This is a genomic window from Leisingera sp. ANG-DT (assembly GCF_000813785.1).
GTDB lineage: Bacteria > Pseudomonadota > Alphaproteobacteria > Rhodobacterales > Rhodobacteraceae > Leisingera.
In genome coordinates, this window is the sequence record NZ_JWLE01000011.1 from 1 (window position 1) to 112717 (window position 112717).

118 protein-coding genes (1 of these 118 cut by a window edge) are annotated in these 112717 nt (G+C 62.9%); 65 read left to right on the forward strand and 53 right to left on the reverse strand.

The window, feature by feature from the left end; translation table 11 throughout:
- On the reverse strand, positions 1-428 hold a 428-nt coding region (locus RA21_RS23025; protein ID WP_206540059.1), incomplete at its 3' end, for a hypothetical protein.
- A 172-nt stretch (positions 429-600) separates the two neighbouring features.
- Between RA21_RS23025 and RA21_RS11840 the strand changes: the two genes are divergently transcribed.
- Positions 601-966, forward strand: a complete 366-nt coding sequence (locus RA21_RS11840) for a hypothetical protein (RefSeq protein WP_052257645.1) — start codon at positions 601-603, stop codon at positions 964-966.
- A 55-nt stretch (positions 967-1021) separates the two neighbouring features.
- Here the strand turns inward: RA21_RS11840 and RA21_RS11845 are convergent, their stop codons facing one another.
- The 3 genes from RA21_RS11845 to RA21_RS11855 form a co-directional block, all read right to left on the reverse strand.
- Positions 1022-1372: a RidA family protein gene (locus tag RA21_RS11845; protein ID WP_019296715.1), complete on the reverse strand. Its 351-nt coding sequence runs from the start codon at positions 1370-1372 to the stop codon at positions 1022-1024.
- A gap of 45 nt (positions 1373-1417) precedes the next feature.
- On the reverse strand, positions 1418-1762 hold the full coding sequence (locus RA21_RS11850; RefSeq protein WP_019296716.1) for a hypothetical protein: 345 nt from the start codon (positions 1760-1762) through the stop codon (positions 1418-1420).
- A 95-nt stretch (positions 1763-1857) separates the two neighbouring features.
- On the reverse strand, positions 1858-2730 hold the full coding sequence (locus tag RA21_RS11855; protein WP_019296717.1) for a MurR/RpiR family transcriptional regulator: 873 nt from the start codon (positions 2728-2730) through the stop codon (positions 1858-1860).
- A 153-nt stretch (positions 2731-2883) separates the two neighbouring features.
- Between RA21_RS11855 and RA21_RS11860 the strand changes: the two genes are divergently transcribed.
- The 7 genes from RA21_RS11860 (at position 2884) to RA21_RS11890 (ending at position 10999) form a co-directional block, all read left to right on the forward strand.
- The gene (locus tag RA21_RS11860) at positions 2884-3669 is read left to right on the forward strand and encodes an N-formylglutamate amidohydrolase (RefSeq protein ID WP_019296718.1); all 786 of its coding nucleotides are present in this window, start codon (positions 2884-2886) and stop codon (positions 3667-3669) included.
- Complete coding sequence (locus RA21_RS11865; RefSeq protein ID WP_039149163.1) at positions 3662-4258, forward strand: TRAP transporter small permease subunit; 597 nt, start codon at positions 3662-3664, stop codon at positions 4256-4258. Before RA21_RS11860 ends, RA21_RS11865 begins: the two co-directional genes overlap by 8 nt.
- Positions 4258-5760, forward strand: coding sequence for a TRAP transporter large permease (locus RA21_RS11870; protein WP_039149166.1), 1503 nt, complete (start codon positions 4258-4260; stop codon positions 5758-5760). Before RA21_RS11865 ends, RA21_RS11870 begins: the two co-directional genes overlap by 1 nt.
- Before the next feature lie 51 nt (positions 5761-5811).
- On the forward strand, positions 5812-6846 hold the full coding sequence (locus RA21_RS11875; protein WP_019296721.1) for a TRAP transporter substrate-binding protein: 1035 nt from the start codon (positions 5812-5814) through the stop codon (positions 6844-6846).
- A 116-nt stretch (positions 6847-6962) separates the two neighbouring features.
- Positions 6963-8315 carry a glutamine synthetase family protein gene (locus RA21_RS11880; protein ID WP_039149169.1) on the forward strand — a complete coding sequence of 451 codons (1353 nt, stop codon included), beginning with the start codon at positions 6963-6965 and terminating at the stop codon, positions 8313-8315.
- Positions 8316-8406: 91 nt separating this feature from the next.
- Entirely contained in the window at positions 8407-9789 is a 1383-nt protein-coding gene (locus tag RA21_RS11885; RefSeq protein WP_039149172.1) for an aldehyde dehydrogenase family protein, read from the forward strand.
- A 64-nt stretch (positions 9790-9853) separates the two neighbouring features.
- Positions 9854-10999, forward strand: a complete 1146-nt coding sequence (locus RA21_RS11890; RefSeq protein WP_019296724.1) for an iron-containing alcohol dehydrogenase — start codon at positions 9854-9856, stop codon at positions 10997-10999.
- Between the two features lie 69 nt (positions 11000-11068).
- Here RA21_RS11890 and RA21_RS11895 read toward each other — a convergent pair whose 3' ends face one another.
- Both RA21_RS11895 and RA21_RS11900 read right to left on the reverse strand, forming a co-directional pair.
- Positions 11069-11284, reverse strand: coding sequence for a hypothetical protein (locus RA21_RS11895; protein WP_019296725.1), 216 nt, complete (start codon positions 11282-11284; stop codon positions 11069-11071).
- A gap of 147 nt (positions 11285-11431) precedes the next feature.
- On the reverse strand, positions 11432-12436 hold the full coding sequence (locus tag RA21_RS11900) for a LacI family DNA-binding transcriptional regulator (protein ID WP_019296726.1): 1005 nt from the start codon (positions 12434-12436) through the stop codon (positions 11432-11434).
- A gap of 143 nt (positions 12437-12579) precedes the next feature.
- On the opposite strand from RA21_RS11900, the gene gap reads away from it, so the two are divergent.
- Both gap and RA21_RS11910 read left to right on the forward strand, forming a co-directional pair.
- A complete protein-coding gene (gap, locus tag RA21_RS11905; protein WP_039149175.1) occupies positions 12580-13608 on the forward strand; it encodes a type I glyceraldehyde-3-phosphate dehydrogenase in 1029 nt (342 codons plus the stop codon).
- A 235-nt stretch (positions 13609-13843) separates the two neighbouring features.
- A complete protein-coding gene (locus RA21_RS11910; protein ID WP_039149178.1) occupies positions 13844-14914 on the forward strand; it encodes an Mrp/NBP35 family ATP-binding protein in 1071 nt (356 codons plus the stop codon).
- Positions 14915-15116: 202 nt separating this feature from the next.
- Here RA21_RS11910 and RA21_RS11915 read toward each other — a convergent pair whose 3' ends face one another.
- The 5 genes from RA21_RS11915 to phnC form a co-directional block, all read right to left on the reverse strand.
- Positions 15117-15731 (reverse strand): chloramphenicol acetyltransferase, encoded by a 615-nt coding sequence (locus RA21_RS11915; RefSeq protein WP_039149181.1) that lies wholly within the window; start codon positions 15729-15731, stop codon positions 15117-15119.
- Between the two features lie 31 nt (positions 15732-15762).
- Complete coding sequence (phnE, locus tag RA21_RS11920) at positions 15763-17136, reverse strand: phosphonate ABC transporter, permease protein PhnE (protein ID WP_039149184.1); 1374 nt, start codon at positions 17134-17136, stop codon at positions 15763-15765.
- On the reverse strand, positions 17133-18002 hold the full coding sequence (phnE, locus tag RA21_RS11925; protein WP_019296731.1) for a phosphonate ABC transporter, permease protein PhnE: 870 nt from the start codon (positions 18000-18002) through the stop codon (positions 17133-17135). The genes phnE (RA21_RS11920) and phnE (RA21_RS11925) overlap by 4 nt, the downstream gene beginning before the upstream one ends.
- A gap of 115 nt (positions 18003-18117) precedes the next feature.
- Positions 18118-19020, reverse strand: a complete 903-nt coding sequence (gene phnD, locus RA21_RS11930) for a phosphonate ABC transporter substrate-binding protein (protein WP_039149185.1) — start codon at positions 19018-19020, stop codon at positions 18118-18120.
- A 64-nt stretch (positions 19021-19084) separates the two neighbouring features.
- Positions 19085-19903, reverse strand: a complete 819-nt coding sequence (gene phnC, locus RA21_RS11935; protein ID WP_039136719.1) for a phosphonate ABC transporter ATP-binding protein — start codon at positions 19901-19903, stop codon at positions 19085-19087.
- A 215-nt stretch (positions 19904-20118) separates the two neighbouring features.
- On the opposite strand from phnC, the gene rpe reads away from it, so the two are divergent.
- The gene (rpe, locus tag RA21_RS11940; protein ID WP_039149187.1) at positions 20119-20808 is read left to right on the forward strand and encodes a ribulose-phosphate 3-epimerase; all 690 of its coding nucleotides are present in this window, start codon (positions 20119-20121) and stop codon (positions 20806-20808) included.
- A 182-nt stretch (positions 20809-20990) separates the two neighbouring features.
- Here the strand turns inward: rpe and RA21_RS11945 are convergent, their stop codons facing one another.
- The 6 genes from RA21_RS11945 to RA21_RS11970 all read right to left on the reverse strand — a co-directional run bounded on the left by RA21_RS11945 (position 20991) and on the right by RA21_RS11970 (position 29190).
- A complete protein-coding gene (locus RA21_RS11945) occupies positions 20991-23081 on the reverse strand; it encodes a 3-hydroxyacyl-CoA dehydrogenase NAD-binding domain-containing protein (RefSeq protein ID WP_039149190.1) in 2091 nt (696 codons plus the stop codon).
- Between the two features lie 230 nt (positions 23082-23311).
- A complete protein-coding gene (locus RA21_RS11950; protein WP_039149643.1) occupies positions 23312-24544 on the reverse strand; it encodes a Tm-1-like ATP-binding domain-containing protein in 1233 nt (410 codons plus the stop codon).
- A 118-nt stretch (positions 24545-24662) separates the two neighbouring features.
- The gene (locus tag RA21_RS11955) at positions 24663-26105 is read right to left on the reverse strand and encodes an aldehyde dehydrogenase (RefSeq protein ID WP_082008939.1); all 1443 of its coding nucleotides are present in this window, start codon (positions 26103-26105) and stop codon (positions 24663-24665) included.
- Positions 26012-27631 (reverse strand): tripartite tricarboxylate transporter permease, encoded by a 1620-nt coding sequence (locus RA21_RS11960; RefSeq protein WP_039149192.1) that lies wholly within the window; start codon positions 27629-27631, stop codon positions 26012-26014. The genes RA21_RS11955 and RA21_RS11960 overlap by 94 nt, the downstream gene beginning before the upstream one ends.
- A 9-nt stretch (positions 27632-27640) precedes the next feature.
- Complete coding sequence (locus RA21_RS11965; protein ID WP_019297011.1) at positions 27641-28171, reverse strand: tripartite tricarboxylate transporter TctB family protein; 531 nt, start codon at positions 28169-28171, stop codon at positions 27641-27643.
- Positions 28172-28242: 71 nt separating this feature from the next.
- A complete protein-coding gene (locus RA21_RS11970; RefSeq protein WP_039149195.1) occupies positions 28243-29190 on the reverse strand; it encodes a tripartite tricarboxylate transporter substrate binding protein in 948 nt (315 codons plus the stop codon).
- A gap of 161 nt (positions 29191-29351) precedes the next feature.
- On the opposite strand from RA21_RS11970, the gene RA21_RS11975 reads away from it, so the two are divergent.
- Both RA21_RS11975 and RA21_RS11980 read left to right on the forward strand, forming a co-directional pair.
- Positions 29352-30131 (forward strand): IclR family transcriptional regulator, encoded by a 780-nt coding sequence (locus RA21_RS11975; protein WP_039149198.1) that lies wholly within the window; start codon positions 29352-29354, stop codon positions 30129-30131.
- 43 nt (positions 30132-30174) lie between these two features.
- Positions 30175-31530, forward strand: coding sequence for an aspartate aminotransferase family protein (locus RA21_RS11980; RefSeq protein ID WP_039149200.1), 1356 nt, complete (start codon positions 30175-30177; stop codon positions 31528-31530).
- A gap of 171 nt (positions 31531-31701) precedes the next feature.
- Here RA21_RS11980 and RA21_RS11985 read toward each other — a convergent pair whose 3' ends face one another.
- From RA21_RS11985 to RA21_RS11995, 3 genes are all read right to left on the reverse strand, one after another.
- Positions 31702-32013: a 2Fe-2S iron-sulfur cluster-binding protein gene (locus RA21_RS11985; protein ID WP_052257647.1), complete on the reverse strand. Its 312-nt coding sequence runs from the start codon at positions 32011-32013 to the stop codon at positions 31702-31704.
- Between the two features lie 20 nt (positions 32014-32033).
- Positions 32034-33323, reverse strand: coding sequence for a glutamine synthetase family protein (locus tag RA21_RS11990; protein ID WP_039149205.1), 1290 nt, complete (start codon positions 33321-33323; stop codon positions 32034-32036).
- A 108-nt stretch (positions 33324-33431) separates the two neighbouring features.
- A complete protein-coding gene (locus RA21_RS11995; protein ID WP_039149207.1) occupies positions 33432-34691 on the reverse strand; it encodes a cytochrome P450 in 1260 nt (419 codons plus the stop codon).
- 81 nt (positions 34692-34772) lie between these two features.
- Between RA21_RS11995 and RA21_RS12000 the strand changes: the two genes are divergently transcribed.
- Positions 34773-35483: a type 1 glutamine amidotransferase gene (locus RA21_RS12000; protein WP_019297018.1), complete on the forward strand. Its 711-nt coding sequence runs from the start codon at positions 34773-34775 to the stop codon at positions 35481-35483.
- Between the two features lie 71 nt (positions 35484-35554).
- On the opposite strand, the gene RA21_RS12005 is transcribed toward RA21_RS12000, so the two are convergent.
- A complete protein-coding gene (locus RA21_RS12005; RefSeq protein ID WP_019297019.1) occupies positions 35555-36205 on the reverse strand; it encodes a GntR family transcriptional regulator in 651 nt (216 codons plus the stop codon).
- Between the two features lie 131 nt (positions 36206-36336).
- The gene (locus tag RA21_RS12010; protein WP_039149210.1) at positions 36337-37962 is read right to left on the reverse strand and encodes a sulfatase-like hydrolase/transferase; all 1626 of its coding nucleotides are present in this window, start codon (positions 37960-37962) and stop codon (positions 36337-36339) included.
- 117 nt (positions 37963-38079) lie between these two features.
- Between RA21_RS12010 and RA21_RS12015 the strand changes: the two genes are divergently transcribed.
- The 23 genes from RA21_RS12015 (at position 38080) to RA21_RS12125 (ending at position 57631) form a co-directional block, all read left to right on the forward strand.
- Positions 38080-38619, forward strand: a complete 540-nt coding sequence (locus RA21_RS12015) for a GNAT family N-acetyltransferase (RefSeq protein ID WP_193748072.1) — start codon at positions 38080-38082, stop codon at positions 38617-38619.
- Positions 38620-38974: 355 nt separating this feature from the next.
- Positions 38975-40177 carry a 3-oxoadipyl-CoA thiolase gene (gene pcaF / locus RA21_RS12020; protein ID WP_039149213.1) on the forward strand — a complete coding sequence of 401 codons (1203 nt, stop codon included), beginning with the start codon at positions 38975-38977 and terminating at the stop codon, positions 40175-40177.
- A 24-nt stretch (positions 40178-40201) separates the two neighbouring features.
- Positions 40202-41179: a 1,2-phenylacetyl-CoA epoxidase subunit PaaA gene (gene paaA / locus RA21_RS12025; protein ID WP_039149215.1), complete on the forward strand. Its 978-nt coding sequence runs from the start codon at positions 40202-40204 to the stop codon at positions 41177-41179.
- A gap of 63 nt (positions 41180-41242) precedes the next feature.
- On the forward strand, positions 41243-41527 hold the full coding sequence (paaB, locus tag RA21_RS12030; RefSeq protein ID WP_008557866.1) for a 1,2-phenylacetyl-CoA epoxidase subunit PaaB: 285 nt from the start codon (positions 41243-41245) through the stop codon (positions 41525-41527).
- Positions 41527-42288: a 1,2-phenylacetyl-CoA epoxidase subunit PaaC gene (paaC, locus tag RA21_RS12035; protein WP_039149218.1), complete on the forward strand. Its 762-nt coding sequence runs from the start codon at positions 41527-41529 to the stop codon at positions 42286-42288. Before paaB ends, paaC begins: the two co-directional genes overlap by 1 nt.
- A gap of 99 nt (positions 42289-42387) precedes the next feature.
- Positions 42388-42861, forward strand: coding sequence for a 1,2-phenylacetyl-CoA epoxidase subunit PaaD (gene paaD, locus RA21_RS12040; RefSeq protein WP_039149221.1), 474 nt, complete (start codon positions 42388-42390; stop codon positions 42859-42861).
- Between the two features lie 10 nt (positions 42862-42871).
- A complete protein-coding gene (gene paaE, locus RA21_RS12045) occupies positions 42872-43945 on the forward strand; it encodes a 1,2-phenylacetyl-CoA epoxidase subunit PaaE (RefSeq protein WP_019297026.1) in 1074 nt (357 codons plus the stop codon).
- 24 nt (positions 43946-43969) lie between these two features.
- On the forward strand, positions 43970-44731 hold the full coding sequence (locus tag RA21_RS12050; RefSeq protein WP_039149224.1) for a Phenylacetic acid catabolic protein: 762 nt from the start codon (positions 43970-43972) through the stop codon (positions 44729-44731).
- Between the two features lie 200 nt (positions 44732-44931).
- Entirely contained in the window at positions 44932-45426 is a 495-nt protein-coding gene (locus RA21_RS12055; RefSeq protein ID WP_039149652.1) for a VOC family protein, read from the forward strand.
- 224 nt (positions 45427-45650) lie between these two features.
- Positions 45651-46514: a branched-chain amino acid aminotransferase gene (locus RA21_RS12060; RefSeq protein ID WP_039149227.1), complete on the forward strand. Its 864-nt coding sequence runs from the start codon at positions 45651-45653 to the stop codon at positions 46512-46514.
- Positions 46515-46653: 139 nt separating this feature from the next.
- A complete protein-coding gene (locus RA21_RS12065; protein ID WP_019297030.1) occupies positions 46654-47109 on the forward strand; it encodes a universal stress protein in 456 nt (151 codons plus the stop codon).
- A gap of 21 nt (positions 47110-47130) precedes the next feature.
- Positions 47131-47727, forward strand: a complete 597-nt coding sequence (locus tag RA21_RS12070) for a 2-hydroxychromene-2-carboxylate isomerase (protein WP_039149229.1) — start codon at positions 47131-47133, stop codon at positions 47725-47727.
- 69 nt (positions 47728-47796) lie between these two features.
- The gene (locus RA21_RS12075) at positions 47797-48363 is read left to right on the forward strand and encodes a NifU family protein (protein ID WP_019297032.1); all 567 of its coding nucleotides are present in this window, start codon (positions 47797-47799) and stop codon (positions 48361-48363) included.
- A 21-nt stretch (positions 48364-48384) separates the two neighbouring features.
- Complete coding sequence (gene tsaB, locus RA21_RS12080; RefSeq protein WP_039149233.1) at positions 48385-48981, forward strand: tRNA (adenosine(37)-N6)-threonylcarbamoyltransferase complex dimerization subunit type 1 TsaB; 597 nt, start codon at positions 48385-48387, stop codon at positions 48979-48981.
- Entirely contained in the window at positions 48974-49399 is a 426-nt protein-coding gene (locus tag RA21_RS12085; protein ID WP_039149236.1) for a GNAT family N-acetyltransferase, read from the forward strand. The genes tsaB and RA21_RS12085 overlap by 8 nt, the downstream gene beginning before the upstream one ends.
- Positions 49400-49555: 156 nt before the next feature.
- Positions 49556-50551 (forward strand): BMP family lipoprotein, encoded by a 996-nt coding sequence (locus RA21_RS12090; RefSeq protein ID WP_039149240.1) that lies wholly within the window; start codon positions 49556-49558, stop codon positions 50549-50551.
- Between the two features lie 17 nt (positions 50552-50568).
- Positions 50569-50922: a nuclear transport factor 2 family protein gene (locus RA21_RS12095; RefSeq protein ID WP_019297036.1), complete on the forward strand. Its 354-nt coding sequence runs from the start codon at positions 50569-50571 to the stop codon at positions 50920-50922.
- Entirely contained in the window at positions 50919-52448 is a 1530-nt protein-coding gene (locus RA21_RS12100) for an ABC transporter ATP-binding protein (RefSeq protein WP_019297037.1), read from the forward strand. The genes RA21_RS12095 and RA21_RS12100 overlap by 4 nt, the downstream gene beginning before the upstream one ends.
- Positions 52449-53543, forward strand: coding sequence for an ABC transporter permease (locus RA21_RS12105; protein ID WP_019297038.1), 1095 nt, complete (start codon positions 52449-52451; stop codon positions 53541-53543).
- Complete coding sequence (locus tag RA21_RS12110) at positions 53543-54508, forward strand: ABC transporter permease (RefSeq protein WP_019297039.1); 966 nt, start codon at positions 53543-53545, stop codon at positions 54506-54508. The genes RA21_RS12105 and RA21_RS12110 overlap by 1 nt, the downstream gene beginning before the upstream one ends.
- Positions 54509-54886: 378 nt before the next feature.
- Positions 54887-55810: a sulfite exporter TauE/SafE family protein gene (locus RA21_RS12115; RefSeq protein ID WP_019297040.1), complete on the forward strand. Its 924-nt coding sequence runs from the start codon at positions 54887-54889 to the stop codon at positions 55808-55810.
- A 110-nt stretch (positions 55811-55920) separates the two neighbouring features.
- Positions 55921-56844 (forward strand): sulfite exporter TauE/SafE family protein, encoded by a 924-nt coding sequence (locus RA21_RS12120; RefSeq protein ID WP_019297041.1) that lies wholly within the window; start codon positions 55921-55923, stop codon positions 56842-56844.
- 1 nt (position 56845) lies between these two features.
- Positions 56846-57631: a TIGR02186 family protein gene (locus tag RA21_RS12125; RefSeq protein ID WP_019297042.1), complete on the forward strand. Its 786-nt coding sequence runs from the start codon at positions 56846-56848 to the stop codon at positions 57629-57631.
- Positions 57632-57712: 81 nt separating this feature from the next.
- Here RA21_RS12125 and RA21_RS12130 read toward each other — a convergent pair whose 3' ends face one another.
- The 6 genes from RA21_RS12130 to RA21_RS12155 all read right to left on the reverse strand — a co-directional run bounded on the left by RA21_RS12130 (position 57713) and on the right by RA21_RS12155 (position 64680).
- Positions 57713-58450 carry an SDR family oxidoreductase gene (locus tag RA21_RS12130; RefSeq protein WP_039149244.1) on the reverse strand — a complete coding sequence of 246 codons (738 nt, stop codon included), beginning with the start codon at positions 58448-58450 and terminating at the stop codon, positions 57713-57715.
- Positions 58447-59985 (reverse strand): ATP-dependent DNA helicase, encoded by a 1539-nt coding sequence (locus RA21_RS12135; RefSeq protein ID WP_019297044.1) that lies wholly within the window; start codon positions 59983-59985, stop codon positions 58447-58449. The genes RA21_RS12130 and RA21_RS12135 overlap by 4 nt, the downstream gene beginning before the upstream one ends.
- Positions 59986-60048: 63 nt before the next feature.
- Positions 60049-60690: an acyl-homoserine-lactone synthase gene (locus tag RA21_RS12140; protein WP_019297045.1), complete on the reverse strand. Its 642-nt coding sequence runs from the start codon at positions 60688-60690 to the stop codon at positions 60049-60051.
- 93 nt (positions 60691-60783) lie between these two features.
- Complete coding sequence (locus RA21_RS12145; protein WP_029204893.1) at positions 60784-61503, reverse strand: helix-turn-helix transcriptional regulator; 720 nt, start codon at positions 61501-61503, stop codon at positions 60784-60786.
- 353 nt (positions 61504-61856) lie between these two features.
- Positions 61857-63137 carry a crotonyl-CoA carboxylase/reductase gene (gene ccrA, locus RA21_RS12150; RefSeq protein WP_039149654.1) on the reverse strand — a complete coding sequence of 427 codons (1281 nt, stop codon included), beginning with the start codon at positions 63135-63137 and terminating at the stop codon, positions 61857-61859.
- Between the two features lie 112 nt (positions 63138-63249).
- Positions 63250-64680 (reverse strand): 1-acyl-sn-glycerol-3-phosphate acyltransferase, encoded by a 1431-nt coding sequence (locus tag RA21_RS12155; RefSeq protein ID WP_039149657.1) that lies wholly within the window; start codon positions 64678-64680, stop codon positions 63250-63252.
- 169 nt (positions 64681-64849) lie between these two features.
- On the opposite strand from RA21_RS12155, the gene RA21_RS12160 reads away from it, so the two are divergent.
- The 3 genes from RA21_RS12160 to deoD all read left to right on the forward strand — a co-directional run bounded on the left by RA21_RS12160 (position 64850) and on the right by deoD (position 67980).
- Positions 64850-66817: a protein meaA gene (locus RA21_RS12160; protein ID WP_019297049.1), complete on the forward strand. Its 1968-nt coding sequence runs from the start codon at positions 64850-64852 to the stop codon at positions 66815-66817.
- Positions 66818-66937: 120 nt separating this feature from the next.
- Positions 66938-67255 (forward strand): H-NS histone family protein, encoded by a 318-nt coding sequence (locus RA21_RS12165; RefSeq protein WP_019297050.1) that lies wholly within the window; start codon positions 66938-66940, stop codon positions 67253-67255.
- A 20-nt stretch (positions 67256-67275) separates the two neighbouring features.
- Positions 67276-67980: a purine-nucleoside phosphorylase gene (gene deoD / locus RA21_RS12170; protein ID WP_039149246.1), complete on the forward strand. Its 705-nt coding sequence runs from the start codon at positions 67276-67278 to the stop codon at positions 67978-67980.
- A 152-nt stretch (positions 67981-68132) separates the two neighbouring features.
- On the opposite strand, the gene RA21_RS12175 is transcribed toward deoD, so the two are convergent.
- The 13 genes from RA21_RS12175 to RA21_RS12230 all read right to left on the reverse strand — a co-directional run bounded on the left by RA21_RS12175 (position 68133) and on the right by RA21_RS12230 (position 77943).
- Positions 68133-68990 carry an urea carboxylase-associated family protein gene (locus RA21_RS12175; RefSeq protein ID WP_039149249.1) on the reverse strand — a complete coding sequence of 286 codons (858 nt, stop codon included), beginning with the start codon at positions 68988-68990 and terminating at the stop codon, positions 68133-68135.
- A gap of 419 nt (positions 68991-69409) precedes the next feature.
- Positions 69410-69571, reverse strand: coding sequence for a hypothetical protein (locus tag RA21_RS22860; RefSeq protein WP_193748067.1), 162 nt, complete (start codon positions 69569-69571; stop codon positions 69410-69412).
- 129 nt (positions 69572-69700) lie between these two features.
- Positions 69701-70411, reverse strand: coding sequence for a ZIP family metal transporter (locus RA21_RS12180; RefSeq protein WP_039149252.1), 711 nt, complete (start codon positions 70409-70411; stop codon positions 69701-69703).
- 45 nt (positions 70412-70456) lie between these two features.
- Positions 70457-70726 (reverse strand): hypothetical protein, encoded by a 270-nt coding sequence (locus tag RA21_RS12185; RefSeq protein ID WP_039149254.1) that lies wholly within the window; start codon positions 70724-70726, stop codon positions 70457-70459.
- A gap of 111 nt (positions 70727-70837) precedes the next feature.
- Positions 70838-71617 (reverse strand): succinate dehydrogenase iron-sulfur subunit, encoded by a 780-nt coding sequence (locus tag RA21_RS12190; protein WP_019297056.1) that lies wholly within the window; start codon positions 71615-71617, stop codon positions 70838-70840.
- Positions 71618-71628: 11 nt separating this feature from the next.
- Positions 71629-73434 (reverse strand): succinate dehydrogenase flavoprotein subunit, encoded by a 1806-nt coding sequence (sdhA, locus tag RA21_RS12195; protein WP_039149256.1) that lies wholly within the window; start codon positions 73432-73434, stop codon positions 71629-71631.
- 19 nt (positions 73435-73453) lie between these two features.
- The gene (gene sdhD / locus RA21_RS12200) at positions 73454-73825 is read right to left on the reverse strand and encodes a succinate dehydrogenase, hydrophobic membrane anchor protein (RefSeq protein WP_039149259.1); all 372 of its coding nucleotides are present in this window, start codon (positions 73823-73825) and stop codon (positions 73454-73456) included.
- Positions 73826-73843: 18 nt separating this feature from the next.
- Positions 73844-74227 (reverse strand): succinate dehydrogenase, cytochrome b556 subunit, encoded by a 384-nt coding sequence (gene sdhC / locus RA21_RS12205; RefSeq protein WP_019297059.1) that lies wholly within the window; start codon positions 74225-74227, stop codon positions 73844-73846.
- Positions 74228-74421: 194 nt separating this feature from the next.
- Entirely contained in the window at positions 74422-75123 is a 702-nt protein-coding gene (locus RA21_RS12210) for a DUF1194 domain-containing protein (RefSeq protein WP_039149262.1), read from the reverse strand.
- 124 nt (positions 75124-75247) lie between these two features.
- Complete coding sequence (locus tag RA21_RS12215; RefSeq protein ID WP_039149265.1) at positions 75248-76279, reverse strand: MaoC family dehydratase; 1032 nt, start codon at positions 76277-76279, stop codon at positions 75248-75250.
- Positions 76279-76482 (reverse strand): DUF1737 domain-containing protein, encoded by a 204-nt coding sequence (locus RA21_RS12220; RefSeq protein WP_019297062.1) that lies wholly within the window; start codon positions 76480-76482, stop codon positions 76279-76281. The genes RA21_RS12215 and RA21_RS12220 overlap by 1 nt, the downstream gene beginning before the upstream one ends.
- A 23-nt stretch (positions 76483-76505) precedes the next feature.
- Positions 76506-77054: an NnrU family protein gene (locus RA21_RS12225; RefSeq protein ID WP_019297063.1), complete on the reverse strand. Its 549-nt coding sequence runs from the start codon at positions 77052-77054 to the stop codon at positions 76506-76508.
- A 34-nt stretch (positions 77055-77088) separates the two neighbouring features.
- Positions 77089-77943: an HpcH/HpaI aldolase/citrate lyase family protein gene (locus RA21_RS12230; protein ID WP_019297064.1), complete on the reverse strand. Its 855-nt coding sequence runs from the start codon at positions 77941-77943 to the stop codon at positions 77089-77091.
- A 350-nt stretch (positions 77944-78293) separates the two neighbouring features.
- Between RA21_RS12230 and RA21_RS12235 the strand changes: the two genes are divergently transcribed.
- On the forward strand, positions 78294-78608 hold the full coding sequence (locus tag RA21_RS12235; RefSeq protein WP_039149268.1) for a hypothetical protein: 315 nt from the start codon (positions 78294-78296) through the stop codon (positions 78606-78608).
- A gap of 78 nt (positions 78609-78686) precedes the next feature.
- On the opposite strand, the gene RA21_RS12240 is transcribed toward RA21_RS12235, so the two are convergent.
- Positions 78687-79442: a sulfite exporter TauE/SafE family protein gene (locus RA21_RS12240; protein WP_039149271.1), complete on the reverse strand. Its 756-nt coding sequence runs from the start codon at positions 79440-79442 to the stop codon at positions 78687-78689.
- A gap of 159 nt (positions 79443-79601) precedes the next feature.
- Here RA21_RS12240 and mdh point away from each other — a divergent pair, with 159 nt between their 5' ends.
- Positions 79602-80564, forward strand: a complete 963-nt coding sequence (gene mdh, locus RA21_RS12245) for a malate dehydrogenase (RefSeq protein WP_039149274.1) — start codon at positions 79602-79604, stop codon at positions 80562-80564.
- Positions 80565-80621: 57 nt separating this feature from the next.
- Here the strand turns inward: mdh and RA21_RS12250 are convergent, their stop codons facing one another.
- A complete protein-coding gene (locus RA21_RS12250; RefSeq protein WP_039149277.1) occupies positions 80622-81218 on the reverse strand; it encodes a LicD family protein in 597 nt (198 codons plus the stop codon).
- Entirely contained in the window at positions 81215-81853 is a 639-nt protein-coding gene (locus tag RA21_RS12255; protein ID WP_019297069.1) for a class I SAM-dependent methyltransferase, read from the reverse strand. Before RA21_RS12255 ends, RA21_RS12250 begins: the two co-directional genes overlap by 4 nt.
- Positions 81854-82223: 370 nt before the next feature.
- On the opposite strand from RA21_RS12255, the gene sucC reads away from it, so the two are divergent.
- The 13 genes from sucC to RA21_RS12315 all read left to right on the forward strand — a co-directional run bounded on the left by sucC (position 82224) and on the right by RA21_RS12315 (position 94845).
- The gene (gene sucC / locus RA21_RS12260; protein ID WP_019297070.1) at positions 82224-83417 is read left to right on the forward strand and encodes an ADP-forming succinate--CoA ligase subunit beta; all 1194 of its coding nucleotides are present in this window, start codon (positions 82224-82226) and stop codon (positions 83415-83417) included.
- 57 nt (positions 83418-83474) lie between these two features.
- Complete coding sequence (locus RA21_RS12265; protein WP_019297071.1) at positions 83475-84314, forward strand: glycosyltransferase family 25 protein; 840 nt, start codon at positions 83475-83477, stop codon at positions 84312-84314.
- 18 nt (positions 84315-84332) lie between these two features.
- The gene (gene sucD, locus RA21_RS12270) at positions 84333-85217 is read left to right on the forward strand and encodes a succinate--CoA ligase subunit alpha (protein ID WP_019297072.1); all 885 of its coding nucleotides are present in this window, start codon (positions 84333-84335) and stop codon (positions 85215-85217) included.
- 2 nt (positions 85218-85219) lie between these two features.
- Positions 85220-85648, forward strand: coding sequence for a DUF805 domain-containing protein (locus RA21_RS22000; RefSeq protein ID WP_052257649.1), 429 nt, complete (start codon positions 85220-85222; stop codon positions 85646-85648).
- Positions 85645-85920 carry a hypothetical protein gene (locus tag RA21_RS22630; RefSeq protein ID WP_152610539.1) on the forward strand — a complete coding sequence of 92 codons (276 nt, stop codon included), beginning with the start codon at positions 85645-85647 and terminating at the stop codon, positions 85918-85920. The genes RA21_RS22000 and RA21_RS22630 overlap by 4 nt, the downstream gene beginning before the upstream one ends.
- Before the next feature lie 42 nt (positions 85921-85962).
- The gene (locus RA21_RS12280; RefSeq protein WP_039149280.1) at positions 85963-88914 is read left to right on the forward strand and encodes a 2-oxoglutarate dehydrogenase E1 component; all 2952 of its coding nucleotides are present in this window, start codon (positions 85963-85965) and stop codon (positions 88912-88914) included.
- A 12-nt stretch (positions 88915-88926) separates the two neighbouring features.
- Positions 88927-90441: a 2-oxoglutarate dehydrogenase complex dihydrolipoyllysine-residue succinyltransferase gene (gene odhB, locus RA21_RS12285; protein WP_019297076.1), complete on the forward strand. Its 1515-nt coding sequence runs from the start codon at positions 88927-88929 to the stop codon at positions 90439-90441.
- Positions 90442-90501: 60 nt separating this feature from the next.
- Entirely contained in the window at positions 90502-91131 is a 630-nt protein-coding gene (locus RA21_RS12290) for a hypothetical protein (protein ID WP_039149283.1), read from the forward strand.
- Between the two features lie 72 nt (positions 91132-91203).
- Positions 91204-91596 carry an MAPEG family protein gene (locus tag RA21_RS12295; RefSeq protein WP_039149286.1) on the forward strand — a complete coding sequence of 131 codons (393 nt, stop codon included), beginning with the start codon at positions 91204-91206 and terminating at the stop codon, positions 91594-91596.
- 165 nt (positions 91597-91761) lie between these two features.
- Entirely contained in the window at positions 91762-92031 is a 270-nt protein-coding gene (locus RA21_RS12300; protein WP_019297079.1) for a hypothetical protein, read from the forward strand.
- A gap of 70 nt (positions 92032-92101) precedes the next feature.
- Positions 92102-93493: a dihydrolipoyl dehydrogenase gene (gene lpdA / locus RA21_RS12305; protein ID WP_019297080.1), complete on the forward strand. Its 1392-nt coding sequence runs from the start codon at positions 92102-92104 to the stop codon at positions 93491-93493.
- Between the two features lie 232 nt (positions 93494-93725).
- Positions 93726-94184, forward strand: coding sequence for a hypothetical protein (locus RA21_RS12310; protein ID WP_039149288.1), 459 nt, complete (start codon positions 93726-93728; stop codon positions 94182-94184).
- Between the two features lie 352 nt (positions 94185-94536).
- Entirely contained in the window at positions 94537-94845 is a 309-nt protein-coding gene (locus tag RA21_RS12315; RefSeq protein WP_039149291.1) for an EthD family reductase, read from the forward strand.
- A gap of 184 nt (positions 94846-95029) precedes the next feature.
- Here the strand turns inward: RA21_RS12315 and RA21_RS12320 are convergent, their stop codons facing one another.
- Genes RA21_RS12320 through RA21_RS12330 form a run of 3 tightly spaced genes read right to left on the reverse strand, consistent with a single transcriptional unit; the run spans position 95030 to position 97349 of the window.
- Positions 95030-95779: a lysophospholipid acyltransferase family protein gene (locus tag RA21_RS12320; RefSeq protein ID WP_039149294.1), complete on the reverse strand. Its 750-nt coding sequence runs from the start codon at positions 95777-95779 to the stop codon at positions 95030-95032.
- Entirely contained in the window at positions 95776-96675 is a 900-nt protein-coding gene (locus tag RA21_RS12325) for a cell division protein FtsX (RefSeq protein WP_019297085.1), read from the reverse strand. The genes RA21_RS12320 and RA21_RS12325 overlap by 4 nt, the downstream gene beginning before the upstream one ends.
- Positions 96672-97349, reverse strand: coding sequence for a cell division ATP-binding protein FtsE (locus RA21_RS12330; RefSeq protein ID WP_029204897.1), 678 nt, complete (start codon positions 97347-97349; stop codon positions 96672-96674). The genes RA21_RS12325 and RA21_RS12330 overlap by 4 nt, the downstream gene beginning before the upstream one ends.
- A 207-nt stretch (positions 97350-97556) precedes the next feature.
- On the opposite strand from RA21_RS12330, the gene RA21_RS12335 reads away from it, so the two are divergent.
- The gene (locus tag RA21_RS12335; RefSeq protein WP_039149662.1) at positions 97557-98561 is read left to right on the forward strand and encodes a zinc-ribbon domain-containing protein; all 1005 of its coding nucleotides are present in this window, start codon (positions 97557-97559) and stop codon (positions 98559-98561) included.
- Between the two features lie 63 nt (positions 98562-98624).
- Here the strand turns inward: RA21_RS12335 and RA21_RS12340 are convergent, their stop codons facing one another.
- The 5 genes from RA21_RS12340 to argH all read right to left on the reverse strand — a co-directional run bounded on the left by RA21_RS12340 (position 98625) and on the right by argH (position 104959).
- Positions 98625-101249, reverse strand: a complete 2625-nt coding sequence (locus tag RA21_RS12340; protein ID WP_039149298.1) for a DUF4175 domain-containing protein — start codon at positions 101247-101249, stop codon at positions 98625-98627.
- Positions 101250-101297: 48 nt separating this feature from the next.
- Positions 101298-102563 (reverse strand): diaminopimelate decarboxylase, encoded by a 1266-nt coding sequence (gene lysA, locus RA21_RS12345; RefSeq protein ID WP_039149301.1) that lies wholly within the window; start codon positions 102561-102563, stop codon positions 101298-101300.
- Positions 102564-103106: 543 nt separating this feature from the next.
- A complete protein-coding gene (locus tag RA21_RS22865) occupies positions 103107-103259 on the reverse strand; it encodes a hypothetical protein (protein ID WP_193748068.1) in 153 nt (50 codons plus the stop codon).
- Positions 103260-103352: 93 nt separating this feature from the next.
- Positions 103353-103529, reverse strand: coding sequence for a hypothetical protein (locus tag RA21_RS22870; protein ID WP_193747129.1), 177 nt, complete (start codon positions 103527-103529; stop codon positions 103353-103355).
- A 35-nt stretch (positions 103530-103564) separates the two neighbouring features.
- Positions 103565-104959, reverse strand: coding sequence for an argininosuccinate lyase (argH, locus tag RA21_RS12350; RefSeq protein WP_193748069.1), 1395 nt, complete (start codon positions 104957-104959; stop codon positions 103565-103567).
- A gap of 22 nt (positions 104960-104981) precedes the next feature.
- Here argH and RA21_RS12355 point away from each other — a divergent pair, with 22 nt between their 5' ends.
- The 8 genes from RA21_RS12355 to phbB all read left to right on the forward strand — a co-directional run bounded on the left by RA21_RS12355 (position 104982) and on the right by phbB (position 111511).
- Positions 104982-105545 carry a TlpA disulfide reductase family protein gene (locus tag RA21_RS12355; protein ID WP_241483501.1) on the forward strand — a complete coding sequence of 188 codons (564 nt, stop codon included), beginning with the start codon at positions 104982-104984 and terminating at the stop codon, positions 105543-105545.
- A 60-nt stretch (positions 105546-105605) separates the two neighbouring features.
- The gene (locus RA21_RS22635; RefSeq protein ID WP_152610540.1) at positions 105606-106235 is read left to right on the forward strand and encodes a hypothetical protein; all 630 of its coding nucleotides are present in this window, start codon (positions 105606-105608) and stop codon (positions 106233-106235) included.
- Positions 106236-106326: 91 nt separating this feature from the next.
- The gene (locus RA21_RS12360) at positions 106327-106668 is read left to right on the forward strand and encodes a hypothetical protein (protein ID WP_019297095.1); all 342 of its coding nucleotides are present in this window, start codon (positions 106327-106329) and stop codon (positions 106666-106668) included.
- A 124-nt stretch (positions 106669-106792) separates the two neighbouring features.
- Positions 106793-107191, forward strand: coding sequence for a hypothetical protein (locus RA21_RS12365; protein WP_039149306.1), 399 nt, complete (start codon positions 106793-106795; stop codon positions 107189-107191).
- The gene (locus tag RA21_RS12370) at positions 107188-108120 is read left to right on the forward strand and encodes a sterol desaturase family protein (protein ID WP_039149309.1); all 933 of its coding nucleotides are present in this window, start codon (positions 107188-107190) and stop codon (positions 108118-108120) included. The genes RA21_RS12365 and RA21_RS12370 overlap by 4 nt, the downstream gene beginning before the upstream one ends.
- Positions 108121-108245: 125 nt before the next feature.
- The gene (locus RA21_RS12375; protein ID WP_039149312.1) at positions 108246-109085 is read left to right on the forward strand and encodes an EAL domain-containing protein; all 840 of its coding nucleotides are present in this window, start codon (positions 108246-108248) and stop codon (positions 109083-109085) included.
- A 316-nt stretch (positions 109086-109401) separates the two neighbouring features.
- Complete coding sequence (locus RA21_RS12380; RefSeq protein ID WP_019297099.1) at positions 109402-110577, forward strand: acetyl-CoA C-acetyltransferase; 1176 nt, start codon at positions 109402-109404, stop codon at positions 110575-110577.
- 211 nt (positions 110578-110788) lie between these two features.
- Positions 110789-111511, forward strand: a complete 723-nt coding sequence (gene phbB / locus RA21_RS12385) for an acetoacetyl-CoA reductase (protein ID WP_019297100.1) — start codon at positions 110789-110791, stop codon at positions 111509-111511.
- Between the two features lie 79 nt (positions 111512-111590).
- On the opposite strand, the gene RA21_RS22875 is transcribed toward phbB, so the two are convergent.
- Positions 111591-111740 (reverse strand): hypothetical protein, encoded by a 150-nt coding sequence (locus RA21_RS22875; RefSeq protein ID WP_019297101.1) that lies wholly within the window; start codon positions 111738-111740, stop codon positions 111591-111593.
- Between the two features lie 113 nt (positions 111741-111853).
- Between RA21_RS22875 and RA21_RS12390 the strand changes: the two genes are divergently transcribed.
- Positions 111854-112717 carry the 5' portion of a transcriptional regulator GcvA gene (locus tag RA21_RS12390; protein WP_039149315.1) on the forward strand. 84 nt of this gene lie beyond the right edge of the window, so the window shows 864 of its 948 coding nt (coding positions 1-864); it begins with the start codon at positions 111854-111856; its stop codon lies beyond the right edge, outside the window.

The following is a 112717-nucleotide window of genomic DNA, read 5'->3' on the forward strand; positions in this document are numbered from 1 at the left end:
CACAAATCAAACAATATCAACAACTTACACAACAACAAAGTCAGCAACACTGACCAAAAACCCAAAGCCCGCTCAAACCCAGGACCAACCAAATCACACCAAAACCCCGCCAGAAACCACTTACCCACAGACTCAACAAACATATCCACAAAACCAAAACCAGGAATCGAAAGTTCAGAGCCGAAGCCCCTCTTCCGCACTGCTTCACTTCGGCCAGTCCAGCCCGGAAGCCCCAACCGGAAGCGCTCCGCTGCCCTTTCCGCAGCCGCAGCCGGAGTTTCGCAGTTGCCAAGACGGCCTAGACGCCACGAGCGGCTCCATTGCTCATTAAAACCAGGCCAGCGCAGATCTGGCGGATACAGCAGGTGGCAAGCTCCGGTCGCAGGTAAAGACACCGCGAGCCGGCCTGTATCCAGCGAAGCTGGCAATACCGATCGCCTTGGCTTCGGACTGTAACTTAAGGACCGAGAGAACGGGACCAAAGATGTCCTCGCTTGCGGAACTACCGTGGGGCGCACCGACATCATGCGGCATTTCGACAAGGCGGAAGTGGGCGCTGAAGGCGGGCTGATGCAGCTGGGCACGCTGTAAGGCAATCAGGTGGCGGCGGTTGCGAGCCTGAAAACCATGGAAGTTTTGCGCGGCGAAGGTACCTATGACCAGCTGAACCGCATCGGCCAAAGGCTGATGCAGATGACCGTTGCAGCATTGGAAGAAGCCGGGGTCCCGTTCCAGATCGCAGGTGAACCAGCAGTGTACGAGGTCGTTTTCACAGATTCCAAAGTATGCGATTACCGGGACACCCAGGCCGGAAAAGCCGAACGCACCAAGCGCCAAAACGAGGTGCTGCGCCAGGAAGGCATCTTCAAATCGCCGGGCAAGACCTACCCCAGCCTGGCGCTGACAGACGAGGATCTGGAACAGACCGAAGCGGCCATTAGGAAGGCTGCCGCGGCTCTGGACTAAATATCAGGAAAAGGCGGGCTGCCTGCCCGCCTTTCCCATACCAGCCAAGGCTAACTTAGGCTTTGGCCGCGGTTACGATCAGTTCCACCAGGAAATCCTCGCGGGCCAGCTTCGCTTCGCCGCAGGCGCGCGCCGGGGCATGGCCCTCTGCCACCCAGGCATCCCAGACCGCGTTCATCTCAGCAAAATCCCTCATGTCAGACAGCCAGATAACCGTCTGAAGGATTCTGGTCTTGTCACTGCCCGCCTCCGCCAGCAGCGCGTCGATCTTGTCCAGGCAATCCTGGGTCTGCTGCGCCACACTGGCGCCTGCGGTGCCGACCTGCCCTGCAAGATAGATGGTATCGCCATGGGTCACGATCTGGCTCATGCGCTGGGTGGTGTGGCTGCGGGTAATTTCAGACATCTCTTTTTCCTCGGAATAACTGCTGCGGGGGGGGGCACTGCGGCCTTACTGGGACAGCAGCCACTTGCCTTCGGAAAGGCAGAATTTCCGGCGGGCCTGCTTTGGCGTCTGATCGTCTTTGACAAAGGCCTGGTGCTGCAAAAGAACGCAGTCGCCTTCCTTGCCCGCCACCTGAACCTCGCCGTGCGCGCCGCTGTCCGGGTTGCTCCACTTGGCCCGTTTACCGCCCTGTGCCTCAGCCAGCAGGGATTGCTCCGCCTGCCGCATGATGTTGGTGTCCTGCGGTGTCAGCCCGGACTTGGCCAGGATACGGCTGAGCGGATTGGCAGCTGCGGGCGAGGCAATCACTGCTGCCACCGCGGCAGCTGTCAGAATTCCGGAAAAACGCATGTGAATACTCCTGCCTGAATGAAACCGGCTATACCATCAGTAAGGCGCAACCGGCGAGCAATGTCCATGCGGCGGATCAGAAGAACCTGGCCGGATCAGGAGAACTTGCGGAACAGCCGGGTCATATCGAACAGCTCATCCAGCCGGTCATAGCGGTCCTTGGTCTTGTCCCAGCTCTCCTCCTGGGTGGCGGCAATCATCGCCTCCAGCAGCATCATGGTGGAGATGTTGGAGTCCCAGGCCGAGGGGATTTCGACCCAGCAGTTGAAGGTGTGCTCGGCTACCGACGCAATCGGGCTGGCCCATTGATCGGTGATCAGCACGATCTTCACCCCGCGCTCCGAGGCCAGCTCGGCCAATCTTTGCAGGTTGGTCTCATAGCGGCGCACGTCGAACATCAGGAGCGTATCGCCCTCAACCATGTCCAGAACGTAATGCGGCCAGGTGGCGGAGGAGGACGTCATATGGGTGACCCGCTGCCGGATCGCCTGGAAGTGGGTGAAGGCATAATCCGCCAGCGCCCGGGTGATGCGCCCGCCCACAACGTAAAGCCGCCCCTCAGTGTTGGCCAGCTGATGCACCGCGGCGTCGAAATGGGCGGAGTCGATGTTGGAGAACGTCTGCTGCAGGTTGTCAGTCACCGCCTGTGCAAATCTGTTCAGCAGGTGGCCTTCGGGCGCCTCAGAGGCCCAGTTGTCGCGCCGCTTGGTGGGACCGGAAACCTTGGCCTCCAGCTCCTTAAGCAGGGCCTGATGAAACTGCGGATACCCTTTGAACCCCAGTTTCTGCACCATCCGGGCCACCGTCGGCGTGGACACTTCAGCATTCCCGGCGACGATGGTGATCGAGGCCAGCCCGGCCGCAGGATAGTTTTCCAGCAGCAAGTTCGCGAACTTTCGTTCGGATTGAGTGAGCGAGGAATAGTTTTCGCGGATCAACTCGCGAACGGTGGCAGGAGGTTTCGACAACGGCGCAATCCTGTTTTTGAACAGACACTTTCTACCCCGGAACCGGCCTGAAAAGAAAGTTTCAGGAATCCCTGTCCGGAACCGATCATGAAAAAATATTGACACAAATATCTCTTCATGGAAACATTTTTCCAATTCGCAGGGAGGCGGCGCATGCACGAGAGTGATTCTCACACTCAGAAGGACGCGGTGGAGGTGGTGAACCGTAACGGCACCAGCCCGGTCCTGCTTCTGTGCGAGCATGCCTCCAGCAATATCCCCGCCCGTTATGACGGGCTGGGCCTGCGCGAGGCCGACCGGCTGAGCCATGCCGCATGGGACCCAGGCGCGCGGGCCGTGGCCCTGCATATGTCCAAAGTGCTGGATGCCCCGATGGTTGCCAGCACCGTGTCGCGGCTGGTCTACGACTGCAACCGCCCGCCAGAGGCCTCCAGCGCAATGCCGGGGAAATCCGAACTGGTGGAAATTCCCGGCAACAAGGGACTGACCGCAGAACAGCGCCTGGAACGGGTTGAAACGGTTTATGACCCCTTCTGCGCTGCCGTTTCTGAGGTGATCAAGGCCCGCAAAGAATCCGGGCTGCAGACTGTTCTGGTCACGATGCACAGCTTTACGCCAGTCTATTTCGGCAAGCAGCGCGCGGTGGAGATCGGCATCCTGCACGATGACGACAGCCGCCTGGCAGACGCGATGCTGGCAGAGGCCCCTGCCCTGCCGCACCGCCGGGTTGAACGAAACGAGCCCTATGGCCCGGCTGACGGCGTCACCCATTCATTGAAAATCCACGGGCTGGCGCATGGGCTGGCCAATGTAATGATCGAGATCCGCAATGATCTGGTGGCGTCACCAGAAGAAGAAGAGGCCATGGCAGAAGAAATGCTGACATTGCTGCGCCCAGCCCTGGCCGCGCTGACGGCAGAGGGAGGGCCAGATGCCTAGAATTATCCGGGCTTACGTCCGCGGCATCGACGCGATGAACCGCGCCATTGGCCGCTTTGCCATGTATCTGATCTTTGCTCTGATCGGGGTGCTTCTGTGGTCCTCGGTCTCCAAGACTTTCTTCAACCCGTCGCTCTGGACGCTGGAGACCGCGCAATTCGTGATGGTCGCCTATTACATTCTGGGCGGCCCTTACTCGATGCAGCTTGGGTCAAACGTACGGATGGACCTGTTCTACGGGGCCTGGTCCACGAAGACCAAGGCGATGGTCGATGCTTTCACCGTGCTGTTCCTGATCGCCTATCTGGTGATCCTGATGTACGGCGCTCTCAGCTCAACCGCCTATTCCCTCGGCTATTTCGGGCTGGAACCGCTGCAGTTCTTCTGGGACCTGCTGAAAACGCTGCTGAGCGAAGGCCCCGCCGCCGCAGGCGAAAAACTCGGCTATCTGGAGCGCAGTTCCACCGCCTGGCGCCCCTTCTTGTGGCCCGTCAAAACCATCCTTTGCTTCGGCGTCTTCCTGATGCTGCTGCAATGCCTTGCCGAACTGTTCCGTGATATCGGACGCCTGCGCGGAGTTGAAATCTGATGTCCTACGAATGGATCGCCATCGTGATGTTTGCCGGCATGATGCTCATGCTGATGACCGGCCAGAGGGTATTTGGCGCCATCGGCTTTGTCGGCGCGGTTGCGGGCATGCTCCTGTGGGGCACCGGCGGGGTAGAGATCCCCTTCTCCGCCGCCATGAAGCTGATGAAGTGGTATCCCTTGCTGACACTGCCGATGTTCATCTTCATGGGCTACGTGCTGTCGGAGTCGAAAATCGCCGACGATCTCTACAGGATGTTCCACGTCTGGATGGGGCCGGTTAAGGGCGGTTTGGCCATCGGTACTATCGGCCTGATGGTTCTGATCTCAGCCATGAACGGCCTGTCGGTTGCTGGCATGGCCATTGGTGCGACCATTGCGCTGCCGGAACTCTTACGCCGCGGCTATGACAAGATCCTGGTGACCGGTACCATTCAGGCGGGCTCCTCACTGGGTATCCTGGTGCCGCCTTCGGTGGTGCTGGTGCTCTATGCGATGATCGCGCGCCAGCCCGTGGGGCAGCTGTGGCTGGCTGGTGTGATCCCGGGCTTGCTGATGGCCACCATGTTCATCATCTACATCTACGTCCGCGCCCGGATGCAGCCGAACCTCGGCCCGGCAATGCACCCTGAAGATCTGGCTGAGTACGAACAAGTCACCGACCATCCGCTGCGCCTGAACTACATCGTGTTGGGTGCGCTGGTGCTGGTTCCGCTCTTGATCCTGTCCGGTGCTATGGAAACCAAGTCCGCGCTTGGCGTGGCACTGGCGCTCGGCCTCCTCTCCTTCCTGACCCGCAAGAACGCGATGTTCTACAAGGACGTTTTCATGAAGGAGAAGTACCGCCTGCTGTTCTCCGGCGTGCTGCCGCTGGCGATCTTTGCCGCGATGATGGTGCCCTTTGTGAACGGCTGGACCTCTCTGGTGGAAAGCTCTGCCATCGGCGCCATGACCGCCTTCATCGCGGCGGTGCTGAAGGGGCGGATGACCAAAGAGGTGTTCGAAACCTCAGTGCGCTCGACGCTTGGCATCTCCTGCATGTTCATGTGGATCATCCTCGCAGCCCTGGCCTTTGGCGCCATTTTTGACGGCCTAGGTGCAGTCAAGGCAATCGAGGACCTGTTCACCACCAAACTGGGTCTCAGCCCCTGGATGATCCTGATCCTGATGCAGCTGAGCTTTATCGTGATGGGCACCTTCCTGGATGACACCGCGATGCTGGTGATCGTGGCGCCGCTCTATGTGCCGCTGGTGGGGGCGCTTGGCTTCGACCTGATCTGGTACGGGGTGCTTTACACCATCACCACCCAGATCGCCTATATGACGCCGCCGTTTGGCTACAACCTGTTCCTGATGCGCGCCATGGCGCCGCCGGAGATCGGACTGAAGGACATCTATGTCTCGATCATCCCCTTTGCCGCAGTGATGGTGCTGGCGCTCGCCCTGATCATGATCTTCCCGCAAATCGCCCTGTGGCTGCCGGAATATGTCTACGGAAAATAACCAAGGAGAGTCCTGCCAAGGGGCCGGATGTTTCAACAAGGAGTGAGAATTATGACAACAAGACGTAAGTTTCTTCAGTCCGCCGGCGTTGGCGCCATGGCGGCACCGCTGGCCACCCCGGCGCTGGCCCAGTCCACCATCAAGTGGCGGATGCAGACCTATGCAGGTGCTGCGCTGGCCGAGCATGTGGTGAAACCCGCCATCGATATGTTCAACAAGATCGCCGGCGACCGGATGCAGATCGAGCTATACTATGCCGACCAGCTGGTTCCCACGGGTGAGCTGTTCCGCGCCATGCAGCGCGGCACCATCGACGCGGTGCAGTCGGATGACGACTCGATGGCTTCGCCCACCGAAGTCACCGTGTTCGGCGGCTACTTCCCCTTTGCCTCCCGCTACTCGCTGGACGTTCCGGTGCTGTTCAACCAGTACGGCCTGAACGAGATCTGGGACGAGGAATACTCCAAGGTCGGCGTCAAGCACATCTCGGCCGGCGCCTGGGATCCATGCCACTTTGCCACCAAGGACCCGATCAACTCGCTGGCGGACCTGAAGGGCAAGCGCGTCTTCACCTTCCCGACCGCGGGCCGCTTCCTGGCCCAGTTCGGCGTGGTGCCGGTCACTCTGCCCTGGGAGGACATCGAAGTTGCGGTGCAGACCGGCGAGCTGGACGGCATCGCCTGGTCCGGCATAACCGAGGACTACACCGTCGGCTGGGCTGATGTGACCGACTACTTCCTGACCAACAACATCTCCGGCGCCTGGGCGGGGTCGTTCTTTGCCAACCAGGGCCGCTGGAACGAGCTTCCGGAAGATCTGCAGACCCTGTTCCGCGTCTGCTGCGACCAGTCGCATTATTACCGCCAGTGGTGGTACTGGGGCGGCGAAGCATCCTTGCGCGTGAACGGTGACAAGATGAAGCTGACCACCATTCCGGACAACGAGTGGCAGCAAGTGGAAGACGCGGCCGTGAAATTCTGGGATGAAATCGCGGCCGAGTCCGAAACCAAGGCGAAGGTTGTGGAGATCTTCAAGAAGTATAACGCTGACATGCAGAAGGCCGGCCGTCCCTACCGTTACGGCTGAGGCCAGCGCTGAAACATGGAATTTGGCCTGCGTCTAAGCGGGCCAAATTCCTTACTCAAGGAATTTGCCAAAACTTTTGAAGAAAAGTTTTGCGCGCAACAGACAAAGGGCCGCTCATGCTCTCCTTCGACACTCTTAAGGACCAGGTTGCCGATGGCACCGTAGACACCGTTCTGGTCTGCCTTGTGGACATGCAGGGCCGCCTGATGGGCAAGCGCTTCCACGCCAAGCATTTCGTGAATGGCGCCTGGGAGGAAACCCATTGCTGCAACTATCTGCTGGCCACCGACCTGGCGATGGCGACGCCGGACGGCTATGCCTCGACCAGCTGGGAGCGGGGTTACGGCGATTATGTGATGAAGCCCGACCTCTCCACTCTGCGTCCGGTGCCGTGGCTGGAGGGCACCGTGATGGTGCTGTGCGACGTGCTGGACCACCACACCCACGAGGAAGTCTCCCACTCCCCCCGGGCGATCCTGAAGAAGCAGGTGAACCGGCTGAAGGCGATGGGCTACGACGCCATGTGCGCCACCGAGCTGGAGTTTTTCCTGTTCGCCAGGAGCTTTGACGAGATCCGCCGCTCGGGTTTCCGCGACTTGGAGCCGATCTCCGGCTACAACGAGGATTACAACATCCTGCAGACCACCCGCGAGGAGCATGTGATGCGCCCGATCCGCAACCACCTGTGGGACGCGGGGCTGCCCATCGAGAACTCCAAGGGCGAGGCGGAGACCGGCCAGGAGGAGCTGAACATCAAATACGCCGCGGCGATGGACACGGCGGAGTTCCACACCATTGCCAAGCACGCGATCAAGGAGATCGCGGAGCAACAGGGCCACGCGGTCACCTTCCTTCCGAAGTGGAGCCACGACAAGGTCGGCTCCTCCTCCCATGTGCATCAGTCACTGTGGCAGGACGGCAAGCCCGCGTTCTTTGACGGGAATGACGAGCTGGGCATGTCCGCGCTGATGAAGAACTATATGGCGGGCCTGCTGAAATACGCGCCCGACTACACCGCCTTCATGGCGCCCTATATCAACAGCTACAAGCGCTTCATGAAGGGCACCTTTGCGCCAACCCGGATCATCTGGTCTGTGGACAACCGCACCGCGGGCTACCGGCTGTGCGGCGACGGGACCAAGGCAATCCGCGTCGAATGCCGCATTCCGGGCTCCGACATGAACCCCTATCTGGCGATGGCAGGCATGCTGGCGGCCGGCATTGCCGGCATCGAAGAAGGGCTGGAGCTGCAAGCCCCCACTCGGGGCGATGTTTACCAGGGCGATACCGGCATGATCCCGGGCACCCTGCGCGATGCGGCGGCGGCTCTTAAAGGCTCAGCAATGCTGCGCAAGGCCCTTGGCGATGATGTGGTCGACCACTACGTCCGCGCGGCGGAAGTGGAGATCGAGGATTTTGACCGGGTGGTTACCGATTACGAGATTGCGCGCGGGTTCGAGCGGGCATGATCCGGACGCGCCGGGGGCCAGCCCCCGGACCCCCGGAGTATTTTCGGAAAGATGAAGAGGGCTTTGCCCTTTCTGAATGGAGTGAATGGCAATGGGCCAGGTATTGAAATGCATCTCACCGGTTGACGGATCGGTCTTTGCGGAACGCGAAGTGCTGTCGCGCGAGGACGCGTTTGCAGCGGCGGAACGGGCACGGGCAGCGCAGACAGCCTGGGCGGAACGGCCCTTGCAGGAGCGCATTGAACTGGTGATGGCAGGCGTGGCCGCCGTCGGTGCGATGAACGATAAAATCGTGCCGGAACTGGCGCATATGATGGGCCGGCCGGTGCGTTACGGCGGCGAGTTTGGCGGTTTTAACGAGCGCGCAGGCCACATGGCAAAGATCGCTGCAGAGTCGCTGGCGGATATTGAGGTCGGCGAGGACGCAACCTTCAAGCGCTACATCAAGCGTATTCCGCATGGGGTGGTCTTTGTGGTCGCCCCCTGGAACTACCCCTATATGACCGCAATCAACACCGTGGCACCGGCACTGATTGCCGGTAACACCGTGGTTCTTAAGCACGCGACCCAGACCCTCCTGGTGGGCGAGCGCATGGCGCAGGCCTTCCATTCCGCAGGGGTCCCCGCAGACGTGTTCCAGAATGTCTTCTTGGATCACGGCACCACCTCGGAGCTGATTGCCGCCAAGGCCTTCAACTTCGTGAACTTTACCGGATCGGTTGGCGGCGGCCAGGCGATGGAGCGCGCGGCAGCCGGCACCTTCACCGGCGTTGGCACCGAGCTGGGCGGCAAGGACCCGGGCTATGTCATGGAAGACGCCGATCTGGACGCCGCGGTGGACACGCTGATTGACGGCGCCATGTTCAACTCCGGCCAATGCTGCTGCGGCATCGAGCGGATCTATGTGCACGAAAGCCTGTTTGACGCCTTCCTGGAGAAAGCGATTGCCATCGTGAAGGGCTACAAGCTGGGCAACCCGCTTGATGCGGAGACCACCATCGGCCCGATGGCCAATGTGCGTTTTGCCAGCGAGGTGCGCGGCCAGATCGCCGAGGCGGTTGAGGAGGGCGCGGTGGCCCATATCGGGACCTTTTCCGAGGATGACGGCGGCGCCTATCTGACGCCGCAAATCCTGACCAACGTGTCTCACGACATGCGGGTGATGCGGGAGGAAAGCTTTGGCCCGGTTGTCGGCATCATGAAGGTCTCCTCGGATGAGGAAGCCATCCGGCTGATGAATGACAGCGACTTCGGCCTCACCGCCTCGCTCTGGACCAGAGATGTGGAGCGGGCGCAAGCCGTGGGGGACCGGATCGAGACCGGCACTGTCTTCATGAACCGCGCCGACTACCTGGATCCGGGCCTGTGCTGGACCGGCTGCAAGGACACCGGCCGCGGCGGCGGGCTCTCGGTCATCGGCTATCACAATCTGACCCGTCCGAAATCCTATCACCTGAAAAAGGTCACCGGCTGACGGACGGCCCCGCCCGCCCCGTTTCTCCTCCCGGGGCGGGCCACTTGCATCAAAGGAACACATCATGTCTCTCGTTGGAAACTGGTCCTACCCGACCGCAATCAAGTTCGGCGCAGGCCGGATCAAGGAACTGGCGGATGCCTGTGCCGCCGCCGGCATCACGCGCCCGCTGCTGGTCACCGACAAAGGCCTGGCCGATCTGCCGGTCACCCAAGGCACACTCGACATTCTGGAGGCCGCAGGCCTGGGCCGCGCCATGTTCTCCGAGGTCGATCCGAACCCGAATGAGAAGAACCTGGACGCCGGCGTTGCCGCCTACAATGCGGGTGGCCATGACGGGGTGATCGCCTTTGGCGGCGGCTCCGGCCTGGACTTGGGTAAGATGGTCGCCTTCATGGCAGGGCAGACCCGTCCGGTTTGGGATTTTGAGGATATCGGCGACTGGTGGACCCGCGCCGACGCCGATGCCATTGCGCCGATCATCGCAGTGCCGACCACCGCTGGCACGGGTTCCGAAGTGGGCCGCGCCTCGGTGATCACCGACAGCGTCACCCACCAGAAGAAGATCATCTTCCACCCCAAGGTGCTGCCCGCGGTGGTGATCTGCGATCCAGAGCTGACCGTCGGCATGCCCAAGTTCATCACTGCAGGCACCGGACTGGATGCATTTGCTCATTGCGTCGAGGCGTTCAGCAGCCCCCATTATCACCCGATGTCCCAAGGCATTGCGCTGGAGGGCATGCGCCTGGTCAAGGACTACCTCCCGCGCGCCTATGCCGACGGCACCGACATCGAGGCCCGCGCGCAGATGATGTCGGCGGCTGCAATGGGCGCCACCGCCTTCCAGAAGGGCCTCGGCGCGATCCACGCGATGAGCCACCCGATCGGCGCGCATTTCAACACCCACCACGGCACCACCAACGCGGTCTGCATGCCAGCGGTGCTGGAGTTCAATGCCGCTGCGATTGCGGACCGGTTCAAAATGGCGGCGGCTTACTTGGGCATTGATGGCGGCTTCGACGGGTTCCGCAGCTTCGTGCAGGAGCTGAACGACTCCTTGGGCATCCCGCGCGGTCTCTCAGACCTGGGCGTAACCGAAGCGGCCATCCCCGAGCTGGTCAAGGGGGCCATCATTGACCCCTCTTGCGGCGGCAACCCGATTGAGCTGACCGAGGAAAATCTTACCCAGCTTTTCAAGGCTGCGATGTGAACTTAAGCCATATCACAGGCTACGGCGCTCTCCGTCCCGCGGGGAGCGCTTTTTCTTTTGGCAGAGGCTTCACCCGCTGACATAAACCTTGTCCTTCGGGTAATAGAATATCTTTTGGTTATGCAGTTGCCCCAGCAGGGCATGAACCCGGCGCAGGGTTTCCGCATCTGCGCTGCCCGCTGCGGGATGCGCTTCAGATAATGCATCCCGCGTGTGGCGCAACGAGGTTTCAATCAGGTCCATATCTTCGACCGAAAGCTCGAACATGTCGTTGTACTTAGGCATCTGCACTCCTTTAGCGGGCTGACCCGTGCTGCACTGGAACCATGTTCTCAGGTTGCCTCGGGGCGGCCGGTAAAGCTAGAAAAATCGCCGGGCGGCCCGGCAGGCCCGCACCCTTCCGAAGGAAATGCTTATGATTCCGGCGGTTGACTACAGCGTCTCACCCAGGCTGATTGCCGGTGCCAGGCGATTGAATACCAGCCCGTCTGTCCCGCCCGGCTCCCGCGATTTCAGAATGATCTGCGCCGCGCGTTCACCGATTTCATGGCGGCAGGCATCCGTCGTCGCCAGTTGCAGCGGCAAGCCCTGCAGGATTTGAAGATTATTGAAACCGGCCAAGGCGATATCACCGGGCACCGACAGGCCCGCGGCCAGGCAATGCATCAGCCCGCCAACGCTCATCACATCGCTGGAATAGTAAATGCACTCTAAATCCGGTCTGCGCGCCAGCATTTGCGCCGTCAGCTGGCGGCCGGTTTGGATTGCGCTTTCACCGGAGTAATGCTCAGTATCGCCGAGCGTCACACCCTGCGCCGCCAGCCCGTCCGTGAAGCCATCAAAGCGTTTCCTGGCACGAAAATCCTGCGGCATCTTGGTGCCGATGAAACCGATCTTGCGGTAGCCGCGGGCAAGGATCTGCTCTGCCATATCGCGGCCTGCCTGCAAATGCGAAATGCCGACGCAGTGGCGCACAGGGTCGCCGTCAACATCCATCACCTCCACCACCGGGCAGTCGGCCTGCTGCAGCATCCGGCGTGTTGCCTCGGTGTGCTCCAGCCCGGCGACAATCAGACCGGAAGGGCGCCAGCTGAGCATCTCGCGGGTGACGCTTTCCTCTTCTTCAAGGTCGTAGCCGGAGACGCCAACGACGGGCTTCAGCGGACTGTCCTTCAAGACGGCAGAAATACCAGAGAGCACCTCCGGGAAAACAAAACTGTTCAGCGACGGCACCACCACCGCCACCAGATTGACCGACTGCGAGGACAGGGAACCGGCAATCCGGTTCGGAACATAACCGTGGGTCCGGGCAATTTCCTCGATCTTCGCCTTGGTCTTGGCTGATACATCCGGTGCCCCGCGCAAGGCACGGGACGCGGTCATCTCACTGACACCGGCCAGCTTGGCCACGTCTTTCAGAAGCAGTTTCTTGGTCATCCCCCATGCTCCTGCAGTTTGCTGGCCACCGCAAGGGCTGCTCTACCGGCGAGGGGCTTGATTTTCGCATTTGTTATCGCTATCGGTATCGCAACCGTTATCGCTACCGGATTAAACTCCGGTACACCAGCCGGAGATCAGAGATGACACTGAAAATTGCAATCAACGGATTCGGGCGGATTGGCCGCGGGGTACTGCGGGCGCTGCTGGAACGCGATGCCAGGGATATCGAGGTCGTGGCCATCAACGACCTGTCGCCGCCGGAAACGCTGGTGCATTTGCTAAAATACGACAGCGTGCACGGACGCCTGAAGACACCTGTGTTTCTGGCGGGCGATCTGATCCGCGTCGGCCCTCATAGCATCCGCCTAAGCGCCTTCCGCAACCCGGAGGACCTTCCCTGGGAGGATGTGGACATCGCCTATGAGTGTACCGGCCTGTTCACCGCTCGTGACGATGCCGCCCGGCATCTGAAAAACGGCTCCAAGCGGGTTTTGATCTCCGCCCCCGGAAAGAATGCCGACCGGACTGTGGTCTTTGGTGTGAACCACATGGACCTGACGGCAGAGGATTTGATCGTTTCCAACGCCTCCTGCACCACCAACTGCCTGGCGCCGCTGGCCAAGGTGCTGGACGAGGCCTTTGGAATCAAGACCGGCTATATGACCACGATCCACGCCTATACCGGCGACCAGCCGACCCATGACACCAGCCACAAAGACCTCTACCGCGCGCGTGCCGCCGCGTTATCAATGATCCCCACCTCCACCGGAGCGGCCCGGGCAATTTCGGAGGTGCTGCCGCATCTGAATGGCCGCCTGGAAGGCTCTGCCATCCGGGTGCCCACTGCCAACGTTTCCGTTGTGGATCTGAGCTTTGTGCCGGAGCGCTCAGCCACAGTTGAAGCAGTCAATGCCGCAGTCAAAGCGGCTGCCACAAACGGGCTGGAGGGCATCCTTTCCTACGAGGATGACCCGCTTGTCTCCGTCGACTTCAACCACGACCCGCATTCCAGCTGCTTTGCCGCAGCGCAAACCGCTGTCACAGCGGAGGGGCTGGTGCGGGTGGTCAGTTGGTATGACAACGAATGGGGATTCTCTAACCGCATGGTGGACACCGGCCGCCGCATCGGCGCGGTGATGAACGCCGCCGAGGTGGCCTTAGCCAGCTGACGGGATCCTCCCGCCCGTCCTCGGCCCGATGGGCCTCCTCCCGTTGGGCCCAGCGCCGCGCTGACGCGCGGCGCTGCGGCGTTTACCGACAAGTGTCCGGTCTTGAACAAGGCCAGCCCGCAAAAAAGCTGACTCCAGGATGCGCTAAATCAAACTCCTGCCCGGGTATGGCTGGCAAGACCAGCCGAATTGCGCCAGAACAGGCGCAAGACATGACCAGCTACAGGAGACCGGCGTGACCGTCACCCGTGAAACCGTCCTTGAGGCGCTCAAATCCATCACCGACCCCGTCAGCGGCAGTGACATTGTCAGCGCAGGCATCGCCCGCGCAGTTACCGTCGAGGGCAGCACCGTCCGCTTTGTGCTGGAAATTGATCCCGGCAAGTCCGATGCCTACGGCCCGGTGCGCGATAAGGCAGATGCGGCCGTGGCGGCACTGCCCGGGGTGGAGAAGGTCTCTGCGATGCTCACCGCCCATTCGGAAAAGGCACTGCCGGACCTGAAACCGAAGAAAGCAGCCCAGCCGCAGCAGCAGGCGCCGCAGAAGGTGCCCGGCGTGGCCCGGGTCCTCGCCGTGGCCTCGGGCAAGGGCGGCGTTGGCAAGTCCACCGTTTCCGCCAATCTCGCCTGCGCGCTGGCAATGCAAGGGCGCAAAGTGGGCCTGCTGGATGCCGACGTCTATGGCCCCTCGCAGCCCAAAATGCTGGGGGTCAGCGGCCGCCCCGCCAGCCCCGACGGCAAGACCATCCTGCCGCTGCGCAACCATGGGGTCACAATGATGTCGATGGGACTGATGACCGGCGAGGACCAGGCGGTGATCTGGCGCGGGCCGATGCTGATGGGCGCGCTGCAGCAGATGCTCTTGCAGGTGCAATGGGGTGATTTGGACGTGCTGATCGTCGACCTGCCGCCGGGAACCGGCGATGTGCAGATGACGCTGGCGCAGAAGACCCATGTGGACGGTGCCATCGTGGTCTCCACCCCTCAGGATGTGGCGCTGATCGACGCGCGCAAGGGCATCGACATGTTCCGCAAAATGAACGTGCCTGTACTGGGCATGATCGAGAACATGTCCATCCACATCTGCTCCAACTGCGGGCATGAAGAACATGTCTTCGGTCACGGCGGCGTCGCACTTGAGGCGCAAAAGCTGAACGTGCCGCTGCTGGGCGAGGTACCGCTGCATCTGGACGTGCGGCTGGCTGGTGACAACGGCACGCCCATCGTGGCAGCCAAGCCCGGCAGCCCCCAGGCCAAGGTGTTCCTCGACATCGCCACCCAACTGGTCGACGCAGGCGCCGCCTGACCCCTGACAGCCCCGGGCCAAGGATCGCAAGGCGGCGGCGCGCTGCGCCGTTTACCCTTGAGGCGGGGCTGGCAGACCAAAAATAGAAAAGGCGCTTCAGGGCAAACCTGCCCCTGAAGCGCGTCGCCGCGCAGCGGCACCACGCCCAACTGTGACGCACATTCTGGGAATGTGCTGGAACAGGCGGGAGCCGCCCGCCGGATCAGGAATACTTCTCCAGGAACTCTTCGGCCCTCAAGCTGCGGAAGTCCGGCAGCGCGGTCCGCAAGGCCTCGTGGTCCCAGTCCCACCACGCCAGGTCCAGCATCTGCCCGGCAACCGCCTCAGGGTACCGCCGACGGATCACTTTGGCGGTATTCCCGCCAACAATGGTGTAGGGTGCCACGTCCTTGGTCACAATCGCGCCTGAGGCCACGACAGCGCCATGCCCGATGGTCACCTCTGGCTTGATCATCGCCCCATGGCCGATCCAGGTGTCATGGCCGATGCAGGCAGTTCGCCCGGCGCGGTGGGAAAACCACTCCGCATCATCCTCTGCATCGTCCCAATAGCTTGCAGAGCGGTAGAGGAAGTGGTGCAGAGACGCTTTCTCCATCGGATGGTCAGAGGCGCCGATCCGCACGAAGCTGGCAATATTGGCAAACCTGCCGATCTTTGCATTGGCAATGTCACAGGTCCGGTCGCAATAGCTGTAGTCTCCGATCACTGCGTTCGCCACCCGGCAGCCGGCGCCGATTTCGACATAGGCACCGAAACGGCTGCCAGTGATCGTGCAATCAGGGTGGATGAACGGTTCTTCGGCCTTCAACCGGGGCATTGTCAGTCCTCCTCAGCAAGCCGGGGCAAGGTCAGGGCAGCAGGAACGCCCCGCCCTCTTCCGGCTTCCGCGGCTTGCGCTTGGCCTTGCCGCCCTCGCCCTTGATCAGGCGGCGCCGCAGCCAGCCGGAGAACCAGTCCATCAGCATCACCATCAGGATGATCAAGGTGATGTAATAGGCCACTTCCTCCCAGTCCTTCTGGGTGATGATCGCCTGGGTCAGCAACAGGCCGATGCCGCCGCCGGTGATAGCGCCGATGATGGTGGCTGACCGTGTGTTCGACTCGAGAAAATAAAGGAGCTGGCTCAGCAGAACCGGCGTGATCTGCGGGATCACCCCGAAGCGGTAGCGCTGCACCGGCTTGGCTCCGGTTGAGGCCACGCCTTCGATCTGCTTCTGGTCAACGTTCTCCAGTGCCTCGGAGAAGATCTTACCGAAGGTGCCAGTGTCCGTCACCAGAATCGCCAGCGCGCCGGTCAGCGGCCCGGGGCCAAAGGCCCGCGCCAGCACCACTGTCCAGATCAGCGAGTCGACGCCGCGCACGAAATCGAACACGCGGCGCATGGCAAAGCGGACGCTGCGCAAGGGCATGAAATTCCGGGTCGCCAGAAAGGCCAGAGGAAGCGCGATGATGCCTGCACCGATGGTGCCGAGGAAGGCCATCAGCAGGGTCTCAGCAATGGCCCAGGCCACATCCTGGTGGCGCCACATCTTATTGGTCCAGAACTCCTGGAAGATTGCGCCAGCCTCGCCAGTGGCAGCCCGCTGCACCAGCTCCCCTGCGCCCATGCCGTAGTACGGGCTGTCGAGGGTAAAGAAGAACAGCTCCCACCCCGCGAAATAGCGGAAAACTTCCGCCCGGTTGCGGGTCACGGTCAGGCGGCCCGCCTCCGTGGTGACGGCCAGGCGGTTCTTCGAAACACTGATCCACTCCGGCACATCACCGGCAGGCAGTTCCGCTTGCACGCCCGCGCTGCGGCTCGGCGTGGCGCGCACTGTGCCATAGCCGGGGATTTCATATGCGATGGTCTCCGGGCCGAAGGTGACCTTATGCCCAGCCTCCAGATCAATCACAGTGGTCTCGCCCAGGGCCACCCAGTCCGGTGACATGCCGTCGGGATAGGCGCCCTTGCGCTCGCCCTCGATGGCCACCGACACCTCACCGCTGCGGTTGTCTCGGGTGACATGGGTCTTGTAGCTGTAGCTGTCGCTGACCAGGGTCGTGGCGTTGTCCAGGCTGGCACGCTCCCACAGCCCCGGCATGTCGAAGATCACAAAGACATAGGCAAGATAGGCCAGCACCGCGGCGGGCAGGGCAAAATTCATCAACCGCTTCTTCAGGAACAGCCGCGAGATGTCTGACTTCAGGTCAGCCGAAGTAAGGGTGGTGTCAAAAGTGGTCATGCCTTCGCTCCATGGGTCAGGCGGTCACGCAAGAGGCCGGACAGCTGGTCAACGGCCACTATGGTGACAAACAGAAGAAGGAAGATCGCGGCTGCCTCGTCATAGCGCCCCTGCCCCCAGGACATGGCGTTTTTTAGCTCGTAGCCAATGCCGCCCGCGCCAACGAAACCAAGGATGGCAGAGGCCCGGATGTTGATCTCAAAGCGCAAGAGCGCGTAGCTCACATAATTCGGGCCAACCTGCGGGATCACCCCCAGCGTCATCCGCTGGGCCCAGGTGGCGCCGACAGAGGTGAGGCCTTCAACCGGTTTCAGCGAGGCGTTTTCATTCACCTCGGAAAACAGTTTGCCCAGCGCGCCGGCGGTGTGGATGGCAATCGCGATCATCGCAGGCACTGGCCCGCCGCCGAGCACAAATATCAGCACCAGCGCAATGACGATTTCCGGAATTGCCCGGCAGACATCGCTGATGCGGCGGAACAGCGGGATAAGCGCGGGCCAAGGCGCCATGCCGCGGGTCGCCAGCAGCGACAGCAGTGTGCCGAACACGGCCCCCACCAGGGTCGAAGCGGCGGCGATGTTCAATGTCTCCACCAGCGCCGGAAAGAAATGCACCACATGGCCCGGCAGTTGCGCCGCCTTTTCGGCGGCCTCCGCGAGAACTTCGGCAGGATAGTCGAAAATGCGGGTGAACCCGTCAGCAAAGGAGCCTGCGTTACGGGCATCCGCTGTGCGGAATCCAGACACCATTAGCGCCACAAAAACCGCCAGAAGAATACCGCCATAGAGCCGCTTGCGCTGGGTATGGGCGGTGTAGTGCTGCCGGATGTCCTCGATGCCCGGCCGGGCGGCTGTCAAATCTGCCATTTGGGGATCCTGATCTTCTAGGGATGGGTGTTACTGGGTCCATCCAGGAAATTGCGGGGCTCCAAGACCGGCCCGGAACCCCGCAGAGCACAACTAAATAAGTGCTGGGCTGAAATTACTGGGACTTCAGCTTGCGGGCCTCGATGATCACTTCGTAAGCGTCATGGGTGATCGGCATCAGACCTTTGGATTCGCCGCCCAGCACGTTATACATGCAGTCCGGGTCGATAGAGTTCATCGAGGCCAGCAATCCGGTCATTTTGACCTTCACATCTTCGGGCAGTTCGGTGCGCAGAACAAACGGGCCCTCCGGGATCGGCGCCGATTTCCAGATTTCCACCATGTCGTTCATATCGACCAGGCCGGCATCCACGGCGCGGCGCAGCGCGCCCGAATTGTAGCCGTCTTCCCATTCGCCCAGGCCGTCTGCCCAGCTGACGCCGCCATCCACGTCGCCGTTTGCTACGGCCACAATGGTCTGCTCATGGCCGCCAGTGAACTTCACTTCGCCGAAGTAGTCACCGGAGTCCATGGTCGCGCCAGTCACCTGCGGAATTTCGATCGACGGGATCAGGTAGCCGGAGGTGGAGTTCGGGTCGCCAAAGCCGAAAGTCTTGCCTTTCAGGTCTTCCAGGGTTTCGACACCGCTGTCTTTGCGGGCAAAGCCAATGGAGTAATAGCCATAGCTGCCATCGGTGTTCACCTTGACCAGCACCGGCTCAACAGCCTCAGGGTCAGAAAGGTAGGTCTTGGCATAGCCCGAAGCACCCAGCCACGCCATGTCGATGGTACCGCCCAGCAGGCCCTGGATCACGCCGTTATAGTCGGCAGGCGCAAACAGCTTGGTTTCAACGCCCAGCAATTCCTCGGTCTGTTCACGCAGGCATTCCTGCTTGCTCAAACGGTCCTGAGCGTTCTCTCCGCCCAGGATGCCGATGCGGAATTCCTTGATCTCTTCTGCCGCAACAGGGGCAGTCAGCGCGGTGGTTGCCAGAACGGCAGCAATCAGTTTCTTCATCTCATGTCTCTCCGGTTGGGTCCCGGCAGAGCAGCCCGCCGGGTCGATGAATTCAGGTTCGGGGTTATTCGGCGGGAATGGCGGTGCGCATCGCGTCCGTCTTTTCCAGCGTTTCGATCTCGGTTGAGGTGGCGGCCTCGGAAAATTCCTCTCCGGCGCCGTAAATCTCGCGGGCCACCCCGGTGGTCAGCTGCTCCGGAAGCCCGTCAAAGACGATTCGCCCGTCGCGCATCCCGACCACCCGGTCGCAATAGCGGCGCGCAGTGTCCAACGTGTGCAGGTTGGCAATCACGGTGCGCCCATCTTCCTCGTGGATGCGGCGCAGCGCCTCCATCACGGTTTGGGCGTTCATCGGGTCCAGCGAGGCAATCGGCTCATCCGCCAGAATGATTTTCGGGTCCTGCATCAGCGCCCGGGCAATCGCCACCCGCTGCTGCTGGCCGCCCGACAGCGCCTCTGCCCGCTTGGCGGCATGTTCAGCAATTCCGAGCCGGTCGAGGATGTCGATCGCCGTGTGAATATCTGCCATCGGATAGAGGTTGAACAGCGTCGCCATCGCATTGCGGCGGTTCAATGTGCCGTGCAAAACGTTGGAAACAACGTCCATCCGCGGCACTAGGTTGAACTGCTGGAAAATCATCGCGCACTCGGACTGCCAGGCGCGCTTGCCCTTGCCCTTCAGTCCGGTAATTTCACGCCCCTCGAACAGGATGCGGCCGCCGCTGGCGTCTTCCAGCCGGTTCAGCATCCGCAGCAGAGTGGATTTACCTGCGCCGGAGCGGCCGATGATGCCGATCATGCAGGGCTTGTCGATGTCCAGCGTAGCGGTATCCACCGCGATCTTACCGCCGAACCGTTTGGTCAGTTTATCAATGCGCAGCACCGGGGCGCTCCCTTCTCGTTCGGGGATTGCCTACCGGCCCTGCTCAAAGCTCATGTGTCACTGCCGTGAAAGTTTTGTAACGCGACCCGGCGCAACCGGCAGGCGCAGCGCCCAAGGAAACGGACCCGATGCTTAATCTGCCCCTGTCCACAGCGGGCCGGACGGTCTATACGGCCTTCGACTCCTCATTTCCCTTTGCAAAAGGAAGCTGCCAGATGTCCTTTGACCGCAAGATCAAGATCGCACCCTCCATCCTGTCTGCCGATTTCGCCAATTTCGGGCAGGAGATCCAGGCGATCGAAACCCAAGGCGCCGACTGGGTGCATGTGGATGTGATGGATGGGCATTTTGTGCCGAACCTCACCTTCGGTCCGCAAGCCGTGAAGGCGTTCCGCCCGCATGTGAAGACCGTGATGGACGTGCACCTGATGATCGCGCCGGTCGATCCCTACATCAACGCCTACGCCGATGCCGGCGCCGATGTTCTAACCGCCCATATCGAGGCTGGCCCGCACATCCACCGCACCCTGCAGGCGATCCGCGGCGCGGGCATGAAGGCAGGTGTCGCACTGAACCCCGGCACCCCGGCAGAGGCCGTTGAGCACCTTCTGGACCTCACTGATCTGGTTTGCGTCATGACTGTGAACCCGGGCTTCGGCGGCCAGAAGTTCATCGACATGACCGCCAAGATCCGCCGCCTGCGGTCAATGATCGGCGACCGCCCGGTGCATATCGAGATCGACGGCGGTGTCGATCCCACCACCGCGCCGCTGGTGGCCGAAGCCGGCGCCGACGTGCTGGTCGCAGGCTCCGCCGTGTTCAAGGGAGGTTCGGTCAACACCTCGGAAGTCTACGGCGAGAACATCCGCAAGATCCGTGCCTCGACCGAAGGCACCTGGACCTGAGCACCGGACTCTCCCGCCAATCGCCGGGCGCATCCAAGATGCGCGGCTCTTGTTGGGCCAGGCGCCGCGCGTTCCGCGCGGCGCTTTTTTCGTGCTACGGTCAGCGTTTGCGCGTCCAGCCCGGCAACGCCGGGCCGCGCCCCGATGGCCCTCGACGGGCCGGAGGGGCGCCGCCCGCTTGCCTAGGCGCCTTTGTTCAGATCGCCGAAGGTTCTGCCCTCAGCCACCAAACGCTCCAGCAGCGGCGCCGGCTGCCAGAAGAATTCATCCTCAACCGCAAAAGACCGGATATCGGTCAGGATGCCGTCCAGCCCCTGCAGATCGGCCCATTTCAGCGGCCCGCCCCAGAAGCGGGGGAAGCCGTAGCCGAACAGCATCACCATATCCACATCCAGCGGACGCCGGGCGATTCCCTCGCCCACCACCTTGGCGGCTTCGTTCACCATGGCGCACATGTAGCGGCGCAGTACCTCGGCATCACTAAACTCCCGCGGGGTGACACCCTGCTGCTCCTGGTCCCGGGCAATCAGCTCCGCCACCTCCGGGTTCGGGACGCCGCCGCGCTTGCCTGCCTCGTAGACATAAAAGCCCTTGCCGGTCTTCTGGCCGAAGTCACCGCCCTCGCAGAGCATCTCGTAGAACCGCGGCACCCTCTCACGCGGATTCCGCGTCGGCGCGCGGCGCTTGCGGGCCGCCCAGTTGATGTCCAACCCCGCCAAATCGCCCATCGCAAACGGTCCCATCGGGAAGCCGAAAGTGGTCACCACCTTGTCCACCTGGTAGGGCGAAGCGCCATCCAGCACCACATATTCCGCCGCCTTGCGGTAGGCGTTCATGATCCGGTTGCCGATGAAGCCGTCGCAGATGCCGGAACGGACCGCCACCTTCTTCAGCCGCTTTCCGAGAGCAAAGCCGGTGGCCAGAACCTCCGGCGCGGTTTTCTGAGCGACCACAACTTCCAAAAGCTTCATCACGTGGGCGGGGGAGAAGAAATGCAGCCCGATCACATCCTGCGGGCGGGAAGTTGCAACGGCGATCTCGTCCACATCCAGGTAGGAGGTATTGGTCGCCAGCACCGCCCCCTGCTTGCAATGCGCATCCAGCTTGCCGAAAACCTCGCGCTTGACGCCCATGTCCTCGAACACGGCCTCGACCACCAGATCCACCTGCCCCAGCGCGGCATAGTCCGTGGACACGGTCAGCGCCTCGCCGGTCAGCTGATCAAATTGCACCTGGGTGATCTTGCCCCGTTTCAAGGCCCCCTGCAGATTGCCTTCGATCCGGCCGCGCGCGGCGGTCACACCCTCATCCGTCATCTCGACCAGCACCACCTGCAGCCCGGCCAGCAGCGCCGCAGTGGCGATGCCCGCCCCCATGGTGCCACCGCCGACAACCCCCATCGCGGCAACCTCGCGGGGATCCACGCCTTCCAGCTCCGGCAGCTTGCTGACCGCACGCTCCGAGAAGAAGGCATGAATCAGCCCCTGCCGCTGATCTGATTCCATCAGCTCAGTAAACAGCGCGCGCTCACGCTTCAGCCCGGCTTCAAAGCTCTCCACCTCGACCGCCGCCTGCACCGCGCGCACAGCCGTCGCCGGAGACAGCTGGCCGCGGCCTTTCTTCAGCGTCGCCTCATAAATCGCATCAAAATCCACAGCTTCCGGCGCAGGCATTTCCCCAACAGCCCGGCGCGGCGCGCCCGCATCCAGCAGTTCCTGCGCATAGGCGAGGCCGATCTCGCACGGTTCGCCCTCCTCAATTCGGTCGATGATACCCTTGTCCAGCGCCTCCGCCGCACCGATGTGGCGGCCGGTGGTGATCATCTGCAGCGCCGCTTCTGTACCGGCCAGCCGTGGCAGCCGCTGGGTGCCGCCCGCTCCGGGCAGGATGCCCAGGTTGACCTCCGGCAGTCCCATCTTGGCCGTAGGCACTGCAATCCGGTAGTGCGAGGACAAGGCCACCTCCAGCCCGCCACCCAGCGCCGTGCCGTGCATGGCAGAGACCACGATCAGCGGTGAGGCTTCGATCCGGCTGCACAGGCCCGGCAGGTAGGGGTCCTGCGGCGGCTTGCCGAATTCGCGGATATCGGCACCCGCAAAATAGGTCTTACCCTCGCCGTAAATCAGCACTGCCTTGGCACCCTCTTCTTCGGCACGCTCAATCCCGGCCAGCAGCCCTTTGCGCACATCAATGCCCAGCGCGTTCACAGGCGGGTTCTGCGCCTTCAGAACGGCAATATCGCCGACGCGCTCATATGCAATGGCTTCACTCATCCGGTCTTCCTCTCTCTTCCGCGGCGGCAGTGCCTGCCCCCCGCTCCCAACAGATTAGGCACGGCAGCCGGACCGGCGCCAAGCCCCAATGACAGCAGAAGCCCCGCAAACCCCGCATCACGGTGCTCGCAGCCTCCGGCGGCCTGTTTTGCTGGAATTTACGTAACAGAAACTGAGGAAAATGGAACCTTTTTGAAACACCTTATCCGGCAACGCTGCCGCAAAGCGTATCAGCCGGTTTTCACCACCCCGCTGGCGATCCAGCCATCGAGGATTTCCAAGGTCTTGGCGCAGAAGTCAGCGTCATTGATGTGGCAATCCAGCTCATGCAGCTCCGCATTCTCCGGGCAGCGCTCTCGCATTTCCTCGCAAAAGGCCGCCAACCCCTCCGCATCATGCAGCGGTGCACCTAAGCGGTCCCATTCATTGCAGCCGCCCGCGGGCAGCAGCACCGCCACCGGCGCCTGCGCGGTGGAGAGCTTGCCGCAGATCGCCTGCGCCACCTGGCGGCGCTCCCCCGCTTCCAGCATGGCGGAGGTCAAGAGCCGGTTGTGGGCGTGCGTCTCCCGGCCTTGCAACTGTACCGGAGTGTCCTGCCACCCAACAAAATCCACCAGGTCATAGCAGCCCGGCGCCACCAGCTGCGGCGTCGCGGATTTACCTGCGTTGGTCATCCGGTCCGCCCCCGCTGACAGCCCGCCAAACAGGTGGTTCGACACTTCCTGCGGGGCAAAATCCATCACTGCAGCAAAGGCACCCTCTGCTGCCAGGCTTTCAAATGCCCGCCCGCCCATGCCGGTGGCATGGAAAACCGCGACCTCAAAACCGCGGTCCTCCAAGGCCGGTTTCAGCGACACCATGTAGCGCAGCACCGTCTTGCCGAAAGAGGTCATGCCGATCAGCGGCCGGTCGCGTTTGGGCGGCTCCACCGCCCGAGCCGCCCCCAGCACCGCACCGGCGGCCTGGCTGAGCGATGCCTTGCAGATCGAATTCAATCCATAGAGCCCGCCAGCCCAAAGGATCATCTGCACATCCGCCGGAATCCGCTCCGGCGGCATCAACGGCGAAAATGCGACGGTGGAGACGATATACTTCGGCACTCCAACCGGCAATGCCGCGCACATGTCCAGCGCCAGGTCGGTGCCCATAGTGCCGCCCAGCACGATCACCCCGTCAATGCGACCTGCCCGGTATAGCTCCAGCGACTTGGCCGCGGCCCCCGCCCCCATGATCTGCATGGCTGTGTTTTCGTCCCCCGAGGCAATCGCCGCCTCTATCGAACTGCCACCAGCCTCAGCCACCTCGTGCTTGCTGATATCCGCGGGCTGGCTGGGATCCCCCAGCACGCTCACATCCATCGTCAGCACCTTGCCGCCCTGACCACGGATCACCTCCGCCAGGTAGCCCAGTTCATCGTCCTTGGTGTCATAGGTTCCGGCAACCAGAATGGTCTTGTCTGCCACAGGCTTTGTCTCCCGTTTAATCAGCGCCTGGACGGCGGTCACCGGCACGCCCAAGCTTTTCATCTTACCAAAAATGCGCCCGCCGGAGGCCGCAGATTTTGCTCTCGCGAAGCCTGCTTCAGAGCTGGATCCAAGCGGTTTTTAGATCGGTGTATTTGTCCAGCGCGTGCAGCGACTTGTCATGCCCGTTGCCCGACTGTCCGACGCCCCCTAACGGAACGGTATTATCCGAACCTCCGTAGGTATTCACATGCACGACACCGGCACGAACGTCGGCGACCATCCGGTGCGCGCGGGACAGGTTTTCGGTCCACACCGCGGCGGCCAATCCGAAGTCGGTACCATTGGCCAAACTTAACGCTTCTTGTTCGGTCTCGAACTTGGTTACTGCCAGAACCGGCCCGAAAACCTCGCGCTGGAACAGCGCATGATCCCGGGTCACATGGGTCACGATGGCCGGCGACATATAGGTGCCGCCTGTGTCTTCCAGAATGCGCGTGCCGCCGGTCACCACCTGCCCGCCTTCGGACCGCGCCATGTCCATGAACGACAAGTTGCGGCGAAGCTGCTCCTCAGAGTTCACAGCGCCGACCTGCGTGCTCAGTTCGAGCGGGTCGCCCACCAGCAGTGCCTCCGCCTCAGCTTTCAGCGTCTCAACAAACTCGTCGTGAATCGAAGCCTCGACCAGCAGGCGGGAACCGGCAATGCAGACCTGTCCGGAGTTCCGGAAGATGCCCGACGCAGAGACTTTTGCGGCCTTGCCCAGATCCGGCGCATCCGCAAAGACAATGTTGGGAGACTTGCCGCCCAGCTCCAGGTAACAACGCTTGAGGTTAGACCGCGCCGAAGCTTCCAAAAGCTTGCGCCCCGTAGCGCCTGAGCCGGTGAAGGCCAGCACATCCACATCCATTGAAGCGGCCAGCGCCGCGCCGGTTTCAGCACCGGAGCCGGTTACCACGTTCAGCACCCCGTCCGGCAGCCCGCATTCGGAACAGATTTCGGCCAGCCGGAGCAAGGAGAGCGAAGCGGTTTCGGCAGGCTTCAGCACCACCGAATTGCCCATCGCCAGCGCCGGCGCCAGCTTCCAGGCACCGATCATCAGCGGAAAATTCCAGGGAACAATTGCCCCCACCACGCCCACCGGCATCCGGTGCACCAGCCCCAGCACGTCGGGTGCGGTCGGTGCGACTTCACCCGCCACCTTGTCCAGCGCCTCAGCATAATAGCGGAAAGTTCCCGCTGCCGATCCCGGCTCTGCCTTCAGAGCCATATTGAACTCGGTGCCATTGTCGCGCACGCCCAGAACCGCCAGCTCAACCGCCTCGGCAGCGATCCGGTCCGCAATCCTGTGCAGCACCTGCTTGCGCGCGGCGGGGCTCAGTCCGGCCCAGCGGCGATCCTCATATGCCCGCCGCGCCGAAGCCACAGCCTTTTCGACATCGGTTGCAGAGGCGCCCGCCAGCGTCGTCAGAACAGATCCGTCAACCGGCGAAGCAACTTCGAGTGTCTGGCCCGAACCTTCTTTCCATGATCCTTCAAGAAAGAGTTTCTGCGGCGCCACATCAAGCTGCCGAAGCTTGTCGATGCGCGATTGGTCTGCCATTCGGCCTCCTTCAGTTCCTTCCGGTCCTTCAGCACCCGCAGGATATGGACCGCCAGAACGATGATGATGATGCAAAACAGGATGAACGCCACCGGGCGGTCAATGAAATCAAAGGGTTCCTTCACCCGCGCCATGCCCGCGCGCAGCTTCACCTCCATGATGCCGCCCAGGACCATGCCCAGGATGATCGGCACCGACGGCAGCGACAGGCGCTTCAGGATATAGCCGAGGATGCCAAACGCTGCCGCCATCACACAGTCGGTGGCGGAGTTGCGCAGGGAATAAACCCCGACGAAGCTGAGCGTCAGGATGCAGACGCCGAGAAACCGGTTGGGGATGCGCACCACCTGGATCAGCGACCGGGTGGCAAACAGCAGGAACAGCAGCACCAGCACATTCAGCACCAGCAGTGCGAGATACAGTGCGACGACAAAGTCCATGTCGTTCTGGAAAAGCCCCGGCCCCGGCACCACGTTGTGCACATAGAACACCGACAGCATCATTGCCGTCAGCGCCTCACCCGGAATGCCCAGCGCCAGAAGCGGCACCATGGCAGCAGCAGGCACCGCGTTGTTGGCGGTTTCTGCAGCGATCAGACCTTCGGAGGAGCCATTGCCGAAATCCTGCGGCCGTTTCGATGTCTTTTGCGCATAGGTGTAGGACATGAACTGCGCGGTGAACTCGCCCACACCGGGGATCATCCCCATCAAGACGCCAAAGGTGGCAGAGACCCCCGCTACGCGCGGATGGCGTACCAGCTCGCGCAGCCCCTGGAACATGCCGCCGCGCAGGCGGGTCATCCGGACTTTCTCGTCTTCGTCGGTCAGCAGGACAAACGCCTGCGAGATCGCAAACAGCCCCAGAACCACAACGATAAGGTTGATCCCGCCGCCCAGGAAATCCTGCCCGAAGGTGTAGCGCTGGGTGTATTTCACCGGCTCCAGCCCGATGGTCTGAAGGAAGATCCCGAAGCAGGCCAGCGTCCCGGCAATCAACGCCTGGCCGCGGTGCGCGACCACCACCAGGATGAGGCCCAGCAGCGCCGCCATGAAAATCTCGCGCGAACCGAACATCGGCGCAATCTTTGCCAGCACCGGCGCAAACAGGATCAGACAGATGACCGAGAAGATGCCGCCAAAGAAGCTGGCCGAATAAGCCAGGCTCAAGGCGCGGCGCGGCTCGCCCCGCGCGGTCATCGGATAGCCGTCATAGGTGGTCAGCGCATTGACCGCGGTGCCGGGCGTGTTGATCAGGATCGCCGGGATCGCACCGCCGTACATGGAGGAGCCGTAGATCCCCAGCAGCACCGTCAGCCCGACAATCGGGTCCATCGAGAAGGTCGCGGGCAGCAGGATCGCAATTGCCACTGCCGGGCCAACACCGGGAATGGCGCCAATCAGCACGCCGCCGACTGAACCCGCCAGCAGCGCCAGCGCCACGTCCCAGCGCATCAGGATGTCTATTGCAGAGAGGATCAGGTCCATGACGGGCACTCAGAGATAGAGAATGAAGAAACTGCGCAGCGATCCCGGCAGGTACTCATAGATGAGCGCGCCAGGGATCTTGACCGACAGCAAGGCCTTGAACAGCACCACCACGGCCACCGCAAAACCGGCGCTGATCCACAGCATGAAGGGGCTGCGGTAGCCCATCCGCCAGCTCAACAGCGGAACGAAAACCAGCGTCACCGGGAGGTAACCGATTATGGGAACCAGCAGGACATAACCCATGAACCAGCCGGCGAATTCAAACACCTGCCCCCAGCGCTTGACCTCCCACAGGTCATAACGGCTGACCCGCCGCCAGGGCAGCTTGTAGAGGTGCAGCCCGCCCAAGAGCACCATGCCGCCGATGGCAACAGCAGGCCAGAACCGGGGTTGGGCAAACAGTTTCGTCTTCTGCACCCAAGTGGTCTGCTCCGTAATCAGGACCAGCAGCAGCAATGCGACGCCCACCATGACCAGGGCAAAGACAAGCTGACCGCGCCGCGGTCCTACAAAGCGGCGTTCACGTTCCGATGGCATCTGAGGAGCTCTTTGTCCGCGCGAAGGGAAAGGGCACCGGGACCCCGCAAGGCCCCGATGCAGGGGGAGGATTATTCCGACAGCAAGCCGCCGATGCGGGCCATGGTATCGATGTCATTGGCCACGCGGGCTGCGCTGTCGTCCGCGCTCTGCCAGTAAACCAGCGCTCCGGTTTCCTTGGCGATATTCTGGGCGCGCTCGCTCATTACCGTCTTTTCAGCAACCGCAATGATCTTGTCACGCACGTCCTGCGGGGTGTCCTTGGTCACGAACAGCCCGTTCCACAGGGCGATATTCAGGCTTTCGTCCAGCTCGCCGATGGTCGGTGCATCAGGCGCCAGCGGGATACGCTCGTCAGTGATAGAGACCAGCACCTTGACCTGATCCAGACAGGGCAGCACCAGCTGCAGCGTGGTGTTGATCACATCCGCATCGCCGGAGGCCAGCGTGTTGCAGTCCAGCGCATCAAATGCCGCATCCGAGCCCCATTCAAAGCCGGCGTTCTTGGCATAGGCCTTGGTCACCTGCGTCGGGGTCAGAACATCGCCGAAATGACCCAGCGCCACGTCGTTATCCTTGGCATAGGCCGCCAGCTCTTCCATCGTGCTGTAGGGCGCATCGCCTGAGGTGGCGATCACAAAGGGATAGGTCAGGAAGATACCCAGCGGGTCGAACTTGGCCGGTGTCAGCGGCGGGATGTCGATCTGGTGGCCCATCACCGGCACACCGATCACGAAAGAGCCGATGGTGTAGCCATCTGCCGGCGCATTCGCGACCTCGATTGCCCCCGGGAAGGGCCCGCCGCCGCCGCCCGGTTTATTCACCACAGCTGCAGCAACACCGTATTCGTTCTGGAAATCCTCGGCGATCATCCGCGTCAGCACATCCTCCAAGTCACCCGGCGGCCACGGCACGATGAAGTTAACCGGTTTTTCCGGATACTCGGCCTGCGCCGCAACCGCGCTCAGCCCCAGCGCCGCCGCTGCGACCGCCCCTTTCATGAGGGTTTTGAGTTTCATGGCTTTCCTCCCAGTTTGGCCATTCGGTTCACTATTCGAACCATTGGTTTGAATTTAGATTGACAGGCGCCCCCGTTATCTGTCAACAAAATTGCATCAAAGGTGCGTCTTTTTGCGCAGACGGCACCTGGCAAGACCTAACAGGGAGCATCGGCAAGAGCATGGGAACCGTGTCCAAAGCCTTGTCATTACTGACTTATTTTAACCATGGCCGGACTGAGATCGGGCTCAGCGACCTCACGCGCTTGTCGAGCATGAACAAGGCAACGGTCTACCGGCTGATGAGCGAACTGCAGGAATCAGGCTTTGTCGAACAGGCCGGCAGCGATCGTTCCTACCGGCTCGGCCCGCAGGTCTTGCGCCTCGCAGCTCTGCGCGAGGCAGCGGTTCCGATTCTTTCTGTTTCGCGCCGGGTGCTGCGTGACCTCAGCGACGAGACCGGTGAGACCACCCACCTGTCGCTGCTTCAGGGCAGCCAGCTGAATTCACTGTCGCACGCCTATTCCCCGCGCAATGCCACCAAAGTCATGATGGAGGACGCCGAGGTTCTGACCTTCCACGGCACCAGTTCCGGCATGGCGGTTCTGGCTTATGCCGACCCCGGATTTGCCGAGGAGGTGCTGTCGCAGCCGCTTGAGGCACGCACCTCCGAAACCATCACCGACCCCCAGGAAATCCGCGCCCAGCTGGACGAGGTCCGCTGCACCGGCATTGCCCAGTCCATCGGCGGGTTTGAGGCGGATGTGCATTCCCACGCGGTTCCCATCTTTGGCCCGGACCGCAAAGTGATCGGCGCATTGGCCGTGGCCGCGCCAGTCTCCCGGATGACCGCAGAACAGAAAAATCTGATCCCGGCGGCCCTGCGCCGCGCGGGCGCCACTCTCACCCATCGCATCGGCGGCTCTGCCCCTTCGGACTATCCGCAGGAAGAAACCGCCTGAACCCCTCACCGGCCCGGACCGGGCCGCCTCCAGGAGCTGCCCCATGAAAGACTCCAACTTTCTGAAAGAACACAATGCCAAATCCCTCTGGCACCCGATGGCGCATCCCGGCGACAGCCTGGCCAACCCGCCCGCCATCATCACCTCGGCCCAAGGGGTGAAGATCACCGACATCGACGGGCATGAGGTGGTCGATGCTGTCGGCGGCCTGTGGAACGTGAACCTCGGCTTTTCCTGCCAGGTGGTAAAGGACGCCATCGCCGCGCAGCTGGACGTCCTGCCCTACTACTCCACCTTCCGCGGCACCACCAACGACCAGGTGATCCAGCTGGCCGAGGAGCTGCGCAAGTTTTTTGCACCCGACGGGCTCACTCGCGCCTTCTTCACCTCCGGCGGCTCGGATTCGGTGGAAACCGCCCTGCGGCTCGCCCGCCAGTACCACAAGATCCGCGGCGAAGAGGGCCGCACCAAGTTCCTGAGCCTGAAAAAAGGCTACCACGGCACCCACATGGGCGGCGCCTCGGTGAACGGCAACGCCAACTTTCGCACTCAGTATGAGCCGCTGCTGCCCGGCTGTTTCCAGATCCCTGCCCCCTACACCTACCGCAACCCGTTCAACGAAACCGACCCGGAACGCCTCGCCCAGCTCTGCCTGCAGGCGCTGGAGGACGAAATCGCCTTCCAGGGCGCAGGCACCATTGCCGCCTTCATCATGGAGCCGATCCTCGGCGCGGGCGGGGTAATCCCGCCGCATTCCAGCTTCATGCCCGGCGTGCGCGAAATCTGCTCAAAAAACGGTATTCTATTGATCGCAGATGAGGTGATCACTGCCTTCGGCCGCACCGGATCGTGGAGCGGCTCGCGCCACTGGAGCGTGCAGCCCGACATGATGGCGACGGCCAAGGCCATCACCAACGGCTACTTCCCATTCGGCGCGGTGATGATTGCTGACCATATGACAGAGACCTTCGAGAAAGACACCACTGGCAAGGCAGCGATCGGCCACGGCTACACCTACTCAGGCCACCCGGTCGGTGCCGCCGCCGCCCTCGCCTGCCTCGAAGAAACGCTTCGCCTGAACGTGCCGGAAAACGCCGCCGTCCGCGGAACCCAGATCCACCAGGGACTGCTGGCGCTGCAGCAGAAGTACGAATTGATCGGCGATGTCCGCGGCGGCCATGGCCTGATGTGCGCGCTGGAGCTGGTATCCGACCGCAGCACCAAGGCAGCCGTGGACAAGAAAACCATCGGCAAATTGCAGGAGGTTGCTTATGAGGCAGGCGCAATGGTGCGGGTCTCTGGCCCCAACATCATTCTGTCGCCGCCGCTGGTGCTGAGCGAAGCAGAGGCGGATACCATCCTCTCCGCCCTCGACGCAGGTTTCGCGGCTGTGAGCTAAGTCCGGCGGACAGCGCAACCCGCGCCCGGGCCGCCAGGGCCGGGCGCCACCAGATACCATAGCGGGCCCGAAGCACATGCTTCGGGCCCGCACCTTCTGTGGCGCAATAAGAATACAGGCGCAGCTATCGCAACCGCGCCTGAGAGCATTTCCGCGATAGAGCCGCCAGCCTCAGCCCGCCGGCACCTCCAGCACCAAACCATCCAAATCAGGATGCGCCTCAATCTGGCAACTGAGGCGGCTGGTCTCCCGGCGCTCCTCTGCCAGATCCAGCATGGCGCCTTCGAACTCACCGGCCTCACCGCATTTTGCGGCCCACTCCGGATCCACATACACATGGCAGGTTGCGCAAGCGAGGCTGCCGCCGCACTCCCCCACCACACCCGGCACATCCTGCGCCAGCGCTGCTTCCATAAGGCTCTGACCATAGTCCACCGTTGCCGTGACAGCCCCGCCGCCCGGCAGTTTCCAGGTTAGTTGCATCGGTATTCTCCTACGGAGGATCAGATGAAATGCACGTAGAAATCGCGCATCCCGTCACCTTCCAGGTCGCGGGTCTTGCGCACTTCCTTGCGTTTCATGAAGACGTGGTTTGCAACCAGCTCCGGCCCGACTGCCGCGGCCAGCACGCTATCCCCTTCCAGATCGCCAACAGCGCCCTTCAGGTCCACCGCCGTGCCTTCCCGCGCATCGGTACGGTCAAACCCGTCGCCGGTCTCCATCGGCGGCAACTGGTGGCCGTTCTCAACCCCCAGCCGCGCCGCTTGCAGGACTGCCGCCACCGCGGTGTAAGGATTGGCCGAGGCATCCGCCATCCGGTGCTCCAGCCGCGCCTTGGCACCGCCCTCAGAGCTGATGCGCGTGGTCACATTGCGATGGTCGCCGCCCCAGTTCCGCCAGTACCCGGACAAAGACCCCGGCTGCAGCCGCATATAGCTGTTGGCAGTCGGCGCGATCAGCCCTGCAAGCCCCTTGTGATGATGCAAAAGCCCCGCCAGGCAGCCGCGTGCCAGATCGTTCATATGCTCCGGCCCGCCCCGCGGCCCTGACGACAGCGCATTGCCGCCCGCCTCGTCCACGAATGAAAAGTTGATATGCATGCCAGAGCCGCCGGCCTCGGCAATCGGTTTCGGCATGAACGTCAGGACAATGCCGTATTCCAGCGCCACTTCCCGCGCCATCAGGCGGAACAGCACGATGTCATCCACCGCCTTCACCGCATCATCAAAGGTCAGCGTGTATTCGAACTGCGGGCTGTCGAACTCGGCGGTGATCATGTCCAGCGAGAAGCCCATGTCATCTGCCATCGCCCAGATCCGGTCATTGAACCGCAGCGGGTCGGCAAACGGCCCGGTGCCATAGACCACCCCGCCCGGCGCATCATAGGGCATGAGCCGCCCGCTGTCGTCCGCCTGCAGGGCAAAGGCCTCCAGCTCGATCCCGACTTTTGGCGTCACCCCGTGCTTCTGCCAGTCCGCAACCGCACGCTTCAGCGCCCAGCGCGGGCACAGCGCCAGCGGCCGCCCCTCATCGTCATAGAGATCGCCCAGCACCACCTGGGTCGAGGCATGCCAGCTGTCGCGGATATCGTCATGCAGCCATTTCAGCTCCATATCCGGAAGACCCTGTTTCACCATCGATCCCGGCGCGTCCAGCAGATCCTTATCGTAATGGGTGCCAAAAACCGATCGGCAGAACCGCGTCGAGCCGTCACCGATCTTGGAATTCGGCAGGTATTTCCCCCGCATGATGCTGAGGTGGTCGCAGAACATCGCGCGCAAGCGGGTCTTCATGGCTCCAGGTCCTTCCCTGTTGGACAGTCTTCGGCATCTTTTTCCCGTGCCTTGTTACTTAACATATTTAGCGGTTTTCGCAGAGTCTTTCCTGCAAGAGCGCAATCCTCAAGCGGCCTCAACCCGCACCGGCAGTGACTTGATGCCGCCGACAAAATTTGACCGCAGGAACTTATGAGGTCCCGCAGCCTCGATATGCTGGATCCGCTTGGCCAGCTCCTGGAACAGCACCGTGACTTCCAGCCGCGCCAACCACATGCCCAGGCAGACATGCGGGCCGAACTGGCCGAACGACAGATGCCGGTTCGGGCTGCGGTGCAGATTCACGTGAAATGGATCATCAAACTGCTTTTCGTCGCGGTTGGCCGAGACAAACCAATAGAGCAGCTTGTCGCCCTCCCGGATGGTCTTGCCGTGCATCTCCACATCCCGGGTCGCCGTGCGGCGGAAGTAGAGCGCGGGCGTCGCCCAGCGGATGATCTCATCCGCTGCCGTCTCCCAGACGTCTCCACCCTCTTGCATCTGCGCCAGCAGCTCCGGCTGGTGGCACATCGCCTGAATGCCCGCGGCAATCGAATAGCGCGTGGTGTCATTGCCCGCTGCCACCAAGAGGCAAAAAAAGTTGCGGAACTCGGTTTCAGTGATGACCGAGCCATCCTTGGCCGGTTCCAGGATCAGGTTCAGCACGCCCGAGGTGTCGCCCTTGCGCGCTTTCTCCTCCATCAGATCCTTGGCATAGACATACAGCTCCGCCCCGGCGGGGGAATTGAAGGGCATCATCCGGAACTCATCCGTCTGCATCTTATCGAGCACATGCGAGGTGAAATCCGGATCGGTATTGGCGATCAGCGCATCCCCCTTTTCCACCAGCCAAGGCAAGTCCGCCTCCGGCAGGCCCACCACCCGGCCCAGCATCCGCATCGGCAGCTGGCGGGCAATCTCTTTGGTGGCGTCGAACTCCCCCTTGGCCAGCGCCTGATCCAGAATATCCGCGCAAAGGTCCCGGATGTCCTGCTCGTACTGCGCCATCGTAGTCTTGGAAAACGCCTTCAGGAGTTTCATCCGCACCTTGGAATGCTCCGGCGGGTCAGTCTCCTGAAAGGTACGCCGCGCCAGGTATTCCTCGTAGGACTGATCCTCCATCCGGATCCCACGGGCAGAGGAGAACACCTCAGTGTTCTTGTTCATCACCGTGATGTCCTCATAGCGGGTCACCGACCAGAAATTCCTGCCGCCGTCGTATTCGGTCCAATGCAACGGATCCTCCTGCCGCAGCCGGGCAAAGGTGTTGTGCGGCGCGCCATTGGCAAAGGTGTCATGGCTGCTCAGATCCGCATAGCCGTCGTCGGTGGGGGTCCAAACTGTCATTGCGGGCTTTCCTAACTTACTTGCATTATGTATATTAATAGAGCCTGTAATTATGTAAATGAAAATCTTGCGAGCGTTCCCATGCACTTGGCCATTCTGATGACCAACACAGACGAAAGCGAATTTGCCCAAAGGCACCCCAAGGACGGTGAGAAGTTCACCGACCTGATCCGGATGGCCAGGCCGGGCTGGCGCACATCCGTCTTTGCCGTGAAGGACGCAGAGTTCCCGCAGGATCTGTTTGCGTTTGATGGCGCGATGATCACTGGAAGCCCAGCCTCTGTCCGCTCCGGTGCGCCTTGGGTCACACAGCTGCTAACGCTGATCCGCACAGCCCATGCCCGGAAATTCCCGCTGTTCGGCGCCTGCTTCGGGCATCAGGCCATTGCACAGGCCCTTGGCGGCAGTCTTGACCGCAACCCGGACGGCTGGGTCCATGGGCTGACCCGCAATCATCTGCTGCACCACCCGGATTGGGCCATCCCGCTGCCTGATGAGGTCAAACTCTACGGCTCCCATTGCGAATGCGTCAGCACCCTGCCGGGCGGCGCTTCACCGCTTAGCGAAAGCGGCGGCATGAACACGGGCTTCACCCTTGGCCGCCACATCTTCACCACACAGCATCATCCGGAGATGACCCACAGCTTCATCCTCGCGCTGAGTGATGAAATGCGGGACACACTTGGCCCGGCCGTTTTTGCCCGCGCCCTGGAAAGCCTGGCGGAACAGTCAGATCAGCAAGCCTTTGCGGAAACCCTCGCCCGTTTCTTCGAGCAAGCTGCGCAGCCCTGACCCTGCGGCTTCTTTCTGGTCAAAATACCCGCGCCGCAGGCAGGGGCCGCCAGGCCCCCTTCCCTTCCGCTTCAGCCCAGAGCGGCCAGCAAGTCCATCACTGTCACCTGATCGAACTGCACATGCGCGGTCATTGCAGCTTCAGCCGCCTCCCGGTCATGGGCAAGGATCAGCGCGGCAATCTCCCGGTGCTCCTTGGCCGACTGCGCTATGACGCCGGGATACCGGTAACGCGCCCGGTAATAGGCCATTAGCTTGCGCGCGTTGGTTTTGATCATCTCAACAAGAAACGGATTGCCGGACCCTTCTGCCACGCAGGCATGAAACCGCAGGTTCAGCTGGTAATAGCCAGCCGGATCGCCGTCACCCTTCTCTGCTGCGTGTTTCTCGCAGGCGGCCACCGCCGCTTCCAGTTCCCCGGCCTGCGCCGGAGACAAACGCCGCGCGGCCAGCGCCGCTGCCTGCCCTTCCAGCCGGGCATGAACCTCAAGGATCGCCAGGAACTCCTCAAGCGTCGGCTTGAACAGAACCGCCCCCTTGCGCGGCAAACGCTTGATCAATCCAATGGCTTCCAGCTGAATGAAAGCCTCCCGTACCGGCGTGCGCGACACCCCGTGGCGCTGCACCAGCTCGCTCTCCTCCAGTGGCGCGCCGGGCACCAGCCGTCCGGCCTCGATATCCTCAAGGATTGCGTTCAGAACCTGTTCCGTCTGCCCTGCCATTCTGCCGCCTCTGATGCGTTTCCGGTCAATTTATGCGCCCCTCTGCAGCTTGGCAACGCGGGTAAGGGGCGCTGCCCCCGCCCTTACGGGCTCCCCCGAAGTACTTGCGCAAAGGTGAATAGGCAGGACAGCTACTGAGGCACGGGACCGCGGTACTTCTCCGTCAGCTCGGGTGCGACCTCGTCAGCCTCATAGACCCCCAGCAGAATCCCCTTGCGCCCAGACTTGCCGCGGCGCGCCTTGATCTGCGTGTCCGACAGGGTGATCCGCTGCGACATCCTGAGCCCCCATTCCAGCAAGCGGTCATACATCAGATCGATGATCTCCCGATGACCATCGCCCTTTGCCAGGTCCACCAGCTCCTGCGGATCATTCTCCATGTCGAACAACATCGGCCGCAGCCCGCCTTCCGCATGCATGAACTTCCAGCGCTTATCGGTGACCATGAACAGTCGTGCATCCTTCGGCTCCAGCCCCAGTTTTTCGCACAGCGGCATGGTGGAATAGTCGAACTCGGCAACAGCAAAGTCCCGCCATTCAGGGTTTTCGCCGCGCAGCAAGGGCATCAGCGAGCGCCCCTCCAGGATGTGCGGCGCAGGTTCACCGCCCGCTGACTCCAACAAGGTGGGCAGCAGGTCGATCGCCTCCACCAGTTCGTCGCAGGTGGTGCCGCGGGTGGCGTCGGCCTCCGCGCGCGGGTCATAGATGATCAGCGGCACCTTGATTGACGGCTCGTGAAACAGGTTCTTTTCCCCCAGCCAGTGATCACCCAGGTAATCGCCATGGTCCGAGGTCACCACGATCATCGTGTCCTGCATCCGCCCGGTTTCCTCCAGCCAGGCAAACAGCCGCCCCATCTGGTCATCAGCTTGCTTGATCAGCCCCATATAGGCCGGGATCACCTTCTCGCGCACTTCATCGCGGCTGAAGGTCTTGCCAATCTGGTTGTTCATCATGCCATCAAAGACGGGATGCGCACCTTCGCGTTCCGTTTCAGAGCGCACCACTGGCAGCACATGCTCCGGCCCGTACATATCGTGATAGGGTGCGGGCACGATATAGGGCCAATGCGGCTTGATGTAGCTGAGATGCGCGCACCACGGCCCCTCAGCCTGTGCGATGAATTCCATCGCCTGAGTGGTCAGCCAGGGTGTTTCGCTGTCTTCCTCGGCGACATTGGCAGGCTTGTCCGCATTGACCATGAACCAGCCGGAAGCAATGTCATTGCCCTCTATCCCGGCGTTGGCAAAGTCGTTCCACGGGTTCTCCCCCGGGTAGCCCCTTTCCTTCAAGTACTCATTATAGGGGCTACGCTTGCTGTCATAGAACCCGTCCGGCCCCTCCGCCCACAGCCCGTCATCTCGCACCCAGGGATCAAAGCCGCATTCCGACTGGCGCACCCCGATCACGCTGTCCGGCGCCAGCCCCAGCCGCTGCATCCCCTCGGCATCCGCCACCATATGGGTCTTGCCGATCAGGTGGCAGCCCATCCCTGCCTTGCGCAGATGGTCGCCCATCGTCCACTCGCCGACCCGTAGCGGGTAGCTGTTGAACTGCACGCCGTGGCTGGAGGGGTAACGCCCCGTATAGCTCGACATCCGCGATGATCCGCAGGTCGGCGACTGCACATAGGCGCGGGTAAAGCGCACGCCCCTGGAGGCCAGCCCGTCGATATGCGGCGTCTGCAGATGCGGGTGGCCGGCGCAGCTCAGATAGTCGAACCGCAGCTGGTCGAACATGATATAGAGAATGTTCATCGGCGCCTCCCGCGTTGCGTTGCCACATTAATAAACAAGTGAAGCAATTTTGGCGAGGGGATCTTCTTGACCTCGGCGCCCGCTGCCCGACTATGGCGTGTGTTTTTCTTATTCCCAATGGCTTTCATGACCGAAAATTCAGACCACACAGTTATCCGCCCCGCCACAACAGAGGACTGCTCCAGCCTCGCCGCCCTTTCGATTGAAGTCTGGCTAGGCACCTACCTGCGCAACGGGATCAGCGGGCATTTCGCTGATTATGTGCTTAGCCAATATACCACTGCGCATTTTGCTGAGGCATTGGACAGCACAGCCGAACGTTTGCTGGTTTCGCAGAACCGTGACGGCATAGACGGCTACATCCGGGTATCAAATGGGCGGCCCAGCCCGGCAGGCGGGCCGTCTAGGACCGAAATCTCCACGCTCTATGTCCAGCCCCGGCATCACGGCCGTGGCATCGGCGCTCGCCTTCTGCAAGCCGGACTGCAGCTCTGCCGCAGCAACAGCTGGGATGCGCCCTGGCTCACCAGCAATTCAGAGAACGCCCGCGCCCGCAGGTTCTACCTTCGAAACGGATTTGAGCATGCGGGGCTGACCCGCTTCAGGATCGGACAGGAGAACTACCCTAACGACATCCTGCAATACTCTGCACTCTGACGGCACCAGCGGACCACGTCCGGCCGCCTGCCTCTCCCGCCGACCGTCAGCCTTTCCGGCGAAAGACCTCCATCCGTTGGGCCCGGCACCGCACAGCGCGCGGTGCCGGGCCCAACCGCTACGGTGCATTTCCAATGCTCCGGCAGCGGGCGGGGGAACCCGCTTAAGGCATCCTGCCGCTTAATACACGCCCCGCCAGGAGTCTCTCAGCCGGTTGCCGAACCCCAAAGCGTTACAAAAATTAACACTCACCACTTTTCGCGTTACATTTTATCTTGCCGCGAATCATCTTCCGTCGTAATACCGACCCAACGGTCGGCTTTTCCTGCCACCGCCACAGGAGACGCGAACACCCATGGATGCTTTCATCTGCGATGCCACCCGCACCCCGATCGGCCGCTACGGCGGCGCGCTGAGCCAGGTGCGTACCGACGACTTGGCCTCTTTGCCGATTGCGGCGCTGGTCGAACGGAACCCGGATGTGGACTGGGGCTCTTTGGATGATGTGATCCTGGGCGATGCCAACCAGGCGGGTGAAAGCAACCGCAACGTGGCCCGCATGGCCGCCCTGCTGGCAGGCCTGCCAACAACAGTGCCCGGCACCACCATCAACCGCCTCTGCGCCTCCGGCATGGATGCCGTCGGCATGGCGTCGCGCGGGATCAAGGCCGGCGACTATGATATGGCCATCGCAGGCGGCGTCGAAAGCATGAGCCGCGCGCCCTTCGTGATGCCCAAGGCCACCAGCGCCTTCACCCGCGCCAATGCGGTTTATGACACCACCATCGGCTGGCGCTTCGTGAACAAGAAGATGCACGACATGTACGGCACCGACTCGATGCCGCAGACCGCCGACAACGTGGCCGAGGATTACGGCGTCTCCCGCGCGGACCAGGACGCCTTTGCCGCCCGCAGCCAGGCCCGCTGGGCCGCCGCGCATGAGGCGGGCATCTTCCAGGACGAAATCACCCCGGTCACCATCCCGCAGCGCAAGGGCGATGACCTGGTGGTGGATACCGACGAACACCCCCGCCCCGGCACCTCGGCCGAAAAGCTTTCGAGCCTCAAGGGCGTCAACGGCCCGGACAAATCCGTGACCGCAGGCAATGCCTCCGGCGTCAACGACGGCGCCGCGGCGATCCTGATGGCAAATGAGGCCGCGGCTGCGAAGAACGGCCTGAAGCCGATGGCCCGCATCGTCGGCATGGCCGCTGCGGGGGTTGAGCCGCGCATCATGGGCATCGGCCCGGTGCCTGCCACCCGCAAGGTGCTAGCCCGAACCGGCCTGACCATCGAACAGATGGACGTCATCGAACTGAACGAGGCCTTTGCGTCCCAGGGCCTCGCCACCCTGCGCGAGCTTGGCGTTGCGGACGATGCGCCCCATGTTAATCCCAACGGCGGTGCAATTGCGCTTGGCCACCCGCTCGGCATGTCCGGTGCGCGGCTGGTGCTGACCGCCGTCTACCAATTGCAGCGCACTGGCGGGCGGTATGCCCTCTGCACCATGTGCGTCGGCGTCGGACAGGGCACCGCCCTGATCCTGGAACGCGTGTAAGAACACACTGAGGAGGTCCCAGACATGTATGCTCAGATGATCAAATCCGAGGCGACCCAGGACGATCCGGAAAAGCTGGCCGCCTTTCAGGCGCGCATCGACGCGGGCGAGAAGATCGAGCCCAAGGACTGGATGCCCGAAGGCTACCGCAAAACCCTGATCCGCCAGATCGGCCAGCACGCCCATTCCGAAATCGTTGGCCAGCTGCCCGAGGGCAACTGGATCACCCGCGCGCCGACACTGGAGCGCAAGGCGATCCTGCTTGCCAAGGTGCAGGATGAGGCGGGCCATGGCCTGTACCTCTATTGCGCGGCGGAGACCCTGGGCGTGTCGCGCGACGAAATCACCGAGATGCTGCTGGATGGCCGCATGAAGTACTCGTCGATCTTCAACTACCCGACGCTGAACTGGGCCGACATCGGTGCGGTCGGCTGGCTGGTGGACGGCGCAGCGATTATGAACCAGGTGCCGCTGCAGCGGACCTCCTTCGGCCCCTATTCCCGCGCGATGATCCGCATCTGCAAGGAGGAAAGCTTTCACCAGCGCCAGGGCTATGACGCGATCCGCAAGATGGCGGAGGGTACCCCGGAGCAGAAAAAGATGGCTCAGGACGCGCTGAACCGCCTCTGGTACCCGTCGCTGATGATGTTCGGCCCGTCTGACAAGGACTCAGTCCATTCCGCCCAGTCTATGGCCTGGAAGATCAAGATGAACACCAACGACGAGCTGCGCCAGAAGTTCGTCGACCAGACTGTGCCGCAGGCCGAATACCTCGGCCTCACCATCCCCGACCCGGACCTGAAGTGGAACGAGGAGCGTGGCCACTACGATTACACCGACCCGGACTGGAGCGAGTTCTTTGACGTGATCAAGGGCAACGGCCCCTGCAACACAGACCGGCTCGCGGCCCGCAACAAGGCCTGGGACGACGGCGCCTGGGTCCGCAACGGCCTGCTTGCTCACGCCAAGAAAAAAGCCGCGCGCCAGCACGCCGCCGAGTAACCCCAAGCATTCCGGCGCTCCGCCCTGCTGCGCAGCGCTCCCTCAGCCAGGAGGATTTGAGACATGAAAAACGAATGGCCCCTCTGGGAAATCTTCATCCGCGGCCAGCACGGCATGAGCCACCGCCACGTCGGCTCCCTGCACGCACCGGACGCCGAAATGGCGATCAAGAACGCCCGTGACGTCTATACCCGCCGCAACGAAGGCGTGTCGATCTGGGTGGTTGAGGCGAACCACATCGCGGCTTCCTCGCCCAGCGACAAGGGCCCGCTCTATGAGCCGTCGGAAAGTAAGGTCTACCGCCATCCGACCTTCTTCGACATCCCCGAAGAAGTGGGGGCCATGTAATGACCCGCGACGACGCATTTTTTCAATTCCTGCTGCGGATGGGGGACAACACCCTGGTCCTCGGCCACCGGGTCAGCGAATGGTGCGGCCATGCACCGGTGCTGGAAGAGGACATCGCGCTGGCCAACACCGCGCTGGACCTGATCGGCCAGACCCAGATGTGGCTCGGCCTCGCCGCTGAAGTGAAGGGCGACGGCAAATCCGCCGACGGCCTCGCCTTCCTGCGCGACGCCTGGGATTTCCGCAATGTGCTTCTGTGCGAGGTGCCGAACGGCGACTTCGGACGCACCCTGATGCGCCAGTTCCTGTTTGATGCCTGGCATTCGATCCAGCTGGGTCGGCTGATGAAGTCCTCGGACGAGCGGGTCGCCGCGATCGCCGAGAAGGCCTCGAAAGAGGTGGCCTATCACCTGGAGCGTTCCGCCGACACCGTGGTTGGCCTGGGCGACGGCACCGAGGAAAGCCGCCGCCGGATGCAGGAAGCCTTGGATTATCTGTGGCCCTACGTGGGCGAGATGTTCCAGTCCGACGATGTGGACGCCGAGATGGTGAAGGCAGGCATCGCCTCTGATCCAGCCTCCCTGCGCGAAGAATACGACGCGCTGATCTCCCGCATCCTGGGCGACGCGACGCTGACCATTCCGGAGAGCCGCTTTGCCCACAAGGGCGGTCGCACCGGTGCAATGCACACAGAGCACCTGGGCCACCTATTGACCCAGATGCAGTGGTTGCAACGCGCCTATCCCGGCGCCAAGTGGTAAGACCACGGCCAAAGAACTGAGCGCATCCCCGGCGTCAGGCGGGGGTGGGGCCCGCTTCCGCGAGGGAGGCCGGGCGGACCAGCCAATGAGGGTAACCGCATGAGCCAAGTGACGACTCAGCCAAGCACCACCCGGGTCTGGGAGTGGCTCGACGCCGTGCCCGATCCGGAGATCCCGGTGATCTCGCTGGTGGATCTCGGCATCATCCGCGATGTGGCCTGGGAGGGTGAGACCCTGGTGGTCACCGTCACCCCGACCTACTCCGGCTGCCCGGCCACGTCTGTGATCGCGATGGACATCGAAACCGCCCTGCGGGACCGCGGCATCACCGATCTGAAGCTGAAGACCCAGATCTCCCCCGCCTGGACCACCGACTGGCTGACGGAGAAGGGCCGCACCAAACTGGAGGCATACGGCATCGCCCCGCCTCAGCCCGCAGGCGGCCCGGAAAAATGCCCGCATTGCGGCAGCCCGCATGTCACCAAGGTCAGCCAGTTCGGCTCGACCCCTTGCAAGGCCCACTGGCGCTGCCAGGACTGCCTCGAACCCTTTGATTATTTCAAGTGCATCTGAGGAGACCCTGATGGCGCGCTTTCACGACCTAGAAGTCACCGACGTCCGCAAGACCATCCGCGATGCGGTGGTTGTTACCCTGAAGCCCGTGAACGGCGCGGCTGAGGAGTTCGATTTCACCCAAGGCCAGTACCTGACCTTCCGCCGCGACTTTGAAGGCGAGGAGCTGCGCCGCAGCTACTCGATCTGCGCCGGCAAGGATGAGGGTATCCTGCAGGTCGGCATCAAGCGCGTCGACGGCGGCGCGTTCTCGACCTGGGCCAACACCGAGCTGAAGGCCGGCGACACCCTGCAAGCGATGGCGCCGATGGGCACCTTCTTTACCCCGCTTGAGGCAGGCGCAGAGAAGAACTACCTGGGCTTTGCCGGCGGCTCCGGCATCACCCCGGTGCTGTCGATCCTGAAAACCACGCTGGCGGCGGAGCCCAACTCCTCCTTCACGCTGGTTTACGCCAACAAGGGCGTGAACACGATCATGTTCCGCGAGGAGCTGGAGGATCTCAAGAACCTCTACATGGGCCGCTTCAACGTGATCCATGTGCTGGAGTCCGACGCTCAGGAAATCGACCTTTTCACCGGCCTGGTCACCGAAGAGAAATGCGCCCAGCTGTTCGAGCACTGGATCGACATCCAGTCGGTCGACACCGCCTTCATCTGCGGCCCCGAACCGATGATGCTGGGCATCGCCAGCGCCCTGCGCACCGCGGGCCTCGATGACGGCCAGATCAAGTTCGAACTGTTCGCCTCTGCCCAGCCGGGCCGCGCCAAGCGCAAGGCCACCGCAACGGATACGGCCAGCAGCGCCAACCAGACCAAGGCCGCCATCACCCTGGACGGCGCCACCCAGACCATCGAGATGGGCAAGGACATGACCCTGCTGGACGCGGCGCTGGAAAACGCCATGGACGCGCCCTATGCCTGCAAGGCCGGGGTCTGCTCCACCTGCCGCTGCAAGGTGCTGGAAGGCGAGGTCGAGATGGTCGCCAACCATGCGCTGGAAGATTACGAGGTCGAAAAGGGCTATGTGCTCTCGTGCCAGGCCTATCCGGTGACCGATAACGTCGTGGTCGATTACGACCAGTAATACCTGCCCGAGGGAGGAAAGATCATGACTGACGAAATGAGTATTAGCAGCTATCTGGCCCAGGGCGGCGTGCTGTCCAACCCGTCCAACGTGCCGCCGCGCTACCGCGCCGAGCTGATGAAGATGATGGCGACCTTTGTCGACAGCGAGCTGGCGGGTGCCGCAGGCTTTGCCGACATCATCAACGAAGGGCCAGGCATCAAGGCGCGCATCGCCGCCGCAAAAATCGTGCTGGAGAAATCCGACAGCGCCGAAAAGGTGCTGCATATCATGGGCGACTTCGGTGCTGACACAGAGCGCTATGCCGACCACCACCCCTGGACCACCCGGCTGGAACGGGATGCCGACATCGGCCAGACCCGCAGCAAGCACGACATGCGGCTGGCCGTGTTCAACTACCCGCTGGAAGGCTGGGCCGACGCGGTGGTGATGAACCTGCTGATGGGCAGCGCGGTTGCCGTGCAACTGGAGGAGCTGAGCCATGTCTCCTACCAGCCGCTGGCCGAAGCTTTCCGCACCATCCAGCCGATTGAGGCACATCACGCGGAATTGGCAGAAGAAGGCCTGATGGTGCTGGTGGAAGCACAAGGGACAGAGGCCCTGCAGGAACTGGTCAGCTACTGGTGGCCGCGGGTCGCAGCCAGCTTCGGCTCTGAGACCTCACAGAAGTTCGAAGGGCTGAAGGCGATGGGCCTGCGCCGCACTCCGAATGCAGAGTTGAAGGCACGCTGGGAACAGACTGCCTCTGCCGTTCTGGCCAAGGCCGGTCTGAAACCCGCCGCCTGATCTCCAGTGGAAGCTCTCCCGCCCGGGCTGCCGTGCATCACAGATGCGCAGGTCCGGCTGGATCCGGCGCGCCTGAAGGCGCGCTGAAGATGCTGCGCCGTCAGGCTGTGCAAATCCACAGGGAAATGGTGCAGCCTTGCGGAATGGAACCAGCGCCGCACGGCCTCCATATTGCAGAAAACAAGCAATTGGAGACTGTCATGAGCACCGGAACTGCCCCCCTGCCCGCAGGCACCCGCATCGGCCATGTCCACCTCAAGGTTGCCGACCTTGAACGGGCAATCGGGTTTTACAGCGGCGTGCTGGGTTTTATCGTAACCCAGCGGCTGGGCAGTTCCGCCGCCTTCCTGTCGGCCGGCGATTACCACCACCACATCGGGCTCAACACCTGGCATTCGCGCGGCGGCCCGGCCCCGGCACCGAACATGACCGGCCTCTACCACACCGCCATCCTGCTGCCGGACCGCAAGAGCCTGGCCGCGGTGCTGCGCCGGGTGCTGGAGTCGGGCATCGCGCTCGAAGGCGCAGCCGACCACGGCGTCTCCGAGGCCATCTACCTGCGCGACCCGGACGGCAACGGGGTGGAACTCTACCGCGACCGGCCCGAACAGGACTGGCCGCGCGGGGCGGATGGCAGCCTGCAGATGGTCACTGACCCGTTGGATTTGCAAGATTTGCTCGCAGAGGTTGAGTAGCTCAGAACTGCTGCCCGAATGTTTCGCGCGCGAAACAATTGATCAGTCACGCTGACCTATATTTCGCTGCGTCAGATTTCGCTCCAGAACGCCAGCCAACCAACTGAAACAAAACAATTAACAGCCTTCTCGCCCCTCCTTGCCTGTATCCGGCGAGGCCTAGAAAGGTCTGGACCCCTGACCTTTCTGGGCCTACCCTTGCGGCAAGCAGAGGGAGCGAGACGATGGCTGTGGGCAGAACTATCCGCACTTATTTCAACGGCAGCTGGCAGGACGGCAACGCGGCGGTGATGCGGGCTGCAGACCATGCGATGTGGCTGGGCTCCTCCGTGTTTGACGGCGCGCGTTTCTTTGACGGGCTGACCCCGGATTTGGACCTGCACTGCGCCCGCACCAATGCCTCTGCGGAGGCGCTGCTGATGACGCCAACCCATTCCGTGGAGCAGATGGTGGAGGTCATCCGCGAAGGACTGGAGGGGTTCGCCCCTAGCTCCGCGGTCTATATCCGGCCAATGTACTGGGCGGCTGATGGCGACGAGACGCTGATCGCCCCGAAGGCGGAGAGCACCCAATTCGCCGTCAGCCTGGAGGAAATCCCGATGGCGGCCCCCGATGCCGCCGCCACGCTGACCCGCACCCGCTTCCGCCGCCCGGTGCTGGAAAGCGCGGTGGTGAATGCCAAGGCGGGCTGCCTCTACCCAAACAACGCCCGGATGCTGAGGGAGGCGCGCAGCAAGGGGTTCAGCAACGCACTGGTGCTGGATGCCATGGGCAATGTGGCTGAAACCGCCACCACCAATGTGTTCATGGTGCGCGACGGCGAGGTCTTCACCCCAATCCCCAACGGCACCTTCCTGGCCGGCATCACCCGCGCCCGCCATATCAGCAACCTTCGCGCCGACGGTATCACCGTGCATGAATGCGTGCTGGGCTATCAGGATTTCGAGGAAGCCGACGAGATCTTTCTGTCGGGCAACATGAGCAAGGTGACCCCGGTCACCGCCTTTGACGAGAACCGCTATCAGGCCGGCCCTGTCGCCAAACGTGTGCGGGAGCTCTATTGGGACTGGGCCGCCAGCCAGCCGTAAATCCGTAAGCTCAACCCGAACATGCCCGGCCGGCGCAAAGTCTATGGCCAGAAATACGCAGCGTTGACGGCTCTTTGGCTCTATTGCCTGATCGCCCCGCATGCGCCATGATCCGCGGTGCAACAACGAGAGAGCGAAGATGCGCAAATTCCTTGTGGTCCTGGACGACAGCCGCGAATGCCTGAACGCCATGCGCTTTGCCGCCATGCGGGCGGCGCATACCGGCGCGGGCGTCACCATCCTGTCGGTCATTCCCCCGGATGAGTTCAACCACTGGATCGGCGTCGGCGAAGTGATGCGGGAGGAAGCGCGCGAGCGCATCCATGCTCATTTCGAAGTTTTCGCCAAATGGATGCGCGACCGCCAGAATGTGGACCCGGAACTGGTGATCCGCGAAGGCGAACCGGTGCCGGAAATCCTCGACTTTATCGAGGGCGATCCGGAAATCGGCGTTCTGGTGCTGGGTGCGGGCACCGGCCGCAAGGGCCCCGGGCCGCTGGTCACCCAGCTCACCAAGAACTCCGGCGCCCTGCCGGTGCCGATCACCATCGTGCCCGGCGACCTTAGCAAGGAAAAGCTGGAAGCAATCACTTGACCAGAAGGGACGGCAGAGGCGATGACCGGCGGGATCACATTCTGGTTCGAATTCGCCTCCACCTACTCCTATCTCAGCGTGATGCGCATCGGCGAACTGGCTGCCGCCCGCGGCGTTGCCGTTACCTGGAAGCCGTTTCTGCTGGGGCCAATCTTTGCCGCTCAAGGCTGGGACACCTCGCCTTTCAACATCTATCCAGCCAAGGGCCGCTACATGTGGCGCGACATGGAACGGATCTGCGCGGCCCGCGGGTTGCCGTTATGCCGTCCGGCGGTGTTCCCTCAAAACGGGCTGATTGCGGCGCGGCTGGCGCTGGCAACAGGTCAGAACGGTATAGAAGCCTTCACCAAAGCGGTGTTCCAGGCGCAGTTTGGTGCGGGCAAAGATATCGCGGATGAAACTGTCTTGCAGCGTTGCCTGAGCACGGCGGGCCTTGACCGCAGTCTGATGCAGCGGGCACAGGCGCCGGATATCAAATCGGCACTCAGGACGAAGACCGATGAGGCCATTGCGGCGGGCATTTTCGGCGCGCCCAGCTTCACCAGCGGGGCGGAACTGTTCTGGGGTGATGACCGGCTGGAGCAGGCGCTGGAGCACGCCGCGGGTGGCGCAATTTAGAATCGTTCCAAATCTTGACTTGGCGGGCCGCAAGGCGCATATCGGGGACACGCTTAACGGAGACCCGACATGTTCATTCAGACTGAATCCACGCCAAACCCGGCGACGCTGAAATTCCTGCCGGGCCAGACCGTTCTTGAGGTCGGCACCGCCGACTTCCCCAACGCAGACGCTGCCGGCAAATCGCCGCTCGCCTCCCGCATCTTTGCGGTTGAGGGCGTGACCGGCGTTTTCTTCGGCAACGACTTCGTGACCGTAACCAAGGCCGACGCGGTAGAATGGGACCACATCAAGCCCGCTATCCTGGGCGCGGTGATGGAACACTACCAGTCCGGCCAGCCGGTGATGGCGGACGGCTCTGAAAGCCCGGCCTCCGGCCATGCCGAGCATTCCGGCGAGGACGCGGAGATCGTCAACCAGATCAAGGAACTGCTGGACAGCCGGGTGCGCCCGGCAGTGGCCCAGGACGGCGGCGACATCACCTTCCACGGCTTTGACCGCGGCGTGGTCTATCTGCATATGCAGGGTGCCTGCGCCGGCTGCCCATCCTCGACCCTGACCCTGAAGATGGGCATCGAGAACCTGCTGCGCCACTACATCCCGGAAGTCACCGAGGTGCGCCCGGTTGCCGTCTGACCGCGCGCGAAAGGACATCTGATGGCTTCCGAACCGCTGGTTCTGGGTTTTGACACATCGGCCGCGCATTGCGCGGCCGCTTTGCTGCGCGGGGAGACCCTGCTGGCCTCCCGGCTGGAGGAAATGACCCGCGGCCAGGCCGAACGGCTGATGCCGCTTCTGGAAGAGGTGCTGGCTGACGGCGGTGCCGCATGGCAGGATCTTGACGCCATCGGCGTCGGCATCGGTCCCGGCAACTTCACCGGCATCCGCATTGCGGTCTCCGCCGCCCGCGGGCTGGCTCTGGGGCTGGAAGTGCCAGCCGTGGGCGTGGACGGGTTTGAGGCCCGCGCCGCCGAGGGCACCTTGCCCGCCGTGCCCGGGCCGCGCAATCAGGTTTATGCCGCCCTGCCCGGGGAGGCACCGCGTCTGATGCCGCGCCAGGAGGCCGAGGACACCGCCCGCGGTGCCGGGCTGGCGTTTGCGCCTGAGGCAAGCCCGGCAGGGATCGCCGAAGCGATTGCGCGCATCGCAGCTGCGCGGTTTGAAACCGTGACCGAGCCGCCTGCACCGCTGTACCTGCGTGCAGCCGATGCAGCGCCGTCCAGCGACGTGCCGCCTGCGCTGATTGATGAGTGATCCCCTGACACCGGCGCAGATGGCCGCCACCCATGCCGCGGGTTTCACCCAGTCGCGGCCGTGGTCTGCACTGGAGTTCGCTGCCCTTCTGGACAGTCCGCTGGTCTTTGCCGCCGGTGATGCCCGCTGTTTCGCGCTGGTGCGGGTGATCGCGGATGAAGCTGAACTGCTGACCATCGCCACCGATCCCGCCCATCAGCGGCAAGGGCTGGCCCGCGCCTGCATGGCGGAATGGGAATCACTGGCCTGCGCCCGCGGCGCCGCAGAGCTGTTTCTGGAAGTGGCCGAAGACAACGCACCCGCAAAGGCGCTGTACCGCGTCTGCGGATTCGCGGCATGCGGGCGCCGGGCGGGATATTACCGCCGCAAAGATACCAATCCGGCGGACGCAATCCTGATGAGAAAGTCTTTACCCTAGGCCAGTTGCGCGGATTTCGCACCAAATGGTCAAAAAGCGGTTGACCCCCTCCCTGCCCTGCAGGCTAAATTGCCGCACCCTCTAAGGCCTGAACGGGGCCGGGCAGCGGAAAATCCCCGCTGCATCCAACAAATAATGACAGTGGGAGTTAACCTGATGACCCTGATGAAACCGCTGATGGGCGCAGCCGCGACGCTGGCCCTGACCGCAGGTGCCGCACTGGCGGAACCGGCCCTGATTTTTGATCTGGGCGGCAAGTTCGACAAGAGCTTCAACGAGGCCGCACACGGCGGTGCCCAGCGCTGGGCTGAAGAGACCGGCGAAAGCTACCGCGAGATCGAACTGCAGTCCGAAGCCCAGCGTGAGCAGGCCCTGCGCCGCTTTGCTGAGGCCGGCGCCAACCCGATCGTGATGGTCGGCTTCGCCTTTGCTGATGCCCTGGGCCAGGTGGCTGCCGATTATCCGGACACCAAATTCACCATCATCGACATGGTTGTCGAAGGCGACAACGTGCGCTCGGTTGTCTTTAACGAACACGAAGGCTCCTACCTCGTAGGCATGATGGCGGCCATGGCGTCCAAATCGAACACCGTGGGCTTCATCGGCGGCATGGATATCCCGCTGATCCGCAAATTCGCCTGCGGCTATGCAGAAGGCGTCAAGGCAGCTAACCCGGATGCCACCGTAATCGCCAACATGACCGGCACCACCCCGGCGGCCTGGAACGACCCGGTCAAGGGTTCCGAACTGACCAAGGCACAGATCAGCCAGGGCGCGGACGTGGTCTATGCCGCGGCTGGCGGCACCGGTGTGGGCGTGCTGCAGACCGCAGCCGACGAAGGCATCCTGTCGATTGGTGTGGACAGCAACCAGAACCACCTGCACCCGGGCAAGGTGCTGACCTCGATGACCAAGAAGGTCGGCAACGCCGTGTTTGAGGCCTTCAGCGATGGCGCCGACATGGAAACCGGCTTCTCTGTCATGGGTCTGGCCAACGGCGGTGTCGGCTATGCCATGGATGAGCACAACGCGTCGCTGGTCTCGGCTGAGATGCAGGCCGCTGTGGACGACGCTGCCGCCAAGATCGCCTCGGGTGAGATCAAGGTGCATGACTACATGTCCGACGACAGCTGCCCTGTGCTGAGCTTCTAAGAAGAAAGCCCTAGGCCATGACGGATTCACTTCATATTCTGTTTGAAGCCTGGGGCGACCCATCGCCCGAAGCCCGCGCCGAAAAGACGGACGCAGCCATCGGGTCCGAATTCTATTACTCCGATCCCAACACCCCTGCCCCCATAACCACCCGCGATGCTTACCTGGAGTACATTGCGCAGTTCAGCGCGATGATGCCGGGCGCCGCGGCCAAAGTGGTTGCCGTCTCTGAACACCACGGCCACGCACGCGCCACGGTGGATTTCGAGAAGGACGGCCAGCGCATGGTGCGCGGACAGTATTTTGCCGATCTGAAGGACGGCAAGGTGGTACGGCTGATCGGATTTACAGGCATGGGAGAGCCCGATTGACCGCCCCCGCCATCGAACTCAAAGGCATTTCCAAAGCCTTTGGCCCGGTCCAGGCAAACAAGGACATTTCCATCAGCGTTGCCCCCGGCACCATTCACGGCATCATCGGTGAAAACGGTGCGGGCAAATCGACGCTGATGTCGATCCTCTATGGCTTCTACAAGGCCGACAAAGGCGAAGTCTGGATCAAGGGCAAACGCACCGCGATCCCGGACAGCCAGGCAGCCATTGCCGCAGGCATCGGCATGGTGTTCCAGCACTTTAAACTGGTGGAGAATTTCACCGTGCTGGAAAACATCGTGCTGGGGGCTGAGGACAGCGGCATGCTAATGCCCTCGCTGCGCCGCGCCCGCAAGGAGCTGAAGGCGCTGGAAGAGGAATACGAGCTGTTCGTGGACCCCGACGCCCGCATCGACGAGATCGGCGTTGGCATGCAGCAGCGGGTGGAAATCCTCAAGGCGCTTTACCGCAAGGCGGAAATCCTGATTCTGGATGAACCGACCGGCGTTCTGACGCCCTCCGAGGCTGACCAGCTGTTCCGCATCCTCGACCGGCTGCGCGCCGAAGGGAAGACCATCATCCTGATCACCCACAAGCTGCGGGAGATCATGGAGTACACCGACACGGTCTCCGTCATGCGCCGCGGTCAGATGACCGCCACCGTCAAGACGGCTGAGACCAGCCCCGAGCATCTGGCCGAGCTGATGGTCGGCCGCAAGGTTCTGCTGCGCGTCGACAAGGTTCCGGCCCAGCCCGGCGCCCCGATCCTGGAGATCGAGAACCTGCGGGTGGTGGACAGCGTCGGCGTCGAGCGCGTCAAGGGCATCGACCTCACAGTGCGCGCAGGCGAGATCGTCGGCATCGCCGGCGTCGCGGGCAACGGCCAGTCGGAGTTGTTGGAAGTGCTGGGCGGTATGCGCCCCGGCACCGGGAGCATCAAGCTGCATGGCACGCCCCTGCCTCTGCACGGCCAAGGCTCGGATGCCGCCGCGCGGCGCGATGCCCATATCGGCCATGTGCCGGAGGACCGCCAGCGCGAAGGCCTGATCATGGACTTCCACGCCTGGGAAAACGTCGCATTCGGCTACCACCGGGACCCGGCCTACAAAAATGGCGTGCTGATGAACAACGCAGCCCTGCGCGCCGATACTGAGGCCAAGATGGAGAAATTCGACGTGCGCCCGCCCGATCCCTGGCTGGCGGCCAAGAACTTCTCCGGCGGCAACCAGCAGAAAATCGTCGTGGCGCGCGAGATAGAGCGCAACCCCGACCTGTTGCTGGTCGGCCAGCCGACCCGCGGCGTCGACATCGGCGCCATTGAATTCATTCACAAGCAGATCGTCGAGTTGCGCGACCAGGGCAAGGCGATCCTGCTGGTCTCGGTCGAGCTGGAGGAGATCCTGTCGCTCGCGGACCGGGTTGCTGTGATGTTTGACGGCATGATCATGGGCGAACGCCCGGCGGACCAAACCGATGAGAAAGAACTCGGCCTGATGATGGCCGGTGTCGCGGGGGAGGCCGCGTAAATGGACAAGATGCCGAAATGGGCCGATGTGGTCCTGATCCCGCTGATCAGCCTTTTGCTGGCCGCAGTCCTGTCGGCCCTGGTGATCCTCGGGATCGGCGAAGACCCGGTCGCCGCGGTCAAGCTGATGGTCGATGGCGCTCTAGGCTCATCCTATGGCTGGGGCTACACGCTCTACTACGCCACCAATTTCATGTTCACCGGCCTTGCGGTGGCGATTGCCGCCCACGCGGGCCTGTTCAACATCGGCGGCGAGGGCCAGGCGATGCTGGGCGGGCTTGGCGTGGCGCTGGTCTGCCTGCTGATCCCCTGGCCGCACTGGACGCTGGCCTTGGTCTTTGCCGCCTTTGGTGCGGGCCTTTTCGGTGCCGCCTGGGCCGCAATCCCCGCCTATCTGCAGGCCAAGCGCGGCAGCCATATCGTGATCACCACCATTATGTTCAACTTCATCGCTGCAGCGGTGTTGAACTATGTGCTGGTGAACCTGCTGCGTCCCGAAGGCTCGATGGATCCGGCCACCGAACGCTTCCCCGAGGCGGTGCATCTGCCGTCTTTGCATGAGCTGCTGGCGCCGATCGGGATCGAGTTTTCGAAATCCGCTCCGGCCAATGTCAGCCTGCTGGTGGCCGTCGGCGCCTGCCTGTTTGTCTGGCTGCTGATCTGGCGCACGCCGCTGGGCTATGAAATCCGCTCCCTCGGCAAATCGGAGCCCGGCGCGCGCTATGCCGGCATCTCCTCTGTCCGCACCATCATGATCGCCATGCTGATCTCCGGCGCGCTGGCCGGCATGATGGCCGTGAACAACGTGATGGGAGAGGCAGAACGGCTGGTGCTGAACGCCACCGAAGGCGCCGGCTTCATCGGCATCGCGGTGGCGCTAATGGGGCGCAACCATCCGTTCGGCGTGTTCCTGGCGGCAATCCTCTTTGGCTTCCTCTACCAGGGCGGCGCCGAGCTGGCGCTGTGGACCTCGATCCCGAGGGAACTGATCGTGGTGATCCAGGCCCTGGTGATCCTGTTCACCGGCGCGCTCGACAACATGGTGCGGATGCCGCTTGAGCGGATCTTCCTGGCGATGCGGAAGGGGCAGAACTGATGGATTTCCTGACAATCATCCAGCTGCTGGACTCCACTGTCCGCCTGGCCACGCCGCTGCTTCTGGCCTGCCTGGCGGGCCTGTTCTCCGAGCGCGCGGGCATCTTCGACATCGGCCTTGAGGGCAAGATGCTGATGGCCGCCTTCTTCTCTGCCGCCGTCGCCGCCGTCACCGGCAATGTCTGGCTGGGGCTGCTGGCCGGCATCGGCTCCTCGCTGGTGCTGGCGGGGCTGCACGGGGTGGCCTCGATCACCTTCCGCGGCAACCAGCTGATCTCCGGCGTGGCGATCAATTTCCTGGCCGCTGGCATGACGGTGCTGATTGCCCAGGACTGGTTTCAGCAAGGCGGCCGCACACCGTCGCTGATCGGCGGCGGGCGGTTCACCCCGATCAACCTCCCCTTTGCCGAAAGCCTCTCTGGCGTGCCGGTGCTCGGTCCTATCTATGCTGAGCTGCTCTCTGGCCATTCGATCCTGGTCTACATTGCCTTCCTAGCGGTGCCTGCGACCTGGTGGGTGCTGTTCCGCACCCGCTTTGGCCTGCGCCTGCGTGCTGTGGGGGAAAACCCGGCCGCAGTGGATACCGCCGGCGTTTCGGTTGTCGGCTTGCGCTATGCGGCGGTGCTGATCTGCGGCCTGCTGTGCGGCATTGCCGGCGCCTATCTGGCCACCGCGCTGCAGGCGGGGTTCGTCAAGGACATGACCGCGGGCCGCGGCTTCATCGCGCTGGCCGCGCTGATCTTTGCCAAGTGGCGGCCCTGGCATGCCATGGGTGCCTGCCTGCTGTTTGGCCTCTTGCAGGCGATTGCGCTGCGGTTCCAGAACATTGAGCTGGGCGGCATCACCATCCCGGTGCAGGCAATGGACGCGCTTCCCTACGTGCTGACGGTGGTGATCCTGGCCGGTTTCGTCGGCAAGGCGATCCCGCCCCGCGCCGGCGGCGAGCCCTACGTCAAGGAACGCTAAACGCCATTCCAGAACCAACGAAACGCCCGGCCAAAGTGCCGGGCCTTTCTTTTTTCCCTCCTTGGTCTTTTCCGGGTCAGGGGCCTCGCAGCGGCGGCGCGGAGGCGCCGTTCACCCTTGACGCGGCAAAGACGCAAACACACTCGACCAGGCCACTGAAGGGCAGTCCTGCCCCTCAGCGGCTTCTCAGCAGAACCCCTTCGCGCCGCTCGCAGAGCGGCGCCCGGCCCAAGGCTGCCGAGGCGAAGGGCTCCGCCCATCACCTGCAGGCGGGGGAGCCTCCGCCTTTAAGTCCAGATCATGCTCCGCTGTCGGTCCTGTCTGCCGCAGTGCCGCCCGGCCGGTTGACCACGCGCACCGCAGTTGCTGTAAGACCTCATGCACATCTTCCTCCCCATCGCCGAGGTTTCGGTCAACTTTCTGCTGCTCTTGGGCATTGGCGGCGCTGTCGGGGTTCTCTCGGGCATGTTCGGGGTCGGCGGCGGCTTCCTGATTACGCCGCTCTTGTTCCTGATCGGCATCCCGCCGGGGGTTGCAGTGGCCACCTCCGCCAATCAGGTGGTGGCCTCTTCCGTATCTGGCCTGATGGCGCATTTCCGGCGCCGCACCGTGGATCTGAAGATGGGCTATGTACTGCTGGGCGGCGGCCTCATGGGGGCTGCCCTGGGAATGGCCGTTTTCAACTGGCTCAAGAAGCTGGGCCAGGTCGATCTGGCGGTGCAGCTGTGCTATGTGCTGTTCCTCGGCGTGATCGGCGCGCTGATGTTTATCGAAAGCGTCAATGCAATCCGCAGGGCCCGCCAGGCTGGCGGCGCCCCCGCCTACAAACGGCGCCAGCGGTCCTGGGTGCATGCCCTGCCCTACAAGATGCGGTTCAAAGCCTCTGGTCTCTATATCTCCGTGATCCCGCCCGCGCTGGTCGGCTTTGGCGTCGGCATCCTGTCGGCAATCATGGGCGTCGGCGGCGGCTTCATCATGGTGCCTGCGATGATCTACATCCTCGGCATGCCGACCAAGGTCGTGATCGGCACCTCGCTGTTCCAGATCATCTTTGTCGCCGGGTTCACCACGGTGATGCACGCCACCACCAATTACACCGTAGACGTGGTGCTGGCGCTGTTCCTGCTGATCGGCGGCGTTGCGGGCGCCCAGCTTGGCACCGTGATCGGCGCCAAGCTGAAGGCGGAACAGCTGCGGGTGCTGCTGGCGCTGCTGGTGCTGTCAGTCTCAATCAAGATCGGCTTTGAGCTGCTGCTGGAACCCGCCGACCTGTTTTCCCTGACCGTACTTAACTTGCCGTGACCCGCAGGATCGGCAGCAATAAGTCCAGTTTGCAACGGCAAATCAGTCCTGCACGCTGCAGAGCGGCATAGATCATTGATTTTTGATATGACTGCGGTCTAACAAAGAACATGCAGATATACCTTCCCATAGCTGAGGTCTCGGTCAATGCCTTCCTTCTCCTGGGCCTTGGGGGAATGGTCGGGGTTCTCTCGGGCATGTTCGGAGTTGGCGGCGGCTTCCTGATGACGCCGCTTTTGTTTTTCATCGGCATCCCGCCTGCGGTGGCGGTGGCGACAGAGGCGAACCAGATTGTCGCCTCCTCCTTCTCCGGCGTGCTGGCGCATTTCCGAAGGCGGACGGTCGATATCAAGATGGGGCTGGTGCTGCAGGCCGGCGGTCTGATGGGCGCGGCCCTGGGGGTTGTGGTGTTCAACTACCTCAAGGCGCTCGGCCAGGTCGACCTGCTGGTCAAGCTTTGCTACGTCGTCTTCCTGGGCGTGGTCGGCGGGCTGATGTTCATCGAAAGCCTGAATGCGATCCGCAAGTCCAAGAAAGCAGGCGGCGCTGCCCCTGCCCCGCGCCGCCAGCGCGGCTGGGTACATGCGCTGCCGTTCAAGATGCGGTTCCGCACCTCCGGCCTCTACATCTCGGTGATCCCGCCCGTTCTGGTTGGCGTCTGCGTTGGTATCCTGGCTGCGATCATGGGTGTCGGCGGCGGTTTCATCATGGTGCCTGCGATGATTTATATCCTCGGCATGCCGACCAAGGTGGTTGTCGGCACCTCGCTGTTCCAGATCATCCTGGTCACCGGTTTCACCACCATGCTGCATGCCACCACCAACTACACCGTGGACATCGTTCTGGCGGTTCTGCTGCTGGTCGGCGGCGTGATCGGCGCCCAGATCGGCACCCGTATCGGGGTCTACCTCAAGGCCGAACAGCTGCGCATCCTGCTGGCGCTTATGGTCATCGCCGTCTGCGCGAAATTGGGCCTCGACCTCTTGCTGCAACCGGCTGAGCTGTTCTCGCTCGGCGACGCAGGAGGCCACTGATATGCGCAAACTTCTGCTCTCAGCACTTACAGCCGCCGCGCTGGCGTTGCTGCCCCAATCCGCAGCCCAGGCCGCCAAGGAAGAGGTCGTTCTGGGCCTCAGCCAGGACCGGGTGGCGATCACCGCCACCTTTGATGGCTCTGAAATCCTGATCTTCGGCGCGGTCAAGCGCGAGGCTCCGATCCCCACCGACGAGCCGCTGGAGGTCATTGTCGCAGTTTCCGGCCCGGCGCCCTCCGTGATGGTGCGGCGCAAGGAGAAAAAGCTGGGCATCTGGGTCAACGTCGACAGCGTTCTGGTCGACTCGGCTCCTGCGTTCTACGCGGTTGCCACCAGCGCTCCATTTGCCCAGGTGCTGAACGACACCGAAGACCTGCGCTACCGGGTGTCGATCCGGCGCGCGATCCGCTCGGTGGGTGCTGCCATGCACATCCGCGGCGCCCAGGCCTTTGCCGATGCGGTAATGCGGATCCGCGAAAGGAACGGGCTCTACTCCCTGCGTGAAAACACCGTTGCGGTCGATCAGCAAACCTTGTTTCGCACCGCGATCGAGATGCCCGCAGACTTGACCGAAGGCGACTACCAGACCCGTATCTTCCTGACCCGCGGCGGCGAGGTGGTTTCGAGTTACGAGACCACCATCGACGTGCGTAAGGTGGGGCTGGAGCGGTTCCTGTTCTCGCTGTCGCGCGAGCAGCCGTTTCTTTATGGCCTGATGTCGCTGGCGATTGCGATTGCGGCCGGCTGGGGCGCCTCGGCTGCATTCAGCCTGCTCAGGAACCGGTAAAGAGGCGCGCTGCGCGCCAGCGCAGCGCCACGCGCAACGGGAGCGGTGCATCCTGGATGCACCAGCGACGGGCGGGAGCGCTCAGCCGCGGCCGATATAGGGCATCTTGGTCGCCATCACAGTCATGAACTGAACATTGGCCTCCAGCGGCAGATTGGCCATGTGCAGCACGGATGCCGCCGCATCCTCCACCGCAAATGTATGCATCAGCTCAGCACCCGGATTGGCATCGGCGTGGCGCTGGCTCAGGTCCTCAACCATCGGGGTGCGGGTATTGCCGATGTCGATCTGGCCGCAGGCGATATCAAAGGGGCGGCCATCCAGCGACAGGCTTTTGGTGAGGCCGGTAATCGCCGCCTTGGTCGCCGCATAAGGCGCCGAATGGGGCCGCGGCACATATGCGGCGATGGAGCCGTTATTGATGATCCGCCCGCCCTGCGGCGCCTGGTGGCGCATCTGGCGGAAGGCAGCGCGGGCAGTCAGATACATGCCGGTGAGGTTCACGTTCACAGAGGCGAACCAGTCCTCCAGCGGGATCTCGTCGATGGTGCCCGGCGGGGTGAAGATGCCCGCATTGTTGAACAGAACGTCCAGCCGTCCCGCAGCCAAGGCAAAGCTGTTCAGCGCATGATTGACCGCCGCGGGATCAGTTACATCGGCGGGCAGGACATGAGCGTTCGTGTGGCCCATCGCCACGTCTTCCAGCTTCTCTGCCCGGCGTGCTGTCAGGCCGACCTGCCAGCCCTCGGCCAGGAATAGTTCTGCAACAGCCCGGCCGATTCCGGAGCTGGCGCCGGTGATCAGGATTGATTTGCTCATGCCGGGGTCTCCTCCTGTGCTTCCAGCGTCAGCGCCGCGGCCGGCACCGCCCTGAGGTCATCCACCTGCAGCGGGCCGGAGGGTTTGGCCAGGCGGTTTCTGACCACCCAGATCAGCCGCTCCTGCGCCCGGGTAATTGCCACATAGGCCAGCCGCTTCCACAAGGGCTGTCCCGCCTCCACCCGGCCCATGCGGGCGGCAGCATAGATGTCGGGTGCAAAGACCTGGGTGGTATCCCATTGCGAGCCTTGCGCCTTGTGGATGGTCACCGCCGCGCCGTGCAGGAACGTGGCCCCCATGCGCGCGGCAAAGGGAATGAAGGGCTCTTCCTCGTCCGGTTTCTCAATTTTCACGATTGAGGCGGCAGAGACCTGCGGGTCCTCTGCGCCCATCACATGCAGGCGTGAAAACCCGGGCTTGCGGCCTGCCCCGAGGTAGATCACCTGCGCGCCCTTGATCAGCCCGCGGGCCTCCAGGTCCAGCCGCTTCTTGCGGTGTTTCATGGGCAGTTCGATACCGTCGCAGATCAGCGGCTCGCCGGCGATCAGCTGATCCTCCGGCGCACCATAGACGGTGCGGAAGGCGTTGATCAGCCGGATGCGGGTGTTGTTGCGCCAGACCAGCACCGGCGAGCGCGCCATCAGATCGACCTCTACCCGCTGGCCCCAGACCACACGCTCATCGCGGCGCGCCGTGTCCTCGATCATCCGCTCGAAATCCTCGAACCCCAGCTGCGGGTCGGCCAGCGCATGTGCCAGATCCAGGATCGGGTTGCCGGCCTCCTGCCGGTGGATGCGGTTCAGGATCAGCCGGCGCGGCTCCGGCAGCGCATCAAACACCATTGACCCCGACTGGTTCACCGGCGCCAGCTGGGCCGGATCGCCGAACAGGATCAGGTTCGGGAAAATCTCCTTCAGGTCTTCGAACTGGCGGTCGTCGAGCATCGAGGCTTCATCGACAAAGCCGATATCCAGCGGCTCCTCGCGCCGTTTCCAGCCGGTGATGAAGTCTGAGCCGCGCAAACCCGCGGCGGCCAGTGCGCCGGGAATGGATTTGTTTTTCTCGTAAAAGGCCGCCGCGCGGGCCAGCGCCTCCTCGGTCAGCCCCTCGATCTCGGGCTGTTCGCCCTGCCCCGCCAGCCATTCGGCGATCTTCTCGAACTCCGGATCATAGACCGGAGTATAGAGAATTCGGTGGATGGTGGTGGCCGGCACCCCGCGCAGGCGCAGCACGCTGGCGGCCTTGTTGGTTGGCGCCAGGATGGCCAGAGTGCGGCGGTCGTCGCCTTTCTTGCGGCTTTCGTAGTCGCCGGAGACCACCTCGACCCCCGACTGCTCCAGCGCCTTGTAAAGCTCTGCCAGAAGCAGGGTCTTGCCCGATCCTGCCTTGCCGATCACCGCCATCACCCCGGCGTCGCCGCGGGGCGGGTGCAACAGCCCGTCGTCAAGGTCCACCCCCGCCTGGCGCAGGAGTTCGGTCACGCTGTCATAAGCAGTGGCCTGGTCATCGGAAAACTGTACGGGCAGAGCTGTCATGGCGCGACCCTACAGCCGCGGGGCCGGGTCCGCCAGAGGCTCCGGCCCCGGAGATCGTATCTGTCAGGCGGTAAGCGCCAAGGGCTCAGCCGCCCGCGCTCCGCCGAACGAACGATCGAACCAGAGCTGCGAAAGCTCCGGCGCGATGCCTGCCTTGGCGGCCACGTTCAGGTAGACCTCAGGCGCGTATTCCCAAAGCCCCAGGCAGATGCGCTCCCGCCCCTCTCCCTGGGTGCCGATCACCTCCGGGCTGAAGCCCAGGCTGCGGTAAATCCGCACCATGCGGCGGTCAAAGACACCGGCGAAATGCGCCACCGAGAAGTTGCGCATGATCTCCACCCCGCCCAGGGTCAGAGCGCCTGCCACGTTGCGGCCCGCCTCGCGCGACAGGCAGAACCGGGTGCATTCCCAGATCAGCGGGCTGCAAATCGGCACCCCTCCTGCCAAGTCCAGAAACACATCATTGACCATCACCGGGCCGGTGGTCGGCAGAAACCGCATGGAGCCGCCATGGCTGCCATCAGGCATTTCCCAGATCACATAAAGCGGGTCCAGCGCGTCATACTGGTCACGCTCCTCACCGTTGCAGTCAACCTGCACCTCCCAGCCCAGCCGGGTCCTGAACTGGTCTGCCCGGTCCCGGAACATCGAATGCGCCAGAAAAGCGTGGTTGTGAAGATCGCGGCCATAGACATAACGAAGCATGATTTAGTCCCCTTCTGGTTGAACAGTGAGGACAGGGTACGGCTATCAGGCACAATCTCAGAATGTATTTGCGGTAGCTTTTTCGCCCTACCGTTAAATCACAATCAAACCGAGCGACATCGCCCGGGCAATTGCATGGGTGGTATTGATTGCGCCCAGCTTGAACCGGGCGCTTTCGATGTAGACGCGCAGCGTGTGCTCGGAGATCGACAGGGTCTTTGCCACCTGCGCACGGCTGTATCCGATCGCCAGAAAGGTCAGCGCGTCCACTTCCCTGGGCGACAGAGGCTGGGCCTGTTCCGGGGTACGCTCAGGTTCGAACTCCAGCGCTTTACGATTGAAGTAATGCGCCATCAGGATCATGTCACGGCTGTAGCGCTCAGTCAGCCTTTCCCAGGCCTCGTCATCGCAGTTGTGGCTTACGGTGAACACCGCGAATTGCCCGTTGGGGCCCCGGATCGGAATTGAGTAGCCCTGATTGCCGACCCCGTGCTCCAGCGCGTCTTTCAGAAACTCGCGCGCCGGTTTCGGCGACCAGTCCAGCCGCTTCCAGTCCACCGGGTGAAAGCGCTGGTAGCAGCCTGCGACGACCGGATCGACGCGGACATAGGCCTTTTCCTGATACCGCTCGACCCAAGTCTGCGGATAGGTGCCGAAGTAGTAGTGGTCGCCGGCGCTGTCGACCCAATGGTACATGGCATGGTCGACACCGAAGACGGTGCAGACCTGATCAATGATCTGCTGGAGACCATCCAGGGTATCTGTGGCGTCCAGCGCCTCCAGGATACGGTCCAGTTCTGCTTTGCCTGCCATGGGTCGCTTGCCGCCGTTGTTCGCTGCCTTGGTTCGGATATCTGCAATACCTGTAGCTTCATGCATGACATATTTGCAGGGTTTTTGCAGCGCCTGCTTCCCCGAGGTCAATGGAAGCTTTTGACTTTCAGGTCAAAAAACGGATCCACGCCTGCCCGAAAGGCGCAATAACTTGCGTAAATGACGGAAATGACGCCTTTAATCTGCAGCCGGCAGCACCCCTCCCCCAAAATAGCGAGTACGCTGCAACTAAGCCGCTGAAATAGATAAATTTATAAATAAAATTTCCCGCGAATAGCCGGAGCGATTCGCGGGACCACTGTTTCATTTCAGCCGGCTGAGCCGGTCCGCCCTCAGGCGTCGAGCACATCCTGCAGGGTGCGCAGGCCGGTCTTCGGTGCCTGCACCAGCACTGACATGTTGCCAGGCAGGTGCTCGTTGCGCAGCATCTTCATGTGCGCTTCGGGCAGGTCGGCCCAGGTGAACACCTCGGACATGCAGGGGTCCAGGCGGCGCTCAACCATCAGCTTGTTGGCAGCCGCGGCCTGCTTGAGGTGGGCAAAGTGCGAGCCCTGCAGGCGCTTCTGGTGCATCCACATGTAGCGCACGTCGAAGGTCAGGTTATAGCCGGTGGTGCCGGCGCAGATCACAACCATGCCGCCCTTCTTCACCACGAAGGTGGAGACGGGGAAAGTGCTTTCGCCCGGATGCTCGAACACCATGTCGACGTTGTTGCCCTTGCCGGTGATATCCCAGATCGCCTTGCCGAACTTGCGGGCCTCCTTGAACCACTCGGCATATTCCGGGGTGTTGACCGTGGGCAGCTGACCCCAGCAGTTAAAGTCCTTGCGGTTCAGCACGCCCTTGGCGCCGAGGCCCATGACAAAGTCGCGCTTGCTTTCGTCGGAGATCACACCGATGGCATTGGCGCCGGCGGTATTGATCAGCTGGATCGCATAAGAGCCGAGGCCGCCCGAGGCGCCCCAGACCAGCACGTTCTGACCCGGCTTCAGGTCGTGCGGCTCGTGGCCGAACAGCATCCGGTAGGCAGTGGCCAGCGTCAGCGTGTAGCAGGCGCTTTCTTCCCAGGTCAGGTGCTTGGGGCGCGGCATCAGCTGCTGGGCCTGCACGTTGGTGAACTGGGCAAAGGAGCCGTCCGGGGTCTCGTAGCCCCAGATGCGCTGGCTGGGGGAGTACATCGGGTCGCCGCCGTTGCATTCCTCGTCGTCGCCATCGTCCTGGTTGCAGTGGATGACCACCTCGTCGCCGACCTTCCAGCGGGTGACCTTGGAGCCCACCGCCCAAACGATGCCCGAGGCATCGGAGCCGGCAATGTGATAAGGCGCCTTGTGGCCGTCAAACGGCGAGATCGGCTTGCCCAGCGAAGCCCAGACGCCATTGTAGTTGACGCCCGCCGCCATCACCAGGACCAGCACCTCGTTGCTGTCCAGCTCCGGCACATCGACCACTTCCTGCTGCATCGCGGTGTTCGGCTCGCCGTGGCGCTCCTTGCGGATGGCCCATGCGTACATCTTCTTGGGCACAAAGCCCATCGGAGGAATTTCCCCCAGCTCATAGAGATCTTTCTCGGGCGCCTCGTACGACATGACGTCAGTCTGGGTATCCAATGCCATGATGGCCTCCTTTGCATCCTGTTCTTTGCCGCGGTGCAGAATCGCAGCGGTTACCTGATGGATAGGATCGGGAAAGTAATATTGCAACCACTTTTGCGGCGTTTGGGTAATTTTATGACCCAGCGGATGCAGCATTGTCTTTAGCAGGTGCAGAAAAATCACTGCTTCCACCAGGCAGATCACTGTCCTCCGGCAGCAGATGACGGATCGAATTGGCGTAAAACGCCAGCAAATCCTGGCGGTCTGCTGCGGGCGCAATCTGTCCCCCGGTTTCGATGATCAGGCCCCGCCTCTGCAAAATATTCAGCGCCATGCCAGCCGCATAAGACAGGTTTTCCTTGGGGAGATGAACATGCGCCAGCGGTACCGCCGCGATCAGATCTTCCAGCCGGTGCTCGATTGCCGCGCGGCTGAGGGGACCGTGCCGCAATAGAACAGCAGCAATCATCGGCACCGGCAGCACCGGGACAATCGCACTGATCCGTTGCATCAGCTCCCGCGCCAGCGGCTTGGTGATGTCGCCCTGCCGCCCGGCGCCAAACCCGGCGAGGCTGAGAGGCCGGCCAAAGTTCACCGCCGCATAGCCCGCCCGGCGGTAGCGGCCGGTCATCCACAGCCACAACTGCCGCAAGAGCCGCAGCGCCACCAGCCCGATCCGGGCCTTGAACCGCCGATCGCCTGCCTTGGCAGCAGAGGTCAGAATGCGGTCTTCCAGCACCCGGTCGTAATTCAGCGCCACCGGCACAAAGACCACATCACGCCGGTCCGGATCATAGCCCTCAACAATGTATTTCAGCAGCCCGAGCCGCGGCGCAGCCAGGGCGCCGTCCAAGCTAAGGCCGCCCTCTGGGAACATCGCCTGCGTGGACCCGCCGAGGGTGGCCAGACGCACATAGGCTGCCAGCACTTTGCGGTAGAGGTCGTTGCGCGAACGCCGCCGGATGAAGTAAGCGCCCATCGCCCGGATCAGGCGGCTAAGCGGCCAAACACGCGCCCACTCCCCTACCGCGTAAGACAGGGCTGAGCGTTCCGCAGCCAGGTAGGTGACCAGCACGTAATCCATGTTGGACCGGTGGTTCATCACAAAGACCACAGTGGCATTGGGATCGATGGCGCGCAGTGCTTCCTCGTCCTGGTGGCCCAGCCGCACCCGGTAGACCGCATTGGACAGAAACCGCGCCGCCCGGATCGCCAGGCCGAAATAGGCAAAGGCGGAAAACCCCGGCACGATCTCACGCGCGTAGCGGCGCACCTGCTCAAACGCCACGTTATCCGGGATGCCTTCTGCCGCGGCATGGTCCGCCGCCGCCTGCGCCACCTGCGGATCATGGATCAGCCGCTGGATCATGTCATGGCGCCGCGCCAGCTTGAACGGCTCTATCGGGCGTTCCAGCCGTTTGTTCAGCCGTGCCACTGCCCGTTCCAGCCGCCGCCGGAAGAACCAGCGCACCGAGGGGAACAGAAAATGCGACGCAAAGGTCACCGCGGCAAAACCCACGATCAGCACAAAGAGCCACAGCGGCAGTTCCACGGTTTGCGTCATGAGAGAACAGTTGCGCATGGCAACCGCCTTGACAAGCACCAAGCCACCCGGGCTTCCCGCCGCAGAAGCGGAATTGCCGCAACGCAGCGAATTGACATGGGTCGAAAATTGCAGTTTACATCTGCGTGACGAAATAAAATTACCGCCACACTGACTCGCGAGGCCCGACATGCCGCAGATGCAAAAAGACCGCCCCTGGCTGATCCGCACCTATGCCGGCCATTCCACGGCATCGGCATCCAATGCGCTTTACCGCGCTAACCTGGCGAAGGGGCAGACCGGCCTGTCCGTCGCCTTCGACCTGCCGACCCAGACCGGCTATGATAGCGACCATGTGCTGGCCCGCGGCGAAGTGGGCAAGGTTGGCGTGCCTGTCTGCCACCTGGGCGATATGCGGGCGCTGTTCGATCAGATCCCGCTGGAGCAGATGAACACCTCGATGACCATCAATGCGACCGCACCCTGGCTGCTGTCGCTGTATATCGCGGTGGCAGAGGAACAAGGCGCTGATGTGTCGAAACTGCAGGGCACGGTGCAGAACGACCTGATCAAGGAATACCTCAGCCGCGGCACCTATGTCTGCCCGCCCAAGCCCAGCCTCAAGATGATCGCGGATGTGGCGGAGTACTGCTACACCAACGTGCCCAAGTGGAACCCGATGAACGTCTGCTCCTACCACCTGCAGGAGGCCGGCGCGACGCCGGAGCAGGAGCTGGCCTTTGCCCTGGCGACCGCGCAGGCGGTGCTGGACGAGCTGAAACCGCGCATCGCGCCGGAAGACTTCCCGGCCATGGTCGGCCGCATCTCCTTCTTTGTGAATGCGGGCATCCGGTTCGTCACTGAAATGTGCAAGATGCGCGCCTTTGTCGACCTGTGGGACGAGATTTGCGAGAAACGCTATGGCGTCGCCGACCCCAAGTTCCGCCGCTTCCGCTATGGCGTGCAGGTGAACTCGCTGGGGCTGACAGAGCAGCAGCCGGAAAACAACGTCTACCGCATCCTGATCGAGATGCTGGCGGTGACTTTGTCCAAGAAAGCCCGCGCCCGCGCGGTGCAGCTGCCCGCCTGGAACGAGGCACTTGGCCTGCCCCGCCCCTGGGACCAGCAGTGGTCGATGCGGATGCAGCAGATACTGGCGTATGAAACCGACCTTCTGGAATATGGCGACCTGTTTGACGGCAACCCTGCAGTTGATGCCAAGGTGGAGGAGCTGAAGGACGGCGCCCGCGCCGAACTGGCCAACCTGGAATCGATGGGCGGTGCCGTCGCCTCCATCGAATACATGAAGGGCCGCCTAGTCGATTCCAACGCCGAACGGCTGAACCGGATCGAAAAGAACGAGACCGTGGTGGTCGGCGTCAATAAGTGGACCGAGGGCGAACCCTCGCCGCTGCAGACCGAAGACGGCGGCATCATGGTGGTCGACCCGGCGGTGGAGCAGGAACAGATCAGCCGCCTGAACGACTGGCGCGGCGAGCGTGACAATGACGCGGTGCAGTCGGCGTTGGCCGCCCTGCGCGCCGCAGCGCAAAGCGGCGCGAATATCATGGAACCCTCGATTGCTGCCGCCAAGGCCGGCGTCACCACCGGTGAATGGGCTGAAGAAATGCGCAAGGTCCACGGCACCTACCGCGGCCCGACCGGCGTATCAGCATCGGTGTCGAACAAGACCGAAGGCCTTGACGACCTGCGCGATGCGGTCAACGCCGTCAGCGATGTCTTGGGCCGCCGCATCAAATTCGTGGTCGGCAAGCCGGGGCTGGACGGCCACTCCAACGGCGCCGAGCAGATCGCCTTCCGCGCCCGCGATTGCGGCATGGACATCACCTATGACGGCATCCGCATGACGCCCGCCGAACTGGTGGAGGCGGCGCAAACGGACGACGCCCATGTGGTTGGTCTGTCGATCCTGTCCGGCAGCCACCTGCCGCTGGTGGAGGAGATGATGCAGCGCATGCGTGACGCCGGGCTGGCTCATATTCCTGTGGTCGTGGGCGGCATCATCCCGGACGAGGACGCGCAAAAGCTGAAGTCAATGGGGGTCGCACGCGTCTACACCCCCAAGGATTTTGAGCTGAATTCAATTATGAGCGATATTGTCGACCTGGCAAAACCACCGGAACTTGCAGTGAATTGATATTATTTGGGCAGTTTTCTGCAAACCGCTAAAAAAGATGCTGAAATGCGTCTGGCATTCGGTCCATAAGAAATGACATACCGGCATTTCCGGTGTGTCATTTTATAAATGGAGTTCAGAATGACCTTCGATCTTTCGGCAATGAGCAGAAAAGAGCTTCTCCAGCTGCAAAGCGATGTTGATAAAGCATTGCAGGAAGCAGAACTGCGCGAGCGTCAGGAAGCCCTGAAAGCCGCCGAAGAAGCCGCTGCCAAATACGGTTTTTCGCTGGATGAAATCGCCAATGCATCGCGTCAGGGCGCCAAGAAGACCAAGGCAGCCCCGAAATACCGCAACCCGAACAATCCCGAAGAAACCTGGACCGGCCGGGGCCGGAAGCCGCATTGGGTGCATGCCGCGCTGACCGCCGGCATGGATATTTCCGACCTGGAAATCTGAGGCGGCAGCGGAGCAAGGCCATGACCATTCATATTGGCGCCGCACCGGGCGATATTGCCGAAACCGTACTGATGCCCGGCGACCCCTACCGGGCAAAATGGGCAGCTGAAACCTTTTTACAGGATGCCAAGCTGGTCAACGAAGTGCGGGGGATGCTGGGCTATACCGGCACTTGGAACGGCCATCGTGTCACCATCCAGGGCAGCGGCATGGGCATGCCCTCGCTGTCGATCTACGCCAATGAGCTGATCCGCGATTACGGCGCAAAAACCCTGATCCGCATCGGCTCCTGCGGCGGCATGCAGGAGAAGGTCAAGCTGCGCGATGTGATCCTGGCGATGACAGCCAGCACCGTGAACAGCCCCTCCAGCGGTATTTTCCGAGAGCTGAACTTTGCCCCCTGCGCCGACTGGGGCCTGCTGCAGGCGGCAGCAACAGCGGCAGCCAAACGCGGCTCCGCAACCCATATCGGCGGCATTTACTCCTCGGACGTGTTTTATGACGAACGCCCGGACCTGAACGAGCAGATGGTCCGCCACGGCATCCTCGGCGTTGAGATGGAAGCCGCAGAGCTCTACACGCTTGCGGCCCGTCACGGCTGCCGGGCGCTGGCGGTGCTGACGGTCTCCGACCATCTGGGCACCGGCGAAGCCCTGCCCTCCGATCAGCGGGAGCGCAGCTTTGGCGACATGGTGGAAATTGCCTTGGAGGCAGCGTTCAGCTGACGCCACGTAATTTCGATTTACGGCTTTCCCAAGGACAGCGGTTATTCCGCTGTCCTTTTCTTTTTGGGAGCTCGGGAAATTCACAAGGTGCGATTGTTCACGCCGCCCTGAATTTCAGCAAGACCTCTGGCCAAAATAACTTTTGACCGGTTTTACTTGCACCCGTGGCTGCGGTCATACCCATTTGGAGGCGGGCTTTTCCAATCGCCAAGCGCGCCCTCTGCCGGGGCAAAAACTTCGACCAGCATCGGGTAACAGGCGGGGGTATCGCTGGAATGCTCTGCTGAACAATCCCCGCCCGGACAGGCGCTAAGGCAGCCCAAAAGGTCGATCTCGGCAAAAAACTCCAGGTAATCGCCGGGCCGCACCGGGCTGGCTTTCATGAAGTACTGGCCGGTATCGCGGGTGAAGCCGGTGCACATGAAGACATTCAGGACGTCATGCACATGCGGCTCCGCCTCTGCCGGGGAGATGCCCAGATGATCTGCCAGGGCGCGGGTCAGGTTGGAATGGCAGCAGTAGTGGTACTGGCTGCCAGCCAGCAGGTTACCGGTATAGGGGTCGCAGCGGGTGCCGATCACATCGTGCACAGAGCCGCCGAATTCATCCATGCCGTACCAACCCAGTGTATCGGTGGTGATGGTTGCCATAGGGCGCAGATGCGGGAAGCTGGTCCACATTCGTTCACCGGTGGTGATATGGGTGCCATGCAGGGCGCGGGTCTTGCCGGAATAGAAGCGTTCGCTCAGGTCATGCCTGTTCCACAGGTTCAAATCGCCCACCTGCGGCCCATCGATTGAGGTGATACGGAAGAAATGCCCGGCGGGCACTTCGAAACAGGCGGCATCGCGGGGCGGCACCCGTACCTCGCGGGTCTTTACCGCCCCTTCCCGCGCCTGCCTGTAGAGCGCCAGATCAGGCACCGGCAGTGTCTCGTTCGGGTAGCAGATCACTGGCTTGACGGCGCGGCGGGCATCTGCGTCGGCGGGATCAGCGGGTGTGCTGGGCATTGGGGCAAACCTTCCTGTTCGTTTGCCCCATCAAGACCGCATCGCTGACTTGGCGCAAGCCCCTCTCGGCGCAGGTGCGGAATTGGGCCGTTTCATCCGGAACTGAACAGCCAAATCCACGGCGCAGCCGGTGCGCCTGCAGGCGCGGGAGTCCCGCTTAGCCTCGACGCTGCGGATTACGGCAAATGCGGGGAGCGGCGTCACCCGGTTCAACGGCCCCGCAAGAGATACAGCGCCACTGCCCCTCGGACTTCATCTGCCGCCAGCGGCAATTGCGGGTTAGATCCATCGCGCGGTGGCGCCAAAGGAAGTAGCAAAAGACTCCAACAGCAAGGACGGCAACAAGTATCATTGGGCCTGTCTAGCCCTGTCCTGCCGCCCCTTCAAACGCAAAACCCGGCACTGCAGGGCACCCCGGATCAAGCCGCCTGATAGTATTCGAACAGCTGGTCCTGACGCCATTCCTGCACTGCTGCCACCGGCGGTTCAGGGATGTAATAGGCATAGGCCTGCTCCAGCGCTTCCAGTGCAGCGCGGGCGTCTTTGGCTTGCTGTTCTTCCAGAGTTTCAACGGGTTTCATCGGGCGGTCTCCTTACTTGCGGCACCATCCTCCCTTAGGTGGCAGGGTATCCGCTGGCGCCGCCCGGCGCACCGGATGTTTTTGCAGGCTTGCCATGCAGCTGATGCAATCCGGCGCGCTGTCCGCGGCTCAGCCGATCAGCAAGTGCCCGGCCAGCCCCAGCGCAAACCCCGCGACCGCCCCCAGCGCCGGTGCGCTGCTGCGGCTGCTGTGCGCCTTGGGCGCGATGTCCTGAAACAGCAGGTAAAGGATGCCGCCCGCGGCAAAGATCATAATCCCGCCAAGCACCGCATGAGCTTCCGCCAGCCAGAAAAGCCCCGCAAGCGCGCAGGCAGGCCCCAAGGCAGCCAGCCCCAGAAACAGCAGCAGCACGTGCCAGGCCGGGCTGTCACCGCTCCAGACTTCGCGGAAGGCGGCAAAGCCCTCTGGCAGGTTCTGCAGAAAGATCATCAGCGCCAGAAGCTTGGCAGTCGCGGCATCCGCCACCAGCATCGCCCCCAGCGCCATAGCCTCCGGCAGGTAATCCAGCAGCATTGCCAGCAGCAGGGCGCCGCTGCCGCCATGGCGCTGCAGGAGGGTGTCGACCAGGTAAAAAACCAGACCGCCCGCGGCAAACAGGCCAACCGCCCAGGCGGCAGGCAGTGCCTCCGCCGCCTCCGGCACCAGAACAAGCGCCACGGCTGAGGCCAGCGCGCCGCCGCCAAAGGCCGCAATAGTGTGCAGCACCCGGTTGCGCAGCACCGGGTTGCTGATGTGCTCGCACCAAGCCAGAAGCCCGCCCAGTGGCATCGAAAGCCCGGCAATGCCGGCAAGCAGAATGGCATAAAAATGCGGTTGCATTGCAGCAGCTTAGGGCGGCAACTGCCGCCGCTCAACCAATTAGGGTCAGGTATTGATGCAGGAGGTCGCCTGCGCCGCCTGCGCCTCTGTCACATTCGGCCCCGGCTGCACGTTTCGCAGCACCGTTGCGCCCGCAGCATGGCCCAGGAACTCGGTGCTGACGCGCACCTCCCCGGTGATGCCCGCGGCCTCGACACAGCCCGGAATCCGCGCATCGGTTACCGCCAGCTGGCCGCCGATCCGGTCGTGGTCCGTTGCCGTCATGCAGCCCGCCAGGAGGGTCAGCGCGCCCGCGGCACATCCAAGAAGTCTCATGCCCGTAAATCCATTGCCTGCCAAAAACACACCCCCGGTTTCGCAAGAAACCGGGGGGCATGCAATTTTCAACATTTTAAGCGGCGGATCCTTGCGGGCCGCCTGCCACGGTCAAACCGCGCGTTCCACCATCATCTTCTTGATATGCGCAATCGCCTTGGCCGGGTTCAGGCCTTTGGGGCAGGTTTTGGCGCAGTTCATGATGGTGTGGCAGCGGTAGAGCTTGAACGGATCCTCCAACTGGTCCAGGCGCTCCGGCGTGGCCTCGTCCCGGCTGTCGATGATCCAGCGGTAGGCGTGCAGCAGCGCGGCCGGCCCCAAGTAACGGTCGCCGTTCCACCAGTAGGAGGGACAGGAAGTTGAGCAGCTGGCGCACATGACGCACTCATAAAGCCCGTCTAGCTTCTTGCGGTCCTCGATGGACTGTTTCCACTCCTTTGCCGGGCGGTTGGTCTTGGTCTCCAGCCACGGCATGATCGAGGCATGTTGGGCATAGAAATGCGTCAGATCCGGGATCAGGTCCTTGACCACCGGCATATGCGGCAGCGGGTAGATGGCCACATCGCCCTTGATCTCATCCATGCCGTAGATACAGGCCAGCGTGTTGATGCCGTCAATGTTCATCGCACACGACCCGCAGATCCCCTCCCTGCAGGAGCGGCGGAAGGTCAGGGTCGGGTCGATCTCGTTCTTGATCTTGATCAGCGCGTCCAGGACCATCGGGCCGCAGCTGTCCATGTCGACGAAATAGGTGTCGACCTGCGGGTTTTTCCCGTCATCGGGGTTCCAGCGGTAGATCTTGAATTTGCGCACATTGCTGGCGCCCTCCGGCTTGGGCCAGGTCTTGCCGGTGGTGATCTTGGAGTTCTTCGGGAGGCTGAATTGAACCATGGTCTGTCTCCTTAGAACGTCCGCGCCTTGGGCGCGATTTTCTTGAGGCTGATGCCGCCTTCGTCTTCGGTGGTCAGCGGATCCACGATCACCGGGCGGTAGGACAGATCAACCTTGTTGCCCTCCACGCGCGACACGGTGTGGACCCGCCAGTTCTCGTCGTCGCGGGTGGCGTAATCCTCATGCGCGTGCGCGCCGCGGCTTTCCTTGCGCGCCTCGGCGCCAACGATGGTGGCCAGCGCGTTCGGCATCAGGTTGGTCAGCTCCAGCGTCTCCATCAGGTCGGAGTTCCAGACCAGCGAGCGGTCGGTCACCTGCAGATCGTCGAGCTTGGCCGCAATCGCGGTCATCTTCTCGACGCCTTCCTTCAGGGTCTTGTCGGTGCGGAACACCGCCGCGTCCGCTTGCATGGTGCGCTGCATTTCCAGCCGCAGGTCCGCGGTCGGGATACCGCCCTTGGCGTTGCGCAGGGTGTCGAAGCGGTCAAACGCCTTGTCGACAGAGGCCTGGTTCAGCACCGGGTTCGCCGCATCGGCGTCCACAACCTTGCCCGCGCGAATGGCGGAGGCACGGCCAAAGACCACCAGGTCAATCAGCGAGTTGGAGCCCAGCCGGTTGGCGCCATGCACCGAGGCACAGCCCGCCTCGCCCACGGCCATCAGGCCCGGCACCACGGCGGTCGGATCCTCGGCGGTCGGGTTCAGCACCTCGCCCCAGTAGTTGGTCGGAATACCGCCCATGTTGTAGTGCACGGTGGGCAGAACCGGGATCGGCTCCTTAGTCACATCCACGCCGGCAAAGATCTTGGCGCTCTCGGAAATACCCGGCAGCCGCTCCGCCAGCGCCTCGGCTGGCAGGTGGGAGAGGTTCAGGTGGATATGGTCGCCCTCGGCGCCCACGCCGCGGCCTTCGCGGATTTCCATGGTCATCGAGCGGCTGACATAGTCGCGCGGCGCCAGGTCCTTGTACTGGGGCGCATAGCGCTCCATGAAGCGTTCGCCTTCGGAGTTGGTCAGATAACCGCCCTCGCCCCGCGCGCCCTCGGTGATCAGGCAGCCGGAGCCGTAAATGCCGGTCGGGTGGAACTGCACGAACTCCATGTCCTGCAGCGCGAGACCAGCACGTGCGACCATGCCGCCGCCGTCGCCGGTGCAGGTATGCGCCGAAGTGGCAGAGAAATAAGCGCGGCCGTACCCGCCGGTCGCCAGCACCACCATCTTGGCGTTGAAGACATGCATGGTGCCGTCATCGAGCTTCCAGCATACAACGCCCTGGCACTGCCCGTCGTCGGACATGATCAGGTCGATGGCGAAATACTCGATGTAGAACTCGGCATTGTTCTTGAGGCTCTGGCCATACAGCGTGTGCAGGATCGCGTGGCCGGTCCGGTCAGCCGCCGCACAGGTGCGCTGCACCGCGGGGCCTTCGCCAAACTCGGTGGTGTGGCCGCCGAACGGGCGCTGATAAATCTTGCCTTCCTCGGTGCGCGAGAACGGCACACCGTAATGCTCCAGTTCATACACCGCCTTGGGCGCCTCGCGGGCCAGGTATTCCATCGCGTCGGTGTCGCCCAGCCAGTCAGAGCCCTTGACGGTGTCATACATATGCCACTGCCAGCTGTCCGGGCCCATATTGCCCAGGGAGGCGGCAATGCCGCCCTGCGCCGCCACGGTGTGGGAGCGGGTCGGGAACACTTTGGTCACACAGGCCGTGCGCAGCCCCTGTTCCGCCATGCCCAGCGTCGCGCGGAGACCGGCCCCGCCGGCGCCAACCACGACCACGTCATATTCATGTGTTTCGTATTCGTAAGCAGCCATTGAAAGAGACCTCGGGGAGTTACAGGGCCAGGCGGATCAGCGCATAGGCGCTGGTCGCGGCGACAGCATAGGACAGGCAGTTGACCAGGATGATCGTCAGGCGGCCTTTCACCCCATGTACGTAATCCTCAATCATGGTCTGGGCGCCGGATTTGAAGTGCATCATGCCAACCCACATGGTCAGCGCCGCCACGATTGCCGGGAACGGGCGGGAATAATAGGCGGTGATCTCTCCATAGGTGCCGCCCAGCGCAGAACCGAAGGTGAAGACGAACAGCGGCACCAGGATCAAGAGAGCGATTGAGCTCACCTGCATCGACCAGTGATGTTCTGTTCCGGATTTTGCAGCGCCCATGCCAACGGCGCGCTTGCGGTCAGTCAGATATCGCATTGCGTGTGCCTCCCGGGCTTAGACGATGATGATGGTTAGGACGGTCAGAACGGCAGAGCCGATCACCACGAACCAGCCCAGCTTCTCGGCCTGTTCAAGGTCCAGCATCATGCCGTTGTCCCAGATCAGGTGCCGGATGCCCGCCAGCGTGTGATACCACAGGCCCAGCGCCGACAGTGTCATCACCAGATCACCGAACCAGCTGGTCAGCAGGCCGTTGGCAATGGCGAAATACTCGGGCGAGGTTGCGGCAGCCAGGAACCACCAGGCGATCAGCAGCGCCGAGACGATCAGCGCGTTGCCGGTGATCCGTGTCAGGATCGAAGTCACGGAGGTCAGCTGCGGCCGGTAGACCTGCAAATGCGGCGAAAGCGGGCGGTTGCCCCGATTGACATCGGCCATGTTGGCTCCTTTTCAGGTTGGCTGACGACGTTTTAGCCGATTTTTACGGCGTGTCACCCGAAGGAACGGTTAAAAACGGCAGGTTTCTCGCCTGTTGGCGCTAAAACGCCACGGCTTGTGATCACAGCAAATAATTAGTGATCACAAATCCGCCGATTGAAAATTTTTTGCAGAATCAGGGCCCCTTCTGCAAATCACTGCAAAGACGCAACTGCCCTTCCCGTGCCTTCCGGCAGTGCAGCGGTCTGCCGTGCGACCTCCCTGACCAGCTTCTTGCGGATGCGCGACGGGTAGTCAGCAAAGCTCGCGGCAGAGACCACAAAGGCCCCCTCACCGCGGATCACGTTTTCAAAGAAATAGGCGGTCAGGTCCGGCTCGCTCTGCTCAATTGCGATGGCATTCACCGTCACACCGGCCGCCGCCAGCGCCGCATGCGCCGCCCGCGGCTCGATCCCTTCGTTGGAGAACCCGTCGCCGGAGACATCAATCACCCGGCGCTTGCACTGCTCCACGGCCGGAAACTGCTCCAGCGCCAGAAACAGCGCCTCCCCCACCGCGGTGGAGTAATTGCGCCAGGGTCGCGGCGCCTGCTCGATCTGCTGCGCCAGCGCTTCCACATCCCCGAACGTCCGGATCTCGGCCCATGGCAGTGTCACCTCCTGGCGCGACTCGCCCGACCATTGCAGCAGCAGCACCTGAGCGCGCGCCTTGACCAGCGCCTCAGAGACCACCCCGTCGCGCAGGCCTGCCGCCAGCCCGTCCATCTGAATGCGGTATTCCTCGGCATCAACAGAGCCGGAGACATCCACCGCCAGCACCAATGCCAGATCGCAGGCCGCTGCGCGCAGCGGCCCAAGGGAGAGCATGGAGAAAACCAGAAGCTGCAAAACCCGCATGCTGCCAGCTTATGCGGCAAACCGGCTGACGGTCATCACATTTCTGCCATCCCCCTGTTCATCTGGCTGAAAATATCCTGGGGGTGAGCAGGCACCGCCTGCGAGGGGGCAAAGCCCCCTCAGATCACTTCGGCATCAGCGCCCAGTAATCCAGATCCAGCAGCACATCCGGCAGGTACTTGCCGTCCTCGCCCTTCAGCTGGAACGGCTCGCCGCCTTTGGTTGCCACCAGCCGCAGCCGGATCGCACCGACGCCGGGTGCTGCGGTGTCGGCCTTGTCCAGCACCTCGGACCAGGCCCGCACGGTCAGCCCCGACAGGCAGGGGTTAGCATGGGCGCCGCCATTGAGGCCGACAATCATCTGCGCGTTGGCGAGGCCGTTGAACGACAGCGTGCGCGCCATCGAGATCACATGGCCGCCATAGATCAGACGGGTCCCATCGGGTCGCGCGGTATTGTCGAAATGCACCTTGGCGGTGTTCTGCCACAGCCGGGTCGCCATCATGTGCTCGGCTTCCTCGATGGTGACACCATCCACATGGTCGATGGTCTCGCCCACCTCATAGTCGCCCCAGCGGTGCGGCTCGCCTGCCAGGGTGAAATCGTAGCTGGAGAAATCCAGCCCCGCCGGGATCACCAGCTGATCCGCCGGGATCACCTTGTTCAGTTCGGGGATCACCGTCTCCGGCGCCGGGGCATCCAGGTCGCGTTTGCGCACCATCACCCAGCGCACGTACTCCATCACGCATTCATCGCGCTGGTTCAGCCCGCGGGTGCGCACATAGACCACACCCGATTTGCCGTTGGAGTTCTGCTTGAGCCCGATCACCTCGGACTCCGAGCGCAGCGTGTCGCCGGGATAAACCGGCAGCAGCCAGCGCCCCTCGGCATAGCCGAGGTTCGCCAGCGCATTCAGCGAGATATCCGGCACCGTCTTGCCGAACACTACGTGGAAGGCCGCCAAATCGTCCAGCGGCGCCGAGGTCAGACCAGAGGCCCGGGCAAATTCATCCGAAGAATAGAGCGCATGGCGCGCCGGGTAGAGCGCGTGATACAGCGCCCGCTCGCCGCCCGACACCGTGCGGGGCACCGCGTGGCGGATCACTTCGCCAACGGTATAGTCTTCGAAAAAGCGGCCCGGATTGGTCTTGGCCATCAGTGTTCTCCCAGTTTGGTCTCAGGCGTGTAGGTTCCGTCCACCTCCTTCACCACCGCCTGACCGCAGCGCATGATCCCCTTGACGGGATCAAAGGCCTGGGTCGGGCTGCCGTGCAGCTCCCAGCCCTTGTTCAGCGCATCGGTCACCTTGTGGCAAAAGGCAGAGGTGTCGTCTTCGGACAAAAATCGGTAAAGCTTCATGGTTTCCTATCCTGGCTTAGGGCCTAGCCGCCGAACGGTGACGGGCCGACGATGCCGTGGACGTAGCCGATCACCCCCATCAGGACAATCGAGGCGGCAAGGAACATCCCGTCCTTGGCAATCGCGCCCTTCGGCCCCGGCTGCCAGCCCGGCTCTGCCCGGTTGATCACCACTTTCTCGGTGATGGACCATGCCCACAGGCCGCCGAACAGGACAAACGACGCCGGATCCCAGTTCACCAGCAGATGCGCCAGCGCCCACAGGCCAAAGCCCGTCAGCATCGGGTGGCGCATCTTGTAGAACAGCGCGCCCTTATGCGGGCCAGGGCTCATGAAATAGATCGCAACCAGCACCAGCAGGTTGTTGATATGCTTCAGGAACGGCGGCACCAGCGCCAGATCGAAACTCTCGGCTGAGCGGTAGCCGATCACCATCAGCGCAACGCCCGCGACCAGCACCAGCGCCACCACACCGCGCCCGCCATTGCCCATGGAGGCACGCATATCCGGTGCCAGCCGTTTGAACAGGTGGCCGCCCCACCACAGCAGAAGTCCCAGGATCAACAGTGCCATATCAGCCCCTCTTAGATGTTAAGCTGATTAACACCTACGCGGAAACCGCAGCGATTGCATCCGCTTTTGCCAGAATTTCACGCGCCGTTACGACATGCAGGTTCTCGACTATCTTGCCATCAACCACGGCAACACCCTGCCCTGCGGCCTGGGCCTCATCAAATGCGGCAATCTGGCGGCGGGAGGTGTCGATCTCTCGCTCCGTCGGGGCAAAGGCGGCATTGGCCACCTCTACCTGCGCCGGGTGGATCAGGGTCTTGCCGTCAAAGCCCATGTCGCGGCCTTGCGCGCATTCCGCGGCCAGCCCCTCCACGTCCTTGAAGGCGTTATAGACGCCGTCGACAATCACCAGCCCCTCGGCCTTGGCCGCCAGCAGGCACAGGCCCAGACCTGCCATCATTGGCATCCGGTCGGGGCGGTAGCGGGTCTGCAGTTCCTTGGCCAGGTCATTGGTGCCCATCACCATGCCCTGCAGCTTGGGGTGCGCTGCAATCGCGGCGGCATTCAGCATGCCGCGCGGGGTTTCCATCATCGCCCACAACGGGATATCGCCGGTAATTTCCGCCAGCGCGTCCAGATCCTCCGGCGCATTCACCTTGGGCAGAAGAATCGCATCCGGGTTCATCCGCGCCGCCGCCGCCGCATCACCACGGCCCCATTCGGTATCCAGCCCGTTGATCCGCACGATTTTCATCCGCGCGCCATAGCCGCCACCCTTCAGCGCCTGGGCCAAGGTCTCGCGGGCATTGGTTTTTTCATCGGCTGAAACCGCATCCTCCAGGTCAAAGATCACCGCGTCCACCGGCAGGGTTTTGGCCTTCTCCAGCGCACGCGCGTTGGAGCCGGGGATATACAAAACCGAGCGGTAGGGGCGCGTGCGCGGGTCCATGAGGCCTCTCCATAAGTTATTTTGTTGCGTAAAGCGGTACAGATTCGATTGTATACTTTCAAGTACAATTCCGCCGCAGCGCAGCGTAACCTTTCGCGCATTTGCAGCAAGCGCTTGAAAAAATGTGTGAATTTTCGGCGAACGCCTGGTTAACCACTTATCAGCACCTGACCGGCACACTGAGGGGCACCAAGGCACAGGACCACTGCCGCCGCACCAGGCCGCACCTGCTGCCCGCAGGCATGGGGCCTGCATTTCGAATTGCGTCACACACCGGCCCGAACAGGGACACCGGGGGCTGCCGTCAGGCACCCTGCTCTGTCCGGCCGTTCCGGAAAGGGTAAAACGAGATGAAAAACTCAATCTTCGCACTGCCGCTGGCGCTGGCCGCGGTGACCATGGCCGCCGCACCCGCCGCTGCCCAAAGCCGCAACTGCGCCCCGCGCGATGCGGTGATCAAAAGGCTAGCCGAAAAATACGGCGAAAGCCGCCAAAGCATCGGCATGGGCCAGCAGGGCATGGTGATGGAAACCTTTGCCTCTGCCGACACCGGCAGCTGGACCATCACGGTGACCACCCCCAACGGCTTGACCTGCCTGGTGGCCTCCGGACAATCCTATGAGGTGCTGGCAGAGGCCCTGCCGAACACCGACAGCGACGCCTGAACAGGCATTGAGGCAGGATTCCCGGCTGCAGGCTAATTGGCCGAGGACGCCGCGCGGGCTGGCTGATGCGAGCAGTCTTCAGGCCAGCCCGTCCCAGATCAGCTTGGCGCCGGTCACTGTCAGCAGCACATAGGTCAGCGCAAAGAACCAGCGCTCCGGGATCGAATGGTGCAGCTTCACTCCCAGCCAGGCCCCGAGCAGCGCAAAGGGCGCCAGTATCAGGTCGAGCATCAGTGTTTCCCGCGTGAACATCCCCAGCCCGGCATAAGGCACCGCCTTGGCGATGTTGATGGCCCAGAAGATCAGCACCGTGCTGGCCTGGTATTCGGTTTTCCGCAACTTCAAGCTGAGAAGATAAACCGCGGCCGGCGGCCCGCCCGCATGGCTGACAAAACTGGTGAACCCCACCGCCAGCCCGGCCAGCGCACCGGCGCCCGTTGACAGCGGCGCATCTGCCGCCAGCCGCAGCCCCAGCCGCCCGCGCAGCTGCCACAGCACAAAGCCGACAGAGACCAGCCCGATCAGCACCCGCATCGCATCCGCATCCACCGCCGCATAAAGCCAGGCACCCAGCGCCACGCCGGGCAAGCCGCCGCCAATCAGCAGCAGCGATGCCCGCAGGTTCCAGCGTCCCCAATAGGGTTTCAGATTGGCCACGTCGATCAGCATCAGCAGGGGCAGCATCAGCGCCAGCGCCATGCCCGGCTCCAGCACCAGCGCCAGAATCGACGCCGAGGCAAAAGCTGCGCCGGACCCGAAACCGCCCTTGGACACGCCCGCAAAAACGACCGCCGGGATGGCAAAAACGAAAAACATTGCATCAAACGCCGCCATCACCCGCCCTCCGAAATGCCCAGATTACAGACGGTTTAGCGGTATCAGCACGGTATACACAAGCATACAGCGCCGAATGCCGCAGCGCAGAGCCCTTGCACGGCACGGTTTTACGCCGTAGGCATCAGGAAATTTCAACCGGACCGGAGACATTTTCCAATGGCACGACCCAAAATCGCCCTCATCGGCGCAGGTCAGATCGGCGGCACCCTCGCACATCTCGCAGCCCTCAAGGAACTGGGTGACGTCGTTCTCTTCGACATCGCCGAAGGCATCCCAGAAGGCAAGGCGCTGGACATCGCAGAATCCGGTCCCTCCGAGGGCTTCGACGCCTCGCTGAAGGGCACCCAGTCCTATGCGGACATCGCAGGCGCCGACGTCTGCATCGTGACCGCCGGCGTGCCGCGCAAGCCGGGCATGAGCCGCGACGACCTGCTGGGTATCAACCTCAAGGTGATGAAGTCCGTTGGCGAAGGCATCCGCGACCACGCGCCGAACGCCTTCGTGATCTGCATCACCAACCCGCTGGACGCGATGGTTTGGGCTCTGCGCGAATTCTCCGGCCTGCCCCACAACAAGGTTTGCGGCATGGCCGGCGTTCTGGACTCCGCCCGCTTCCGCCACTTCCTGGCTGAGGAATTCGGTGTCTCCATGAAGGACGTCACTGCCTTTGTGCTGGGCGGCCACGGCGACACCATGGTGCCGTCGGTGCGCTACTCGACCGTTGCAGGCATCCCGCTGCCCGACCTGGTCAAGATGGGCTGGACCACCCAGGAGCGCCTGGACGCGATCCTGCAGCGCACCCGTGACGGCGGCGCCGAAATCGTTGGCCTGCTGAAAACCGGCTCCGCCTTCTACGCGCCGGCCACCTCCGCCATCGAAATGGCTGAGGCCTTCCTGAAAGACCAGAAGCGCGTGCTGCCCTGCGCCGCCTATTGCGATGGTGAGCTGGGCGTCAAGGACATGTATGTGGGCGTGCCCACCGTAATCGGCGCCGGCGGCATCGAGAAGGTGGTGAACATCCAGCTGAACGAAGAAGAACAGACCATGTTCGACAATTCGGTCAACGCCGTGAAGGGCCTGGTCGAAGCCTGCAAGGGCATCGACGCCTCGCTGGCCTGATCCGGCAAAAAGACAAGATGAAAAACGGGGCCTCAGCGCCCCGTTTTTTTTGGTTTTCTAGCTGGCAGCCTTCAGTTTGAACTGAGGGCGGTTCCCGGAAATTTCCATCGTATACCCCTCCCCTTTGCGAACAGGCGTTCCCCAGGACGGACCATAGAGAAAGGCGCAGACCTCCTCAGGCCGCGCCGGAACACGGATGGGAATGCCCTGCATTTCCGTGTCCTGCAAAGGAAAAATCAGCTCCTTGGGCACATGGATCGTGGTCGTGGGGTCGCGCCACAATCCTGCGAAATTCCACCGTTCGATCAGGTAGTCCGCGGGGCTGTCGTCGTAAAAGTAGAAATCGGCGTAGGTTTTGATCCCGTCCTGCATCCGCGTGGCCTGCACAACCAGCGGCTTGCGCCAGAACTGATACCACTTCGCCCGCGGATGAAGCTCCAGCTCGAAACCGCTGCTTTCAAGCGCAGCCAGCAGCTTCTTCCTGTCCCGCGCATTCACGTAGATGTCGATGTCATCGTCATGCGGAATGATGTCGCCGTCGCGCACACAGCCCAGCAGCGTGCCAAAGAAGACAAATGCCTCCACCCCTGCCAGACGGGCAAAGATATCTCTCAGATTGTTGCGGTTAAGTTCAGCGGGAACCGGATCAATCATTGGCGCTCCAGAACCATGCGCGCAACAAAGGCATCATCGGCCTTGTATTTCGCAAAACCGAAGCCTTCTGCCAGATAAGTGCATGTCAGACCGTGCCGGCCGGCGCTGGCGATCACCTGAAGCGGCTCCACATAGCGGCGGTAATGCTCTGATGTCACCTTGGTCTGGAACTGATCCCGCGGCGTGCGGAACTCCAGGCACAGACGGCCTCTGTCACCAACCAGCCCCGCTGCAAGACGCAGCAGGTTTGCTTCGGCGTCTTCGTCAATCGCGTGCAGAAAGAAACGCGCATAGACAATCGCGTCACCCCAATCGGCGGCGTTCTGCTCCAGGAAGCTCGAACAGGCGACGGCGTCCTGCATATCCAGCTGGCTGAACCCGATATTGTCCACACCCCGGCGTTCCGCCACAGCCTGGCACAGCGAGACCGCGGAGGCAGATCCGTCGATGCCGCGGACGGACTTGCCGTGCATGGCGAAAAAGAAACTGTCCCGGCCGTCACCGCAACCGAGGTCCACGAACCTCTGCCGGTCGGAAAATTCATTCAGCACAAAGGCTGCGAATTGCGACGGCACCGCCGGTCTTTCCTTTTTGCCGTAGTAGGCATCCCAATAGTCTTTGGTGTCGATAGTCAAAACAACTCTCCTGAGTCTCGCGCCGCGGCGCTGCGGTCCATGCGCCCTAATGCCAAAAAAGCCCCCTTCAGGCAACGTGCTCAAGCCTGCTTTCCTGCCGCGGCCTGCGGGAGCTGCCTGTTCTGAGGCAACAGCAGCAAACTGCTGCCGTCCAGCACGCGCGGCACGAAAACGGCAGATCAAGCCAAGGAATCGGCGCCGGTGCCCCAAGACGGCAGCGGCGCTATGTGATCACACGGCCAAATAGTGTGATCACAAAAGTCGAAAATCTTCCGCATTTCCCCGCGGCCAGTCAAAAAAGCCTTTAACACTTGGCATTATGACGGCCTATAAAACAGCAGACAATTGCAGCCAGACGGGACAGTTTCAAATGAACATCCACGAATATCAGGCCAAAGCCCTTCTTCGCAGCTACGGTGCGCCGGTGTCCGACGGACGCGTGGTGCTGCGGGCCGAAGAAGCCAAGACCGCCGCCGGTGAACTCGACGGCCCGCTTTGGGTCGTAAAGGCACAGATCCACGCAGGCGGCCGCGGCAAGGGCTCCTTCAAGGAAGCCGATGCCGGCGAAAAAGGCGGCGTGCGCCTGACCAAATCGGTGGAAGAAGCTGCCGAGGAAGCCAAGAAGATGCTGGGCCGCACTCTTGTGACCCATCAGACCGGCCCGGCCGGCAAGCAGGTAAACCGCATCTACATCGAAGCGGGCTCCGGCATCCAGACCGAGCTGTACCTGGCGCTTCTGGTCGACCGCCAGACCTCCCGCATCTCCTTTGTCTGCTCCACCGAGGGCGGCATGGACATCGAGGAAGTGGCCGCCGCCACCCCGGAAAAGATCCTGTCCTTCTCTGTCGACCCGGCCACCGGCTACCAGCCCTACCACGGCCGCCGCATCGCGTTTTCGCTTGGCCTTGAAGGCGCGCAGATCAAGCAGTGCGTCAAGCTGATGGGCCAGCTCTACAAAGCCTTCGTCGAGAAGGACATGGAGATGCTGGAGATCAACCCGCTGATCGTCGGCGACGACGGCGCGCTGAAAGTGCTGGACGCCAAGGTCGGCTTTGACGGCAACGCGGTTTACCGCCACGCCGACGTGGCTGAGCTGCGCGACACCACCGAGGAAGACCCGAAAGAGCTGGAAGCCTCCAAGTACGACCTGAACTACATCGCGCTCGACGGTGAGATCGGCTGCATGGTGAACGGCGCGGGCCTGGCGATGGCCACCATGGACATCATCAAGCTGTATGGCGCGGAGCCTGCCAACTTCCTCGACGTGGGCGGCGGCGCCACCAAGGAGAAGGTGACCGAGGCCTTCAAGATCATCACTTCCGACCCGAACGTCAAAGGCATCCTGGTGAACATTTTCGGCGGCATCATGCGCTGCGATGTGATTGCCGAGGGCGTGGTCGCCGCGGTCAAGGAAGTCGGCCTCAAGGTGCCGCTGGTGGTCCGCCTCGAGGGCACCAACGTCGAGAAGGGCAAGGAGATCATCAACACCTCCGGCCTCGACGTGATCGCCGCCGACAACCTCAAGGACGGCGCCGAAAAGATCGTGAAGGCGGTGAAGGGCTGATCCTGCTCTCCCGGGCTCAGCCCGGGAGCTTTCCGGATCAAGGACAGGTTCCAGCACATGAAACTCGCAGCCTACATGATCTCGCTCGAACGGGCGGCCGGGCGGCACGCAGCAATGCGGGCAGCACTGGCGGACGCCCGCATCGAGGCCGAGTTCGTGCCTGCCGTTGACCTGCAGACAACACCTGAATCCGAACTGCTGAAGCAATGCCGCAGCTTTGGCCCCTGGGGGGCCTTTGCAGCGGGCAACATGGCGTGCACGCTGAGCCACGCCCGTGTCTGGGAAACATTTCTGGACAGTGATGCGGATATCGCTCTTGTGTTTGAGGATGACGTCTTCATCTCGCCGGAGCTGCGCCTGTGGCTGGATGATCTGAGCTGGTGGCCGGACGGCTGCGGGCTGGTGAATATCGAATTCTGGCGCAGCGACTCGCTGCGGGTGATGCTGGGCACTGGCGGCACGGCGCGTCATGGCCGCCGACTGGCACCGATGCTGTCACGCAACCCCGGCTCAGCCGGCTATCTGGTGACACGGTCCGCTGCGGAACAGCTTCTGGCGGCGCGCCCGTTCGACCTCTCGATCGACCAGTTGCTGTTCAATCCGCTGGTTTCCCGCCTGGCAGTTTCCCTCAACCCCTATCAGATCACTCCAGCGCTGGTGAAACAGGGCAATACGCCCCCCGAAGAAAGCACTTTTCTGGGGCATGGCACCCGCCGCCCTGCTTCTGCTGTCCGCTGGCGCCAAAAACGTTTGCGGGGCATGGCTGAACTCAGTGCCTTGCCCCGGTCTCTCTTCCGCCTGATCTCCGGCCGCGCACGGCTTGCCCGTGTCACCTATGCAGATCGGGCACTTACCGACGACAACGCGGCGCGTGCCGCAAAGACACAAGCCGTTTAATCGAAAGGAAAGGACAACATGGCAGTCCTCATCGACGAAAACACCAAGGTCATCTGTCAGGGCTTCACCGGCTCTCAAGGCACATTCCACTCCGAACAGGCCATCGCCTACGGCACCAAGATGGTCGGCGGCGTGACCCCCGGCAAAGGCGGCCAGACCCATCTGGAGCTGCCGGTCTTCAACTCCGTGCATGAAGCTAAGCATGTGACCGGCGCCAACGCCTCGGTGATCTACGTGCCGCCGCCGTTTGCCGCGGATTCCATCCTCGAAGCCATCGACGCCGAAATGGAAGTGATCGTCGCCATCACCGAGGGCATCCCGGTGCTCGACATGATGAAGGTGAAGCGGGCGCTGGAGAACTCCTCCTCGATCCTGATCGGCCCGAACTGCCCCGGTGTGATCACCCCCGACGCCTGCAAGATCGGCATCATGCCCGGCCACATCCACCGCCGCGGCTCCGTCGGCGTGGTGTCCCGCTCCGGCACCCTGACCTATGAGGCGGTGAAGCAGACCACTGATGTGGGCCTGGGCCAGTCGACCTGCGTCGGCATCGGCGGCGACCCGATCAAGGGCACCGAGCATATCGACGTGCTGGAATGGTTCCTGGCCGACGACGAGACCGAAAGCATCATCATGATCGGCGAAATCGGCGGCTCCGCCGAGGAAGAGGCCGCGCAGTTCCTGGCCGATGAAGCCAAGAAGGGCCGCAAGAAGCCGGTTGCTGGCTTCATCGCTGGCCGCACCGCCCCTCCGGGCCGCCGCATGGGCCACGCGGGCGCGATTGTCGCCGGCGGCAAGGGCGGCGCCGAGGACAAGATCGAAGCGATGAAATCCGCAGGCATCGTGGTCGCCGAAAGCCCGGCCGGCCTGGGTGAAGCGGTTCTGAAAGCGATCGGCAAGTAAGCATGACGACCGAGCAAGCAGTCAAAGCTTGTTATGCCAAGTGGCGCGACCTCAAAGGTCGCGCCCAGAGAAGCGAGTTTTGGCAATTCTATATGCTCGTAACTGTCATGGTAATGGTCTCAAAAGCAGCAGATGAATGGCTTTCAGAGACCGCAGGACTTCGTTTCTCTGTTTTCTACCTTGCAGTTGTTTTAGCGACCCTGCTTCCCATAATCAGCTGCGCCGTAAGACGCTACCACGACATCGGTCTTAGCGGATGGCTATTGCTCATTTGGTCGGCTGCTTTTGTGGCACCTGCCTTCAGTTTTTCTGAAGAAACCGCATTTATCGTGACCTGCGTTTTATTTCTCGCTTTTCTGATTACCTTTGCACTTCCTTCCCAACCTGGCTCCAACAAATACGGCCCCAACCCGCAGGAGGCACGCCAATGACCAAGAGAATTCGCTCCTCCCGCGTCCTCAGGCCAACGTCGGCAAGTGCAAGCACACTATGCCTCACCCTCCTCACCGCCACCTCCGCCGCGGCCTTCACCCAGCCGATGCAGGGCGTGCTGAACTTCGAGCCCGGCACCAGCATCGAGGACGTCCAGGCCCGTATCGAAACCGAAATCTGCAAGGGCGCCAGTTCCGTGACCATCACGTCCGGCCCGGAACAATCGCTCGACCCGACCAAGGAACAGGTCACGTTCCAGTGCGAACCCTGACCTGCCCCCACAAACCGCATACCGACTCTTCGGGAGCTTAAGATGACCGACCAATCGCCCAACGACCTCTTCCACGCCTCCTCCTTCATGCAGGGGCACAATGCGGAGTATCTGGAGCAGCTCTATGCCCGTTACGCCAATGACCCCAACGCGGTGGATGCCGCCTGGGCCGAGTTCTTCCGCCAGATGGGCGACGCCGAACTGGACGTGAAGGCAGAGGCCAAGGGCCCCTCCTGGGCGCGCGGCGACTGGCCGCCGGCCCCCAATGACGATCTGACCGGCGCGCTGACCGGCGAATGGCCGGCCCCGGCTGAGGCGAAGGGCGCGGGCAAGAAGATCAAGGACAAGGCTGCCGCCAAGGGTGTGGAGCTGACCGATGACCAGGTGCAGCGCGCCGTTCTGGACTCGATCCGCGCGCTGATGCTGATCCGCGCCTACCGGATCCGCGGCCACCTGGCGGCGGATCTCGACCCGCTGGGCATGCGTGCCGCCACGCCGCACCCGGAGCTGGACCCGAAATCCTACGGCTTCACCGATGCCGATATGGACCGGCCGATCTTCATCGACAACGTTCTGGGCCTGCAGGTCGCGACCATGCGCCAGATCCTGGAGATCGTGAAACGCACCTATTGCGGCACCTTCGCGCTGCAGTACATGCACATCTCCAATCCCGAAGAGGCCAGCTGGCTGAAGGAACGGATCGAGGGTTACGACAAGGAAATCACCTTCACCCGCGAGGGCCGCAAGGCGATCCTCAACAAGATGGTCGAGGCCGAGGGCTTTGAGAAGTTCCTGCACGTCAAATACACCGGTACCAAGCGGTTCGGCCTGGACGGCGGCGAGAGCCTCATCCCGGCGATGGAGCAGATCATCAAGCGCGGCGGCGCCCTGGGTGTGCGCGACATCGTGATCGGCATGCCGCACCGCGGCCGCCTCAACATCCTCGCCAACGTGATGCAGAAGCCCTACCGGGCGATTTTCAACGAATTCCAGGGCGGCAGCTTCAAGCCCGAAGACGTGGACGGCTCCGGCGACGTGAAATACCACCTCGGCGCCTCCTCCGACCGCGAGTTTGACGGCAACACCGTGCACCTCTCGCTGACCGCCAACCCCTCGCACCTGGAGGCGGTGAACCCGGTGGTTCTGGGCAAGGTCCGCGCCAAGCAGGACCAGCTGGGCGACACCGAGCGCAGCCAGGTGCTGCCGATCCTGCTGCACGGGGATGCGGCCTTTGCCGGCCAGGGCGTGGTGGCGGAATGCTTTGCGCTGTCGGGCCTGCGCGGCCACAAGGCCGGCGGCACCATGCATATCGTGGTGAACAACCAGATCGGCTTCACCACCGCACCGCATTTCTCGCGCTCCTCCCCTTACCCCACCGACAACGCGCTGGTGGTTGAGGCGCCGATCTTCCACGTGAACGGCGACGACCCGGAGGCGGTGGTGCACGCCGCCAAGGTCGCCACCGAGTTCCGCCAGAAGTTCCACAAGGACGTGGTGCTGGACATCTTCTGCTACCGCCGCTTCGGTCACAACGAAGGCGATGAGCCGATGTTCACCAACCCCTTGATGTACAAGAAGATCAAGGGCCACAAGACCACCCTCACCCTCTACACCGACCGGCTGGTCAAGGATGGCCTCATCCCCGAGGGAGAGATCGAGGACATGAAGGCCGCCTTCCAGGCGCATCTGAACGAGGAGTTCGAGACCGGCAAGAACTACAAGCCCAACAAGGCCGACTGGCTGGACGGGCGCTGGTCGCATCTGGACAAGAAGGACGCCGACTACCAGCGCGGCCGCACCGCGATCGAGCCGGACACCCTGGCCGACATCGGCCGCGCGCTGAGCCAGGTGCCCGAGGGCTTCCCGCTGCACCGCACCGTCGGCCGGGTTCTGGATGCCCGCGGCAAGATGTTCGAGAGCGGCGAGGGCTTTGACTGGGCCACCGGCGAGGCGATGGCCTTTGGCTCGCTGATGCTGGAAGGCTACCCGGTGCGCCTCGCGGGCCAGGACGCCACCCGCGGCACCTTCTCGCAGCGCCATTCCGGCATCGTCAACCAGGAGACCGAGGAGCGCTATTACCCGCTCAACAACATCCGCGCGGGCCAGTCCCAGTACGAGGTGATCGACTCGGCCCTCAGCGAATACGCGGTACTGGGTTTTGAATACGGCTACTCGCTGGCGGAACCGAACGCGCTCACGCTGTGGGAGGCTCAATTCGGCGATTTCGCCAACGGCGCCCAGATCATGTTCGACCAGTTCATCTCCTCCGGTGAAAGCAAATGGCTCAGGATGTCGGGCCTTGTCTGCCTGCTGCCGCACGGGTTTGAGGGCCAGGGGCCGGAGCACTCCTCCGCCCGGCTGGAGCGCTTCCTGCAGATGTGCGGCCAGGACAACTGGATCGTGGCCAACTGCACCACGCCTGCAAACTATTTCCACATCCTGCGCCGCCAGTTGCACCGCACCTTCCGCAAGCCGCTGATCCTGGTGACCCCGAAGTCGCTGCTGCGCCACAAGCTGGCGGTCAGCAAGGCAGAGGAATTCACCACCGGCTCCAGCTTCCACCGGGTGCTGTGGGACGACGCGCAGCACGGTAACTCCGACACCCAGCTGGTGGCGGACGACAAGATAAAGCGCGTGGTGATGTGCTCGGGCAAGGTCTACTACGACCTTTTGGAAGAACGCGACGCCCGCGGCATCAATGACGTCTACCTGATGCGGATCGAGCAGTTCTACCCGTTCCCCGCCATCTCGATGGTGAAGGAGCTGGAACGCTTCAAGCAGGCGGAAATGGTCTGGTGCCAGGAAGAGCCCAAGAACCAGGGCGCCTGGACCTTCATCGAGCCCAACATCGAATGGGTGCTGACCCGCATCGGCGCCACGCACACCCGGCCCGTCTATACAGGCCGCGCCACTTCGGCCTCGCCCGCAACCGGCCTGGCCAGCGAACACAAAGCCCAACAAGCAGCCCTCGTGAACGAAGCGCTGAGCATCTGAGGATAAAGAGACATGACAACCGAAGTCCGCGTACCCACCCTGGGCGAATCCGTGACCGAGGCCACCGTGGCCACCTGGTTCAAGAAGCCCGGCGACAGCGTCAATGCCGATGAAATGCTCTGCGAGCTGGAAACCGACAAGGTGACCGTCGAGGTGCCCTCGCCCGCCGCCGGCACATTGGGCGAGATCGTCGCCGCTGAAGGCGACACCGTCGGCGTCGACGCGCTGCTGGCCACCCTGACCGAGGCCAACGGTGCTGCCGCGGCCCCTGCCGCCAAAGCGGCAGCACCGGCTCCGGCTGCTGCGCCCTCCGGCGAAGACAGCGCCCCGGTGCCGGTCATGGTTCCCGCACTTGGCGAGTCGGTCTCCGAGGCAACCGTTTCCTCGTGGTTCAAGAAGGTGGGCGACACCGTCGCGCAGGATGAAATGCTGTGCGAGCTGGAAACCGACAAGGTCTCCGTCGAGGTGCCCGCGCCCGCCGCCGGCGTGCTGACAGAGATCATGGCAGCAGAAGGCGCCACCGTACAGGCCTCCTCGCAGCTGGGCGTGATTGCCTCCGGTGCCGCCGGGGCCGCCGCCGCACCTGCCGCAGCCCCTGCCCCTGCTGCCGCTGCCGGCGGCTCTAAGGATGTCGCCAACGCGCCCTCTGCGGAGAAAGCCATGGCCGAGGCCGGCATCAGCGCCGATCAGGTCACCGGCTCTGGCCGCGACGGCCGCATCATGAAGGAAGACGTCGCCGCCGCCGTGGCCGCCGCCAAGGCAGCCCCTGCCGCCGCGCCTGCGCAGGCACCGGCCCAGGTCCGTGGCCCCGTCACCGCCGATGACGCCGCGCGCGAGGAGCGCGTGAAGATGACCCGCCTGCGCCAGACCATCGCCAAGCGCCTGAAGGACAGCCAGAACACCGCTGCCATGCTGACCACCTACAACGAGGTCGACATGACCGAGGTGATGGCGCTGCGCAACGAGTACAAGGACCTGTTCCTGAAGAAGCACGGCGTGAAACTGGGCTTCATGTCCTTCTTCACCAAGGCCTGCTGCCACGCGCTGAAGGAAGTACCGGAGGTCAACGCCGAGATCGACGGCACCGACATCGTCTACAAGAACTACGTCCACATGGGCATCGCCGCAGGCACGCCCACGGGTCTGGTTGTTCCGGTGATCCGCGACGCCGACGCGATGTCCTTTGCCTCCATCGAGAAGGCGATTGCCGAAAAAGGCGCCCGCGCCCGCGACGGCAAACTGTCGATGGCGGAAATGCAGGGCGGCACCTTCACCATCTCCAACGGCGGTGTTTATGGCTCGCTGATGTCCTCGCCAATCCTGAACCCGCCGCAGTCCGGCATCCTCGGCATGCACAAGATCCAGGACCGCCCGATGGCAATCAACGGCAAGGTGGAGATCCGCCCGATGATGTATCTGGCGCTGAGCTATGACCACCGCATCGTCGACGGCAAAGGCGCCGTGACCTTCCTGGTCCGTGTCAAGGAAGCGCTGGAGGATCCGCGGCGTTTGCTGATGGACCTGTAAAGAAGACAAATTGCGCCCCGGACATATTCCCGGGGCGCTTATCGCGATTGGAGATATTCGTTGTTCGCGACAAAATACGAAAAAGCCATTGAAGGGCTGGAGCTGGATTCCTCCCCGGTGCTGTTTCCACAAGACATTGAACGCCAAGATCTTGTGAACCGCATGTACCTTAGCGACGAGACTTCGATTTCGGAAAATGAAGCAAGACAGTATATCCTGATGCGCTTGCTCATCTGGCTTGTTTTCTTTGCCGGGACTGCAACCTACGCTTTAGGCCTACTAAGCGCTTCCCGTCTGCTAGAAACCGCTGTTTTGGCCGTCGTGTTCATAGGGGGCATGGCGATTACCGAAAACTCCCCTGTAGTGAAGAAAATGTCATGGTCTTGGGACAATCGCATCCAGATTAAACTGCTGGGTGCGGCCGCAGGTCTTCTGGCACTGGCGCTTCTGGAGCCTGAGCTACGGAAATTTGTAGGCACGTTTAATCCTTGGCTAGCGGTTGTGATCGTCGCCATCAGCGGTGACGGTTTGTTCCGCGCTTACTGGAAACTCACCGTTTTCCGGAAGGGCTACGCGGTGGCAGCATTTCTAAAGGGCAAGTCGCAAGCCGAACGACAAAAGGTCTTAGAAACTCTGGCGTCGCCTGCAGTGTCTTCCGTTCTGTGGCGAAACAAAGGGAAACTTAAGTGATTTTGGAAGCCCGCGTTTCACATTGGCCGCAGCCCGATCAGAGGATGAGAACTCAGTAATGGCTTCCGTCCCATGACTCTCCCGCTCTGGGGCCTTGTCTGCCTCTCGATCCTCGCCCTGATCCACGTGAGCTGCGACAGCTTCCTGTTGAAGCTCTCGGTCGGCAACGCCTGGACCGCAGGCCCGCGCGACACATCTGTCAGCCGCGGCGCATTGGCGGGCCGGGCGCGGCGGGCCTTCACCAATTTCCTGGAAACCGCCCCGGTCTTCATCAGCCTGGTGCTGGTGGCAGAACTGGCAGGCCTGCACAGCGCGCTGATTACCGGCGGCATCTACACTTACCTCGCCGGCCGCACCCTCTACTTGCCTGCCTACCTCAGCGGCGTGCCCTACCTGCGCACCACCATCTGGCTCATTGCCACCAGCGGCCTTGCCGCGATGCTCGCGGGAGTACTCCTCGCATGACCATTCATCTTTCCAAAAATACTCAAATTGGCTCCGCCCAAGCCGGGGGCAGCGCCGCTATTCTGCGGAAACTTCTGCGGCACACGCCTTTCTTGAGTGGAATCAAAGCGCTCCTTACCCTTACCGGGGCATCCTGCCTTCAATACGGATAAAGGAGTAACCCCGATGGCAACCCATGTTCTCTGGCAGGCCGATGTGGCCGATTTCAACGCCTGGCTGACCGTGTTCCGGCAGGACAAGCGCAACCGGCAGGCCGCTGGCATCACCGATCTGAACGTCTGGAGCGATCCGGACCGCAAGAACCACGCCGTGGCGCTGTTCGCGATCACCGATCTGGAGAAGGCCCGCGCTTTCTTCGGCTCCGAAGAACTCGCCATGCACCTTGAACGCGACGGGGTCACCAATATCTCGATCAAGATGTTGACCCCGGTCTGATCATAACACCACAATCCCCTAACGCGTGTTCCGAGAAACGGAACCGGGGAGAAACGAGGAAAACCGACCCATGTCCCAATATGACGTCATCGTAATCGGCGCCGGCCCCGGCGGCTATGTCTGCGCCATCCGCTGCGCCCAGCTGGGACTGAAAACAGCTGTTGTCGAGGGCCGCGAAACCCTCGGCGGCACCTGCCTGAACGTGGGCTGCATCCCGTCCAAGGCGCTGCTGCATTCGACCCACCTGCTGCATGAGGCAGAGCACAACTTTGCCCATATGGGCCTCAAGGGCAAAAGCCCCTCGGTCGACTGGGATCAGATGAAGGCCTACAAGGACGAGGTGATCGGCCAGAACACCGGCGGCATCGAGTTCCTGTTCAAGAAGAACAAGATCGACTGGATCAAGGGCTGGGCTTCCATCCCGGCGGCCGGCAAGGTGCAGGTCGGCGACGAGGTGCACGAGGCTAAGAACATCGTGATCGCCTCCGGCTCGGTGCCTGCCTCCATTCCGGGTGTGGAGATCGACGAGAAGATCGTGGTCTCCTCCACCGGTGCGCTGGAACTGCCGAAGATCCCGAAGAAACTGGCCGTCATTGGTGCCGGCGTGATCGGTCTGGAACTGGGCTCGGTCTATGCCCGCCTCGGGTCGGAAGTGACCGTGGTCGAATACATGGACGCGGTCTGCCCCGGCATGGACAAGGACGTGCAGCGCTCCTTCAAGCGGATCCTGGAGAAACAGGGCCTCAACATCATTCTGGGCGCCGCGGTACAGGGGGTGGAAACCTCCAAGACCAAGGCCAAGGTCAAGTACCAGCCCAAGAAGGGCGGTGACGAGGTGGTGCTGGACGCCGATGTGGTGCTGGTGGCAACCGGCCGCAAACCCTACAGCGAAGGCCTGGGGCTGGACAGCCTCGGCATCAAGATGACCGAGCGCGGCCAGATCGCCACCGACAACCACTGGCGCACCAACCTGCCCGGCATCTATGCCATCGGCGATGTGATCGAAGGCCCCATGCTGGCTCACAAAGCCGAGGATGAAGGCATGGCGGTGGCCGAAGTGATCGCCGGCAAGCATGGCCATGTGAACTACGGCGTCATTCCGGGCGTCGTCTACACCACGCCCGAGGTGGCCACCGTTGGTGCGACCGAGGACGCGCTGAAGGCCGAAGGCAAGAAGGTCAAGACCGGCAAGTTCATGTTCATGGGCAACGCCCGCGCCAAGGCCGTCGGCCAGGCCGAGGGCGGTTTTGTCAAGATCATCACCGATGCGGAAACCGACCGCATCCTGGGCGCCGCGATCATCGGCCCGGCAGCGGGCGACATGATCCACGAGCTCTGCGTCGCAATGGAATTCGGCGCCTCGGCCGAGGATGTGGCGCTCACCTGCCACGCGCACCCGACCTATTCCGAAGCCGTTCGCGAAGCGGCGCTTGCCTGCGGCGACGGGCCGATCCATAGCTGAGCAGCCACTGAGGCAAACCACCATAAAAAGAGGCGCCGCTGCCGCAAGCGGCGCCTTTTCATTTTGCCAAGCGCCTGGGTTCAAACAGCTTTTTCCGTCAGCCTTAAATAATTTAGCTAAACGGGCGCAGCAAACCTTTACCGAATGTTAAAGCCGCCGCCGCTAGCGTCGAGCGGCGCCGGCAACCATCTGGCGCAAAACATGTTTCACCCTTAGATTGAGTAGGCATTCCATGATAAAGCTGACGCATTCCCTGACTGCCCTGGCACTGGCCGCCGCCGCCACTGCCGCCTTTGCCGCCGCACAATCCGGCACCGTGAAATTGGAGCTGACCCAGGAATTCGGTGTCGAGCAGAACGGCTCCTATTCCGCTGCAGGCACCAAGATGTGCCAGGAAAGCATGGGCGGCATTGCCGGGTCGCCGCTGAAGGTCAGCTACTCGATCGACCCCAGCACCATGATTGAATCCGCCACCGCGGACTTCATGGGCGAAAGCGTGCAGCTCTATCCGCTGGGTATCTCGGGGACCTATTCATTTATGTCCGACGGCGTGCCACCAAGCCTGAAAGGCAAACATGTCAACAGGATCATTTTCAAGCTGAATGAGGACTTCAGCCATCCCGAAGGTGATGTGATGTTCACGCCAGGCGGCGAGTACAACTGCGTGATTTCCAACATGACGCCAAACTGAACCCCGGCCCCGTGAGGCAGAAAACAAGGGCCGGCTTGCGGGGCACTCCTCCGGCCAGCCGGTCGCTTGGACATCTCTCTCGGGTAGTGCGGCAAACGCAGCCTGTGCGTTTTCCGCATGTGCAGCGAGCCAGCCCCAAAGGGGTTCCCGGGCCTGCGGTCCTATTTCCGCACGGACGCAGCTGCATCTGATGCCCGATGCGCATCCAGGCCTTGCCGTACGTTCCTGTGCCCGTGCGGCACTGCCCATCCCGCCGGTCTCTGGCAGAGTCCGCGGCTGCCTTTTTCATTTGGCACGGTACCAAACCGGCCTATTACTGGGACAGCCGTTTCAACCCTCAGGAGACACAGCCATGCCCGTAACTTTGCAAGTCATCTACCCCGCCGCCGAGGGCAAGACCTTCGATCACGCCTACTATGCCGACACCCACATGCAGATCGTGGACCAGCACATGGGGCCGCATATTCAGTCGGCTGTGGTGACCAAGGGGCTGGCAGGCGGGCCGGACATCGCGCCGCCGTTCTTTGCCATCGCCACATTTGTCTTTGCCGATCAGGCGGCGATGGACGCGGCTATGAAGGCGGCAGGCCCGGCGCTGGAGGACATTCCGAACTTCACCGATGTGCAGCCGCAGATACTGGTTGGCGATGTGATCCGCTGACAGGGTTCCGGGCTGACAGCGTAATGCGCCGCCAGCCCGGTCCGGCCAAACCGGCCGGCCACCTGTGAGTGGTGTAACAAGCGCAGGACGAGTGCGCTTGCTGACGGCATAAACGCCCACGGAAAGAACTTCCGTCGCTGATCTGCAGAAAATTTTTGAAGGCGTCCGGGCGGCGCCCGCCGGATCAGGCCTGAACCGGCGCCTTTTCCGGGTCGAAACCGGCGTCGCGCATCAGCGCATCGGAGCGCGCCTCGACCCGCTCCTCCAGCTGCGTCATGAAATCCTCGCGGGTGATCCCGGGCTGCATCACTTCCAGGAATTCCACCACCGCCAGGCCGGGCTTGCGGTAGATGCCTGTGCGCGGCCAGAACACGCCGGCATTGGTGGCCGCAGGCACGCAGGGCTGCTTCAGCCCTTCATACAAAACCACAGTGCCGATCTTGTAGGGTTTCTTGGCCCCCGGTGCCACGCGGGTGCCTTGGGAATAGATGATCAGCTGGCCCGGCTCCTTGGTCTCCTTGGCGACGTCCTTGACCATCTTGGCAATCGCCGCGCCGCGCTTGCCGCGGTTCACCGGCACGCAGCCCAGCCGCTTGGCATAGACACCGATCACCGGCGTCCACATCAGCTCCCGCTTCATGATGAACCGGGCCGAGGGCACCGCGTTGAAGATGATGATAATATCGAGGAAGCTCTGATGCTTGGCGGCGACGATCACCTCGCCATCAGGCACCTGCCCGCGCACTTCGGTGCGGATGCCGACCATCCAGCGCGCAGTCCAGATCACCCAGCGGGCATAGGCCTTGCAAGCCGTGCGCGCACCCTTGGGGGACACCAGCGCCCAGGGCGCGAACACGATGCCCAGCACCAGCATCGCCAGATACATCTGCGTGATGAACAGCAGCGAGCGCAGCCATTGGATCGGGTTTTTCACGACAGTTCCCCCAGTCGTTTGGTGGCCGCCCGGGTGGTGGCGGCAAAGGCCACCAGCGCGCCCAGCGGCGGAATCAGCAAGGGCACCAGCCAGCCCCAGCCCTGAAAGCCAAGACCGGTCAGGAAACCGCCCTCATCAGAGGCTTCGGGCATCAGCCAGACACCGATCATGCCCAGAACCACGCCCGCGGCTGCGCCGGTCAGTGCCCGCAGGGTGAAGCGGCGGATAAAGGCCTGGGCGATATAGCTGTCAAGCGCGCCGACCAGCCGCAGCACTTCGATCACCTGGGCGTTGGCCGCCAGCGCCGCATTGGCGGCCAGGGTGATCATCGCGGCGGTGGCGCCGCCGATCAGCAGGATCGAGACCCAGGCAAGGCGGCGCAGCGCGTGCGCCGCATCCACCAAAGGCGCCCGCCAGCGGGTGTGGTCATCCAGCACCGCGCCCGGCACCTCTGCCTGCAGCCGCAGCCGCAGACCCTGGGCATCATAGCCCGCATCGTCGCCGGTCACCTCGATCAGCTGCGGCAGCGGCAGGTCGCCCACCGGCACACTGGCGCCGAACCAGGGCGCCAGCAGCGCCGCCTGTTCCTCGCCCGTCAGCGCCCGCGCGGTGGCCACACCGGGGGTCTGGCGCAGGATCTCCAGCGCCGCCTCGGTCTGAGCCGTGCGCTGCTCTGCCGGGGCATTGATGCGCAGAGTGGCGGCGCGGGCCAGTTCCTCGGCCCATTGGTCCGCCAGGCGGCCAGAGGCCATCGACAGCGCCAGCGCAAAGACCGCCAGGAACGCCATGGCGCCGGAGACAAACAGGGTCAGCTGGGCGGTGAAGCCGCTTGGCGGCACCACCCGGTCTGCCTGGGCATCGCCCAGGATCAGTTTGCGCAGCCTGCCCTCGCTCATAGGTCCGCCCCCGCCAGCTGCAATTGACGGTTGGAAATCCGCAGCACCCGCGCTTGCACCTGGTTCTTGGCAGCGCGGATCAGCGAAAGGTCATGGGTGGCGACCAGGATGGTCTTGCCCATCCGGTTCAGCTCCACCAGCAGCTGCAGCAGCCGCTGCGACATTTCCCAGTCGACGTTGCCGGTCGGCTCATCTGCGATGATCACATCCGGCGACAGGATCACGGAACGGGCCAGCGCCGCCCGCTGGCGCTCGCCGCCCGATAGCTCCGGCGGCAGCGCATGGGCACGTTCCGACAGACCGACCCAATTCAGCAGTTCCTGCAGGTTGGCTTCCTCGTGGCTCAGCTCACGCCCGGAGACCAGCAGCGGCAGCGCGATATTCTCGATCACCGGCAGGTGGTCCAGGAACCGGCAGTCCTGATGCACAACACCCACGCGGCGGCGCAGATAGGCCATCTGGTCGCGGTCCAGCCCGTGCACATCCATGTTGAAGGCGCGCACCCGTCCCGCGGTCGGATTCAAGGCGCCGTAGCAGAGCTTCAACAGCGTGGTCTTGCCCGCACCGGACGGGCCGGTCAGGAAATGGAACGAGCCCGGCGCCAGCTGCACCGACACCGCGTTCAGCAGCTCGCCGCCGCCATAGTTGTAGCCCACATTTTCCAGCTCGATCACTGCTGCCCCCTGAACGCGCGCGTTTTGGCACCCGGCTGTTTTGCCCCAAGGGGCCGGCAGTTTCAATGGGGGCTCTGTTGCCGGGAAACCCGGGGCCGGCAGGTTGCGGCAATTGCCGCTTTCGCAAGATGCGGCGGATGCCTATAATCCCTTAAAAAAACAACCTGCCGCCAGTCAGGGCGGCGGGAAGGTGCCGAGGAGAGCATGATGCGCCTGACCTGCCCGAATTGCGCAGCCCAGTACGAAGTGCCTGAAGATGTGATCCCGCCTGAGGGCCGGGATGTGCAGTGCTCCAACTGCGGCCAGACCTGGTTCCAGGCGGCAGCGGGCGCGGATGCGGCGGAAGATGCCGCACTTGAAAATATCGGCATCGAGGAAGCCTTTGCCCGGGCAGCCGAAGCCGAGGCAAAGGAAAAGTCCGAACGGGAGCTGGCAGCAAAGGCGGAACAGGACGCCGAACCGGAACCTGAGCCGCAGCCTGAACCTGAGCCTGAGCCGGAGACCGGCACATCGGAGAGACCTGCGCAGGAAGCGGACCCGGAAGAGGCGGAAACCGCCGCAGAGCCGCCCCAGGACAGCACCGAAGACGACGCGGCCGGGCAGCCCGGCGCGGATGAAGACATTTCGGACGAGGCGCCTGAACCTGAGCCCGAACAGGCACTGCAGCCGCCGCAGCGGGGGCGTTCGCTGGATCCGGAAATGTCCGATATCCTGCGCGAGGAAGCCGCGCGGGAAGCGGAACTGCGCGCCGCAGAAAGCCAGAGCCTGGAAACCCAGCCCGATCTGGGGCTGGAGGAAGCAGCGCCCGCCGAGGACGAAGCCGCCCGCCGCAGCCGCCAGGCCCGCGACCGGATGGCCCGCATGCGCGGCGAGGACCCGCGCCAGATCGCCGCTGCCGAAAGCGGCTCGCGCAAGGAACTGCTGCCGGACATCGAGGAAATCAACTCCACCCTGCGCTCTGCCGGCAGCGCGGCCCCTGCGCCGCAGGCGGACCCGGAGGCGCTGCCGGTACCGCGCAAGAGCAGCTTTGCCCGCGGCTTTGCGCTGTCGGTGATTGCAGCGCTGATCCTGCTGATGATCTATGACAAGGCACCGCTGATTGCCGAGAAGCTGCCGCAGGCAGATCCGGTTCTCAGCAGCTATGTGGATTGGGTCGATCAGGCGCGGCTGTGGCTGGACAACCAGGTGAAGTCTGTCACCGCCACCCAGTAATCCGGGGTCATTTCTGAAGTAATTGCGCCGCAGATTTGCCTGCAGCACCCTGCGCTGCCGGGGTTAGAACCGGTCCAGCAGCCGCTGCAGGTAGCCGCGCTCCCGCTCGTCGCGCTCGCGCTCGCCGGCCCGGCGGCGGATGTCCTCCAGCAGGTCCCAGGCGCGGCGGTAGGCCGTGCCCTCGCCCACCTTGCCGCCGTCATTGATGCTGCCGTTGTTGCGGCCCAGCGGGTCCAGCCGCTCTCCTTGCGCATTGGCAGAGGGCTGCTGCCCGTTCTGCTGCCCAGGCTGTTGCTGCTGCGCCAGCGCCTCGCCCAGGCTGCGCATGCCTTCACGCAGCGCCTCCATGGCGTCGGACTGGCGGTCGATCGCTTCGGCGTTGTCGCCGCCGCGCAGCGCGTCCTCGGCGCCCTCCATGGCGCGGCCCGCGCGGTCCAGCGCTTCGCGTGCGGCCTCACCGGCCTCACCGCCCAGATAGGGCAATCCTTCGCGCTGCTGCTGCAGCTGCTGTCGCAGCGCCTGCTGGCGGTCGGCCAACGCGCCGCCCTGCCCCGGCTGTTCGCGGTTGCTGCCGCCCTGGCCGCCCTGGCCATCCGGGTTGCGGCTCTCTGCGCCCTCGCCGCCCTGACCGTCGCCTTGGTCGCCGCCCTGGCCGCCCTGGTGGCTCTGGCCGCGGCCCAGCCCGCCATCGCGGCCCTCGTTGCCCTGGCTCTCGCCGCTGCGGGCGCCGGGGTTGAACTGCTCCTGCAGGTCGCGGAAGGCCTGATCCGACAGCCCCTGCTGCTCGCGCAGGGTCTCTGCCAGCCCCTCCATCGCCTCGCGGCCCTCATTGCCCTGGCCTTGCCCCTGCTGCGAGCGGGTCATCCGCATGTTTTCCATCATCTCCTGGAACTCGCGCAGCGCCTGCTCGGCCTCGGCCATGCGGCCCTGCTCCATCAGCTCCTGGATGCGGTCCATCATCGCCTGCAGGTCATCCTGGCTGAGCGTCATCATGTCTTCGGGCATATCGCCCGGGTCCATCATCTCGCCATTGTTTTCAGCCATCCGGCTCAGCTGGCGCAGATAGTCCTGGGTCGCCTCGCGCAGCTCCTGCATCAGCCGGGCAATCTCCTGGTCGCTGGCGCCGTCACGCATCGCCTGGCTCAGCCGCTCCTGCGCCCGCTGCATCCGCTCCAGCGCGTCGCCCACGTCGCCCTCTTCCAGCTGCACCGCCAGATCCCACAACGCGGCGGCAATCTCCTCCTGCCGCGGCTCGGGGATCGTGCCATGCACGGTATAACTTTCCAGCCGCCGAAGGATGGTGCGCAGCCGCAGGTAATCGCCATAGTCGCGGAACAGACCCTCTGGCCGGTGCGTCAGGGTGCGGATCACCTGCGCCACCCGCACCGCATTGGCGCGCGCCCACAACAGGTCGCGGCGCTGTTCGATCACAGCCGCTGCCAGCGGATCGAAGAAGCGGCGGGTCAGCAGTTCAGCGCCGTATCCCGCAGCGGCCGAAGACTGCCCGGCCTCGTCGGTGGCAGAGAAGGTAAAGACCACCGGCAGGTTGGCCCAAGGGTGCTGGGCAAAGTCCTCGATCAGCTTCTCGGTGAATTCCTGGCGCGACCCGCTGAGGGGCAGCGGCAGGTCCAGCACCAGCGCCTCACGCGGATCGGGATCGGCCGCCAGCCCATGCTGACGTTCCACCGCCGCCAGATCCAATGCGATGCGCACCTGCCCGGCGGCCACGCCGTAGTCATCCTGCGCTGCAAAAGCCAGGGTGGTGTAGCCATCGTTTTCCAGTTCCGGCTCGCCTGCAACCGCCACCATGGGCGGGTTGTCGGGGATCACCTCCACCTGCCAGCTGCGCCCGCCACCGCCCTCGATGGCAAAGCTGCCGCTGCGGGTGACATCGAATTCCATCGCAGCCTGCGGCGGTTCCGCTTCGCTGCCGCCCTGGCCGGACACAGTCTCCGCCAGTTCCAAGGCGCCCAGCTCGCCATAGAAGCGCAGGGTGACGCGGCTGCCCTCAGGCAGCTTCAGCACCCCTGCGTCCTGGTCATTCAGATAGAGCACCGGCAGGCGGGTATAGGCGGGCGGCTCTGCCCAGCCCTCCCAAGCCGGGCCATTCAGGGCCGCGCTGCCGCCTGCCCCCAGGTCCTTGACCGTGGCGACCTGCCAGATCGAGCCGAACAGAACCGCCACTGCCAGCATCAGCCCCGCCATATAGCGCAGGCCGTAAGCGTCGGAGGAGGCAATATTCAGATCGGGTGCCGGCGCCTTGGCCCTTGCCGCCGCCGCGGCCATCCGGCGCTGGTGCGCCTGCCATAGCGCGGCGGAAGCAGCATCCTCTGCGCCAATCGCCTGGGTATCCAGCAAGGCTGAGACGGGGCGGCCCGGCAGGGTCTGATCCAGACGGTCCAGCGCCGCGGCCTTGCTGGGCCAGCGGAAGCGCCAGAGCCCCCAGCCCAGCGCCGCCGCGGCGGCGATCAGCACCGCCATCGCACCGGTCCAGACCAGCCGCTCCGGCAGCATCTGGTGCAGCCCGAGCATCAGCGCCGCCAGCGCTGCCATCATCAATGAGGCCAGCGGCCAGAAACTGCGCAAAGCACGCTCTGCCACGAGACCGGCCCGCGTCAAGGCCAGCGGCCAGCGCAGGGGTTTCAGGGCCGGATCGGCCTGCCGGTTTCTTTGGCGGTCAAAGGGCATACGGGCCTCATCCTCATGTGGCCCGCGCCGGTTCGCGCCCGGATCGCTTCAGAGCCACTCCGGGATGGTATCGCGGTTTATCATCTCTTCATAGTCCGGGCGGTGGCGAATAACCGCGAATTGATCCCCGTGCACAAGCACTTCGGGGATCAGCGGGCGGGAATTGTACTCGCTCGCCATCACCGCGCCATAGGCGCCTGCACTGCGGAAGGAGACCAGATCGCCCGCCGCCAGCGGCGGCAGGTCGCGCTGCTTGGCAAAGGTATCGCCGGTCTCGCAGACCGGGCCGACGATGTCATAAGGCTGGCTTTCCACGCCCGCTGCGGCTTCCTCAACCGGGATGATGTCGTGATACGCCTCATACATCGCCGGGCGGATCAGGTCGTTCATCGCCGCGTCCAGGATCAGGAAATCGCGCCCCTCGCCCGATTTGACATAGATCACCTTGCTGACCAGCTGGCCCGCATTGCCCGCGATCAGGCGGCCCGGTTCGATCTCGATCTCGCAGCCAAGGTGGCCCAGGGTCTCCTTGACCATCTGGCCGTATTCCACCGGCAGCGGCGGTGCCGAGTTGGAGCGCTCATACGGGATGCCAAGCCCGCCGCCCAGGTCCAGGCGGCGGATATCGTGGCCGTCTGCGCGCAGGGTTCCGGTCAGCTCCGCCACCTTCTGATAGGCCAGCCGGAACGGCTCCAGATCCGTGAGCTGCGAGCCGATGTGGACATCGATCCCCACCACCTCCAGCCCCGGCAGCGCGGCGGCGCGGGCATAGACCTCGCGGGCGCGGGCAATCGGAATGCCGAACTTGTTTTCGGATTTGCCGGTGGCGATCTTGGCGTGGGTCTTGGCGTCCACGTCCGGATTGACACGGATGGTGATCGGCGCGGTTGCACCCAGCTCCGCGGCCACGGCGCTGATCACCTCCATCTCCGGCTCGGATTCCACGTTGAACTGGCGGATACCGCCGGTCAAAGCCACGCGGATTTCCTCTGCCGTCTTGCCGACGCCGGAAAACACGATCCTGTCGCCCGGCACGCCTGCCGCCTTGGCCCGCAGGTATTCGCCCTGGCTGACCACGTCCATGCCGGCACCGGCCTGTGCCAGCGTCTTGAGGATCGCCTGGTTGGAGGCGGCTTTCATCGCAAAGCAGACCAGGTGGTCGGTGCCCTCCAGCGCCTCGTCGAACAGGCGGAAATGGCGCAGCAGGGTGGCGGTGGAATAGACATAGAACGGAGTGCCCACCGCCGCGGCGATCTCGGAGATGGAAACGTCTTCGGCGAAAAGCGCGCCGTCGCGGTAGAGAAAATGGTCCATGCCCCCGCGTTTAGGGCAAAAGGGGCAGATGGATCAAATGATTCCGCCCTCGCCCCGCCGGCGGACACAAAGGCGTTCTCCCGCCCGCCGCAGACGCATCAAAGATGCGCCCGCGCCCGTTGGGCCCGGCACCGCACTGGCGCGCGTCGGAGATTGAGTATTCGGGCAAAGAAGAAGCACACCCAGCCTCTTCATCTTTCCAGAAATACTCACTGCGCTGCAGCCGCGGCATAGGCACCGGCCCGGGGTGTTGCGCCCCCTGCGCACGCCCCTGTCACGGCATCTTAAACCCCCTGTGCCATGATGCTTCCTGATCGCGGTCACTGCCGGGCCTGACACCCCCGGCATCTTGGAACAGGGCCCATTGGCACGGGCACGCACAGACGACGTTTCGCGTGCGGGAGTGACCCTCCCGTCCCGCCTCCGCCCCTTGGCGGCGCCGCCAACCTTAACTGCTGAAGATCAGCATTCAGATACGGAACGCACCACAGCGGACAGCAACCGGACGGGACAGAGGCCCGGACCGGCTATTGCCTGTGTCTGCTAGAAGCTGGTGGAGACCCCAACCCGGCCATACCCGGAGACTTTCACACCGGTTGCCGCTGGTTCTTGCTTTTGCGGCGGGCTGGACGCCGGGGCGCCGGTGTCGCAGGCGGCCAGACCCAGGAGGGCCAGAAGGGCAATAGCTGCTTTCATTGCAATATCCTTGAAACCAGAACCGCCCCGGCCTTGCGGCGGGGCGGTCCAGACGTGGGTGTTCCGTTGCGCCGCATCAAGGGCGCGCGGCTGCTAGAAGCCCAGAAAGACGCTGACCGGCCCCTTGTGCAGGCCCACCGCGCCGCCGACATGGACTCCGCCGCTGCCAACGCCGACGCCGGCGTTCAGGGTCGGCTGCACCGGTTCGCCATCGGCGCCGCAGGCCGTCAAAATCATCAGCCCCAGCAATGCAAAGATCATGTTGCGCATCGTCTGCCTCCTTGCCGCGGCCAGCCCTTGCGGGCTCAGCCTGCCAGCACCTCTTTCCAGCGGGCCACCTGCGCGCGCACCTGGGCGGGCGCGGTGCCGCCGTAAGACATGCGCGAGTTTACCGAGTTTTCGACGCCAAGCACAGAGAAGATGTCCTGGGTGATGCCTTCGTGAACGCCCTGCATGTCCGCGAGGCTGAGGTCCGGCAGGTCGCAGCCGCGCTGTTCGGCCATCGCCACAAGCGTGCCGGTGACGTGGTGGGCATCGCGGAACGGCACCTTCAGCACCCGCACCAGCCAGTCGGCCAGGTCGGTGGCGGTGGAGAAGCCGGAGCCCGCCGCAGCGGCCAGCGACTCGCGGTTGCCGGTCATGTCCTTGACCATGCCTTCCATCGCCGCCAGCGCCAGCATCCAGTTGTCAGCAGCGTCAAAGACCTGTTCCTTGTCTTCCTGCATGTCCTTGGAATAGGCCAGCGGCAGCCCCTTCATCACCATCATCAGTGCGGTGTTGGCGCCATAGATCCGGCCCACCTTGGCGCGGATCAGCTCAGCCGCGTCCGGGTTCTTCTTCTGCGGCATGATCGACGAGCCGGTGGAGAAGCGATCCGACAGGGTGACAAAACGGAACTGGGCGGAGGACCAGATCACCAGCTCCTCTGCAAATCGGCTGAGGTGCACGGCGCTGATCGAGGCGGTGGACAAGAACTCCAGCGCGAAGTCACGGTCGCTGACCGCATCCAGCGAGTTGGCTGCCGGGCGGTCAAAGCCCAGCGCCGATGCCGTCATCTCCCGGTCGATCGGGAAGGAGGTGCCGGCCAGTGCCGCCGCGCCCAGCGGCGATTCGTTCATCCGGGCACGTGCATCGCGCACGCGGCTGAGATCGCGGCCGAACATCTCGACATAGGCCATCATGTGGTGGCCCCAGGTCACCGGCTGCGCGGTCTGCAGGTGGGTGAAGCCCGGCATCACCCAATCGGCGCCGGCCTCGGCCTGCGACAGAAGCGCACGGATCAGCGCCAGCAGGCCCGATTCCGCCGCGTCCAGCTGGTCGCGCACCCAGAGTTTGAAATCGGTCGCCACCTGGTCATTGCGGCTCCGGCCCGTGTGCAGACGGCCTGCGGGCTCACCGATGATCTCCTTCAAGCGTGCCTCCACATTCATGTGGATGTCTTCCAGTGCGGTGGAAAACTGGAAGGTTCCGCCCTCAATCTCTGACAAAACGGTGAGCAGCCCTTCCCGAATGGCCTCGGCATCATTATCCGTAATGACGCCTGTGGCGGCGAGCATCGCCGCATGGGCCCTGGAGCCGGCAATGTCCTGCGCCGCCATCCGCTTGTCGAACCCGATCGAGGCGTTGATCGCCTCCATGATCGCGTCCGGGCCAGCGGCAAAGCGGCCGCCCCACATCTGGTTCGAGGATTGATCTGTCATGGTGTGGAACCCCGGAGATAATATGCGTCTGTTTCGTCAGCTTTCCCTTTATATGGCCCTGACCTTGGGTGCAAATGCCGCCTTTGCAGCGGACCCCGCGCAGCTGGAAGGCTTGCGCGACGGCTCGATGAAAAAGCTGGTTGTGCATGCCGAGCCGCGCGACGTGTCCGCCGCCGCCTTTGATCTGGCCGACGGCGCCGGCACCGCATCCCTGGGGGATTACCAGGGCAAGATCGTGCTGCTGAATTTCTGGGCCACCTGGTGCGCCCCCTGCCGCAAGGAGATGCCGCAGCTGGCGGAGCTGCAGGAGGAGTTCGGGGGGGAGGATTTCGAGGTGCTGACCATTGCGACGGGCCGCAACTCGCCTGCTGGCATCCAGAAGTTCTTTGACGAAAACGGTATCAGCAACCTGCCCCGCCATCAGGACCCGAAACAGGCACTAGCGCGGGAGATGGCGGTGATCGGCCTGCCGATCACGGTGCTGCTGGACCGCGACGGCAAGGAAGTGGCGCGGCTCTTGGGCGATGCCGAGTGGAACTCGGACAGCGCCAAGGAGATTATCCAGGCGGTGATCGCCTCAAAGTAGCTTGCGCTTTGATTTCAAGCACGTAGCTTGGGGCCAAAACACTGGCCCCAGGAGACTACTTTGAGAAAGCACTTTTTTAACGCGGCAGCGCTCGTGACAGCGCTGTGTTCTTTGGCCACATCAGCTTCGGCAGAAGAAATTCTACTTGAAGGGACAAGACCTAAGGTCACCGTGCATTCTGCAGAGCGTTTGAGTGGGGAAATTAAAAGACAGTTTGCCTACTTTAGAAAAAATGCCGATTTCTATGGCGCCCTGTACGTCAACCGGGCAGAGGACGTGGCAGGCGAATTCTGGGACACAAGAAACATTGCGCTAGCAAAGCAAAGTGCTCAGAAGTCTTGCCGTTTAAAATCTCAAGACCAGTCATTGTGCGAACTGTACGCAACTGTTGGGCCCAGAAACCCAGCAAATGGAACTGGAGCCACACTGAGTCAAAGCGGGAACAGAACTTTTAAGAAATACCAATCTTTGCAAAAAGCCGGAAAATTCGGTGCGTTTGCAACAACAGGCTACGGTTCACCTGGGTATAGCTGGGGGTACAGTACTGAAGTTGAGGCAAGAGCGTCAGCTATTCGAGGGTGCGAGTCTGGGCTGGAAAAAATTTACAAGAACACTTCAGCCCATCTTGTTCAGAACGTCATGGACAAGAAACGCGACACCTGCCGTGTCATCCATGTGAGTAAGCCTTAGCGACTGCACTGCCTGACCCGGCAGCATTTCGCACTACCTGTAAACCGAGGGACGTCCCCAAAAGACGCCCTGGCATAGGGTGGAGAGTGAAATGAAACCTGTTGTGTTACTGATCGGAAAGCTGCCGCATGTGATCGGCAATGTGGCTGAGGAGCTGGACCATCTGCCGATCCACTGGCTGGGCGCGCATGATCAGCCCGAGGTGGTGCGCCAGCTGGAGACCGAGCCGCGCATTGAATGCGTGATCATGGGCGCGGGCCTGGATGACCAGATCCGCGGCGACCTGATCGGCATCATCGCGGCCCTGCGGCCGGATGTCTGCATCCATCTGAAAGACCGGGCCTCCGGCCCCGAAGGGCTGGTGCCCTTTGTCGAGCGGGTGGTGCAGATGCAGGTGCTGCCAAAGGCGCAGCGCGCGGCTGCCGCGATGTAGACCCCGGCTTGCCAAGGCCAGCCTGCCCTGCCCCGGATCCGGGTGCGGGGGCTGATGCGCTTGACCCCACGCCACCTTTGACAGCCTTCCACCTGCCCGCCAATCTGCCCGCGGGAGGACGTTCATGCCGCTGGAACTGCTGCTGGCCCTGGTTGCGGGCGGAATATCGGGAATCGCCGTTCTGCTGCATCTGACCGGCCGCTCCCGGCAGAGGATTCTGGGTGCCGGCAACACCCGTTCTGCCTGGCTGCGGCATTTCCCCGAAGACAGTGTTTTCAAGGTGCTGCCTGCGGCCAGCGGGCAGGCCGCGCTGGTGCTGACCAATGGCGGCCCGGGGCTGCTATGGGCCTTTGGCGCCGACACCGTTGGCCGCCATCTGGCCGCGGAACAGGTCCGCGAAACGGCCACCGGGTTGCGATTTGATTTCAACGACTTTGCGGCCCCCGGCCTCTCCCTGCGCCTGCCAGAACGCGAGCGGCAGCAGTGGCTGGCGCTGATCAACACCCCGGCGGAGGCTGTATGACCGGAGAAATCTCCTACCCTGACGCGACCCAGCTGGCGGTGCCTTTCTTCATCGCCGCGATCCTGGGCGAGTTCTTGTGGATCGCGCTCAAGAAACGCGGCGGGCGGTATGAGACCCGCGATGCGGTGACCTCCCTCATCATGGGCGCGGGCAGCGTCGCGGAGGGGCTGCTGCTGGGGTTCGTCGCCTGGGCGCTGTTCATGTTCCTGTGGCAGCTGACGCCCTTGGACATGGGCACGTCTGTGTGGGCGCTGCTGGCCTGTTTCGTGCTCGATGACCTGCGCTATTACTGGGTGCACCGGTTCGGCCACCGGGTGCGCTGGGTCTGGGCGTCGCACGTCAATCATCACTCCAGCCAGCATTACAACCTGACCACTGCCCTGCGGCAGACCTGGACCGGCACCTTCACCTTCATGATGGTGGTGAAGGCGCCGATGGTGCTGTTGGGGTTTCACCCGGCACTGGTGCTGTTTTGCGGCGGGCTTAACCTGATCTACCAGTTCTGGATCCATACCGAGGCCGTCAGCCGCCTGCCGCGCTGGTTCGAGGCGGTGATGAACACCCCGAGCCACCACCGCGCGCACCATGGCCGCAATCCGCGCTATCTCGATTGCAACTATGCCGGGGTGTTCATCATCTGGGACAAGATGTTCGGCACCTTCGTGCCGGAACAGGACCATGACCGCCCCGACTACGGGCTGGTGCATAACATCGCCACTTTCAATCCGCTGCGGGTCGCCTTTCATGAATGGTTCGGCATTTTCAAGGACATGGCCCAGCCCGGCCTGACCCTGAAGCAGCGGCTGCTTTATGCCTTTGCGCCGCCCGGTTACAGCCATGACGGCAGCCGCGACACCTCTGCCGGGATCAAGGCGGCGCATCTGGCCCGCCACCCGGAGGACGCGGGCACCCCCGGCTTCGGCGGATGACCGCCGGCGGCCTGCGGGGCAGATCGTTCAAATTTGATCTTTAATCCTGCCTCAACCCTTTTGCGGCAATCTGCGGGGAGCATCATACTGTCCTCAACTTGCCGCAATCAGGGTTCCAGCAGCACATGACAAACCGACATGCCAAGGCAGATCTCCCCGAAGGCGCTGAAAACCCGCTGAGCGCAGCGGTAGCCGGGCGCGACCGTTCGACACTGGACATGGTCGACGAGGCGGTGCGGCACAATCAGACCGTGCTGGCCTATCAGCCTGTCATGCAGGCAATGGCGCCGCATGGTGTCGCCTTTTACGAGGGCTACATCCGGGTTCTGGATCCGACCGGCCGGGTGATTCCGGCGCGCGAATTCATGCATGTGGTCGAGGACAAGGAGATCGGCCGCGAGATGGATTGCCTGGCGCTGCAGCACGGGCTGAAGGCGCTGGAAAAATACCCGCAGATCCGCCTGTCGGTGAACATGTCCGCACGCTCCATCGGCTATCAGCGCTGGCACAAGGTTCTGGACCGGTTCCTGAAGCGCGACGCCACCCTGGGCGAACGGCTGGTGCTGGAAATCACCGAGGCCTCTGCCATGGCCGCACCGGAGCTGGTGACCGACTTCATGGGCCGGATGCAGCAGCACGGGATTGCCTTTGCGCTCGACAACTTTGGCGCCAGCACCACTGCGATCGGCCATTTCCGCCAGTTCTTCTTTGACGCGGTCAAGATTGACGGCCAGTTCGTGCGCGGCATTCACGCCAGCCACGACAACCAGTCTGTGGTCCGCGCCCTGATCGGCATTGCCAAGCAGTTCGACATGTTCGTGGTTGCGGAATCGGTGGAAAGCCAGGCGGATGCGGAGTTTCTGGTCGAAAACGGCGTCGACTGCCTGCAGGGCTACCTGTTCGGCGCCCCGTCGGTGTCGCCGCCCTGGATCGAAGATATGAAGCAGGGCAAGAAAGCGGGCTGACTTCCGCCGCCCGCCGCCGCAATCAAGCAATACCAGTCTTTTCAACGGCTTTGCTGCCCCTGCGCGACCCGGTTGCGGCCAGCGCGGTTGCTGCTTTGCAGCATCACCGCAGCCAAGTGCCGGAAATCCTGCAGCCCGGGACGTATCTCGCGGTTGACTCTGCCGCACCCCCTGAGACAGGCTGTCAATTGCTGCACGTGCAGCAATAGATTATGTCGGTACCCGGAGTGATCGGGAAAGATTCTTGCGCGTCGGAGCGAAACGCAGGCAGCAAGCTTTCCCGGAGACCTGACTTGATGGCAGAGGACCAGAAATAATGACCAATGTTGTAATCGCATCCGCCGCGCGCACCGCCGTCGGCTCCTTTGGCGGCTCGTTCGCCAACACCCCGGCCCATGACCTGGGCGCCGCGGTGCTGGAAGCCGTGGTGGAACGCGCCGGTGTGGACAAATCCGAAGTGTCCGAAACCATTCTCGGCCAGGTGCTGACCGCGGCGCAGGGCCAGAACCCGGCCCGCCAGGCGCACATCAATGCCGGCCTGCCCAAGGAAAGCGCCGCCTGGGGCATCAACCAGGTCTGCGGCTCCGGCCTGCGCGCCGTGGCACTGGGCGCGCAGCACATCCAGCTGGGCGATGCCTCCATCGTGGCGGCCGGCGGCCAGGAAAACATGACCCTGTCCCCCCATGCCGCGCATCTGCGCGCGGGCCAGAAAATGGGCGACATGAAGTACATCGACACCATGATCCGCGACGGCTTGTGGGATGCCTTCAACGGCTACCACATGGGCCAGACCGCGGAGAACGTGGCCGAGCAGTGGCAGATCTCCCGCGAGATGCAGGACGAATTCGCCGTCGCCTCGCAGAACAAGGCAGAAGCGGCGCAGAAGGCGGGCAAGTTCGCCGATGAGATCACCCCGTTCATCGTCAAGCATCGCAAGGGCGATATCACAGTGGATGCGGACGAATACATCCGCCACGGCGCCACCATGGAAGCGATGCAGAAACTGCGCCCGGCCTTCACCAAGGACGGCTCTGTCACCGCAGCCAACGCCTCCGGTCTGAACGACGGCGCTGCCGCGACCCTCTTGATGAGCGCCGATGAAGCCGAACGCCGCGGCATCGAGCCGCTGGCCCGCATCGCCTCGTACGCCACTGCCGGCCTGGACCCGTCAGTCATGGGTGTCGGCCCGGTATATGCCTCGCGCAAGGCGCTGGAGAAGGCCGGCTGGTCGGTGAATGACCTGGATCTGGTCGAAGCGAACGAAGCCTTTGCCGCCCAGGCCTGTGCGGTGAACAAGGACATGGGCTGGGATCCGTCGATTGTGAACGTGAACGGCGGCGCCATTGCCATCGGCCACCCGATCGGCGCGTCGGGCTGCCGGGTGCTGAACACGCTGCTGTTCGAAATGAAACGCCGCGGCGCCAAAAAGGGCCTGGCCACCCTTTGCATCGGTGGCGGCATGGGCGTTGCGATGTGCGTCGAACGCCCGTAATCGGCGCAAAACCGCAAAAAATGAAGGACGCCCTCGCGGCGTCCTTTTTCTTTTACATTCCAGAGCTATAATGCAACTGCAGCAAGACCGGCGCGGCGGGTGCGACAATTTATACGCGGCACCGCAGCAAATTCACCGCGCAATATTGTTGCTCCCCGGCAGTGAAAACTGTAGCAAGATTACCAAGTGACCAATACTGGAGGATTCTCGAATGGCACGTACTGCACTCGTCACCGGCGGTTCCCGCGGCATCGGCGCAGCGATTTCCCAGGCGCTGAAGGCGCAGGGCTGCAATGTGGCTGCGACCTATGCCGGCAATGACGAAGCCGCGGCAAAATTCACCGAGGAAACCGGCATCAAGACCTACAAGTGGAACGTCGGCAGCTATGAAGACAGCGCTGCGGGCATCGCCAAGGTCGAAGAGGAAGTGGGCCCGATCGACATCGTGGTGGCCAACGCCGGCATCACCCGCGACGCGCCGTTCCACAAGATGACGCCGCAGCAGTGGCAGGAAGTGATCGACACCAACCTGACCGGCGTGTTCAACACCGTGCACCCGGTCTGGCCCGGCATGCGCGAGCGCAAGTTCGGCCGCGTCATCGTGATCTCCTCGATCAACGGCCAGAAAGGCCAGTTCGCGCAGGTGAACTATGCCGCCACCAAGGCAGGCGATCTGGGCATCGTGAAATCGCTGGCCCAGGAAGGCGCCCGCGCCGGCATCACCGCCAATGCGGTCTGCCCCGGCTATATCGCCACCGAAATGGTGATGGCAGTGCCGGAGAAGGTGCGCGAGTCGATCATCGGCCAGATCCCGGCCGGCCGCCTGGGTGAGCCGGAAGAGATCGCCCGCTGCGTGGCTTTCCTGGCGTCTGACGAGTCGGGCTTCATCAACGGCTCGACCATCTCCGCCAACGGCGCGCAGTTCTTCGTCTGATCCAATTCATCAGCAGAAACGGCAAGGGCCGGTCCAGATGGACCGGCCCTTTTCCTATCCCGTAAGGACGCTTGCGCGCTCAGGCCCAGCGGGAAACCTTGGGGCGGAGGACCGGCACCGGCCGCTTGCCGAACAGCCAGGTCCAGGCCTGTTTCAGCACCTGCCCCCGCTCAGCGTGGGCACGGGCCATCGCGGCTTTGACGGCGGCATCAGCAGTATATTCCAGCATCTTCGGCCTCCTTCTCAGATCAGTATCCTTTACCTGCAACCAATATGAGGACGTTCCGTCAAACACACAAACGAGACTTTGCAGAGGTTCAGTTAAGCTGTACTTATGCGAACATGACTGACCGCCTGCCGCCCCTCACCGCTTTGCGCGCCTTTGACGCTGCTGCCCGCCACATGTCCTTTGCCAAGGCAGCGGAGGAGCTGAACGTGACCCCGGCGGCGCTGTCCTTTCAGATCAAGTCGCTGGAGGAGCATCTGGGCCAGCCGCTGTTCCGCCGCCTGAACCGGGCGGTGGAGCTGACTGAGGCGGGCGAGACACTGGCCCCCGGCGCGGCGGAGGGTTTCCGTACCTTGGGGCAGGCCTGGCAGAGCACCCGGCGGCTGCTGGATGAGACCACGCTGACGGTGACGGCGGGGCCTGCGCTGACGGCGAAATGGCTGGCACCGCGGCTGTTCGAATTTGCCCGCACCCATCCGGAGATCGAGCTGCGCTTGTCGGCCTCTCTCAAGGTGGTGGACCTGCGCCGCGGCGATGTGGATGTGGCGATCCGCTTTGGCGTGTCAGACGACGTGGGGCTTGCTTCCTATGGCACCCGGCCCGACTGGCTGACACCGGTGATGACGCCGGAGATGCATGAGCAATTCCCCACCCCGGAATCGCTGATGCACGCGCCCCTGATCTTTGACGATTCCATCAGCAAGGTGGCCCCGGGCTGCGACTGGCCAACCTGGTTCCAGGCGGCAGGGGTAGGCTTCAGCCCCACCAGCGGCACCCATTTTTCCGCCCCCGATCATGCCATCGACGCCGCCTGCGCGGGCCTGGGCGTGGCGCTGGGGCGGCGGCCGCTGATTATCAAGGACGTGCGCGAGGGACGGCTGGTGGCGCCCTTTAAGATCGCCATTCAATCCGACGCGCGGTTCCGTTTCCTGTGCCTGCCCGAAGCGAAGGACCGGCCGCAGATTGCGGCCTTCCGCGAG

Coding starts and splice junctions, on each gene's coding strand:
- RA21_RS12265 (WP_019297071.1), top strand. CDS start 83,475: ATGAAACTCGCAGCCTACATGATCTCGCTCGAACGGGCGGCCGGGCGG.
- RA21_RS11985 (WP_052257647.1), bottom strand. CDS start 32,013: ATGCAACTAACCTGGAAACTGCCGGGCGGCGGGGCTGTCACGGCAACG.
- RA21_RS12085 (WP_039149236.1), top strand. CDS start 48,974: ATGAGTGATCCCCTGACACCGGCGCAGATGGCCGCCACCCATGCCGCG.
- RA21_RS11975 (WP_039149198.1), top strand. CDS start 29,352: ATGGGAACCGTGTCCAAAGCCTTGTCATTACTGACTTATTTTAACCAT.
- RA21_RS11900 (WP_019296726.1), bottom strand. CDS start 12,436: ATGACCAAGAAACTGCTTCTGAAAGACGTGGCCAAGCTGGCCGGTGTC.
- RA21_RS12185 (WP_039149254.1), bottom strand. CDS start 70,726: ATGAGACTTCTTGGATGTGCCGCGGGCGCGCTGACCCTCCTGGCGGGC.
- pcaF (WP_039149213.1), top strand. CDS start 38,975: ATGGATGCTTTCATCTGCGATGCCACCCGCACCCCGATCGGCCGCTAC.
- RA21_RS12155 (WP_039149657.1), bottom strand. CDS start 64,680: ATGACGCAAACCGTGGAACTGCCGCTGTGGCTCTTTGTGCTGATCGTG.
- RA21_RS12335 (WP_039149662.1), top strand. CDS start 97,557: ATGCGCCTGACCTGCCCGAATTGCGCAGCCCAGTACGAAGTGCCTGAA.
- RA21_RS12300 (WP_019297079.1), top strand. CDS start 91,762: ATGGCAACCCATGTTCTCTGGCAGGCCGATGTGGCCGATTTCAACGCC.
- RA21_RS22875 (WP_019297101.1), bottom strand. CDS start 111,740: ATGCTGGAATATACTGCTGATGCCGCCGTCAAAGCCGCGATGGCCCGT.
- RA21_RS12105 (WP_019297038.1), top strand. CDS start 52,449: ATGGACAAGATGCCGAAATGGGCCGATGTGGTCCTGATCCCGCTGATC.
- paaC (WP_039149218.1), top strand. CDS start 41,527: ATGACCCGCGACGACGCATTTTTTCAATTCCTGCTGCGGATGGGGGAC.
- lpdA (WP_019297080.1), top strand. CDS start 92,102: ATGTCCCAATATGACGTCATCGTAATCGGCGCCGGCCCCGGCGGCTAT.
- RA21_RS11960 (WP_039149192.1), bottom strand. CDS start 27,631: ATGGACCTGATCCTCTCTGCAATAGACATCCTGATGCGCTGGGACGTG.
- sdhC (WP_019297059.1), bottom strand. CDS start 74,227: ATGGCCGATGTCAATCGGGGCAACCGCCCGCTTTCGCCGCATTTGCAG.
- RA21_RS11945 (WP_039149190.1), bottom strand. CDS start 23,081: ATGAGTGAAGCCATTGCATATGAGCGCGTCGGCGATATTGCCGTTCTG.
- rpe (WP_039149187.1), top strand. CDS start 20,119: ATGTCCTTTGACCGCAAGATCAAGATCGCACCCTCCATCCTGTCTGCC.
- mdh (WP_039149274.1), top strand. CDS start 79,602: ATGGCACGACCCAAAATCGCCCTCATCGGCGCAGGTCAGATCGGCGGC.
- RA21_RS12355 (WP_241483501.1), top strand. CDS start 104,982: ATGCGTCTGTTTCGTCAGCTTTCCCTTTATATGGCCCTGACCTTGGGT.
- RA21_RS12125 (WP_019297042.1), top strand. CDS start 56,846: ATGCGCAAACTTCTGCTCTCAGCACTTACAGCCGCCGCGCTGGCGTTG.
- phnD (WP_039149185.1), bottom strand. CDS start 19,020: ATGAAGAAACTGATTGCTGCCGTTCTGGCAACCACCGCGCTGACTGCC.
- RA21_RS12180 (WP_039149252.1), bottom strand. CDS start 70,411: ATGCAACCGCATTTTTATGCCATTCTGCTTGCCGGCATTGCCGGGCTT.
- sucC (WP_019297070.1), top strand. CDS start 82,224: ATGAACATCCACGAATATCAGGCCAAAGCCCTTCTTCGCAGCTACGGT.
- RA21_RS11970 (WP_039149195.1), bottom strand. CDS start 29,190: ATGAAACTCAAAACCCTCATGAAAGGGGCGGTCGCAGCGGCGGCGCTG.
- RA21_RS12135 (WP_019297044.1), bottom strand. CDS start 59,985: ATGACAGCTCTGCCCGTACAGTTTTCCGATGACCAGGCCACTGCTTAT.
- tsaB (WP_039149233.1), top strand. CDS start 48,385: ATGGCTTCCGAACCGCTGGTTCTGGGTTTTGACACATCGGCCGCGCAT.
- RA21_RS12365 (WP_039149306.1), top strand. CDS start 106,793: ATGCCGCTGGAACTGCTGCTGGCCCTGGTTGCGGGCGGAATATCGGGA.
- sucD (WP_019297072.1), top strand. CDS start 84,333: ATGGCAGTCCTCATCGACGAAAACACCAAGGTCATCTGTCAGGGCTTC.
- RA21_RS12130 (WP_039149244.1), bottom strand. CDS start 58,450: ATGAGCAAATCAATCCTGATCACCGGCGCCAGCTCCGGAATCGGCCGG.
- paaB (WP_008557866.1), top strand. CDS start 41,243: ATGAAAAACGAATGGCCCCTCTGGGAAATCTTCATCCGCGGCCAGCAC.
- RA21_RS12095 (WP_019297036.1), top strand. CDS start 50,569: ATGACGGATTCACTTCATATTCTGTTTGAAGCCTGGGGCGACCCATCG.
- RA21_RS12005 (WP_019297019.1), bottom strand. CDS start 36,205: ATGGCAGGGCAGACGGAACAGGTTCTGAACGCAATCCTTGAGGATATC.
- RA21_RS12055 (WP_039149652.1), top strand. CDS start 44,932: ATGAGCACCGGAACTGCCCCCCTGCCCGCAGGCACCCGCATCGGCCAT.
- RA21_RS22630 (WP_152610539.1), top strand. CDS start 85,645: ATGACCAAGAGAATTCGCTCCTCCCGCGTCCTCAGGCCAACGTCGGCA.
- RA21_RS11895 (WP_019296725.1), bottom strand. CDS start 11,284: ATGCCTAAGTACAACGACATGTTCGAGCTTTCGGTCGAAGATATGGAC.
- RA21_RS12340 (WP_039149298.1), bottom strand. CDS start 101,249: ATGCCCTTTGACCGCCAAAGAAACCGGCAGGCCGATCCGGCCCTGAAA.
- RA21_RS12190 (WP_019297056.1), bottom strand. CDS start 71,617: ATGGTTCAATTCAGCCTCCCGAAGAACTCCAAGATCACCACCGGCAAG.
- argH (WP_193748069.1), bottom strand. CDS start 104,959: ATGACAGATCAATCCTCGAACCAGATGTGGGGCGGCCGCTTTGCCGCT.
- RA21_RS11875 (WP_019296721.1), top strand. CDS start 5,812: ATGACAACAAGACGTAAGTTTCTTCAGTCCGCCGGCGTTGGCGCCATG.
- RA21_RS11880 (WP_039149169.1), top strand. CDS start 6,963: ATGCTCTCCTTCGACACTCTTAAGGACCAGGTTGCCGATGGCACCGTA.
- paaA (WP_039149215.1), top strand. CDS start 40,202: ATGTATGCTCAGATGATCAAATCCGAGGCGACCCAGGACGATCCGGAA.
- RA21_RS12325 (WP_019297085.1), bottom strand. CDS start 96,675: ATGAGCGAGGGCAGGCTGCGCAAACTGATCCTGGGCGATGCCCAGGCA.
- RA21_RS12315 (WP_039149291.1), top strand. CDS start 94,537: ATGCCCGTAACTTTGCAAGTCATCTACCCCGCCGCCGAGGGCAAGACC.
- RA21_RS12050 (WP_039149224.1), top strand. CDS start 43,970: ATGACTGACGAAATGAGTATTAGCAGCTATCTGGCCCAGGGCGGCGTG.
- phnE (WP_039149184.1), bottom strand. CDS start 17,136: ATGACCACTTTTGACACCACCCTTACTTCGGCTGACCTGAAGTCAGAC.
- RA21_RS12250 (WP_039149277.1), bottom strand. CDS start 81,218: ATGATTGATCCGGTTCCCGCTGAACTTAACCGCAACAATCTGAGAGAT.
- RA21_RS12235 (WP_039149268.1), top strand. CDS start 78,294: ATGAAAAACTCAATCTTCGCACTGCCGCTGGCGCTGGCCGCGGTGACC.
- RA21_RS12145 (WP_029204893.1), bottom strand. CDS start 61,503: ATGGCAGGCAAAGCAGAACTGGACCGTATCCTGGAGGCGCTGGACGCC.
- RA21_RS12380 (WP_019297099.1), top strand. CDS start 109,402: ATGACCAATGTTGTAATCGCATCCGCCGCGCGCACCGCCGTCGGCTCC.
- phbB (WP_019297100.1), top strand. CDS start 110,789: ATGGCACGTACTGCACTCGTCACCGGCGGTTCCCGCGGCATCGGCGCA.
- RA21_RS11915 (WP_039149181.1), bottom strand. CDS start 15,731: ATGCCCCGGTTGAAGGCCGAAGAACCGTTCATCCACCCTGATTGCACG.
- sdhD (WP_039149259.1), bottom strand. CDS start 73,825: ATGCGATATCTGACTGACCGCAAGCGCGCCGTTGGCATGGGCGCTGCA.
- deoD (WP_039149246.1), top strand. CDS start 67,276: ATGACCATTCATATTGGCGCCGCACCGGGCGATATTGCCGAAACCGTA.
- phnE (WP_019296731.1), bottom strand. CDS start 18,002: ATGGCAGATTTGACAGCCGCCCGGCCGGGCATCGAGGACATCCGGCAG.
- RA21_RS11995 (WP_039149207.1), bottom strand. CDS start 34,691: ATGACAGTTTGGACCCCCACCGACGACGGCTATGCGGATCTGAGCAGC.
- RA21_RS12110 (WP_019297039.1), top strand. CDS start 53,543: ATGGATTTCCTGACAATCATCCAGCTGCTGGACTCCACTGTCCGCCTG.
- RA21_RS12060 (WP_039149227.1), top strand. CDS start 45,651: ATGGCTGTGGGCAGAACTATCCGCACTTATTTCAACGGCAGCTGGCAG.
- RA21_RS12115 (WP_019297040.1), top strand. CDS start 54,887: ATGCACATCTTCCTCCCCATCGCCGAGGTTTCGGTCAACTTTCTGCTG.
- RA21_RS11845 (WP_019296715.1), bottom strand. CDS start 1,372: ATGTCTGAAATTACCCGCAGCCACACCACCCAGCGCATGAGCCAGATC.
- RA21_RS12065 (WP_019297030.1), top strand. CDS start 46,654: ATGCGCAAATTCCTTGTGGTCCTGGACGACAGCCGCGAATGCCTGAAC.
- RA21_RS12210 (WP_039149262.1), bottom strand. CDS start 75,123: ATGCGGGTTTTGCAGCTTCTGGTTTTCTCCATGCTCTCCCTTGGGCCG.
- RA21_RS12280 (WP_039149280.1), top strand. CDS start 85,963: ATGACCGACCAATCGCCCAACGACCTCTTCCACGCCTCCTCCTTCATG.
- RA21_RS11850 (WP_019296716.1), bottom strand. CDS start 1,762: ATGCGTTTTTCCGGAATTCTGACAGCTGCCGCGGTGGCAGCAGTGATT.
- RA21_RS12140 (WP_019297045.1), bottom strand. CDS start 60,690: ATGCTTCGTTATGTCTATGGCCGCGATCTTCACAACCACGCTTTTCTG.
- RA21_RS12220 (WP_019297062.1), bottom strand. CDS start 76,482: ATGAAGCTTTACCGATTTTTGTCCGAAGACGACACCTCTGCCTTTTGC.
- RA21_RS12175 (WP_039149249.1), bottom strand. CDS start 68,990: ATGCCCAGCACACCCGCTGATCCCGCCGACGCAGATGCCCGCCGCGCC.
- RA21_RS11890 (WP_019296724.1), top strand. CDS start 9,854: ATGTCTCTCGTTGGAAACTGGTCCTACCCGACCGCAATCAAGTTCGGC.
- RA21_RS12360 (WP_019297095.1), top strand. CDS start 106,327: ATGAAACCTGTTGTGTTACTGATCGGAAAGCTGCCGCATGTGATCGGC.
- odhB (WP_019297076.1), top strand. CDS start 88,927: ATGACAACCGAAGTCCGCGTACCCACCCTGGGCGAATCCGTGACCGAG.
- gap (WP_039149175.1), top strand. CDS start 12,580: ATGACACTGAAAATTGCAATCAACGGATTCGGGCGGATTGGCCGCGGG.
- RA21_RS22000 (WP_052257649.1), top strand. CDS start 85,220: ATGACGACCGAGCAAGCAGTCAAAGCTTGTTATGCCAAGTGGCGCGAC.
- RA21_RS12295 (WP_039149286.1), top strand. CDS start 91,204: ATGACTCTCCCGCTCTGGGGCCTTGTCTGCCTCTCGATCCTCGCCCTG.
- RA21_RS11885 (WP_039149172.1), top strand. CDS start 8,407: ATGGGCCAGGTATTGAAATGCATCTCACCGGTTGACGGATCGGTCTTT.
- RA21_RS12375 (WP_039149312.1), top strand. CDS start 108,246: ATGACAAACCGACATGCCAAGGCAGATCTCCCCGAAGGCGCTGAAAAC.
- RA21_RS12015 (WP_193748072.1), top strand. CDS start 38,080: ATGGCTTTCATGACCGAAAATTCAGACCACACAGTTATCCGCCCCGCC.
- RA21_RS22865 (WP_193748068.1), bottom strand. CDS start 103,259: ATGAAAGCAGCTATTGCCCTTCTGGCCCTCCTGGGTCTGGCCGCCTGC.
- RA21_RS12165 (WP_019297050.1), top strand. CDS start 66,938: ATGACCTTCGATCTTTCGGCAATGAGCAGAAAAGAGCTTCTCCAGCTG.
- RA21_RS12070 (WP_039149229.1), top strand. CDS start 47,131: ATGACCGGCGGGATCACATTCTGGTTCGAATTCGCCTCCACCTACTCC.
- RA21_RS12090 (WP_039149240.1), top strand. CDS start 49,556: ATGACCCTGATGAAACCGCTGATGGGCGCAGCCGCGACGCTGGCCCTG.
- RA21_RS12310 (WP_039149288.1), top strand. CDS start 93,726: ATGATAAAGCTGACGCATTCCCTGACTGCCCTGGCACTGGCCGCCGCC.
- paaE (WP_019297026.1), top strand. CDS start 42,872: ATGGCGCGCTTTCACGACCTAGAAGTCACCGACGTCCGCAAGACCATC.
- RA21_RS12010 (WP_039149210.1), bottom strand. CDS start 37,962: ATGAACATTCTCTATATCATGTTCGACCAGCTGCGGTTCGACTATCTG.
- lysA (WP_039149301.1), bottom strand. CDS start 102,563: ATGGACCATTTTCTCTACCGCGACGGCGCGCTTTTCGCCGAAGACGTT.
- RA21_RS12240 (WP_039149271.1), bottom strand. CDS start 79,442: ATGGCGGCGTTTGATGCAATGTTTTTCGTTTTTGCCATCCCGGCGGTC.
- RA21_RS12215 (WP_039149265.1), bottom strand. CDS start 76,279: ATGGCCAAGACCAATCCGGGCCGCTTTTTCGAAGACTATACCGTTGGC.
- RA21_RS11980 (WP_039149200.1), top strand. CDS start 30,175: ATGAAAGACTCCAACTTTCTGAAAGAACACAATGCCAAATCCCTCTGG.
- RA21_RS22870 (WP_193747129.1), bottom strand. CDS start 103,529: ATGCGCAACATGATCTTTGCATTGCTGGGGCTGATGATTTTGACGGCC.
- paaD (WP_039149221.1), top strand. CDS start 42,388: ATGAGCCAAGTGACGACTCAGCCAAGCACCACCCGGGTCTGGGAGTGG.
- RA21_RS12370 (WP_039149309.1), top strand. CDS start 107,188: ATGACCGGAGAAATCTCCTACCCTGACGCGACCCAGCTGGCGGTGCCT.
- RA21_RS11990 (WP_039149205.1), bottom strand. CDS start 33,323: ATGAAGACCCGCTTGCGCGCGATGTTCTGCGACCACCTCAGCATCATG.
- RA21_RS12120 (WP_019297041.1), top strand. CDS start 55,921: ATGCAGATATACCTTCCCATAGCTGAGGTCTCGGTCAATGCCTTCCTT.
- RA21_RS12160 (WP_019297049.1), top strand. CDS start 64,850: ATGCCGCAGATGCAAAAAGACCGCCCCTGGCTGATCCGCACCTATGCC.
- RA21_RS11860 (WP_019296718.1), top strand. CDS start 2,884: ATGCACGAGAGTGATTCTCACACTCAGAAGGACGCGGTGGAGGTGGTG.
- RA21_RS12075 (WP_019297032.1), top strand. CDS start 47,797: ATGTTCATTCAGACTGAATCCACGCCAAACCCGGCGACGCTGAAATTC.
- RA21_RS12000 (WP_019297018.1), top strand. CDS start 34,773: ATGCACTTGGCCATTCTGATGACCAACACAGACGAAAGCGAATTTGCC.
- RA21_RS11865 (WP_039149163.1), top strand. CDS start 3,662: ATGCCTAGAATTATCCGGGCTTACGTCCGCGGCATCGACGCGATGAAC.
- RA21_RS12225 (WP_019297063.1), bottom strand. CDS start 77,054: ATGGCACTGTTGATCCTGGGACTTCTGCTGTGGTGGGGCGGCCACCTG.
- RA21_RS12230 (WP_019297064.1), bottom strand. CDS start 77,943: ATGGACCCGCGCACGCGCCCCTACCGCTCGGTTTTGTATATCCCCGGC.
- sdhA (WP_039149256.1), bottom strand. CDS start 73,434: ATGGCTGCTTACGAATACGAAACACATGAATATGACGTGGTCGTGGTT.
- ccrA (WP_039149654.1), bottom strand. CDS start 63,137: ATGGCATTGGATACCCAGACTGACGTCATGTCGTACGAGGCGCCCGAG.
- RA21_RS11965 (WP_019297011.1), bottom strand. CDS start 28,171: ATGCCATCGGAACGTGAACGCCGCTTTGTAGGACCGCGGCGCGGTCAG.
- RA21_RS11870 (WP_039149166.1), top strand. CDS start 4,258: ATGTCCTACGAATGGATCGCCATCGTGATGTTTGCCGGCATGATGCTC.
- RA21_RS22860 (WP_193748067.1), bottom strand. CDS start 69,571: ATGAAACCCGTTGAAACTCTGGAAGAACAGCAAGCCAAAGACGCCCGC.